A 115,343-nucleotide genomic window follows, 5' to 3' on the forward strand; every position below is an offset into this window, starting at 1 on the left:
TTAAAAAAGTTGAGGAGAAACTTTTATGATGAATAAAAATTTTATTTTTAAAACAATATTATCTTTACATATTTCTGAAAAATCTAATAAATCTAAAGAGAATAATAATGTTATTGTTTTAAAAGTAAATAAGAATTCCAATAAAAGAGAGATTAAAATTTCTGTTGAAAAAATGCTTCAATTAAAAATTAAAAAAATAAATGTATTAAATGTAAAAGGAAAAGTAAAAAAAAAAGGAAAAAATATTTATATAAAAAAAAATTGGAAAAAAGCATATATTTTTTTAAAACCTAATCAAAATTTAGATTTTTTAAATAATTAATTAAGAATTAATTAGAGAAATAAATTTATGACAATTGTTAAATGTAAACCAACGTCTCCAGGACGTCGTCATGTTGTTAAAGTAATAAATTCTAATTTACATAAAGGAAAACCTTATTTTAATTTATTAAGAAAAAAAAATAAAAGTGGAGGAAGAAATAATAAAGGAAGAATTACTACAAGACATATAGGGAAAGGTCATAAAAAATCGTATCGTATTATTGATTTTAAAAGAGATAAAGATAATATTATTGCTACTGTAATACGTTTAGAATACGATCCTAATCGTTCAGCTTATATAGCTTTAGTTTTATATAAAGATGGATGTTATAAATATATTTTAGCCCCAAAAGGAATAAAATTAGGAGATAAAATTTCTTCTGGTAAAAATTCTGAAATTAGATTAGGAAATTCTTTACCAATGAATAAAATTCCAATAGGTTCTTTAATTCATAACGTTGAATTAAAACCAGGAAAAGGTGGTCAATTAGCTCGTTCTGCTGGAAGTTATTTACAAATAGTTTCTAAAGAGAAAGATTATGTTAGTGTTAGAATGCGTTCAGGGGAAATAAGAAGAATTTTTTCTTTATGTAGAGCTACTATTGGAGAAGTTGGAAATTCAGAACATATGTTAAAAATTTTAGGAAAAGCTGGAGCTTCTCGTTGGAGAGGAATTCGACCAACAGTAAGAGGTACTGCAATGAATCCAGTAGATCATCCGCATGGTGGTGGTGAAGGAAAAAATTTTGGAAAACATCCTGTTACACCTTGGGGAGTTCAGACTAAAGGTAAAAAAACGAGAAAAAATAAAAGAACAAAAAAGTTTATTGTTCATTTTAGAAAAAAATAATTTATTAAAAGGAAAATTTATATGCCACGTTCACTTAAGAAAGGACCTTTTATTGATCAACATTTATTTAAAAAAGTAGATCTTTCTATTAAAAATAAAGATAAAAAACCTATTAAAACATGGTCAAGAAGATCTACTATTTTTCCAAATATGATTGGTTTAACTATTTTAATACATAATGGAAAACAACATATTCCTGTATTTATTACAGAAGAGATGGTTGGTCATAAATTGGGTGAGTTTGCTTTAACAAGAACATATCGAGGTCATTCAGCTGATAGAAAAATTCAAAAACGCTAAACTTTTTTATAAAATAGGATAATACATGAAAATTTTAGCTAGACATAAAAAAGCTTCTTCTTCTGCGCAAAAATTAAGATTAGTAGCAGATATTATTCGTGGAAAAAAAGTTAATAAAGCAATAGATATATTAAATTTTACAAATAAAAAAGCTGCTTTATTAATAAAAAAAGTTTTAAATTCTGCTATTTCTAATGCAGAAAATAATAATGGAATAGATATTGATTTATTAAAGGTTAGTGAAATTTTTATAGATGAAGGTCCTACTATTAAAAGAATGATGCCTAGAGCTAAAGGTAGAGCTGATCAAATATTAAAACGAAGTAGTCATATTACAATTATTGTATCAGATGTATAATTTTGGAGAAATTAATAATGGGACAAAAAGTACATCCAAACGGAATGAGATTAGGAATAATTAAAACATGGAATTCTATATGGTTTTCAAATAGTAAAAATTTTTCTAATTATTTAAATAATGATTTTATGGTTCGTCAATATTTAATGAAAAAATTATCTAGAGCTTCTATATCAAAAATTTTAATTGAAAGACATTCTAAAGCTATAAAAGTTGTTATATATACTTCTAGACCAGGAATTATTATTGGAAAAAAAGGTGAAGATATAGATAAATTAAAAAAGTTTATTTCAAAAATAGCAAAAGTTCCTGCTCAAATAATAATTTCAGAAATAAGACAACCTGAATTAGATGCTAAATTAGTAGCAGATAATATTGTTTCTCAATTAGAAAGAAGAATTATGTTTCGTAGAGCTATGAAAAGAGCTATTCAAAATTCTATGCGACATGGAGCAAAAGGAATTAAAGTTGAAATTAGCGGAAGATTAGGTGGTGCTGAAATTGCTAGAACTGAATGGCAAAGAGAAGGTCGAGTTCCTTTACATACTTTAAGAGCAGATATTGATTATAGTTCTTTAGAAGCTCATACTACTTACGGCGTAGTTGGAGTAAAAGTTTGGATTTTTAAGGAAGAAATTTTAGGTGGAATGCCTAAAATTGAAAAAAGTTTTTTAAATAACAAATTTATAAAATTAAATAAGAAAATAAAAAAATAAATGGAGATTTTTTATAATGCTTCAACCTAAAAAAACTAAATTTAGAAAAATGCATAAAGGAAGAAATCGAGGTTTAGTTATTAATGATAAGATTATTTTTGGATCATTTGGATTAAAAGCAATTACTAGAGGTCGTATAACTTCTCGTCAGATTGAATCTGCTAGAAGAAGTATTTCAAGATATATTAAAAGATTAGGAAAAGTTTGGATACGTATTTTTCCAGATAAACCTATTACTCAAAAACCTTTAGAGGTAAGAATGGGAAAAGGAAAAGGTAGTGTTGAATATTGGGTTGCTTTAATACAACCTGGAAGAATATTATATGAAATAAAAGGAATTTCTGAAGAACTTTCTCGTGAAGCTTTTAAATTAGCTTCAGATAAATTACCTGTGAAAACAATTTTTATTTATAAATAGGAAAATTTTATGAATATAAAAATTATAAGAAAAAAAGATATTAATTTTTTAAAAAAAGAATTATTAAGTCTTTTAAAAGAACAGTTTAATTTAAAAATACAATTATCTTCTAAAAAATTAAATCGTACTCATTTATTAAAGAAAAATAGAAGAAATATCTCAAGAATTAAAATGGTATTAAGTGAAAAGGAAAAAAAATAAGATGTTAGAAAAAAGTAAATTATTGAAAGGTTTTGTTATTAGCAATAAAATGGAAAAATCTGCAGTAGTTATTGTTGAGAGATTTATAAAACATCCAATGTATAAAAAATTTATAAAAAAAAGTACTAAATTTTATATTCATGATGAAAAAAATGAATGTTCTCCAGGAGATATAGTATTTATTAAAGAATGTCGTCCAATTTCTAAAATTAAATCTTGGATTTTAGTAAATATTATTAAAAAATCTATTTCTTAAAGAATTTTTTTTATAAAAAATTTTAAAGATATATATTTAAAAACAAATTATTAATTTTTTTTAGTTATTTAAATTTAAAAAAATTGAGGTAAATTAAATTGATTCAAGAACAAACTATATTAAATATAGCAGATAATTCAGGAGCTAGATCTGTGATGTGTATTAAGGTGTTAGGAGGATCTAAACGTAGATATGCTAATATTGGAGATATTATTAAAATTACTATAAAAGAAGCTATACCAAGGGGAAAAGTAAAAAAAGGAGAAGTTTTAAAGGCTGTTGTAGTAAGAACTAAAAAAGGAATTAGAAGATCAGATGGATCTTTAATTCGTTTTGATAAAAACGCATGTGTTGTTTTAAATAATAACGAACAACCTATTGGAACTAGAATATTTGGTCCTGTTACTCGAGAATTAAGAACAGAAAAATTTATGAAAATTATTTCTTTAGCTCCTGAAGTTTTATAAAATTAAGGGTATTTAAAAATGGCTTCTAAAATACGTTCAAATGATAAAATTATAGTTTTATCTGGAAGAGATAAAGGGAAGAAAGGAATAGTAAAAAAATTTTTATCTCGAGAAAAAGTAATAGTTAAAGGTATTAATATGGTTAAAAAACATGAAAAACCTATTCCTTCTAAAAATCAAAAAGGAGGAATTGTAGAGAAAGAATCTTATATTCATATTTCAAATATAGCAATTTTAAATCCAAAAACCAATAAACCTGATCGAGTTGGTTTTAAATTTAAAAATGGAAAAAAAGTTCGTTATTTAAAATCTAATAATTTTTTAATTAATTAAATTGGAAGATAATAATGTTAGATATATATAATTTTTATAAAAAAAAAATAGTTCCAAAATTTATTAAGAAATTTCATTATACTTCTGTAATGCAAGTTCCTAAAATTATTAAAATTACTTTAAATATGGGAGTAGGAGAATGTGTATCTAATAAGAAAAAATTAGATTATGCTGTTTCTGATTTAGCTTTAATTTCTGGACAAAAACCTGTTTTAACAAAAGTAAGAAAATCTGTTGCAGGATTTAAGATTAGACAAGGTTATCCTATTGGATGTAAAGTTACTTTAAGAGGTGTAAGAAAATGGCATTTTTTAAGTAAATTAATTAATATTGTTATGCCTAGAATAAGAGATTTTAGAGGGTTTTCGAAAAGTTCTTTTGATGGTTTTGGAAATTATAATTTTGGAATAAAAGAACAGATTATTTTTCCTGAAATTGATTATGATAAAATTGATGAAATAAGAGGATTGGATATTTCTATTTTAACTACAGCTAAATCAGATTTAGAAGCTTTTTCTTTATTATCAGAATTTAATTTTCCATTTAAAAAATAATTAATTAAGGTATATTTTAATATGGCTAAACAGTCTATAAAAGCAAGAGAAATAAAGAGAGTTTATTTATTTAAAAAATTTTTTAAAAAAAGAATGAATTTAAAATCTATTATTATGAACATGAATTTACCTAAAAAAGAACGTTGGAATGCTGTTTTTAAATTACAAAAATTACCAAGAGATTCTAGTTTTTCTCGTCAAAGAAATCGTTGTTGTATTACAGGAAGGCCTCATGGTGTTTTGAGAAAATTTGGTTTAAGTAGAATGAAATTAAGAGAAGCAGCAATGAGAGGGGAAATACCTGGATTAAGAAAATCTAGTTGGTAATTATAATTTTTAATAGGAAATAAATTATATGAGTATTAATGATCCAATATCAGATATGTTTGTTCGTATTAAGAATGGTCAACGTGCTAATAAAATTTCAGTAAAAATGCCTTTTTCTAATTTTAAAAAAAAAATTACTGAATTATTAAAAAAAGAAGGTTATATTGAAAGTTTCATTGTAAAAAAATCTTTGAAATCAGTTTTAGAAATTTTTTTAAAATACTTTAATGGAAAACCAGTAATAGATCAAATTAAAAGAATTAGTAAGCCTGGTTTAAGAGTTTATAAAAGTCATAATGAAATACCTAAAGTTATGTCAGGATTAGGTATTGCTATTATATCTACTTCTATAGGAATTTTATCTGATAGAAAAGCAAGAGAAAAAGGTGTTGGTGGTGAAATTATTGGTTATATTTCTTAATTAGGAAAAAAAATGTCTAGAATTGCAAAACGTTCAATTATAGTTCCTGATAATATTCAAATTAAATTAAAAAATAAAGAAATTATTGTAAAAGGAAATAAAGGTACTTTAAAAAAAAAAATTAATAATCTTGTTTATATAAAATATAAGAAAAATATATTAAGTTTTAAAGTTTATAAATCTAACAATGAAGGATGGATGCAAGCAGGAACTGCTCGTTCTTTGGTTTATTCTATGATAATAGGAGTTACTAAAGGTTTTTCTAAAAAATTAATTCTTATTGGTGTGGGTTATCGGTTTTCTTTGGAAGGTAATAATAATGAACAAGTTGTTATGTCTTTAGGTTATTCTCATAATATTAGATATATACTTCCAGATGGAATTTTTGTTAAATTATTATCTCAGACTGAAATTGTTGTTTTAGGGATAGATAAACAATTAGTAGGTCAAGTTTCTGCTAATTTGAGATTTTATCGTGTACCAGATTCATATAAAGGAAAAGGTGTTCGTTATTTTAATGAATTTGTTAAAATAAAAGAGGCTAAGAAAAAATAATATGAGAAAATTTGTTATTATTAATAATTCTAGAAAAAAAAGATCTTTAAAAGCTCGTTGTAAATTTAGAAAATTAAAATCTCAACGTTTAGTGGTACATAGAACATCTCGTCATATGTATGCTCAAATTATTTCTAAAGATAATTTTTCTGTTTTAGTATATGCTTCTACTTTAGAGAAAAATATTAAGAAAAAATTAAATTATACTGGAAATAAAAAATCTTCCGAAATTATTGGAAAAACGATAGCAAAAAGAGCTTTAAAAAAAGGTATTAAAAAAGTTTCTTTTGATCGTTCTGGTTTTAAATATCATGGAAGAATTAAATCATTAGCAAATTCTGCACGTAAATTTGGACTTCAGTTTTAATGGAAAATTATTAAAATGATAAATATAGAAAAAAAAAATATTAAAGAGTTTCAAGAAAAATTAATTACTGTGAATCGTGTTTCTAAAACAGTAAAAGGAGGAAGGATATTTTCTTTTACTGCGTTAACAGTAGTAGGAAATAAAAATGGAAAAGTAGGTTATGGTTATGGAAAAGCAAGAGAAGTTCCTTTTGCTATTCAAAAAGCTATGGAAAAAGCTAAGAGAAATATGATTAGTTTTAAATTAAAAAATAAAACTTTACAACATACAATTAAAGAATCTTATACTAGCTCTAAAATATTTATGAAACCTGCTTCTGAAGGAACAGGAATAATTGCAGGAGGAGCTATGAGAGCAGTTTTAGAAGTTGCTGGAGTTCAAAATGTTTTAGCTAAAACTTATGGTTCAACTAATCCAATGAACGTTGTTAGAGCAACTATTAATGGATTGTCAAATATGAGATCTCCGAAAGAAATTGCAAAAAAAAGAAATAAATCTGTTCAAGAAATATTTGAGTGAGATATATTATGGAAAAATTCTTTATTATTACACAAATTAAAAGTAAAATTGGTATATTACCTAAACATAAAGCTATTTTAAAAGGTTTAGGATTACGTCGAATTAATCATACTGTAAAAAGAAAAAAAAATAAATCTATTTTAGGGATGATTAATAAAATTTCTTATATGTTAAAAGTAAGATAGGTTTAATTTATGTATTTAAATACTGTTTTTGAGAGTTCTAAAAATAAAAAAAAAAAACGTTTAGGACGAGGAATAGGTTCAGGTTTTGGGAAAACTTCAGGAAGAGGTCATAAAGGTCAAAAATCTAGAACTGGAAGTAGTATTAGAAGAGGATTTGAAGGAGGTCAAACTCCGTTATATAGAAGAATTCCTAAATTTGGATTTCATTCACGTAAAAAAAAATATAAAGCAGAAATTCGTTTATCTGAATTATCTGTTTTTAATCACAAAGATATTATTAATTTAAATACTTTAAAAAAAAGAAATATAATTAGTTCTCATATAAAATTTGTAAAGATTATTTCTTCTGGAAAAATTTCTGTTCCTTTGTTTATTAAAGGTTTGTCTGTAACTAAAGGAGCATGTTTTATAATTAAATCTTTTGGAGGAAAAATCGAGGAATAATAAATTAAAATGGATAAAAAAAAATCAAAATTAAATTTTAAAAATAAAATAACAAATTTTTCTGAAATTAAAAAAAGAATTTTTTTTTTAATTTTTTCTTTAATAATTTTTAGGTTAGGATCTTTTATTCCTATTCCAGGAGTTGATACTGGATCTTTATCAAAAATTTTAAAAGATCAACACGGTTCGATGATTGAAATGTTTAATGTTTTTTCAGGAGGATCATTAAATAGAGCTTCTATTTTTTCATTAGGTATTATGCCTTATATTTCTTCATCAATTATAATACAATTATTAACTTTTATATATCCATCTTGGAAAGAATTACAAAAAGAAGGTGAGTCAGGTAGAATTAAAATTAATCAGTATACTAAGTTTTTAACAGTTTTTATATCTTTTTTACAGGCAATTGGAATATCTTTAAGTGTACCAAATTTGCCTGGTATGAAATCTTTAATTTTTCATATAGATTTTTATTTTTATATTATAGCTGTTGTTAGTTTAGTTACTGGAACAATATTTTTAATTTGGATTGGAGATTTAATTACTGAATATGGTTTAGGAAATGGAATTTCTGTTATTATTTTTTCTGGTATTATTTCTAATTTACCTTCAGCTATTATTAATACTTTAGAAGAATTAAGAATTAAAAATTTAAGTTTAATAAATTTTTTGATTATAATTATTTTAATTTTTTCTATTATTTATTTAGTTGTTTTTATAGAGCGAAGTCAAAGAAAAATAATTATTAATTATTCTAATAGAAGACATAATGGATATTTTAATTCTTTTAAAAATTCTTCGTATTTACCTTTGAAAATAAATATGTCTGGAGTAATTCCAGCTATTTTTGCTTCAAGTGTTGTTTTATTTCCTATAACTTTGATTTCATGGTTTAAAGAAAATATTTTAGATAAAAATAGTTGGTGCAATTTTATTTTTTTAAATTTACAACCTGGTCAACCAATTTATATTTTTATTTATACTTTTTTAATTATTTTCTTTTGTTTTTTTTATACAAATTTAGCTTTTAATTCAAGAGAAACATCTGATAATTTAAAAAAATCTGGTGCTTTTATTCAAGGTGTTAGACCTGGAGAAAATACTTCAAATTATATTAAAAAAATTATGTTTAAATTAACTTTTATTAATACAATATATATTGTTTTTATATGTTTACTTCCAGAATTTATGAGAAAAATGATAAATGTTCCTTTTTATTTTGGAGGCACTTCTTTATTAATAGTAGTAGTTGTAATTATAGATTTAATTTCTCAATTACAAACTTTATTACTTTCTAAACAATATAAACTTTCTTTTAAAAGAGCTAATTTAAATTTAAAGAAATAATATTTTATTTAAATCAAAGAGGTATATATGAAAGTTAGAACTTCTATAAAAAAATTTTGTAGAAATTGTAAAATAATACGTAGAAAAAATGTTGTTCGTGTAGTATGTAGTAATGATCCTAAACATAAACAAAGACAAGGTTAATTATATAATTTTTTAATCTTTTATATATAAAATTATTTTTATTTAAAATGAGGAATTTAATTTGACTCGTATAGCAGGAATTAATGTTCCTGATCATAAACGTGTTGTGATAGCTTTAACTTCGATTTATGGTATTGGAAAATCTCGTTCAAATTTTATTTGTAATTCTTTAAAAATATCTAAATTTTCTAAAATTTCTAATTTAAAAGAAAATGAAATAGAATTATTAAGATCTTTAATATCTAAATTTGTTATTGAAGGTGATTTAAGAAGAGAAAAAACTTTAAATATTAAACGTTTAATTGATCTTGGGTGTTATAGAGGTATACGTCATCGAAGAAAACTTCCAGTTCGAGGTCAACGTACTAAAACAAATGCTCGTACTCGAAAAGGACCACGTAAACTAATAAAAAAATAATTTAGGTAGTTTTGATAATGAAAAAAAAAAAATTTCGTAATAAAAAACGTATTAAAAAAAAAATTATAGATGGAATTGCACATATTTATGCTTCTTTTAATAATACAATAGTTACAATAACTGATAAAAAAGGAAATTCTTTGGGATGGGCTACATCAGGAGGTTCAGGTTTTAGAGGTTCACGTAAATCTACTCCTTTTGCAGCTCAAATAGCTGCAGAAAAATGTGCAGAAAAAATTAAAGATTATGGTTTAAAAAATTTAGAAGTGATGGTTAAAGGTCCTGGTCCAGGAAGAGAATCTACAATTAGAGCATTAAATTCTGTTGGTTTTAAAATTACTAATATAACAGATGTTACACCTATTCCTCATAATGGATGTAGACCTCCTAAAAAAAGAAGAGTATAAATTTTTATTAGAATTGAGAAAATTATGGCAAAATATTTAGGTCCAAAGTTAAAATTATGTAGAAGAGAAGGTACAGATTTATATTTAAAATCTGGTTTTAGATCTATAGGTTCTAAATGTAAAATTGATCATCTTCCAGGTCAACATGGTAATAAAAAACAAAGATTATCTGATTATGGAATTCAATTAAGGGAAAAACAAAAAGTTCGTCGTTTATATGGGATTTTAGAAAAGCAATTTAAAAAATATTATAAAATGGCTTCTAAATCTAAAGGTAATACAGGAGAAAAATTATTGCAATTATTAGAAAATAGATTAGATAATGTAGTATATAGAATGGGTTTTGGAACAACACGTTCAGAAGCTAGACAATTAGTAAGTCATAAATCTATTTTAGTAAATAATAAAATTGTTAATATTCCTTCATATCAATTATTTCCAAAAGATGTAGTTAAAATTAGAAAAAAATTTAAAAATCATTTAAGAATTAAAGCTGCTTTAGAACTTTCTGAACAAAAAGAAAAATCTTTATGGATAGAAGTAGATATAAAAAATATGATAGGAATTTTCAAAAGAACTCCGGATCGTTCTGATTTATCTTCAGAAATTAATGAACATTTAATAGTAGAACTTTATTCTAAATAATATTTTTTAAAAAGGTTTAGTGATGTCAGATTTATTAAAAAATTTTTTAAAACCTCGTTTAGTTGATATAAAAAAATTTAGTTCTACTCATTCGAAAGTTATTTTGGAACCTTTAGAACGTGGTTTTGGACATACTTTAGGAAATGCACTTAGAAGAGTTCTTTTATCTTCATTACCTGGTTGTTCAGTAACGGAAGCAGAAATAGAAGGAGTTTTACATGAATATAGTACAAAAGAAGGAGTTCAAGAAGATATTGTAGAAATTTTATTAAATTTAAAAGAATTGGCTGTTAATATTTATGGAAAAAATTCAGCTTATTTAATTATACAAAAAAAAGGTATTTGTAATATTACTGCTGCTGATATTAAATGTGATTCTTATGTAGAAATAATAAATTTAAAACATTTGATTTGTAGATTAACTACTAATTCTTCTTCAATTAATATGAAAATTAAAGTTCAAAGAGGTAGAGGGTATTCTCCTGCTTTTTCTCGTACAAGGAGTCAAGAAGACAATGAACAAGGAATAGGAAAATTGTTTATTGATGCATGTTATAGTCCAATTGAAAGAATTTCATATAGTGTTGAAGCTGCTCGAGTTGAACAAAGAACTGATTTAGATCGATTAATTATTGAATTAAAAACAAATGGAACAATTGATCCTGAAGATGCAATTAGAAAATCTGCTACGATTTTATCAGATCAATTAGAATCTTTTGTTGATCTGAAAGATATTTCTGAACCTGTAGAAAAAGTTGTTAAACCTGAATTTGATCCAATTTTATTAAAACCTGTAGATGATTTAGAATTAACTGTTCGATCAGCTAATTGTTTAAAAACAGAATCTATACATTACATTGGAGATTTAATTCAAAAAACTGAAGTAGATTTATTAAAGACTCCTAATTTAGGTAAAAAATCATTAACAGAAATTAAAGATATATTATTTTCTCGAGGTTTGTCATTAGGAACTAAATTAGAAAATTGGCCTCCCAAAAGTATTATAGAAGAATAAGTTTTTTTAAAGGAAGATTTAATTATGAGACATAGAAAAATTGGTCGTAAATTAAATAGAAAACGAAGTCATTTAAAGTCTATGTTAAAAAATTTAACTTGTTCTTTATTAATTCATGAAAAAATTAAAACTACTTTATCAAAATCTAAAGAATTAAGAAGAACAGTAGAGCCTATAATTAATATTTCTAAAATTGATAATTTATCTAATAGGAGATTAATTTTTTCTAGAATTAGAAATTATGAAGTAGTTCATAAACTTTTTAAAGAATTAGGTCCTTTTTTTTTAAATAGATTGGGAGGATATATTAAAATTATTAAATGTGGATTTAGAAATGGAGATAATTCTCCTATGGCTTATGTTTTTTTAGTTAACAGAACAATAAAAACAAAAAAAAAATAATAAAATTTTATATATTTTTAAAATTAATTAAATATTTTTTATTAAAAAACAAACGGCATAAATTGCCGTTCTGTTTTTTTTTTTTTTTTTTTAAATATATAAAAATATATTTTAATTTTTAATTATTACTATAAGAAAATTATATTTATATTTTTATATGTTTTAATTTAATTTTTTATTTAAATTAAAAAGATTTTTATATGCATTTAAAATAATATTAACTTTGTTTTTTTTTTTTCCGGATATTTGTATTTCTTTGATATTAATAAAGTTTTTTTTAGTAGAAATTATTATTCCATTTTTATTTACTTTAAAAATAATTCCTGGTTTGATTTTTTTTTTTAATTTTATTATTTCAGCTTTCCATATTTTTATCATAATTTTTTTTATAAAAAAAAAAGTTCCTGGCCAAGGATTAAAAGCTCTTATTTTTTTTTCAATAGTTGAAGCTGAATTATTCCAATTTATTAATCCATCTTTTTTTTTTATTTTTTTTGTATATGTAGATTTTTTATTATCTTGTTTTATTTTTATAATTTTATTTTTAATAATTTTTTTTAAACATAAAATAAGACATTTTTTTCCTTCGAAACAGAGTTTTTTTTTTAAACTTTTATAAGTATCCTTTTTATTAATTAATATTTTTTTTTGATATAAAATATCTCCTTCATCTATTTTTTTATTTATTTGAATTATAGTTATACCAGTTTTTTTTTTTCCTAATAAAATAACAGATTGTATAGGTGATGGACCTCTAAATTTAGGTAATAAAGATGTATGTATATTAATACATCCTAATGGAAAAATTTTTATTATCTTTTTAGGTATTATTAATCCATAAGATACAATAATCATAATATCTGGATTAATATTTTTTATATAATTAAAAGTTTTTTTTGAATTTAGATTTTTAGGTTGTAAAAATTTTATTTTTTTTTTTATGGCTAATTTTTTTACTTTTGAAAACTTTATTTTTTTTCCTCTTCCTGATCTTTTATCAGGTTTAGTAAATATTGTTATAACATTTAAATTATTTAATATTAATTCGTTTAAATGTTCTTTTGAAAATTTTTCATTTCCAGCAAATATTATTTTTATTTTTTTAAGTTTTTTCATTTTTTTTTATTTTTTTCATAATATATTTATCTATTCTATCTTTTTTTAATGGAGATAAATAATCTATAAATAATTTTCCTTTTAAATGGTCTATTTCATGTTGTATACATACTGATAGCATATTTTTAGCTTTTATAAAAAACTTTTCTCCATATTTATTATATGCTTTAACTAGAATATTTTTAGATCTAGAATTAGTAATATATTCGTATTTTGGAATTGATAAGCATCCTTCTTTTATTTTTATTATTTTTTTGCTTTTTTTTTTAATTTTTGGGTTAATTAAAATTAGAACTTTTTTTAATGGATGTATTTTTTCTATTACAATAATTTGTAATTTAATATTTATTTGTATTGCTGCTAATCCAATTCCGTTATTTTTTCTCATTGTTTCTAACATATTATTTATTATATTTTTTAAATCATTATTGAAATTTTTTACTGGTTTTGAAATTTTTCTTAATTTTATATTTGGATATTTTAATATCTTTAAAATTGACATAATATTTTTTTAAAAGTTTTATTTAAAATAATAATATATGATAAATATTTTTATTTGAAATATTTTTTTTAATTTATTTTTATTAAGGATGTTTTATATGAATAGTTCTTTTTTTTCATCTTTAAAATATTGTGTTAAAAAATTAAATAAAAATAAAGTTATAGCTTATCCTACAGAATCAATTTTTGGATTAGGTTGTAATCCAGACAGTAAAATTGCAGTAAAAAAATTGTTATTTTTAAAAAAAAGAAATTTAAATAAAGGATTAATTTTGATATCTGGAAATTATGATCAATTAAAACCATATATTTTAGAAAAAAAAATAAAAAAACAAAAAAATATTTTATTAAAAAACAAATTTTTTATAACGTATTTAGTTCCAGCTAAATTAAATGTTCCATTTTGGTTAACAGGTAATTCTAAATATATAGCAATTAGAATTACTAAAAATAAATTTGCAAAAAATTTATGTTTATTTTATAAAAAACCAATAGTTTCTACTAGTGCTAATTTATCTGGAGAAAAGCCTTGTTTAAATAGAGAGGAAATTCGTAATATTTTTGGAAAAAATTTTCCTATATTAAATGGATTTTTAGGAAATAAAAAACAGCCTTCAAAAATTATTAATTTATTAACAGGAGATATTTTACGTGAGTAATAAAATAAATAAAAATCTTTATGCTGTTTTTGGAAATCCTATTTATCATAGTAAATCACCTGATATACATAATTTTTTTTATAAATTATATAATTTAAATTGTAATTATATTGCAATTAACGCTTCCAAAAATTTTTTTCTTAATGAAATTTCTTTATTTTTTAAAAATGGAGGTAAAGGAGCAAATATTACTCTTCCATTTAAAGAAAAAATTTTTCCTATTTGCGACATTATTACAGAGCGAGCTAAAATTGCAGGTGCTATTAATACTTTAAAGTTATATAATAAAAAATTTATTTTAGGAGATAATACTGATGGAATAGGATTTTTATCAGATTTATTACAAAATAATTTAATAAAAAGAAAAAATAATATATTAATTATTGGTGCTGGAGGTGCTTCAAGAGGAATTATTTATCCGTTATTAAAATTTGGATGTAATATATTTATAACGAATAGAACTTTTGAAAAAGCTAAATTTTTAATGAAAAAATTTAAGAAATTTGGAAATATAAAATGTATTAAAATAAAAAATTTAAAAAATAATAAATTTCATTTAATTATAAATGCAACTTCAGCTGAAATTAAAAATGATTTACCTTTAATTCCTAGTAATATAATTAAAAAAAAAACAATTTGTTATGATATGTTTTATGGAAATGAAGATACTAATTTTATGAAATTTTGTAAAAAATATAAATCTGAAAAAGTTTATAATGGAATTGGAATGTTAATAAATCAAGCAGCTCATTCTTTTTTTATTTGGAATAAAATATTTCCAGATATTAAAAAAACTTTATTTTTTTTAAAAAATAAAATAAAGTAAAAAAAACTTTTTTAGATTTTTATTTTTTTTAATTTTTAAAAAATATTATTATAAATAACTTGACTCTTTTTTTTGAATATGTAAAATAGTTACATTAGTATATAAAATATTTTAGAAAATTTAAATATAAAAAAAATTTTATAAAACTTAAAAATAAAAAAAATTATTTTTTTAATGTCCCTTTCGTCTAGCGGTCTAGGACACTGCCCTTTCACGGCAGCAACAGGGGTTCAATTCCCCTAAGGGACAAAATAAAAAAAAAAAAATATTTCTTTATTTTTTTTTTTATGATACAATATCTTTCTGAAAAATTTATATTTTTTTTTTAAAATTTTTAAGATTTTTTTAGTTCTTTAACAATTCGGAAACAAGCATAATATAAATTATGTAAAAAAACACCTGTGGGTTGTAAGGTTAAGTGAAGTAAGCGTACATGGTGGATGCCTTGGCAGTCAGAGGCGATGAAGGACGTACTAATCTGCGAAAAGTGTCGGGGAGTTGATAAGAAACGTTATATCCGACGATATCCGAATGGGGAAACCCGTCATATTTTTATATGACATTATTTATTGAATACATAGATAAATAAAGCAAACCGAGAGAATTGAAACATCTAAGTATCTCGAGGAAAAGAAATCAATTGAGATTCCCATAGTAGTGGCGAGCGAAAAGGGAAAAGCCCAGAGTATAATTATATTTTATTTCTTAATAGAATAATTTTGGAAAAATTAGCGATACAAGGTGAAAGCCCCGTATATGAAAAGAAATTTTTTATAAACTCGAAAAGTAGAACGAGACACGAGAAATCTTGTTTGAATATAGGGGGACCATCCTCTAAGGCTAAATACTCCTGACTGACCGATAGTGAACTAGTACCGTGAGGGAAAGGCGAAAAGAACCCCTGTTAGGGGAGTGAAATAGATCCTGAAACCGTGTACGTACAAGCAGTAGAAGCTCAATATTATAGAGTGACTGCGTACCTTTTGTATAATGGGTCAGCGACTTGTATTCTGTAGCAAGGTTAACCAAAATTTAAGGGGAGCCGAAGGGAAACCGAGTCTGAAATAGGCGTTTTAGTTTCAGGATACAGACCCGAAACCCGGTGATCTAGCCATGGGCAGGTTGAAAGTTGGGTAAAACTAACTGGAGGACCGAACCGACTGATGTTGAAAAATCAGCGGATGACCTGTGGTTAGGGGTGAAAGACCAATCAAACCGGGAGATAGCTGGTTCTCCTCGAAAGCTATTTAGGTAGCGCCTCGTGAAATTCATCTTCGGGGGTAGAGCACTGTTTCGGTTAGGGGGTCATACTGACTTACCAATCCGATGCAAACTCCGAATACCGTAGAATGTTATCACGGGAGACACACAGCGGGTGCTAACGTTCGTTGTGGAAAGGGAAACAACCCAGACCGCCAGCTAAGGTCCCAAAATCATAGTTAAGTGGGAAACGATGTGAGAAGGCATAAACAGCCAGGATGTTGGCTTAGAAGCAGCCATCATTTAAAGAAAGCGTAATAGCTCACTGGTCAAGTCGGCTTGCGCGGAAGATTTAACGGGGCTAAACTATGTACCGAAGCTGCGGCAGTAATTATATTTTATTACTGGGTAGAGGAGCGTTCTGTAAACCGTAGAAGATGTATTGTAAAGTACATTGGAGGAATCAGAAGTGCGAATGCTGACATGAGTAACGATAAAGCAGGTGAAAAACCTGCTCGCTGAAAGACTAAGGTTTCCTGTCCTACGTTAATCGAGGCAGGGTAAGCCGACCCCTAAGGCGAGGCTGAAAAGCGTAGTCGATGGACAACAGGTTAATATTCCTGTGCTTGAATTTATTGCGAAGGGGGGACGAAAAAGGTTAGATTATCCAAGCGATGGTTGTCTTGGTTTAAACGTGTAGACGTAAATATTTAGGAAAATCCGAATATTTTTTAAGTTAAGGCGTGATGACTAGTTATTAAGGTAACAAAGTAATTTATACCACATTTCCAAGAAAATCCTCTAAGCATCAGATAAATTCAAATCGTACCACAAACCGACACAGGTAGTTAGGTAGAGTATACTAAAGCGCTTGAGAGAACCCAGGTGAAGGAACTAGGCAAAATGGTGCCGTAACTTCGGGAGAAGGCACGCTAATTCGTAAGTGAGAGGATTTACTCCTTTAGCTGAAGTTAGTCGAAGATACCAGCTAGCTGCAACTGTTTATTAAAAACACAGCACTGTGCAAACATGAGAATGGAAGTATACGGTGTGACGCCTGCCCGGTGCCGGAAGGTTAAATCAAGGGGTTAAAGTTGAAAAACTTGAAGCTCTGAAATGAAGCCCCGGTAAACGGCGGCCGTAACTATAACGGTCCTAAGGTAGCGAAATTCCTTGTCGGGTAAGTTCCGACCTGCACGAATGGCGTAATGATGGCTAGGCTGTCTCCATCTGGGACTCAGTGAAATTGAAATTGCTGTGAAGATGCAGTGTACCCGCGGCAAGACGGAAAGACCCCGTGAACCTTTACTATAGCTTGACACCGAACATGGAGCCCTGATGTGTAGGATAGGTGGGAGGCAGTGAATCGTGGGCGCCAGTCTGCGAGGAGCCACCCTTGGAATACCACCCTTTAATGTTTGATGTTCTAACTTTGCCCCGTGACCCGGGGTAAGGACAGTGTCTGGTGGGTAGTTTGACTGGGGCGGTCTCCTCCCAAAGAGTAACGGAGGAGCACAAAGGTCAGCTAATCACGGTCGGACATCGTGAGTTTAGTGCAAAGGCATAAGCTGGCTTGACTGCGAGAGTGACGGCTCGAGCAGGTACGAAAGTAGGTCTTAGTGATCCGGTGGTTCTGAATGGAAGGGCCATCGCTCAACGGATAAAAGGTACTCCGGGGATAACAGGCTGATACCGCCCAAGAGTTCATATCGACGGCGGTGTTTGGCACCTCGATGTCGGCTCATCACATCCTGGGGCTGAAGTAGGTCCCAAGGGTATGGCTGTTCGCCATTTAAAGTGGTACGCGAGCTGGGTTTAGAACGTCGTGAGACAGTTCGGTCCCTATCTGCCGTGGGCGTTGGAAGATTGAGGGGATCTATTTCTAGTACGAGAGGACCGAAGTGGACGCATCACTGGTGTTCGGGTTGTCATGCCAATGGCATTGCCCGGTAGCTATATGCGGAAAAGATAAGTGCTGAAAGCATCTAAACACGAAACTTACCCCAAGATTAATCTTCCCTGAAAATTTTTAAATTTTCTGAAGGGACGTTGAAGACTACAACGTAGATAGGCTAGATGTGTAAGCATAGTGATATGTTAAGCTAACTAGTACTAATTACCCAATAGGCTTAACCTTACAACACCAGAGGTGTTTTTTTTAAAATTTATTTTTATATTACTTAATTTATAAAAGCTTGTAACCGATTGTTTTTTTTTTTAAAATTTATATATTTTAATATATAAAATATATATATTAAAATATATAGATTATATAAATTTTTTAATAGCCTGGTTAAAATAGTGTAATGGTACCACCTGAATCCATATCGAACTCAGAAGTGAAACATTATAACGCCAATGGTAGTTCAGGGTTTCCCTGTGTGAGAGTAGGAAATTTCCAGGCTATTAAAAAATTTATATTATTAAAAAAATATTTTTTTAAATTTTTTTTAAAAAACCAATTTTTTTTAAAATATTTTTTTATTTTAAAAATAAAATTTAATTTTTTTTCACATAGTTAATTTAAAAAATTTTTTTAAATTTAATTTAAAAATATTAATAAAAATATTTAAATTTATTTTTTTTTATATTTTATTTAAAACATTTTCAATTTTTTGAAATTAATATTTAAAATTAGTATTTAAGTTGCATTTAATGTAAAGGTAATAAAAGATGTCTAAGATTAAAGGTAATGTTAAATGGTTTAATGAATCAAAAGGTTTTGGATTTATTACTCCTGAAGATGGTAGTAAAGATGTTTTTGTTCATTTTTCAGCTATTCAAAGTGATGGATTTAAAACTTTATCAGAAGGACAAAGTGTTGAGTTTGAAATTATAGAAGGAGAAAAAGGTCCATCTGCATCTAACGTTACTAACATATAAATTATTATTTAATTTCTTATAATTTTGAAAAAAATTTAAGATTTTTAAAAACTGTTCAGTATTTTTTGTATATACTGGACAGATTATTTTTTTTATATTTATAGAATTATTTTAACATATTTAATTTTTCCAATTTTTTTATATAAATATTCTATTTGTTTAAATTTCTTAGAATAAATTTTAACTGAATAAGAAAAATATTTTTTATTTTTACTAAAATATATTTTTTTTTCTTTTATTTTTATTTTTTTATCTTTTATTTTTTTATTAATTTTTTTAATTGTATTGATTTTATTAAAACATATAATTTTAAATGTAAAATAAGTTGGAAATTTTATTATTTCTTTTAATTTTTTATACATATAAATTTTCCTTTTAATAAATTATTTGTTTAATCTAAATAAATTAAATATATTTTATAGTGAAATATAATGTTAAAAATATTTAATACTTTAACTAAAAAAAAAGAAATTTTTAAACCGATTAAAAAAAATAAAGTTTCAATGTACGTATGTGGAGTTACAGTTTATGATTATTGTCATATTGGACATGCAAAAACTTTTTTATTTTTTGATGTAGTTTATCGGTATTTTAAAAAATATGGATATTCAGTAAAGTATGTTAGAAATATTACAGATATTGATGATAAAATTATTAATAAATCTAAATTAATAAAAAAAGATTATACATATTTTACACGTGATATAATTAATGATATGAATTTAGATTTTTCTTCTTTAAATATTTTAAAACCTACTTTTTCTCCATTAGCAACTGATCATATTATTGAGATTATAAGTTTTATTAATTTTTTAATTAATAAAAAACATGCTTATATAAATAATAAAGGAGATGTTGTTTTTGATATAAAAAGTTATTCAGAATATGGTATATTATCTAGAAAAAATTATTTTAATAAAATTAATTTTTTAAAAAAAGATTTTACATTATGGAAAAAAAGTAAATTAGGTGAAAATTTTTGGAATTCTCCTTGGGGAAACGGACGTCCTGGATGGCATATAGAATGTTCTGCAATTAATTATAAATATTTTAAAGATAAATTAGATATTCATGGAGGAGGCAATGATTTAATTTTTCCTCATCATGAAAATGAACGTGCTCAATCAGTATGTTTTCAAAACAATAATTTTGTTAATTATTGGATGCATACTGGAATGGTTATTTGTAAAAAAAAAAAAATGTCTAAATCTTTAAAAAATTTTTATCTAATAAAAGATTTAAGAAAAAATTTTAATTCAGATGTCATTCGTCATTATATTCTTTCTACTAATTATAGACACCCTATCAATTATAACATAAATGATTTAAAAAAATCTGAAAAAATATTAAAAAAATTTTATTATTGTTTAAAGTTTTCAAAAAATAAAAACTTTAATTTTTCTTTAAAAGAAAATTTTATAAATGATATTATTCTTTTTAAAAAAGCTATGAATGATAGTTTTAATACTCCAATTGCACTATTTTTATTATCTAAATTATCCAATAAAATTATTTATGCTAATGATTCAAAAAAATTTAAAAAAGCTGAATTTTTTTCTGAAATTCTTTATTTTTTAGGAAAAACTTTGGGTTTTTTTTCTAATAAAGATAACTTTGTTAAGAAAAATAAAAAATTAATAATTAAAATTAAAAAGTTATTAAAAAAAAGAAATGATGCAAGAAAACTTTTTTTATGGAAAAAAGCAGATAATATTAGAAAAAAATTATTAAATCTTGGAGTTCATTTAGAAGATAAAAAAAATGAAACTATATGGAAAATTTATTAAAAAACTTTATTTTTTTTGATATTTTTTAAAAGAATAAAGTGTATTTTGTAATAAACTTGTAATTGTCATAGGTCCTACTCCTCCTGGTACAGGAGTAATATATGAAGCTTTTTTATACATAGATTTGAAATTTACATCTCCTACAATTTTTCCATTTTCTAATCTATTAATTCCTACATCAATAATTATTGCTCCTTTTTTAATCCATTTTCCATGTAAAAAATTTGGTTTTCCAATTGCTATAATAATTAAATCAGCTTTTTTTACATATTCATATAAATTTTTTGTAAATCTATGAGTAATTGTTGTCGTACATCCTGCTAGTAATAATTCTAGCATCATAGGTCTTCCAACGATGTTTGAAGCTCCAATAATAAGGGCATTCATTCCTTTTATTTTTATCTTATATTCTTTTAATAAATTAATTATGCCTAATGGTGTACAAGATCTAATATTTGGATTTCTTTGACATAAAAGTCCCATATTTAATGGATGAAATCCATCGACATCTTTTTTATAAGATATTTTTTTTGATATTTCAAGTGTTGTAATTTTATTTGGTAAAGGTAATTGTATCAAAATTCCATGTATTAATTTATTATTATTAAGTTTTTTTATTATTGAAATAATTTTTTTTTTATTAATTTTTTCTGAAAATTTATATATTTTAGATAAAAATCCAACTTTATTACATGCAATTTTTTTATTTTTTATATAAATTTTAGAAGAAGTATTATTTCCAATTAATATTATTGCTAGTCCAGGAATTATTAAATTATTTTTTTTTCTTTTACAAATAATTTTTTTTATTTTTTTTTGAATTTTCTTAGCAAGTTTTAATCCGTCAAGAATCTGTGCTACCATTTTTATCTCATTTTTTATAAATATTTAATTTTTTTTATTTTTATATTATAATTTAAAATACTTATAACTAGTATTTTATTAAAAAATAATTTATAATGATTAAATCTTTAAAAAAGCGCTTTTAGCTCAGTTGGATAGAGCAACGGCCTTCTAAGCCGTTTGTCACAGGTTCGAATCCTGTAAAGCGCAAAAATCTTCTTTTTTTAAAATTTTCTTTATTTTTATTTGAATATTTTTTAATTTTTTTTTTGCGTTTATTTTGATAATTTTTACATTTTTTCTTATTTTTTTATTTTTATAAAATTTAAAAAATATTTTTTTAAATTTTTTATATTCATTTATTCTTTTTTTTATTACTTTTATATTGTCATCTTTTCTAGTAATCAGTTTTTCTCCTGTAATATCATCTTTATTATTTATTAATGGAGGATTATAAATTTTATGATAAATTCTTCCAGAATTTAGATGAATTTTTCTTCCTAATGCTCTTTTTAATATTATTTTTTTTGATATTAATAATTCAATTATAAAGTTTATTTTTAATTTTTCTTTATACATCATTTTAACTTGTTTTATAGTTCTAGGAAATCCATCTAAAATATACCCTTTATTACAATCTTTTTTAGATATTCTTTTTTTTACTAATTTTATTATATTTTTATCTGAAATTAATTCTCCTTTTTCCATTTTTTTTTTTATTTTAATATATTTTTTATTTTTTTTTAAAATAATTTCTCTAAGTAAGTCTCCTGTAGATATTTTTGGTATTTTATATTTTTTTGATATAAAATTTGAATGAGTACCTTTTCCTGAACATGGATAACCAATTAAAATAATTCTCATTTTTTTCCCTTAAATTTTTAAAATTAATAAAAATTATAAAAATTTAAATCATTATGTAGGTAATTTTAAATCATTAGGAATTGGAATTTTTCCAGATAATTTTAACATTCTTTTTTTATGTTCTTCAGAAATTTTTCTTACTGCATCATTAAAAGCTGCGACAGTTAGATCTTCTATTACTTCCTTATCTTCGTCTTTAAATAAAGTAGAATCTATTTCTATTTTTTTACAGTTATGTGATCCAGTTAAGGTTATTTTTACTAACCCAGCTCCAGATTCTCCTACAACTTCTATAGATTTTATTTCTTTTTGTATATTTTTCATATTTTCTTTCATTTTTTGAGCTTGTTGCATTAAATTACTTAAATTTCCATTATTAAACATTTTTTCTTCTTATTTTTTGTATTTGATATTAAAAATTTTTAATAAAATTATTTAATTTATTAAAAAATTTATGTGAGTTATTTTATTTCTAGTGTTTGTAATAAAGTTAATTCCATTCCTAATTTTTTTGAAGGAGAAAAAGAAATATTTTTTCTTCCTTTTAAAATAATGGAATAATATTTTTTTATTTTTAAAAAATCATTTTCTTTAGCAATTCTTTTTAAAATTTTTTTTTGTTTTGAATTATATTTTATTGATTTCCATTTTATAGAAAAAATTTTTAAAATATGTAAATAATGAAGTAATTTTAATAATTCAATAAGTATTTGTTCTGGTTCTACATCTAAAGATAAAATATGATTTTTTAAAAATAATATTTTTTTTATATCTTTTCTAAATAAAGAAATTAATAAATTAATAAAATTTTCATATTTAAATATTCCTAACATTTTTTTTACATCTTTCTTGATGATTTTATTATTTCCTATAGAAATTGCTTGTTCTGTTAAACTTAAAGCATCTCTCATACTTCCATCAGAAGCTTGGGAAAGCATTTTGGTTGTTTTTTTTTCAAAATATATTTTTTCTTTTTTTAAAATATATTTTAATTGATTATTAATTTTTTTATAATTTATTGTTTTTAAACTTAGTTTTATACAACGAGATATAATAGTTTTTGGTAATTTTTCAATATTAGTTGTAGCTAAAATAAATTTAACATGTTTTGGAGGTTCTTCTAAAGTTTTTAAAAGTGCATTAAAACTATATCTAGATAACATATGAACTTCATCAATTAAATAAATTTTAAATCTTTCTTTAATAGGAGGATATTTTGCATTTTCTAAAAGTTCTTTAATATCTTCTACTTTTGTTTTTGAAGCTGCATCTATTTCAATTAAATCTGGATTAAAATTTTTTTCAATTTCTTTGCATGAATTACATTTTCTACATGGAATATTTGTAATTTTTTTTTTACAGTTTAAACATTTTGCTAAAATTCTTGCAATAGTTGTTTTTCCTATTCCTCTTGTTCCATGAAATATCCATGCTTGATGTATTTTATTTAATTTTAAACTATTAGATAAAGCTTTTATAACATATTTTTGACCTATTACTTCTTTAAAATTTCTAGGTCTCCATTTTCTTGCAAAAACTTGATATTTCATTTTTTTTCTTTTTAAATTTTTATATTTATATATGCTATCATAATTGTTAATAATTTTCATTATTGATATTTTTTTTTTTATTTTAAATTTATAAAATAAACTTGTTTTTTTTATTTAAATAATGTATATTTTCAGATATAAAAATTTATTTTTTCTTAAGTGTTTTATTAGTATGCTATATGATGTTAATATTTGAATATTTAGTCAGGTCTGGAAAGAAGCAGCTAACTCAAATATTTCATGCATTTAGATTTTATTAATAAAACACTTAATAAAAAATATTTTTTTTTAGTTTTTATTTAATAATTGTGATTTATACATTTTGTAATATTTATTTTTTATATTCATAAGTTTTTTATGATTCCCTTGTTCAATAATTTTACCTTTATCTAAAAGAATTATTTTATCTGCTTTAATTACTGTAGATAATCTATGAGCTATCATTACTAAAGTTGTTTTTTTTTTAATTTTCAAAATAGATTTTTGTATCCATTTTTCTGTTTTAGAATCTATATTTGCTGTTGCTTCATCTAAAATTAATATTTTTGGATTTCTTATTAAAGCTCTTGCAATGGAAATAAGTTGTTTTTGACCAACTGATAAATTATTTCCTTGTTCGCTTAAATTAGTATAAATTCCTTTGGGTAAAGAAGATATAAGCGGAGTTAAATGTACTAAATCTAAAATTTTGTATACTTCTTTTAGTTCTATTTTTTTTCCAAGAGTAATATTTTTTAATACATTTATAGGAAGAATTATTGGATTTTGTTGTATTAATGCTATTGAACTTCTTAAAGCGGAATGTTTTATTTTTTCCATTTTTTGGTTATTTAAATAAATAGATCCTTTTTCAGCTTGGTAGTAACCCATTAATAAATTTGCTAATGTACTTTTTCCACTTCCAGTTTTTCCAATAAATGCTATAAATTTATTTGGTTGAATATCAATATTAATATTTTTTAATGTATAATTTTTGTTTTTTTTATGTTTAAAAAACAAATTTTTTATATTAATTTTTCCTTTTTTTATATCTTTATATTTTGATCCATATTTTTGTTTTGGAATATCCATTAATTCAAAAATTCTTTCTCCTGAAACAATTGCTTTTTGTAATAATGGTTGTTGGCTTGCTACAGATATTAAAGGTTCATTTAATCGAGATAAATAACTAATAAAAGCGTATAATACTCCTACTTTAAAAGTTTGTTTATGAGATACAATACATAAAAACATAATTCCACATAATATCATAGAGGATAAAAAATTAAGTAATGGTCTTAATAAAAAACCTTCTAATTTTAAAGCTTGCATTTTATATTTATAATGCATGTAACTTGTATTAATAATTTTTTTTCTAAATTGTTTTTCTCTTTGAAATTGTTGAATTACTGTTATTCCATTTACTATTTCATTAAATTCATGATAGATTTTAGATAAATAATGTCTAATATTTTTTAATATAGGAATACTATATTTTTGATAAGACATTATAATAAATAATACGATAGGAATTAAAATAATTGCGATTAAAGCCATTTTCCAAGATAAAATAAACATAGCTATTAATACTATAAGTACTAATACTGAACTATTTACTATTGATCCTAATATTGTGTCATAAAGTTCTCTTATTGATTCTGTGTCGTTTGTTATTTTTGATATAATATGTCCTATTGGTTGACTATCGTAAATATTTATAGGAAGCATTAAAGTAGATTTCATTATATCATATCTTAAATTTTGAATAATTTTAATAGATATTTTACTAAATATAATATTTTGTGAGTAATACAAAATTACGGATGTAACTTGAAGTATAATAAAACAAATAATATTTAAGATAATTATTTTTTTTGAACATTGATGTTTTTCTAAAGTTATTTTTATAAAATTACTAATTAATATTGGTCCTAATACTTCAGATAAAGCAGCAGATAAAAGTAAAAAAATTCCTAAAAATAGTAGTTTTTTAAAGGGTTTGGCATATTCCATTAATCTTTTTAAAGTAGGCCAACAATTTATAAAATTATTCATTTAATATTTCCTTTTTTCATATCTTTTGCTTTATTATGAATGTTTTGATATGACAATGATTTACTGTACCAATTTTTTTCTTTTATAAGATCTGAATGTTTTCCTAAATTAGTTATTTTTCCTTTTCTCATAACTATAATTTTGTTTGCTTTTCTTAGTGTAGAAAGTTTATGTGAACTCATTATAATAGTTGTATTTTTTTTTTTCCATTTAAAAATATTTTTTAAAATAGAATATTCTGTATTTCCATCTACAGCAGATAAAGCATCATCTAAAATTAAAATTTCTGGATTTAAAATTAAAGCACGGGTAATTGCTATTCTTTGTTTTTGTCCTCCTGATAATAATACTCCATTTTCTCCTATTAAAGTTTTATATCCTTTTTTTAATTTTATAATTTCATTATGTATTTTTGAAATACATGCATATTTTTCTATTTTTTTTTGTGTTATATCTTTTCTTCCAAAAGAAATGTTATTTAAAATAGTATCAGAAAATAAAAAAGTTTCTTGATTTACTACAGAAATTTTTTTTCTCCATTTTTTTAATTTAAATTTTTTTATCTTAATGTTATTATATAGAATTTCTCCTTTAAAAAAATCAAAATTTCTTTGAATAATTTTAAAAATAGTACTTTTACCTGATCCTGTTGGTCCACAAATACCAATTATTTCTCCATTTTTAATAGAAAAATTTATATTTTTTAGTGATGGTTTTTTGTTTTTTGGGTAATAAAAATTTTTTATTAAAATTTTTAAGTTTTTATTTTTTTTTATTTTCTTAATTTTTCCATTTTTTAATTCAACTGGATAATTTATTATTTTTTGAATTCTTCTCCATGCTGAACTTCCTCTTTCTACTATATTAAACATCCATGCTAAAGCTAACATAGGCCAAATCATTAATCCGAGATACATAATAAAACTAGTTAATTGACCTAATGTTATAATTTTATTCCATACTAACCAACTTCCACTAGAAATTGCTAAAAGATTTGAAAGAGCAATAGATAAATATATTACTGGATCAAATTTAGCATCTGTTTTTGAAACTTTTATGTTTTCTTTAGTAGATTTTTTTATTAATTTTGAAAATTCTTTTAGTTTTTCTTTTTCTAATCCAAAAGCTCTAATCATTCTTATACTTGTTAATATTTCTTGAGTTTTATTATTTAAAATAGAAAATGAAATTTGATATTTAAAAAATTTTCTATGTAATTCAGCTCCATATTTTTTAATAAAAAATGTCATTATTGGCATAGGTAATAATGTAAAAAAAGTTAATTTATAACTTATTTGTGTACACATTACTACTAAAACAGAAATTCCCATTACTAAAGAATCTATAAGTGTTAAAACTCCTTCTCCTGCAGCAAATATAATTCTTTCAATATCGTTACTTACTCGAGTAATTAAATCTCCAGTTCTATTATTTAAATAAAAAGTAGAATTTTGTTTAATAATAGAATCATAAAATAAAGTTCTTAATTTAATAGCTAATTTATAGGATGCTCCAAATAGTAATATTCTCCAAATATATCTTAAAATATATACTATTAAAGCAATTCCTATCATGATATATATCCATTTTATGGATTTTTGAAAACTAATATTTTTTTTAACCATAGAATCAACTAATATTCCTACTATTTTAGGAGGAATCATTTGTAATAAAGCAATGATTATTAATATTAAAATAGATCCAACATATCTTTTCCATTCTTGAATAAAATACCAACTTAATTGCTTAAATAATTTCACAAGATAATCCTAATATTTAATATTTATAAAATATTTTTTATAAATTTCAGTAAAAATTTTACATTTTTTATATATTTATTTTAATACAAAAATATTTTTTATATATATTTTTAAATGATATCTATTTTTCTTTGATATTTTATATCAGCATTTAAACGTAAGTTTTGTAATATTAAATTTATTAATTTTTCTTGATTATAAATCATATATTTTTTATATATATTACTTTTTTTTTTAGATGAAATTTTAAAATAATTTTGTTTATATATTTTTATTATTGACCATTTTTTTTTAAAATCAGTTTTTTTTTTATATATTGGTTTTTTATCATTAATTTTTTTATCTAAAACATTATTAAAAATTTTTGTATTTTTTTTAAGAGAAAAAATTTTTTTTTGAAAAAATAATTTATTTTTATTAAAAGTTTTCCAAGATCCTTTTTTTAGTTCATTTTCTATTTTTTTAATTATTTTAAAAGCTTTAATTTTTGCTTTTTTTTCTTTAATATAATTAATTATTTTTTTTTTTACTTCTAAAAGTGATTTTTCTTTTTCTTTTTCAAAATTGATAATTTTTATTATATAAGTAGAATTTTTATTAAAAAATTTATAATAAATATTATCTTTTTTATTAAATATTTTTTGTTTTTTTAAGAAACTAATGATTTGTTTTATTTTTATTTCTTGAGGAATAGAATTAATTAAAAATAGTTTTGTGTTATTAATTTTTACGTTAATTATTTTTTTAATTAAATCAAAATAATTTTTTTTATTTTTAGATATTAAATTTATTTTTTTAATTATTTTTTTTTCAATAGTATTTTTTTTTGTTAGTTTTTTTTTCTTTTTATTTATTATTTTTTTATTAATTAATATAGGAATTTTTATAAATTGTATTTTAAATTTTTTTGGATACATAAATAATTTTTTATTATTTATATAAAAATCTTTTATTTCTTTTTGTGTTACATTTTGTTTAGAAAATATTTTTTTAAAATTTAATTTTGCTTTTATGTATAAAATATTTGATAAAACATTTTTTAAAATAGATTTTTTTTCAATTTTTAATAAATTATATGAATCTAAAATATCTTGAGAAAAAAAATTTTCTATTATTTTTTTTCCTATTTCATTAAGATATTCTTTTTCATTTATGTTCATTCTTTGTAAAAAATCAAAATATTTTTCTTTATTAAATTTATTATTTTTTTTGAATACTTCTAAATTTTTTACTATTTCTTTTATTTTATTTTTATTACAATAAATATTACTGCTTTTCATATAATTATTTATTAAAATTTCATCAATTAAATCTGATATTATTTTTTTATATATAAATAATATATATTTTTTATTTTTTAATAATTTATATGATTTTTTTTTAGAACTATCATTTAATATTTTTTTTTCAAAAAAATATTGTATTTTATTTATGTTTATTTTTTTTTCATTTATTTTTAATAACCATGGATAATTGTTTGAAAATGAAAAACAATTTTTCAAAGAACTTATGTTAGTTATAAAAATAGATGCAAATAAAGTAATTAAAATAATTTTTAAAATTATATTTTTAAACCATATTTTGGTATTAAAATTCATTTTTTAAATCCTTTTCTTAATTATTTATGAACATATTTATGAAAATTTTATAAATAAATTATTTATAGAGATCATTTTTTAGAGATAATTTTAATACTTCAGAGATGTTTGAAACCATATAGATTTTTATATTAGATAAAATTTCTTTTGGTATTTCTTTTAGATCTTTTTTATTTTCTTTAGGAATAATTACACATTTGATTCCTTCTCTATGTGCTGCTAACATTTTTTCTTTAAGTCCTCCAATTTCTATAACTTCTCCATGTAAAGTAATTTCTCCTGTCATTGCGAAATTATGTTTTACAGGATTATTAGTAAAAGCTGAAGTAATAGAAGTGCATATAGATATTCCAGCACTTGGTCCATCTTTTGGAGTAGCTCCTTCAGGAATATGTACATGAATATCATTTTTTTTATAAAAATTAATGGGTATTTTAAATTTTTTTGATTGTATTCTAAAAACGGTTAAAGCGGTTTGAATAGATTCTTTCATTACTTTTCCTAAATATCCAGTAAAAGATAGTTTTCCTTTTCCTGAAAAGCAAGCTGTTTGTATTTTTAATATTTCTCCTCCATGTTCTGTCCAAGCTAATCCAATTACTTGTCCTATTTTATCTACTTTGTTTATAACTTTAGAATTTATTTTTTTTATTCCTAAGTAATTTTTTAAATTTTTATTATTTATTTTTATTTTTTTAATTTTTTTATTTAAGAGTATTTTTTTTACAGTTTTTCTATATATTTTAGCTATTTTTTTTTCTAAATTTCTTACTCCTGATTCTCTAGTATAATAACGAATAATATTTATTATTGCGTTTTTAGTAATTGATATTTCATTTTTTTTTAACGCATGTTCTTTCATTTGTTTAGGTTTTAAATAATTTTCATAAATTTTTATTTTTTCTTTTTCTGTATATCCAGGTAATCTTATAATTTCCATTCTATCTAATAATGGAGTAGGAATATTTGTAGAGTTAGCAGTAGCAATAAATAATACTTCAGACAAATCATAATTTACTTCTAAATAATGATCGTTAAATGTAGAATTTTGTTCTGGATCCAACACCTCTAATAATGCAGAAGAAGCATCTGATCTAACATCGTAAGACATTTTATCAATTTCATCTAATAAAAATAAAGGATTTTTTACCCCTGTTTTAGATATGTTTTGTATTATCTTTCCAGGCATAGAGCCTATATATGTTCTTCTATGTCCTCTAATTTCAGCTTCATCTTTTATTCCACCTAAAGACATTCTAATATATTTTCTTCCAGTTGCTTTAGCGATAGATTTTCCTAAAGAAGTTTTTCCTACTCCAGGAGGTCCAATTAAACATAAAATAGGTCCTTTTATTTTTTTTATTCTATTTTGAACAGCTAAATATTCTAAAATTCTATTTTTTACTTTTTTTAATCCATAATGATCTGTATTTAAATTTAATAATGCTTTAGATAAATTCTTTTTTATTTTTGTTCTTTTTTTCCAAGGAATTTTAATCATCCATTCAATATAATTTCTTACTACTGTAGTTTCAGAAGACATATAAGGCATTAATTTTAATCTTTTAAGTTCTTCTTTTAGTTCTTTTTCTATTTTTTTTGGCATTTTTGAATTAATAATTTTTTTTTTTAGAATAAAATATTCTTGAATATCTTTTTCTTTTTTTCCGAGTTCTTTTTTTATTGCTTTTATTTGTTCATTTAAATAATATTCCTTTTGGTTTTTTTCCATTTGTTTTTTTATTCTTTTTTTTATTTTTTTTTCTATTTTAAATAGTTTTATTTCTGATTCTAAAATAGTCATTAATATATCTAATCTTTTGTTAATATCTTTTTTTTCTAATATTTTTTGTTTAATAATTGTTTTAGAAGGTATATGAATTGCTATAGTGTCTATTAACTGTTCTATATCGTTAATTTTACTTAATGAATTTATAATATCATTTGAAATTTTTTTGTTAAATTTTAAATATTTTTCAAATTGATTTATTATTGTTCTTTTAAATACTTTTTTTTTAGAGTTATTTATTTTTTTTTTAGAAATTTGTTTTATTTTTCCAAATAAATTTTTTTTTTTTTTATATAAATCAATTATTTTTGCTCTTTTTTTTCCTTCTATTAATATTTTTACTGTTCCATCAGGTAATTTTAATAATTGTAAAATAATAGATACAGTTCCTATTTTAAATAAATCTTTAATATTAGGTTTATTAATAGATTGTTTTTTTTGTGTTACTAACATAATTCTTTTATCTTTTTTAATTGCATGTTCAATACATTTAATAGATTTTTTTCTTCCTATAAATAAAGGTATTACCATATGAGGATATATTACTGTATCTCTTAATGGTAAAATGGGTATTTTAATATATTTATAATTTCTTTTTTTCATAAATAATATCTCTTTAATTTGATATATTAAAAAATAATTATTAATAAAAATCCAATTTTTTTAAAATTATTAAGAATTTTTTATTATAATAATGGATTTTTTTTGAATAAAATTTTTGGTGAATAATTATTAGTTATTGTATATTTATTTATAATTACTTTTTTTACATTTTTCATTGATGGTAAGTTATACATTGTTTTTAATAAAATTTTTTCTAAAATTGATCTTAATCCCCTTGCTCCTGATTTTTTTAAAATAGATTTTTCTGCAATTTTTTTTATAGAATCTTCACAAAATTTTAATTTTACTCCTTCCATTTCAAATAATTTTTTATATTGTTTTATTAAAGCATTTTTAGGTTGACATAATATTTTAATTAGTTCTTTTTTATTTAATTGATTTAATTCAGTAATAATAGGTAATCTTCCTATAAATTCAGGAATTAATCCAAATTTAATTAAATCTTGAGGTTCGATGATATTTAAATTATTAGTTTTTTTTAATTTTTTTTTTATTAGATTTTTTTTATAAAATCCTATTTTAGATTTTTTATTTATTCTTTCATTAATAATTTTTTTTAATCCTAAAAATGTTCCTCCACATATAAATAAAATTTTTGAAGTATTTACTTGAATAAATTCTTGTTGAGGATGTTTTCTTCCTCCTTGAGGGGGTACTGAAGCGATAGTTCCTTCAATAATTTTTAAGAGAGATTGTTGAACTCCTTCTCCTGATACATCTCTTGTTATTGATGGATTACTCGATTTTTTAGATATTTTATCTATTTCATCAATATAAATTATTCCAGATTGTGCTTTTTTAACATTATAATTACATTTTTGAAGTAATTTTTGAATTATATTTTCAACATCTTCTCCTACATATCCAGCTTCTGTTAAAGTTGTAGCATCAGCTATTATAAACGGAACTTTTAAAAATTTTGCTAATGTTTCTGCTAATAAAGTTTTTCCACTTCCAGTAGGCCCAATTAATAAAATATTGCTTTTTCCTATTTCTACTTCTTTATCTGATGATATATATAAACTTTTATAATGATTATATACTGCTACAGATAATATTTTTTTTGCTTTATTTTGACCAATTATATAATTATCTAATTCTTTTTTTATTTCTTTAGGCTTAGGTAAATTTTTAAATTTTTTATAAGGAAAATCAATATTTTTTTTTTCTTTTTTTAAAATATTATTGCATAAATATATGCATTGATCACATATGTATGCTTTAGATCCTGCTATAATTTTTTTAACTTCATCTTGATTTTTTTTACAAAAAGAACAATTTAATTGATTATTATTATTTTTTTTTTTATTTTTCATTATTACCTCTTTTTTAAAAAAATAATTTTTTTATTTTTTTTCTAATATAGAATCTATTAATCCATATTTTAAAGCTTCTTTTGATGAAAGAAAATAATCTCTTTCTGTATCTTTATTTATTTTTTTAATGCTTTTTTTTGTATTATGAGATAGTATTCTATTGATATTTTTTTTAATTTTATCAATTTCTAAAGCATGAATTTTAATATCAGAAGCTTGTCCTTGATAACCACCTAAAGGTTGATGTATCATAATTCTAGAATTTGGTAAACTAAATCTTTTTCCTTTTTTTCCTGAAGATAATATTAATGCAGCCATAGATGATGCTTGACCTATGCATACAGTATTTACGTCAGGTTTGATAAATTTTATAGTATCATATATAGATAATCCTGAAGTAACAATTCCTCCTGGAGAGTTTATATATAAAAAAATATCTTTTTTTTTATTTTCTGATTCTAAAAAAAGTAATTGAGATATAATAAGATTTGATAGGTTGTCATCAATAGATCCTGTTAAGAATATTATTCTTTCTCTTAACAATCTAGAATAAATATCAAAAGATCTTTCTCCTAGAAAATTTTTTTCAATAACTGTTGGAATTATACTATTGTTTCTTATTTTATTTTTTTTATCATACAACATTTTTTTTCCTTAATTTTTTTAAATTTTATTTTTATAGAGTTATTTTTCCAATTTTTTTTAAAGCTTTTTCTAGGTTTAGATATTTTTTTTTAATAGAGATATTTGAAAAAATATAATAAAATGCTTTTTCTATTAATAAAGAAGATTTAATATTTTTTAAAATTAGTTTTTTTTCTTTTTTTGATATTTTTTTTGAAATATTATTTTTTAAATTAATAATATAATTTTTAAATATTTTTTTTATAGAATTTTTGCTTATATATAATGATTCTTGAGAAATAATTTTATTAATTAGATCATGAATTATCATTTTTCCAATAATTTCTTTTTTTATATTTTTATCATATATTTTTATAAATATATTTTTTTCTTTTTTATATTTTTCAAAAATTATTTTTTTTAATATATTTTTTTCTTTTTTATTTATTTTTTTTTTAAATTTTTTTTTATTTATTTGAATCCAAGTTTTTATAAATTTTTCTTTTAAATATTGGTATTCAATTTTTTTAGCTTCTTTTTTTAGTTTTAGATATATTTTTTTTTTTAATTCTTCAATATTTTTTTCTTGAAATCCAAAATTTTTTATTTTATTAAAATCTATTTTATTTATTTTTTTTTCTTTAATTTTTATTATTTTTATTTTTATTATTATTTTTTTTGATGAAATTTTTTTTTCAGGATGATATTTTGAAAATTTTTTATTAATAAAAATTATATCTCCTATTTTTTTATTAATAATTTTTTTGTAAATTTTTTTTAATAAAAAATTTTTATTAATATATATTAAAAAATTTTTTTTTTTTGATATGTATTTTTTATTTTTTTTTAATATTAATTTATAATTAATAATTACTTTATCATTTTCTGATATAGGTTTTTTTTTATTTTTCCAAGGAGTAATATTTTTTTGAAGATTAATAAGAGTTTTTAAAATATCTTTTTTTGTTATTTTAATTTTTAATTGATATAATTTTATTAATTTTAATTTTTGTAATAATTTTTCAGAAGGAATTGTAAATTTTATTGTATAATTAAAATTACTTCCTTTTTTATATTTTTTGAAAAAATATTGAAGATTATAATATTTTTTTATTTTTTTTTTTTTTAATACATCAATAAAATGTTGATTAATTAATTTATTTAATGTTTTTTTTAATACTTCTTTTTTAAATTTTTTTTTTATAATATTAAATGGAACTTTTCCTTTACGAAATCCATTTATAAAAGAATTTTTTTTTAAATTTATTAGTTTTTTTTTAACTTTTTTTTCTATTTTTTGACTAGATAAAACATTTTTTATTTCTATGTTATTCATTTTTAATGATTTATTTAAAATAGTATTCATTATTTTCCTTTTTAATTAAATATATATTTATATAAATTAATTATTTTTATATTTATTAAGTTTTTTAAATTTTATTTTTTATTTGAAAATTTAAAAAAAAATAATTTTTTAAATTAATTAAAACATTTTGTAGGATTTATTTTTTTATTTTTTTTTATATTCCATTCTTTTTCAGTATAAGTATATAATTCTATTCCATGTATTTTATTTTTTATTTCTTTAGATAGGATATTATAAATTGTTCTATGTCTTTCTAATATTTCTTTTCTAAAAAAATAATTACTAATAATTATTATTTTAAAGTGAGAATATTTTTTTTTAAGATTTTTATGAACAGAACTTTGATTAGTTATTTTTATTTTTTTTATTTTTATTTGATTTTTTATTTTTTTTTTTATTAAATTTAACATTTTTTTTATTTTTTTTAAAAGATTAGTATTTTAATATTTTAAAACAAAATAATTAAATTTGAAAAAAAGTGTTATTTTTTAAAAAAAATAATTAAAAAAAAATTATTATTTTTTAAATTTTAAAATATTTTTTATATTTTGGTTATTTTAATATTATAATACTTAAAAAAAATTAAAGAGATTTTTTTATTGAATTTTTAAATATTTTATTTAAATTTTTTAGAAAAATATTTATTTATATGTTTTTGAGGTTTTTTATGAACTTTTTTAAAACTAAAAAAAATTATTTTTTGCTTTTTTTCGTATTTTTATTAAATGGATGTAGTGGAGGAATTACTTCTCCAAAAGGAATTATAGCAATTGAACAAAGAAATTTAATATTAATTTCTTTTTTAGTAATGTTAATTGTTGTTATTCCAGTAATTTTTATGACTTTATTTTTTTCTTTTAAATATCATCATACTTCTAAAAATTCTCAATATAATCCAAATTGGAATAATTCTCATAAAATTGAGTTATTTTCATGGGGTATTCCAATTATTTTAATAACTTTTTTAGCTTTTTTATCATGGAATAAAACTCATGAATTAGATCCAAGGAAAGAAATAAAAACACATTTTAATCCAATAAAAATTAAAGTAGTATCTTTAAATTGGAAATGGTTATTTATTTATCCAAAACAAAAAATTATTTCTATTAATGAAGTTGTTTTTCCTACAAATGTTCCAATTAAATTTTATATTACTTCTAAAACTGTTATGAATTCTTTTTTTATACCTTCTTTAGGTAGTCAAATATATGCTATGCCAGGTATGATATCTAAGTTAAGTTTGATTTCTAATTTTTCTGGAATTAATAAAGGAATTTCTTCTAACTATAGTGGATCTGGATTTTCAGATATGAAGTTTGATGCGTTTTCTGCTTTTAATTTAAATTTTTTTAATTCATGGATTTATAAAGTTAAAAAAACTGGAAAAAATATTAAAAATTTAGATAATTCATTTAATATTTTTTATAAAGATTTTAAAAAATATTTTGTTTTTTCAGATTTTAATATTATTAAGAAATTACTTGATTAATAAAAAATTATAATAAATTTTTTAGGGTTTTTAAAAAATTTTTTAAAGAACTATGAAAGGATATTTTATGTTTGGAAAATTATTATGGAAAGATATACCTTTTCATGAACCTATTATTGTTATTACTTATGCTTCTATCATTTTTATATCAATAATTTTAGCTGGATTTATTACATATTTTAAAAAATGGAAGTATTTATGGAAAGAATGGTTTACTACATTAGATCATAAAAAAATTGCAATTATGTATATTATTTTAGCATTTGTAATGTTATTTAGAGGTTTTGTTGATGCTATTATGATGCGTATTCAGCAATATTTAGCTTCTTTAAATCATCCATCTGGATTTTTACCACCAAATCATTATGATCAGATTTTTACTGCTCATGGTGTAATTATGATATTTTTTGTGGCTATGCCGTTAATTATCGGTTTAATGAATTTTGTTGTTCCATTACAAATTGGAGCACGTGATTTAGCTTTTCCTTTTTTAAACAATTTAAGTTTTTGGATGACTGTAAGTGCTGTTATTTTGATAAATTTATCTCTTGGAATAGGTGAATTTGCTAAGACAGGATGGTTAGCTTATCCTCCATTATCTGAGATGCAGTTTAGTCCAAGTGTAGGAGTAGATTATTGGATTTGGTGTTTACAAATTGCTGGTATTGGAACTACATTAACTGCTATTAATTTTTTAGTAACTATTTTAAAAATGAGAGCTCCAGGAATGACAATGTTTAAAATTCCTGTATTTACATGGACAGTTTTATGTTCAAATTTGTTAATTATTGCTTCTTTTCCAGTTTTAACTATTACTTTATTATTATTAACTTTAGATCGATATTTAGGTTTTCATTTTTTCACTAATGATATGGGTGGAAATATGATGATGTATGTAAATTTAATTTGGATTTGGGGACATCCAGAAGTTTATATTCTTGTTCTTCCTGCTTTTGGAATTTTTTCAGAAATTGTTTCAACATTTTCTAAAAAATCTTTATTTGGATATTATTCTTTAGTTTGGGCTACATTATCTATTACGATTTTATCTTTTATTGTTTGGTTACATCATTTTTTTACTATGGGAGCTGGAGCAAACGTTAATGCTTTTTTTGGAATTACGACAATGATTATTGCAATTCCAACTGGTGTAAAGATTTTTAATTGGTTATTTACAATGTATCAAGGAAAAATTTATTTTCATTCTTGTATGTTTTGGACTATTGGTTTTTTAATTACTTTTTCTATAGGTGGAATGGCAGGAGTTTTATTATCTTTACCGCCTGCAGATTTTGTTTTACATAATAGTTTATTTTTAGTTGCTCATTTTCATAATGTTATTATTGGAGGAGTAGTATTTGGTTGCTTTGCAGGAATAACATATTGGTTTCCTAAAGCTTTTGGTTTTGTTCTTAATGAAACTTGGGGAAAAATAGCTTTTTTATTTTGGGTTATCGGTTTTTGTTTTGCTTTTATTCCTTTATATTTTCTAGGTTTTATGGGAATGACACGAAGATTAAGTCAAAATATTGATTATAATTTTCATACTTTGTTATCTATAGCTTGTATAGGAGTATTTTTTATTTTTTTAGGTGTATGTTCTCAAGTTATTCAATTTGTTATATCTATTAAAAATCGTAAAAATAATTTAGATGTTACAGGAGATCCTTGGGATGGAAGAACTTTAGAATGGAGTATTTCTTCTCCAGCTCCAATTTATAATTTCTTTATTATTCCTAAAGTTAAAAGTAGAGATGCTTTTTGGAAACAAAAACAAAAAGAAAAATTAAATTTAAATAAAATTAAAAAAAAAATTATATATAAAGATTTATATATTCCAAAAAATAGTTTTTATGGAATAATTATTAGTTTATTTACAACAATATTTGGATTTTCAGCAGTTTGGCATATTTGGTGGTTGTTTTGTTTTTCTTTTATTAGTATTTTTTTTATTTTTTTATATAAAAGTTTTCAAATAGAGAGAAAGTATTGTATAAAAAAAGAAAAAATAAAAAAAATAGAAGATATTTATTATAAAAATTTAATTAAATAGAGTTTAAAATATGCTATATAATTTTTTAAAAAAAATATTTTTTAAAAAAGAAAATAATTTTTCTAAAGATATTTTTAATATAAATAAAAAAGTTATTTTTGGATTTTGGATTTATATTATGAGCGATTGTATTATGTTCGCTACTGCTTTTTCTGTTTATTTTGTGATGGTTAATAATATTTCTAACGGGCCTTCTGGAAAGGATATTTTTAATTTAAATATTGTTGAATTGGAAACGTTATTTTTATTATTAAGTTCATTTATGTTTAGTATATCTTTAAATTTTTTAAAAAAAAATAATTCTTTTATGGTTTGCTTTTTTTTATTTTTAGTTTTTATTCTTGGATTTTTATTTATTTTTTTTGAAAGTTATGAGTTTTTTCTTTTATTTCATAAAAATTATTATCCTACTAAAAGCGGATTTCTTTCATCTTTTTATTTTTTGTTAAGTTTTCATGGAATACATATTATAGTTGGTTTAATTTGGATATTATTAATGATTTTCCAAATTATAATATTAGGAATTAATAAAAATATTATTACTAAAATTTTATGTTTAAGTATTTTTTGGCATTTTTTAGATATTATTTGGATTTTCTTGTTTACTTTTGTATATTTATTTGGAATGATAAAATGATTTTAAAAAACAAATTAATAAATTTTTTTAAAAATTCTGTATTTTTTTATATAATTGTTTTTTTATTTTTGTTATTTTTGTCTTTTTTTCCATTTTTTGTTGTTAAAAACAATACATTTAATCATTGTTGTATTTATTTTTTTTTAATTTTTTGTAGTTTAATTCAAGTTTTAATTCATATATTATTTTTTCTACATCTTAATGATTATAATAAAAATTATTGGAACATATTTTCAATAATTTTTACATGTACAATAATTATTATTATTTTTACAGGTTCTGTTTGGATTATGAGGAATTTAAATCATCATGTTACATATATTTAAAAATATCAAAACTTTTTTTTTTATTATATAGAATTAATTAAACCAAGGATTGTATTACCAAATTTACTTTCTACTTCTTCTGGATTTTTTTTAGCTTCTAATAAAAAAAGTTTAAATATAAAAACTTATTTTTTTGTTCTTTTAGGTACGTTTTTTATTATATCATGCGGATGTGTTTTAAATAATATAATTGATAGAAAGTATGATATGAAAATGGAAAGAACTAAAGATAGAATTTTAGCAAAAAATAAAATTTCTTTAATATATGTATTTATTTTTTCTTTATTTTTATTTATTTTAGGTACATATATTTTATTATTTTTTATAAATACTTTATCTTATTTAATATCTTTTTTTGGTTTATTTTCATATGTTTTTTTATATACTTTTATTTTAAAAAAAAATTCTGAGTATTCAACTATTTTTGGTTCTTTTGCTGGAGCTTGTCCTATAATTATAGGATATTCTTCAGTAAAAAATTCTTTAGATTATTTTTGTTTAATTTTGTTTTTTATTTTCTTTTTTTGGCAAATTCCTCATTCTTATTCAATTTATTTATTGAATTTAAAAGATTATAAAAATGCTAATATTTCAGTTTTTCCAGTTTTATATAATATTCGTAAAACTATTAAACACATGTATTTTTATTTATTTGGATTAATATTATTTACATTTATTTTTACTTTTTTAACTTATTCAAATTTTTTATATAGTATTTTCTTTTTATTTTTAGGATTTTATTGGTTATTTTTAATAAAACAAGGTGATAATCTTTCTAATAATAAAAAAAAATGGTTTAGAAAAATTTTTAGATTTTCTATATTTTATATAATTTTATTAAATTTTTCTGTTTTTATAAATTATTTAGAAATTTTTTAAATACATTTTTTTGGATTAGGAATTCCAGCGATTTTACTAATTTTGATTGCTGGATTTTTAGGAAATAAATTTATTAAATCAACACTATTTAATTTTTTTTTATAAGTTTTATTTATTGCTGTTAATAATATTCTAATTGAAGGTATAATATGAAATTTTAAATAAAAATTTCTTGTAAAAAAAATAATTTTCCAATGAATTTTCTTTATTTTTATTTTTTCTTTTTTTGCTATTTTTAAAGCATATTTTTTATTCCAAAATATTTTTTTCATAAAAATATTTACCTTTAAAAAAAATTTTAATAATGATATAAAAATTTTTATTATAATATTTTTTTATATTTATTTTATTTTTTTATATTAAATCTCATATTAAAAGCTGCTTTATCTAGTACACCGTTAATAAATTTATAACTTTTTTTTGAACCAAATTTTTTTGCCAGTTCTATTCCTTCATTTATAATTACTTTATATGGAATTTCTTTTCTTTTAAGAAGTTCATAAAAAGATATTCTAAGTATAGATTTTTCTATTTCTCCTAATTTATTTATGTTTTTTAATATATATGGTTTTATTAAAAAATCAATTTTTTTTTTATTTATTATAATTCCATAAAAGATTTCATTAAAATAATTTATATCAATTTTTTTTATATATTTTTTATAAAAATGTTTTTTTATATCTTTAAAATTATTTTTAGATATTTGCCATGAATATAAAGCTTGAACTAGACATATTCTTGATTTTTTTCTTAAATTAAGATTCATTTTTTTTTTATTTTTCTCATCATATATAAATTAATTATATTTTTATAAAAATTTTTATTACACATATTTTTTTATATTTATTTTATTTATTTTTAAAAAAATATTGCATATTAATATTATAAAGGTTATTATATTAACACAAAATAAAGCGGGGTGGAGCAGTTTGGTAGCTCGTCGGGCTCATAACCCGAAGGTCGTTGGTTCGAATCCAACCCCCGCAAAAATTATTTCAAAAATTTTTTTTTATTTTTTTAAATTTTTGATAAAAAATTTTAATTTTTCTCTTAATCCATTGAATTTAAAAATCTTTCTTTTTATAGATTTTTTAAAAATTTTTTTATTAGAATAAATAAAAACTTTTTTTTTTGATCTAGTAAGAGCTGTATAAATTATTTCTCTATTTATTATTTTTTTTTTGTTTTTAATAGGAAATATTATATGTATTTTTTTAAATTCAGATCCTTGAGATTTATGTATTGTTATTGCCCATGTAGTTTTATGTTTTGGAATTAAATTAATAGGAATTTTTTTAATTTGATTATCTGGCATTAAAAAAAATACTTTCATTTCTTTATTTTTGTCAAATAAAGTAATTCCTGTAATACCATTAAATAATTTCATATTAATTGAATTTTTTAATATTATTATTGGTTTTCCAATATACCAATTTTTTTTATTTATTTTTCTAAATTTTATTTTTATATTTTTTTTTATTAATTTTTCAAAAATTTTATTAATTCCTTCTATTCCAAAAATTCCTTTTTTAATTAAACATAAAATTCTTATTTTATTAAAAAATTCAAATATTTTTTTAATAGATTTTTTTTTTTTAATTATTTTCCAAAATTTTTTGTAATAAGAAAAAATTCCTTCTATTTTTTTTTTATATAATTTTATTTTTTTTAAATTAAAAAATTTAATTTTTTTAAATTTATTTTTATATATTTTTTTTATTTCTTTTTTTTTATTATATTTTATTATTTTTCTACATATATTAATATCAGATTTTTTTTTAAAACGATATTTTTTTTTTAAAACAAATATATTATTTTCAAAAAAAATATTATTTATATTACTATTATTTTTTTTTTTTATAAAGTATTTTAATTTATTAAATTGTTTTATATGAGATTTTTTTTTATATAGAAAAATAATATCTTTTAGTATTGATCCTAAGTTTATTGAAGGTAATTGATTTACGTCTCCAAAAAATAAAATTTGCACTTTTTTATTTATACAATTAATAATTTTTTCTAACATAAATATATCAATCATTGATGTTTCATCAATTATTAATAAATCTATATTTAATTTCATTTTTTTTTTAAATAATATATTTTTTCTTTTTTTATTTATTTTAAATAAACGATGAATTGTAAAGCATTCATTAGGAATATATTTTTTATATTTATTTTTAATAGATAAAAAAATTTTATTTTTTTTAATAGAATTTATTAATACTGAACTAGATTTTCCTGTAGGAGTAGTTAAAACTATTTTTTTTTTTTTAGATATTATTATAAAAAAAAATATTATTTTTGAAATAAGAGTAGTTTTTCCTGTTCCAGGACTTCCTAATATAAAAGTAAATTTATTTAATAAACATAAAATAATTGAAATTTTTTGTTCAATATTTAAATTTTTAAATATTTTTAAAGAAAAAATTTTTTTCCATTTAGAGTATTTATATTTTTTTGATTTATATTTTTTAGTTAAAAATTGAAATATTTTTTCTTCTATATTCCAAATTTTACTTAAATATAATCTATTTTTTTCTATTACAAGAGGGTAATTTTTGTTTTTATATCCAACTGATGAGCTTTTTAATAGTTCTTTTTTTATATCTTTTATTTTTCCTATTTTTTTTAAAATTTTTTTATTAAAAAATTTTTTCTTTTTTATATTTTTTAATGAAATAAAAGTTTTTCCATGTCTATTAGATAGACTTAAATAAGAAGAAATTATTAAAAGTAATGAGTTTGATTTATTAGATATAGTTTTAGCAAAATAATAATCAATGATATTTATATGTTTTTTTTTTAATAGTTTTTTCATTAATTTTAACATGGTTTTTTATATTTTTGGTTTTTTAAAAAATTTATTATTTATTTTTTTTATTAAAGAATATTTTGGACGATAAAAAAATATTCCATTTTTATAATTTTTTCCATTCATTCCTCTTAAAAAAAGATAATAAATTCCTCCAAAGTTTTTTTTAAAATTATATTTTTTTTTTCGTTTTAAAAAACGATGTAAAGCTATAGAGTATATATAGTATTGAAGATCATATTTTTCTTTAATTATTATTTTTTTTAAATATATTTTGTTATAAAAATTTATATTTTTTCCTAAAAAATTTGATTTATAATCAATTAAGTAATATTTATTATTTTTTTTTATTATTAAATCTATTGATCCTGATAAAATTCCTTTATTTTTTTTTATTTTTATTTTAAATTTTTCTCCATTTTTATTTTTTTTTTTTATTATTTTTGAAAGATTTCTAATATAGAAAATATTTATTTTTTTTTTAATAGGTAAATAAAATTTTAGTTCTTTGACATAGGAGTTTTTTTTTAAATTAATTAAATTTAATTTTTTTGAATTTAATGGATTTATTAAAATTTTATTTATCCATTTTATTAAAATTAATAACCATTTTTTTGATAAATTTATTTTTTTCATTTTTTTTAAAATATAAGATTTTTTAATTTTCTTTTTAAAATCTATTTTTTCTAATATTTCATGTAAGAATTTTCCATATTTTTTTCCTTTTGGAAAATTATATTGATTTGATTGAATTTTTTTTTTATTAATTTTTTTATTTTCTTTTTTCGATTTTTTTTTTTTAAATTTAAATATTGTATTTTTTATTTTTGTATAGCTTGTATTTTCATATTTTTTAAATTTTCTTTTAAAATTTTTTATTTTTATTGTTATTTTTTTTTATTTCTTTTTTTTTTTTAATTTTAATTTTTTTAATCAATTCAAAATTTTTTTCTTTAGTTATTTTTATAATTTCTTTTTTTAGTTTTTTTGAATTCATTTTTTTTTTCTTTTGAATAATATATCCTATCGCGCTATTATGAAAATCTGTTTCTTTATCTTTACTTTTTTTTTTAATTTTTTTAATAATAGGACTTATTCCTAGATTACATTGAAAAATTGCTCGAGTCATTGCGACGTATAATAATCTCATATCTTCAGATAATCTTTCTTTTTCTTCAAATTTTATATATTTTTTTAGTTTTTCTATATTTATAAAACAATTATATTTTTTTTTATTATGAAAAATATATTTTTTAGAAAATTTAAAATTTGAAATAAATGGAATCCAAACAATAGGGTACTCTAATCCTTTAGATTTATGTATAGTAGTTATATTTATTATATTTTTTTGATTATTACTTAATTTTTGATAATATTGTTCATTATGTTCATTTTCTTTTTTTATTTTTTTTTTAAACCATAAAAGAAGAGAACAAAAATTTTTTCTTAATTTTGATTTTATCTCTAATATTTCTCCTAAATGTATTAAATTAGATATTTTTCTTTCATTTTTATTATTAAAAAAATAATTTTTATAAATATTACTTTTAGATAAAATTTCTTTAATAAGATTTAAAATTCCATATTTTTTCCAAAATTTTTTATAATTTATAAATTTATTTTTTAGTTTAGACCATATATTATATTTTTTTTTTATTTTATAAATTATGTACGAATTTTTAAATATAATTAAAGTAGATATTGCTCTATAAAAATAATATTCATTAGAAAGATTAACAATAGATTTAAGTATATAATACATTTCTTGAACTTCATTTTTTTTAAAAATAGATTTTTTATAAGAAGTATAATAAGATCCTATATTAAGTTTTTTTAGTTCATATTGTATTTTTTTAAATTCTTTATAATTTTTTACTAAAATACAAATATCTTTTATTTTTAAAAATTTTTTTTTGTTTGAATTTTGTAAAATAGCTTGTTTTTTTTTTATTTTTTGTATTAAATAATTTATATTTTGAGAGCATATTTTAGCTGCCCAATTTTCATAATTTGAAATTGTATTTGTTTTTCCTTTTTGTAACCAAAATTTTATTGCTTTTTGTTCTAAATTTTTTATATAAAATTTTATTTTATCTGAATAAACTGATGGAATAGTTAAATTATATTTAATTTCTTTAAATAAAAATATATTTTTTGTTCTATTAAATAATTTATTAATTCCGTTTATTAATAATTTTGAAGATCTCCAATTTGTTTTTAAAGTATATATATTAGATATTTTTTTTTTATTTTTAATATAAAAAAATATATCAGCTCCTCTAAAATTATAAATTGATTGTTTTGGATCTCCTATTAAAATTAATGAAGTATTTTTTTTTTTTTTATAAATTTTTTTAAAAATAGAATATTGTTTATTATCTGTGTCTTGAAATTCATCAATAAATGCTATTGGAAATTCTTTTCTTAAATCTTTTTTTAAATTTTTCCTTTTTTTTAATTCTAAATTTAATGAAGAAATTAAATTTTCAAAGCAAAATTTTTTTTTTGAAATTTGTATGAATATTTTCTTTATTTTTTTAATTGAATAGAATAATATTCTTTCTCTTAAAGAAAAATTTTTTTTTAAAAATTTTTCTATGTTTTTGAAAAATTTAAATTTTGTTTTTATTTTTTCTTTTAAATTTTTATTTATTTTTTTATTTTTAAAATGTTTTAGTTCTTTTGGTATAAAATAATTTTTTGTTTTTTTTTTTCTCCATTTTTCTATTTTTTTAATCCATTTCTGAATATTTTTTTTATTATAAATTCTTTTATTTAAATTTTTTCTTTGAAAAAATTTTTGAATATTTTTTTTATTTTTTTTCCATTTTTTTTTGAAATTTTTAATTTTTTTTATGTTATTTTGGTGGATTTCAATAATATTTTTTTTTTTTTTTTTTATATATATTGATATTTTAGATTTTATTTTTAACCATGGTAATATTTCTTGAAATAAATCATTAGGTGTTTTCCAATATTTAATAACTATATTAGATATTTTTTTATTAAATTGATAGAATGTGTTTCTCCAAAAATTATATGTAGATTTTTTGTATAAATAATTTTCATCATATATTTTTTTTTCTGAGAAAGAATATTCATAATTTAAATTTTTTTTTATTAATATATTTTTACAGAATCCATGAATAGTATAAATAGGTGCTTGATTAATTTTTAAATAAGCATTTCTTAATATTTTTTCAGCTTTTTTATAATTTTTTGTTTTTTTAAAAATTTTTTTATAATTTTTATTAAATGTTTTTTTATTTGAAAAATCAATATACAAATTATAGATATTTTTAATTAATCTTTTTTTTATTTCTTGAGTTGCGTTTTTTGTATAAGTAATAATTAAAATTTCTTTAACTAAAAATTTTTTTTTTTTTTATTTATTCCTAATAATAAATTTAGATAAAGTAATATTATTGTAAAAGTTTTTCCAGTTCCTGCAGATGATTCTATCATACTAATTCCGTTAAAAGGTATAAAAAAGGAATTTATTGAATTAATATTTTTTTCATTTTTTTTTCTTTTTATATTTTTTTTCATATTTTTTGTTTTTTTTTTTAAAATTTATAAAATGTTTTTATATATTGAATGCATCCAATATTTACTAATTCTACATATTTTTTTTATAGAATTTTTATTTAATTTGTTTATTATTTTTTTAATATATAAATTTTTTTTATCTCCAAAAGAATATTTATTTCCATTCCATGTTTCAATTATTTTTTTTTTTCCGTAATTTATTTTTTCTTTATTTTTAAAAAGTTTTTTTTTTTTTTTGTCATACATATAATGAAACCAATTTAATCCAGTTTTTGTTAATAAAATAGGTTTTTTTAGTCCATTTATATATCCTAAAATAAATTTTAAAAGATATTTTTTTGCAACATTTTTTTTTATGTTTTTAAATATAACACTTTTGTTTGATCCAATATAATGACTATTAGATTTTCCTTTATTTATACAATAAATTAAATGTTTTATCCATAAATTAATTTTATTAAAATTATTAATATTAAAAGGAGTCCATTTTACTATCCCTTTTTTTTTTGAAATATTTTTTAAATTTCCATAAATATTATAATTTTTTAAAAAAAAATTAATTTTTTTATTTTTAAAATTTGTTTTCAAATTTTTAATTTTTTTCCATATTTTTTTTATTTTTTTTATTTGGTTATTTAAATAAATTGTTCCTAGATTTCCATGAGGAAGTATTCCTGACGATTTTATATTTATTAAAAATTTATGAATATCTTTTTTAAATATCATACTTTTTAATATTTTTTTATTTAAAAGGTAATGATTTTTTATATCAATGTAAAATGGTTCATTATTTTTCCCTGTTATTTCATTTTTATTATAATAAATGTTTAATATTTTATTAAAGAAATATAAAATAGGATTTTTCCAAAATAATATTAATTTATTAATTTTTATTTTTTTGATTTTTTTAATTAAAGGTATTTTTTTTAAAAATTTTTTAGTTTTTTCTTTTATTTTATTTTTTTTTAAAATCCAATTTTTATTAAAGTTATTTCTATTGTCTTTAAAAAAAAAATTTGTTTTTTGAAAAATTTCTTGTGGATATTTAAATATATTAATTTTAATTTCTTTTTTCTTTTTTTTTTTGTAAAAAAAATTATTTTTTATATATTTTTTTAGTTGATTAATTACTATAGAAGGTTCATTATTTTTTATAGAATCATTATTTATATAACTAATATGTATTTTTTTTTTAGTAAAATATATTAATTCAAGAAATATATAATAATTATTTTGATTAATTTTTAAATCTCCAAACCTATTGTTATAATTTATTAAATTATCACTTTTTTTAACTATTTTTTTTGGAAAAATATTTTCATTCATCCCTATAATAAATGTAATTTTAAATTCAATAGTTCTTAAAATGTTAAAATTAGAAAAAGTTATAGAGTTATTATTAAATTTTTTATGTATATAAAATTTTTTTATTTTTTTGTTAATTTCATATTTAATTATTATTATCGAAATTCTTTTTTTATAAGAGCTTTTTTTAATATTTTTTAATAAATTTTTCCAATTTTTTTTAATAAATTTTATTTTTTTTTTATTTTTTTTATTTAAATAAAAAAAATCATAAATTATTTCATTAAATATTTTAATCCAGGATTTACATTTTTTTTTTGTAGATAATTTTTTTTTCCATTTTTTTAAAATACTTAAAAAAAATATAAATTTTTCTAATGTTTTTATTTGTTTTTTATCATGAATACTATATGGATATATTTTTTTCCATAGTTTATTATTTTTTTTTATTCCATATCCTAAAATTATTTTTTTTATTCCATCATCCCAAGTATTTTGGAATGTAGGAAAAATTTTTAATTTTTTTTTATGTTTAGAATTAATCCCCCATCTAATATTTGTATCTTCTGTCCATTTTTTTATAATCTTTATTTCTTTTTGTGAAATTAAAAATTTTTTTGAAATACATTTAAAATTTAAAAAATCTAATATTTTTTCTTTTTTAAATTTACATTCATTTAATGATAAAATTTTATTAAATATATATAAAATAGAATCATTTTTTTCCATTTTTTTTTTATATATATTATATGGTATATTGTGTTTTTTTATGTTTGTGTAAAATATAGAATTTATATATGGAACATATGTTTGTATATTATTTGTTTTAACAATTATATCTTTAGGTTGTATTTTTTTATTTTTATTTAATTCATTTAATATATTATTATGCAATATTTCAATTTCTCTTAAATAGTTATTACATATATGAAAAGAAATAGATTGATCTTCTTTTTTTTTTTTTCTTTTAATATGTTTTAAATAAAAAATATTTTTCTTAATATTATTTAGTAAGTTATTTGAGTTATTTTTAATATAAAAAGTTTTTATTACATTTGAAAAAGAATATATATATTTTAATATTTTTAAATTATTTTTATTCCAATGAGAAATATAAGGATCTTTTTCCCAATTCTTATTTTTTATTGAATTTTTTGAAAAAGGAGTACATATTAAAAAGTAAACATCTATTTTTTTACTAATTTTTTTTAAAATTTTAAAATAAGAAATTGGATAATTATATGGATTAAAAATAAATATCCTAGAAGGAAAATTTTTAAATATTTTTAAATTTTTATCGAGTAAAAAATTTTTTAATAAATTAGAATAATGAAAATTTTTATTTTTATTAAATATTTTGTTCCAAATTTTTTCTTGAAAAGAGTAATTTATATCGTTATTTTTTTTTTTTTTATAATTATTAATCCAATCAGGTCTATAAATTAAATATTGATAAAAAATATTAGATAAATTTTTAAAATATTTAAATTGTATTAATTCAATTTCATTTTTTTTGAAAAAAAATTTTTTTTTAGTTTTTTCAGATAAATTCATTAATTTCCATAATATTAATGATTCATTAAATCTATTATATTTTTTTTTAAAAATTTTTTTTTCTAAAATATAATAGATAAATTTTTCTTCTGTAAAAAAAGAAATATTACTAAATATACCTAAATTTTTTATAAAAATTTTTTTTATGTATTCAGATATTTTTTTTTCAGGTAAAATTATAATTTCTTTTAAAAAAATATTTTTTAACGGTTTTTTTTTTATTATATAACAAATTTTTTTCATTAAATATTTGAAATTATTAGAGCTATAAATTTTTATCATAAATTATTATTTAATATAATTTTAAAAAAAAAATTAAATGAAATTATTTTCTATTGTTCATAGAAAATAATTTTATTACTTAATTATCTTAAATATTTATAATATTTTTTTTTATTTAACATTAATTTTTTATTAATATTTGAAAAATCAATATTTTTTTTATCTAAAGCTTTTTTAAATTTATACATTAAATCCCAATAAATACTTTGAAAATATTCTGTTTTGCTCCAAAATCTTACTACGAAAGTTAAATAATATGGAGACAATTTTTGTAATCTTATTATAATTTCTTTATTTTTCATAACTTTATCTTCGTTTTCTACTACTTTTTTAAGTATTGAGATTATTTTTTTAACATTAGAATTTGGTGATACTTTAATGAAAATTTTATTACGTCTTATTGGAGTTCTAGAGTAATTAATAATGTTTTCAGACATAATTTTTCCATTAGGAGTAATTGTTATTTTTCCATCTATTGTTCTTAAAACTGTATAAAATATATCTATGTTTAATATAATTCCTGAAATTTTTCCTGTACATATATGTTCTCCTTTTTTAAAAGGTTTTAAAATATTTATTAAAATTCCAGAAGTAAAATTAGAAATTACATTTTGAAGAGTAAATCCTATTGCCATTCCAAACGTTCCTAAAATTGCAATAATAAATGTTGGTTGAAAGATAGTAATACGACTTAATATTATTATAATAGTGATTATTATAAGTCCATATTTCCACATATAAAAAAATTTCCATTAGTTTATTGTATTTTTTTTTAGAAAATTTTTTATATTTAATTTATTAAATATTTTTTTTAATTTATTAGAAGTATAATTTTTTGATTTTTGTATCCAATTTCTTGGATCATAGTATTTTTTATTTGGTTTATTTTTTCCTTCAGGATTTCCTAATTGATTTTGCAAATATTTTTTATATTTTTTATAAAATTTTAATATACCTTTCCAAGAATACCATTGTATATCTGTATCAAAATTTATTTTTACTACTCCATATTTTATTGATTTTTTTATATCTGATAATTTAGATCCTGACCCCCCGTGAAATACAAAATTTAATGGTTTTTTTTGTATAATATTATTTTTTTCTCTTACATATTTTTGAGATTTTTTTAGAATTTTTGGTTTTAAATCAATATTTCCTGGTTTATATACTCCATGAACGTTTCCAAAAGAGGCTGCTATTGAAAAATTTGAACTAATTTTTGAAAGTTTTTTATATGCATAATTAACATCTTTTTCTTTTGTATAAAGATATTTTTTTTTTATTTTTTTATTATCTATTCCATCTTCTTCACCTCCAGTACAACCTAATTCTATTTCTAATAACATATTAATTTTTTTCATTTTATTAAAATATTTTTTACAAATTTTTATATTATCTTTTAAATTTTCTTGAGAAAGATCTAACATATGAGATGAAAATAATGGACGTTTTTTTTTATAAAAATATTTTTCTCCTTCTTTAATTAATCCTTTTATCCATGGTAAAAATTCTTTATTACAATGATCTGTATGTAAAATTATTGGAATATTATAGTATTTTTCCATTAAATGTATATGTTTAGCTCCAGATATTGCACCACTTATTGCAGCTTTAAAATTTTTATTTTTTGAATTTGATTGTCCAGATAAAAATATTGATCCTCCATATGAAAACTGTATAATTACTGGAGATTTTATCTCTGATGCAGTTTTTAAAACATTATTTATTGAATCTGTATTAATGCAATTAATTGCAGGAATAGCGAAGTTATTTTTTTTTGCTAATTTAAATAATTTTTTAGTTTCTTTTCCATTTAAAATTCCATTTTTAAAATTTTTAATTTTCTTCATTAAATTATCTCTTTATTTTTTTTAAAATAAATCTTTTTTTTAACATTTTTATTGTAGGTAGCTCTTTTCCTTCAATAAATTCTAAAAAAGCTCCACCTCCAGTAGATATATATGAAATTTTTTCTTTAATATTAAACATTTTAATTACAGATAAAGTATCTCCACCCCCTGCTAAAGAAAAAGCAGTTTTATTTTTTGATATAAATTGAGCTATTTTTTTTGTTCCTTTTCTAAAATTAATATTTTCAAAAACTCCTATTGGACCGTTCCAAATAATTGTTTTAGCTTTTTTTATTATTTTTTTTGCTTTTTTTATACTTTTTTCCCCTATATCCATAATTTCTTCATTATTTTTAATATTATTATATTTTTTATTAAGATAAATTATTTTTTTTGAAGTTTTTTTTTGTACTTTTAAATCTTTAGGTATTATTATATTATAATTTTTTATTAATTGTTGAGCTAAATTAATAAAATTTTTTTCATGAATAGATTTTCCAACATTATTATTAATTGATAAAAAAGTATTTGCTATTCCTCCTCCTACTATTACTGTATCTGATATTTTTGCTAATTTTTTTAGAATTTTAAATTTTGTAGAAATTTTTGATCCTCCTAATATTGTTACTAAAGGTCTTTTTGGATTTTTTAAAGATTTTTTTAAAGATTTTATTTCAGATATAAATAAAGGTCCAGCACATGTTATTTTTGAATATATACCTACTCCATAAGTAGAAGCTTCTTTTCTATGGGAAGTTCCAAATGCATCCATTACAAAAATTTCACATAAAGAAGCATATTTTTTTGATAATTCTATATTATTTTTATATTCTCCTATATTAAATCGAACATTTTCTAAAATTAATATTTCTCCAAATTTTATTTTTATTTTATTATTTATTTTTTTAGAAAAATAAATTTTAGTTTTATATAATATTTTTTTTAAATATTTAACTATTGGAAGTAATGAGTATTTTTTTTTAAATTTTCCTTCTTTTGGTCTTCCTAAATGAGAAATAATAATTATTTTTGCTTTATTTTTTAATGCTAATTTAATTGTTGGAATAGATGCTTTTATTCTTGCATGAGATGTTATTTTTTTATTTTTTATAGGAACATTTAAATCTAATCGAATTAATATTTTTTTCTTTTTTATATTTATTTTTTTCATTTCATTAATTAACATATATATCTCTTTTATTATTTTAACAATTTTTTAATTGTTTTTTTCTTTTTTATTATTATTATTTTTTTTTCTTTTATTTTTAAATTAAGAGATTTTAATTTTATAATAAAAAATTTATATTAAAATTAATTTTTTATCCAGGTTTTTATTCCATCAAGAAACATTTGTGTAGATAACATAATTAATATTAATCCCATAATTTTTTCTAAAACTTTTACTAATTTTTTTCCAAAAATTTTTAGAAATATATTAGACATTAATAATATGGATAAAGTAATACTCCATGCAGTTATTAATGATATTATTAAACACTTTGTTTGATTTGGATTTTGATCAGTTAATAACATTAAAGTTGCTAATATTGAAGGTCCAGCGACTAAAGGTATAGCTAAAGGTACTAAAAATGGTTCTTCATTAAGTTTTATTTTTTTTTTTTTTTTTATTTCATCAGGAAAAATCATTTTCATTGCAATAAAAAATAAAATTATTCCTCCGGATATAGATACTGTTTCAGTTTTTAGATTTAGAAATACAAGAATTTTTTTTCCAGAAAATAAAAATATTATCATAATTAAAAGAGCTGAAAGCATTTCTCTAATTAATATTATTTTTCTTTTTTTAGATTTAAAATTTTTTAAAATTGTCATAAATATTGGAAGATTTCCTAATGGATCCATAATTAAAATTAATAATATTGTTATAGAAATAATTTTTTTCATTATTTTTTTCCTTTATTTATAAAAATATTTTTTATAATATCACTAATTATATATTATTAATTATTTTGTAATGATTTTTTATTTATTTAATTTAAAAATTTTTTTTAAAAATTTTAAATAAAAAAATAAAAATTTAAAAAAACTTTTTTAAATTTTTTAAATACATAATTTAACAAATTAAAAAGGATATTTTTTAAAAATATTTTTTTAAATATTTTTAATTAAAAAAATTATATGAATATTATAAAAAAAAAAGTTGGATTAGTAGGTTGGAGAGGAATGGTAGGATCTGTTTTATTAAAAAGAATGATTAAAAAAAAAGACTTTAATAAATTTATTTCAATTTTTTTTTCTACTTCTGAAGTTGGAAAAAAAAATCCATTTAATTTTAGTTATTCTAATAAAATTTTAAAAGATGCTTATAATATAGAAGAATTAAAAGAATTAGATATTATTATAACATGCCAAGGAAGTGCTTATACTAATAAAATTTATCCATTATTACGTTTTTCTGGTTGGTCAGGATATTGGATTGATGCTGCTTCAGATTTAAGAATGAAAAAAGATTCTTTAATTATTTTAGATCCTATTAATAAAAAAAATATTATTAATTCAATAAATAACGGTATTAAAACTTTTGTTGGTGGAAATTGTACTGTTAGTTTAATGATGTTAGCTTTAGGAGGATTATTTAAAAATAATTTAATAGAGTGGATATCTTTTTCTACTTATCAAGCGGCTTCTGGAGGAGGGTCTGGATATATATTAGAATTATTAAAACAAATGAAATATTTAAATAAAAGTTTACTTAATAATTTAAAGAATTTAGAATCTATTTTAAATGTGGAAAAAATTTTAACTAAAATTACTAAAAATGATAGTTTTCCAACTAATTTTTCTATAGTACCTTTAATAATTAATTTAATCCCATGGATTGATTCTAGTTTAAAAAATGGTCAAAGTAAAGAAGAATGGAAAATGGAATCAGAAACAAATAAAATTTTATGTCGATCTAATACAAATAAAATTTTAATTGATGGAACTTGTGTAAGAGTAAATTCTTTACGTTGTCATAGTCAATCTTTTTTAATTAAATTAAAAAAAAATATTAATTTAAATGAAATAGAAAAAATAATATCTAATCATAATAAATGGGTACGAATTATTCCAAATAATAAAGAATTTAGTATGAAAAAATTAACTCCATTATCTGTAACAGGAACTTTAAATATTCCTATTGGAAGAATTAGAAAATTAAGTTTAGGTCCAAAATATTTATCTGCATTTTCTATCGGTGATCAATTACTATGGGGGGCAGCTGAACCTTTAAGAAGAATGTTAAAATTTTTAATTTAATATTTTTTAAAGTTTAAAATTTTTAAATTATATAAAAAATTATTTTTTTTTTATTAAATAAGAATAAGGCATTTTAGATATATTTTTTTTTATTAAGATATAATTTGAAAAATTACATAAAAAGATAATTTCTCTTTTTAAAGTTATATCATCTGAAATAATTAAAATTAATTCTCCGATTTTTGTTGATCGGAGTTTTTTTCTTAAAAATAACATTGTATCTGGACATCTTAAACCTTTTAAATTTATTATTTTTTTTTTAATATTCATTAATTAAAACACTTTTTTAGAAAAAATTTTGTTAAATTTTTATATATTATATTTTTAATATTAATAAAATTTTTTTAATTAAATATAATAGATATTTCTTTTAATATAATCCAAATTGATTCTTCTTCTATTTTTTCTATAGATAGTTCAATCCAATTTAAAGATTTTATTATTTTTAAAAATTGATTATAAGTATTTTTTTTGCTAGCTCTTATGTAAATTTTTTTATTATATCCCCATATTTTTTTTTTTTTTAAAAATAATTCTTTAAATTTTATATTTGTTTTTTTTAATATAATTAAAATTACAATTTGATTTTCTAAATATCTAACTAATCCTAAAGGAGATACTTTTTGTATGTACAAAGAATGTAATGTTAAAAGAGATTTTTTATTTTTTCCTAAAAATAAATAATTTATCCATTGAAAAATATTTTTTGTTTTATCATCTAAAATTACTTTTTTTATGTATTTTTTTTTAATTTTTTTTTTTAAAAATATGAGTGATAAAATATCTAAGCTTTGATTTAAAAGTAAAATATTTGAATTATATTTTTTGTATAGATATTTTTTTGCTGAATTCGTAATAGAATTTTTTTTTAAATATTTTTTAATCCAATATAAACATTCTTTTTTTGTAAAATTAAAACATGGTATAATTATTTTTTTTTTAGGTAAAATCTTAATAAAATTAGATTTAATAATATTTTTATAATATAAATTATGAATAATAATAATAATTATATTTAATTTAAAAATTTCTTTATTTTTTTCAAAATTTAATAAAATTTTTTTAGTAATGTTTTTTATTTTTATGTTTAAAATTATTATTTTTTTTTTATGAAAAAAATCAATTTTTTTACATTGATAAAAAAATTTTTCCCAATTTTTATTTTTTATTATTTCAATATTTTTTTTAAATTTTATTCCGTTTTTATTTATTTTTTTTAATATTATTTCTGTATATTTTTGAATAAGAAAATATTCTTTTCCATAAATAATATAACAAGATTTTATTTTTTTTTGAATATTTTTTAATATATTTTTTAAATTTAAGTAATTCATTAGATTTTATTTTTTATAATATATATATTTTTTTATTTTTTTGTAATAAAATTTAAAATTTTTTTAGGAATAAAAAACATTTTTTTTATTTTTTTATTTTTTAAATTTTTAATTATTTTTTTATTTTTCATAGCTAATTTTAAAATTTTGTTTTTTGATAAATTTTTTTTTATTAAAATTATGCAATACATTTTTCCATCAATTTGTATAATTATTTTTATTTTTTTTTTAATAATTAATTTTTTATTTACATTCGGCCATTTATTTATTTTAAAAAAACTAATTTTTTTAAATTTAGATAAAATTTTATAGCTAAAATGAGGAGTAAAAGGGTTTAATAATTTTAAAATTGTAATAAGACATTTTCTATTTAAAAAAAAATATTTATTTTTATCTATTTTTTTTTTTTTTATATATTTAAAAAATTTCATTATTCTAGAAATAGAAGTATTAAAAGATCTTTTTTCTTTTATTTCTTTTGATACATAAAGTATAGTTTTATTTAAATTAGAATATATTTTTTTTTGTTTTGAATTTAGTTTTGATACTTTTATTTTTTTAATTTTTTTTTTATTAAAAATATTTTTGTAACACATATTCCAAATTTTATTTAGAAATTTATGTATTCCTTTGATGTTTGATTCTTTCCATTGTAAATCAGATTCAATAGGTGCTGAAAACATTATAAATAATCTAATTGTATCTGCTCCATATTTTTTTATGAATTTTTTAGGTTCTATTCCATTATTTTTTGATTTAGACATTTTTATCATTCCAGCATGAATTATTTTTTTTCCATTTATTTTTTTTATTGAAGAAATTTCTCCTTTTTTATTTTTTTTATATTTTATTTTATTTTTGTTAATCCATACGCGAACATTATCTTTATTTAAATAATAAAATGCATCTGATAATACCATTCCTTGACATAAAAGTTTTTTTACTGGTTCATTTGTTTTTACTAAATTAAAATCTCTTAGTAATTTATGATAAAATCTAAAATATATTAGATGCATAGTTGCATGTTCTATACCTCCAACATATTGGTCTACTGGTAGCCAATATTTAGAAGCTAAATGATTAATCATTTTTTTTTTAAAATGAGTACAAGTATATCTTACATAATACCATGAAGATTCTATAAATGTGTCAAATGTATCAATTTCTCTTTTAGCTTTTATTCCATTTATTTCTATTTTTGCCCATTTTTTTAATATTTTCTTTTTTTCTTTATAATTAGATATTTCTGGAAGTAAAACAGGTAATTTTTTTTTTGGAATTGTAAGAATCAATCCAGATTTAGTAGTTGCCATTGGAATTGGAGTTCCCCAATATCTTTGTCTAGAAATATTCCAATCTTGTAATTTATATTTTATTTTTTTTTTTCCTATTTTTTTTATCTTAATAATTTTATTTATTTTTTTTAATTTTCTAATTTTTTTTTTAATATTTTTTTTATTTTTTTCTATTTCTTTTTTTAAATATTTTTTTTTGTTAATTTTATTTTTTAAATAAAATTTATTTTCTTTTAAACTATATTTAGGTGAAGAAATAATTATTTCTGTTCCATATTTTATAAATACAAAATTTGCAATCCATATTGGTAATTTATTATTATTAATTGGATTAATTGCAAAAATTTTGGTATTTATTCCATAATTTTTTATTTTTTTAAAATTTTCAGTAGAAGTTAATTTTTTTTCTTGTTTTTCTATAAATTTTTTTATTTTATTATTACTTTTTGCTATTTTTTTTGCAAATTTATGATCGGGAGAGATTGCAATATATTTAGAATCAAATAAACTATAAGGTTTAGTAGTGTATGCTTTGATAATTTTATTATTATTTTTAATATTTAATTTTATTTCTATTCCTTTAGATCGACCTATCCAATTTTTTTGCATTTTTTTTACTTTTTTAGGCCAATGTTTTAAATTTTTTATACCTTGATATAACTCTTCTGCATATTTTTTTATTTTTAGGTACCATTGAGACATTTTTTTTAATTTAATTTTTTTATTACATCTCCAACATTTTCCTTTTATTACTTGTTCATTTGCTAATACTGTTTGATCTTTTTCACACCATTTAACAAGTGAAGTTTTTTTATAAGCTATTTTTTTTTTATAAAGCTTAATAAAAAACCATTGTTCCCATTTATAATATTTAGGATTACATGTAGAAATTTCTCTACTCCAATCATAACTAAAACCTAAATATTTTAGTTGTTTTTTCATATATTTAATATTTTTAGATGTCCATTTCTTTGGATTTTTTTTATTTTTAATTGCTGCTTCTTCTGCAGGTAATCCGAATGAATCCCACCCTATTGGTTGAAGAACATTTCTACCTAACATTCTGTAATATCTTGAAATAACATCACTAATAGTATAATTTCTTACATGACCTAAATGAAGTTTTCCTGAAGGATATGGTAACATTGGAAGACAATAGTATTTTTTTTTTTTAAAATCTTCAAAAACTTTAAATGAATTTTTTATTTCCCATTTTTTTTGTATTTTTTTTTCTATTTCAATAGGATTATATATTTTTTTCATAATTTTCTTATAAGTTTTTTTTTTTATTTTTTATGTTTTATTTTTTAAAAAATTTTTTTCTTTTTATGTTAAAAATTTTAATTAATTATTTTTTATTTAATTTATTTTTTTATTTTTTAATACAAAAATTTTTATGATTAATATTTTTTAAAATTGTTTCAAGAACATCTTCTATTGTAACTAATCCAGTAATTACTCCAAATTCATCTACAACAATAGCAATATGATTTCTTTTTATTCTAAATTCTTGTAATATTTTATCTAAACGTTGACTTTCAGGAACAATAACTGCAGGTCTTATTATATTTTTTAAACAAAACTTTTTTTTTGAATTTTTTATAAATTGAAATAAATCTTTAGCTATTAAAAATCCATAAACTTGAGTATTATTTTTACTTATTACAGGAAATCTTGAATGTTTTGATTTAATAATTTTATTTAAACATGTATTTAATTGATCATTAATTTTTAATTTTGTTATTTTAATTCTAGGAATCATAATGTCTTTTACTTTTTTTTTTTCTATATTTATAACTCCTTTAATCATATAATAAGTATGTTTATTAATAAATTTATTTTTTTTTGCTTCTTTAATTATTAATAAAAATTCTTTTTTATTTTTTAATTTATCGTCAAACATTCTATTTAATAACAAAGAAAATAATCCTTTTTTTTTATTTTTATACATATTTATCTCATTAGAATAATTTTATATTTAAAAAAACATTATTTAATTAATTAATTTTTGTATATTTTAAAATTCTATTTATTATAAAAATATGGATTTTTAAATCCTAAATCAAGCATTGTTTTTATTTCTAATTTTTCCATTTTTTGTTGATTTAATAAATTTTCGTGTTTATATCCAATTAAATGTAATATTCCATGAATTATTATATGAGCCCAATATTCTAATATTTCAGTATTATATTTTTTAGCTTCTTGTTGTAAAATTTTTTTACAGATAATTAAATCTCCTATTAATAATAATTTTTTTTTTTTATCTTTAAAAATAGAAAAAGTTAAAATATTTGTAGCTATTTTTTGTTTTCTGTATTTATAATTTATTTTTTTTATTTCATATTTTTTTACAATTCTAATTGTAATAATAGATTTTTTAAAAGAATTTTTTAATAATTTTTTTATCCATTTTTTAATATTTTTTTTGCTTGGAATATTTTTATTTCTTTTACATTTATATTGTATATTTATTTTTATCATTTTATTATTTTTTTATAAAATATAATTTTTTTAAAATATTTATATTTTTCCTTTTAAATTTTGCATATGAGCTTTATAAATTTTTACATAAATAAGTTTTCCTATTAAATTTTTTGAGCTTTTAAATATTACTGTTCTATTATTATAAGTTTTTCCAAAAAAATATTTTTTGTTATTTTTATATATTTTTTTTTCAACTAAAACTTTTTGATATGTTCCAATCATTTTTTTGCTAAAAAGATTAGTGTTTTTATTTATTTTTTTTTGTAAAAGATATAATCTTTTTTTTTTTTCTTTTAATTGAGTTTCGTCTAATAAACGAGATGCTGGAGTTTTTGGTCTTGGAGAGTAAATAAAACTAAAACTCATATCAAAATTAATTTCATCTATTAATTTTAAAGTTTTATGAAAATCTTTTTTAGATTCACCTGGAAAACCTACAATAAAATCAGAAGTAATTTGAATTTTAGGTCTTATTTTAATAAGTTTTTTTATTATTTCTTTATATTTTTTTATATTATATGATCTTCTCATTTTTTTTAATATTTTATTCGATCCACTTTGAACAGGTAAATGTAAATAACTTACTAATTTAGTAGTATTTTTATATGTTTTAATTAAATCATCTGAAAATTCCATTGGATTGCTAGTTGTAAAACGTATTCTTAATATTTTCTTAATTTTAGATAATAATTTTATTAATTTTGAAAATGTACAAATAGATCCATCAGAAAATTTACTTTTATAAGAATTTACGTTTTGTCCTAATAAAATTATTTCTTTAGTTCCATTTTTTGATAAATATTTTGCTTCTGATAAAATATCTTTAGGAAATCTACTAATTTCTTTTCCTCTTGTATAAGGAACAATACAAAAAGAACAACATTTATTACATCCTTCCATTATTGAAATAAAAGAACTAACTTTTTTTATAGTATTATATTTAAAAAATTTAAATTTATTTAAATTATTAGATTTTATATTTATTATTTTTTTTTTTTTTTTTTTTAATTTTTTAATCATTTTAGGTAAACGATGAATTGTTTTAGGTCCAAATATGATGTCTATAAAGTTTGCTCTTTTAAAAATTTTTTTTTTTTCTTGAGTAGAAACACATCCTCCAACAGCTATAATTATTTCTTTATTTTTTTTTTTTAAGTATTTCCAACGTCCTAATTGATGGAAAATTTTTTCTTGAGCTTTTTCTCTTATAGAACATGTATTTAAAATAAGTATATCTGCTTTTTTAAAATTATTAGTAATATGATAATTTAGTTTTTTTTTTAAAACTTTTGAAATTATTGATGAATCATATTCATTCATCTGACAACCCCATGTTTTAATATGTATTTTTTTCATTTTTTTATTTTCTTTTTATTAATTTTTATATGTATTATTAAAAATAATTTTTTAAAAATTTGGTAATTATTTATTTTTTAAAAAATAAATTTAAATTTAAATTTTTATTTTTTATTTTGGAATAAAAATGATAGTTTTTTATTAAAAAGTTTTTAAATTTATAATGAAAAAATTAATTTAGGTTTATTTTTTAGTATAAATATAGGTAATTTTTTAGGTTTTTTTAAAATTTTTAGCTTAAAAAAATAATTTTAATATAAATAAAAATCTAGTTTATTTTAAATTAATTTTTTACTTTAATATTATTTTTTTTAATTATATAAATTAAAATAGAACAATTAATTATATTAATATTAAACTAAGAAATACATCAAATGATCTTTAATATATTTAACAAATGAAGGTATTTAAAATATAAAATTAAAATAATATATAATTATAGAGGGAAATCTATTTTTTTAATATCTTTTGTATTCTAATTAGAAATTATAATTTTTCTTTAATCTATATTTTTTAATAATTTTATTATGAAAAAAATTTAATTGATTGTATTATTTTTATTTGTTTTTTTTTTTTTTAATTTTTTCTTTTTTATTAATTAATTTATTTTATTATTTAAATATTTAATATTTATATCTACTAATTAAAAATTATAATAATTTATATACTATAAAATAGTAACTCTATTTTTTGGTAATTAATGAAAAATTTTTATTAAATTTATTTAAATATGATATTTTAAAATATATAAATTATTTATTCTTATTTTCCATTTTTTATTTTGAATATTTTTTTAATAAATTTTAAATATATTTTTTATAGTTTTTTAAATTTTTTTGAATTTAATAAAATAATTAATAATATAAAACCGAAAACTATCATTGGAATAGATAATATTTGTCCTGCTGTATAATTTTTATAAAAAAAACCAATATCTATATCTGGTTCTCTAAAAAATTCTAAAAAAATTCTAAATATTCCATAAAAAATTAAAAATGCACTAGAAGTAATTCCGAAATTTTTTTGTTTTTTATAAATTATCAATAATAATATAAATAATATTAAACCTTCAAAAAAAAATTCATATAATTGAGATGGATAACGAGGTAATACTCCATATTTTTCTATTATTAATTTTAGTTTTGGATTATTTTCTATTTCTCTTAGGTCGTATTGTAAAGAATTTGGAAACAAAAATGAATAGGAAGAATTTATTTTTATACGTCCCCATAATTCACTATTTATAAAGTTTCCTAATCTTCCAATACCTAAACCAAAAGGAGATAATAATGATATAAAATCAGTTATTTTTAAAAATGATTGTTTATTTTTTTTAGAAAAAATAAAACATGTCAATATTATACCTATAAGTCCTCCATGAAAAGACATTCCACCATTCCATATTTTAAATAAATAAAATTTATCTTTTAAAAAATAAAAAAATTTATAAAATAAAATATATCCAATTCTTCCTCCTAAAATTAATCCTATAAAACATGAATAAATTAAATTATAAAAATATTTTTTGTTTACGAATTTGTTTTTTTTATTAATTTTTTTTCCATACCAAAGAGAAAATATTAAAGTAATAAAATACGCTAATCCATACCATTTTATTGAAATAAATCCAATAGAAATAAAATTTGGATTAATATTTGGAAATAATATATATGTATTTTTCATTTTTTTTTTTTTTTGTTTTATATTTTTTTTTATTTTTAATTTTAATTTTATAAAAATTTATTTTTTATTAAAAATAAATATTTTTAAAAAATGTTTAAAATTTTATTCATTTAATTAAATTTTTTTAAAGAATTAAATCTTCTAAAGATAACATTTCTTTTATAGTTTGCCTTCTTCTAATTTGCAATATTTTTTTTTTTTTAAATAAAATTTCAGGAATTAATGGTCTGCTATTATAATTAGAAGACATTGAAGATCCATATGCTCCTGTATCATGAAAAATTATATAATCACCTTTTTTTACTTTTGGAATTTTAATAGAATATATTTTTTGATTTTCTTTTTGAGTAAATATATCTCCTGATTCGCATAAAGGACCTCCTATAATAGCTTTAATTAATTTTTTTTTATTAATTTTTCTATTATTTTTTGGTAATATTGAGATATAATGATAGCTTCCATATAAAACTGGTCGTATTAGTTCGTTAAATCCTACATTAACTAATACAAATATTCTATTTTTTACTTTTTTTATACTTTCTATTTTAGATACTAATAAACCTGATTGAGCTACTAAAAAACGACCAGGTTCTATTTCTAATTTTATTGGACATTTTAAAAATTTAGAAATTTTTTTTCTAGATTTATTCCAAATTTTATAGTAATTTTTAATATTTATTTTTTTATCATGAATTTTATAAGGAATTGTTAATCCTCCTCCTGCTGATATAAAAGATATTTTTTTATTGATTAATATTGCTGATTTAATCATAGCCTTACAAACTTTTTTTAAATTTATATAATCTACTCCAGATCCAATATGCATATGTAAACCAATTAAATTTAAATTATATTTTTTAATTAATTTTAGCGCTAATTTAACGTTCCAAATTCCATGTTTACTATTTTTTCCTCCTGTATTTGTTTTTTTACTATGTCCATATCCAAAACCAGGATTAATTCTTAACCAAATTAAGTGATTTTTTGATTTTTTTCCAATAGTTTTTATCATATCTATTGAACCAATATTTATTGGAATTTTTAAAGAAATTACTTTTTTTAAAGTATTTTTTTCTATAATATCTGAAGTATAAATAATATCGTCGCTATTTCCTTTAAATCCAGCTCTTAAAGCTCTTTCAATTTCTCCTAAAGAAACAGCATCTACTTTAACTCCATATTTTTTCATTATTTTTAATATATTTATATTTGAACAAGCTTTTTGAGCAAATCTTATAGTATCAAATTTTTTTAATTTTAATATTTGTTTTTTTATTGTTTTAAAATTATATATCCAAAGTGGAGATTTATATTTTTCAATAATAGTTAAGATATTTTTTGAATTAATTATTTTTTTTTTTTTAATATTTTTCATTTTTTTTAAATAAAAATTTATTTTTTTATTGTACTAAGGCTTGGAAACATAATAACATCTTTAATGTTTTCTTGATTTGTTAAAATCATTATTAATCTATCTATTCCAATTCCTAATCCAGAAGTTGGAGGCATTCCATGTTCTAAAGCTAATATATAATCTTTGTCATAATTTTTATTTATATTTTTTTTATTTTTATTTTTTATTTGTTTTATAAATCTTTTTTTTTGTTCTTGAGGATCATTAAGTTCTGAAAATCCATTTCCAATTTCATATCCTCCAATAAAAAATTCAAATCTTTCTGAAAATTTTGAATTATTATTTTTTTTTCTAGCTAATGGAGAGACTTCTATTGGATATTCTGTTATAAAAGTTGGTTTTATTAATTTTTTTTCTACAGTTTTTTCAAATATTTCAGTAAGTATTTTTCCTATTTTCCATTTTTTTTTTAATTTTAATTTTATTAAATTAGCAATTTTTCTAATTTTTTTTATATCATTTAAATCAGATTTATTTATAAATTTGTTAAATTTTAAAATAGATTCTTTCATAGTTAATATTTTAAAATTTTTGTTTATTATTAAATTATTTTTTTTATTTTTTAAAAATTTAATTTTTTTAATTTTTTTAAATAAATATTTTATTAAAGATTCTAAAAATTTCATTACATATTTATAATTAGTATATGCAATATAAATTTCCATCATAGTAAATTCTGGATTATGGCGAGAAGATATTCCTTCATTTCTAAAACTTCTATTAATTTCAAAAATTTTTTCAAATCCTCCTATTATTAATCTTTTTAAATATAATTCTGGAGCTATTCTTAAATACATTTTTTTATTTAAAGAATTATGATATGTTTTAAATGGTTTTGCTAAAGCTCCTCCAGGTATATCATGTAACATAGGAGTTTCTACTTCTAAAAATTTTTTTTTATTCATATATTTTCTGATATAAAATATTATTTTTGATCTTATTTTAAAAATATTTTTTAAATGATTATTAGCTATAAAATCAATATATCTTTTTCTATATCGAATTTCTTTATTTTTTAAACCATGATATTTTTCTGGAAGAGATCTAAGTGTTTTAGTTAATAAATTAAATTTATAACAATGTATAGTTAATTCATTAGTTCTAGTTTTAAAAATTTTTCCTTTTACTCCTATGATATCTCCTAAATCTATATTTTTAAAATTTTTATAATTATTTTTTTTTGATTTTAGTGAATTTTTTGTAGAATATAATTGAATTTCTCCGTGTTCATCTTGCAATGTTAAAAAAGAAGCTTTTCCCATAATTCTTTTTTTTATGATTCTACCAGCAATTTTTGTAGTTTTATTTAAAAAATTTAATTTATTTCTATTTATTAATTCATTATTTAAATATATTTTTTTAGAAGTATTTTTTTTTGTAAAATTATTAGGAAAATTAAATCCATCTTTTTTTAATTCTTTTAGTTTTTTTTTTCTATTTATAAATTCTTTATTTTTTTCTTTTTCTTTTTTTTTATTAATATTTTTTTGTTTAAATTTTTTCATTTTTTAAAATCCTGATTTTAAATTTTTTTTTATGAATTTATCAATCTTTCCATTTAAAAATTTTTCTATATTTTTGGTTTCTATACCAGTTCTTATATCTTTTATAAGAGAATTGTCTAATACATATGATCTAATTTGATTTCCCCATTTTATTTTTTCTTTATTTTTATTTTTTTCTTGTTTCTTTTTTTTATTTTTTTCAATAATTTGATTAAATATTTTTGATTTAATTTGTTTTATTGCTTGTTTTTTATTTTTATGTTGAGATCTATTACTTTGACATTGAACTGTTATTCCAGTAGGTAAATGTTTAATTCTAACAGCGGATTCTGTTTTATTTACATGTTGACCTCCTGCTCCTGAAGCTTTATATACGCTTATTTTTAAATCTGATTTTTTTATTTTTACTTTTTTGTGTTTTTTTATAATTGGATATATATATATTGAACTAAATGATGTATGTCTTTTATTTCCAGTATTAAAAGGGCTTTTTCTAACTAATCTATGTATTCCTGATTCTGTTCTAAGCCATCCAAAAGCATAATTTCCTTTTACTTTTAATGTTGCAGATTTAATTCCGTTAAATTCATCATTTGAAATATTAATAATTTTTGTAATAAATTTTTTTTTATAAGCCCATTTTAAATACATATTTAATAACATTTTTGACCAATCTTGAGCTTCTATTCCTCCTGAACCAGATTGGATATCAATATAACAATTTTTAAAATCGTATTTTTTTTTAAACATTGTTTGAAAATTTAAAATTTCTATTTTTTTTTCTATTTTTTTTGTTGTTTTAATAATATCTAATAAAATAGAGTAATCTGAAATTTCTAAAGAAAGATATATTAGATTTTTATTTTCTTTAATTTTTTTTTGTATTGATTTAATTTGAGAAATTTTTTTATAAATATTATTTTTTTCTTTATTAAGTTTTTTTATTAAATTAATTTTATTCCAATTTTTTTTATTTTTTAATATATAATTAATTTCTAAAAATCTTTTTTTTAATTTTTTTAATTCAAAGACATTTCCTAATTTTTTTTATTTTTTTAGAGCTTTTTTTAATTTTTTTTAAAATCTTTTTAAATTTTTTCATTTTTTTTTTTTTTAATTTTATAAAATAAATTATATAATATATTATAAATTTAAATATTATTAAAAAATTTAATAATATTTTTTTAAATTTTTTATTTATAAAATTTAATTTTAAAAAATAAAAATTTTTCGATATTTTAAAAATTAATAAAAAATTTTATAAAAGTTATTTATATAATATAAATTTTCTTTTTATTTTATTAGAGTGTTTTATGAAAAAATTTTTTCAAAAAAAAAATAAAGTACTTCCTTTAAAATCTATTTATTTTTCTATAATATTTTTAAAAGATTGGAAAATTATTAAAGTTTCTAAAAAAGATTCTAAAAAATATTTGCAAAATCAATTAACTGCAGATATGAATTTATTAAATGATAAAAAATATATTTTTTGTGGTCATTGTAATGATAAAGGAAAAGTATGGAGTACATTGTTAGTTTTTAAAAAAAATAAATCTTATTTTTATATTTTAAGAAAAAGTGTAAAGAATACACAAATTAAAGCTATAAAAAAGTTTTCTATATTTTTTCAAGTAAAAATTTTGGAACAAAAAAGTTTTATTTTATTAGGTGTATTAGGAAATTATTCTTATTATTATTTAAAAAAATTTTTTAAGAATTTACCAAATAAAAAAAATCCTGTTATGCATTTTAAAAATATGACTATTATTTATATAAATAAATTAATAAAAAAATATATTTTAATAATGTCTTATAAAAAAGCATTATTTTTTATTAAATTTTTTAAAAATATAGCATTATTTAACGATAGTAAACAGTGGTTATCTATAGAAATTGAAGAAAAATTTCCCATTATAGAAAAAAAAAATATGTTAAATTTTTTTCCACAAGAAATTTCTTTACATAAATTTAAAAAAGGAATAAGTTTTAATAAAGGATGTTATATTGGTCAAGAACAAATTACCAAAATTAAATATAAAAAAATTAATAAAAAATCTTTATATATTCTTTTTTGTAAAAATGTTAAAAATCATTTTTTTCCTGGTGATTTAGTATATGTTAAAATTAGAAATTCTTGGATTAAAAAAGGAATTTTATTATCTTCTGTTATAATTAATAAAAAAAAAATCTATGCACAAATTGTTTTAAACAAAATTTATAAAAATGAAAAATTATATAAAATAAAAAATAGTTATTTTTATAAAATATAAAAATTTTTTATTAAAATAATATTTATATATTAAGATTATATAAAGATAATAAAAAACTTATTTTTATTATTTTTAAAAATTTTTTAATAATATATTTATTATTTCAATGTAATTTTTTAAAAAAATTTTAAAATATTTTAATTATTTTTGAGTGTAAAAATATATTATGAATAATTTAGGAATTCTTTTTATTATTTCCGCTCCTAGCGGAACTGGAAAATCTAGTTTAATTAAAGCTTTTTTAAAAGAAAAAAAATTCTTTAAAATAAAAAGATCTATTTCTTTTACTACTAGAAAAATTCGTCCAAAAGAAATAAATGGAGTTGATTATCATTTTATTTCTAAAAAAAAGTTTATAAAAATGATAAGAAAAAAAGAATTTTTAGAATACGCAAAAGTTTTTAATAATTATTATGGTACTTCTTTAAAAAATACTTTATCTATTTTGTCAAATAAAGAGGATCTTTTGTTAGATATTGATTGGCAAGGAGCGAAAAAAATTAAAAAAAAAAATTTATTTTCAAAAAGTATATTTTTATTACCTCCTTCTAAAAAAGAATTATTTAATAGATTAAAAAAAAGAAATCAAGATAATAGAGATGTTATTCTAAAAAGAATGAAAAAATTTTCAGAAGAAGTTAGTCATTATTTAGAATATGATTATTTAATCATAAATAAAGATTTTAATGTATCTATTTCTCATTTAAGATCTATTATTTTTTCTTTTAAATTATTAATAAATAATCAAAAGATTAGACATAAAAATTTAATTAATAATTTATTAAAAAAATAATTTTTTTATTTTTTTCTAAAAGCACATTTTCTTTCATTTTCAGTTAAAAATTTTTTTCTTAAACGAACAGATTTTGGTGTTATTTCTATTAATTCATCATCATTAATAAAACTCATTGCTTGTTCAAGAGTTAAATTTACAGGTTTAATTAAATTAATAGCTTCATCAGTTCCAGAAGCTCTCATATTAGTCAATTTTTTTCCTAATAAACAGTTTACAGTTAAATCGTTTGATTTACTATGCATTCCAATAATTTGTCCTTGATAAACTTGCGTTCCATGACCAAGAAATAATTTTCCTCTATCTTGTAAATTATATAAAGCAAAAGCTACTGCCATTCCTGTATTATTTGAAATTAATACTCCATTTCTTCTTTGTCCTGGATTAAATTTTAATAATTTTGAATAATGACTAAAGGAAGAACAAAATAATCCAGTTCCTGAAGTGATATTAATCAATTCTGAACGAAATCCAATTAATGCTCTACTAGAAATAATATATTCTAATCTTACTCTACCTTTGTTATCTGAAATCATATTTTGAATTTCTCCTTTTCTTTCTCCTAAATATTTCATAATAACTCCTTGATGTTTTTCTTCTATATCTAAAATAATATTTTCAAATGGTTCTTTTTCTATTCCATTAATATTTTTAAATATTACTTTTGGTCTAGATACTTCTAACTCATATCCTTCTCTTCTCATATTTTCTATTAAAATAGATAGATGAAGTTCTCCTCTACCAGATACACAAAATGTGCTTGAATCTTTTGTTTCTTCTACTTTTAAAGCAACATTATACATTTTTTCTTTATTTAATCTTTCTAAAATATTTCTAGAAGTAATATACTTTCCTTCTTTTCCAGAAAATGGAGAAGAATTAACTGAAAAAAACATTTTTACAGTTGGTTTATCTATATTTAATTTAGGTAATGGTTTTGAATTTTTTATATCACAAATAGTGTCTGATATTTTAATATTCGGAATTCCAGAAATTGCAACAATATCTCCAGATAAAGCGCTTTTTTTTTCTATTTTTTTTAATCCATAATATGTTAATAATTTATTTATTTTTCCAAAATAAATTTTTTTTTGCTTATTAATTACTTTAATTCTTTGATTTATTTTTATTTTTCCAGATTTAATTCTTCCTATTCCAATCATTCCAAGATAATTATCGTAATCTAGTTGTGATATTTGCATTTTAAATTTTTTTTTAATATTTTTTTTCGGAGCTGGAGTATATTTAATTATGGATTCAAATAATGGAGTCATATTATTTTCTAAACTTTCATGATTTAAACCTGATTTTCCTAAAATTGCAGATGTATAAATTATAGGAAAGTCTAGTTGTTTATCATTAGCGTTTAAATTAACAAACAAATCAAATATTTGATCTATTACCCAATCAGGTCTAGCATTTTTTCTATCTATTTTATTAACAACTACAATAGGATTTATATTATATTTAAATGCTTTTTCTGTTACAAATCTTGTTTGAGGCATGGGACCATCAAGCGCATCTACTACTAATAGAACAGAATCAACCATAGATAAGACTCTTTCTACTTCTCCACCAAAATCTGCATGTCCAGGAGTGTCTACAATATTTATTTTGTATTTTTTCCAAATAATTGAAGTATTTTTTGAAGTAATAGTAATTCCTCTTTCTTTTTCTAAATCATTACTATCCATTACTCTTTCTTTTTTTTCTTCATGATTTTTAAATATTCCTGATTCTTGTAATAGTTTATCTATTAAAGTAGTTTTTCCATGATCTACATGAGCAATAATAGCTATATTTCTAAATTTTTGATTCATTTTATTAATATCCTTAATTTAAATGTATTTTTTTTAAAATTTTTAATATAATTAAAATTAAAAATTATATTTATATTATTATAATATAATTATAGTTATTGAATAGTATTTTATGATATATAATTTTATATTTATATATTTTAAATTTTATTTTAAATTTATTTTTATTTAAACTATTTATAAATTTAAATTAGTGAAAATTTATGGAATAGTAAAAAACATGAAAAAATTTAATTTTAGTTCTTTTTCTTTTTTTAAGAGTTTTTCTAGATTAAATAGTATAAATTTTTATTCTGGTTTAGAAATAGCTTTATTAGGTTATTCAAATGTTGGGAAATCTACTTTAATTAATGTTTTATCTAATAAAAAAAAACTTTCACGTGTTAGTAAATTACCAGGTAGTACTCAATTAATTAATTGTTTTAAAAATGACAGAAATTTTAAAATATTAGATTTGCCTGGATATGGATATTCTTCTTTTATTAAATCTAAAAAAATTAATTGGAAAAAAGATATTAAACATTTTTTTTCTTTTAGAAAAACATTAATAGGTGTTATTATATTAATTGATATTAGATTTATTATTAAGAAAAATGATATGGATATGATTTATTTTTTTTATAAAAAAAATATTAAAATGGTTATTTTATTAAATAAATGTGATAAAATTAATTTTTCTTTAAGAATAAAAAAATATAATTTATTAATAAATAAATTAAATTTTTTAAATTTTTTACCAAAAATAATAATATTTTCTTCATTAAAAAAAATAGGGTTGTTTGAATTAAAAAAAATATTAATTAATTGGTATATAAGTAATATATAATTTTTAAAAATATAAAAATTTATACTCAATAAACTAAAAAATTATGAATTTTTTAAACATTTTTTTTAATTTTATTTTTAAATATATTAAATATAATTTTTTTATATATTTTTTTATATTTATATAATTATTTTTTATAAAATTTTAATATAAATATTTTTTTAGAATAATATATTTATATTTTTTATTTATAATTTATTAAACCATAAAGATTTTTTAAAAGATTTTTTTAATTTTTTAAAATCATTTTTTTTAAAATATTCAAATATTTTTTTTTTATTTGGTTTTTTTAAATTTAATTTTTTTTTTAATATTGAAATTTTTACTTTTGTATTTATTTTAGTTAGTAAATTTGATATAAAAGCGATTTTTTTATATTTTATAAATATATTTTTTAATTTATAGGAATTTCGAACATTTAATAAATAAAGTTTATTTAAATTTTTATAAATTTTTTTTAAAGAACTAAATTTATTTAAAATAATTTGAGCTGTTTTTATTCCAATTCCTGGTATTCCTGGAATATTATCAGAACGATCTCCTACTATAGCTAAGAAATATTGTATTAATTTTGGAGAAATTCCAAATTTTTTAATTACTTTTTTTTTATCTATAATTTTTTTTTTATGACTTAATATTTTTACATTTTTATTAATTAATTGCATAAGATCTTTATCGTTTGTTAATATTAAAATCTTTTCTCCTTTTTTTTTTATATTTCTAACTAATGTTCCTATAATATCATCTGCTTCAAATCCTGGTATTTTAATGGTAGGAATACCCATATATTTAATTATTTTTATTAATTTTTTACTTTGTTTAATTATTTCTGTTGGAGTTTTTTTTCTTGTAGATTTGTATTTAGGATATATTTTTTTTCTAAAATTTGGTTTATAATGATCAAATACTATAATAATTTTTTTTGGAAAATATTTATTAAAAATTTTTTTTAACATAACTAACGTTCCATATATTACTCCTATAGGTTTTTTTTTTTTATTTTTAAGATTTTTAAAAGAAAAATATGATCTATATAAATAATTTGTACCATCAACTATTATTGTAATTTTTTTTTTTTTTTGATTTTTTTTCATTATATTTTAATTTATTTATTTTAGTAGTAAAATATATATAGTATTTTACTACGATATTTAATAAAATTTTTATCTTTTTAGTTCTTTTAAACCATAATATGGTGATTTTTTATAACCTAAATATTCTTCTATTCTAATTAATTGATTATATTTAGCTACTCTATCTGTTCGACTTAATGAACCAGTTTTTATTTGACCTGCTGATGTTCCTACAGACAAATCAGAAATTGTTACATCTTCTGTTTCTCCAGAACGATGTGATATAATTACATTATATTTTGCTTTTTTTGCTGTTTTAATAGTTTCTAAAGTTTCTGTCAAAGTTCCAATTTGATTTGGTTTAATTAATATTGCATTAGCTATTTTTTTTTTTATTCCTTTTTTTAAGATTTTATTGTTTGTAACAAATAAATCGTCTCCTACTATTTGAATATTTTTTCCTAATTTTTTTGTTTGATATAAAAATCCTTTCCAATCTGATTCGTCTTGACCATCTTCAATAGATAATATTGGATATTTTTGTGTTAATCTTTTTAAATAATTAGTAAATTCATAAGAACTATATTTTTTTTTTTCTCCTTTTAAATAATATTTTTTTGTATTTTTATTATATAGTTCTGAACTTGCACAATCTATTGCAATTGTTATATCTTTTTCAATTTTGTATTTTGATTTTTTTACTGCTTCTAATATTAAAAGAATTGCTGATTCATTAGAATTTAAATTAGGTGCATATCCTCCTTCATCTCCTACAGCTGTACTCATTCCTTTATTTTTTAATATTTTGGATAAATGATAAAAAATTTCGCATCCCATTTGTATTGCTTGTTTAAAATTTTTTGCAGAAACTGGTTGTATCATAAATTCTTGAATATCAATATTGTTATTTGCATGCTTTCCTCCATTAATTATATTCATCATAGGTAAAGGCATAGAGTATTCATTTGGAGTTTTATTTAAATAAGAAATATGTTCGAATAAAGGAATTTTTTTATACATAGCAGCCACTTTTGCATTTGCTAAAGAAACAGCTAATATAGTATTAGCACCTAATAAAGATTTATTTTTTGTTCCGTCCATTTTAATCATAATTTCGTCAATATTTTCTTGATCAATTGAATTTTTATAAATTAATTTTTTATTTATTTCATTATTAATAAAATTAATTGATTTTTTTACTCCTTGACCAAAAAATCTTTTTTTATCTTTATCTCTAATTTCTATTGCTTCTTTTGATCCTTTAGATGCTCCAGAAGGAACAGAAGCTCTTCCAATTAATCCATTTTTTATATGTACTTCAGCTTCTATAGTAGGATTTCCTCTAGAGTCTATAATTTCTCTACCTATAATTTTTATTATATTAGACATATTTTTCTCTTAATAATTTTTAATAATTTTTTTATTTTTATATTAAATATTTTAAATAATTTATTTATTAAAAAATAAATTTTTAATTATTTATTTTTTAATTGTAACATTTTTAAAAATTTTTTCTCTTTTTTTTAAATATTAAATTAATATATTATATTAAGTTTTATTTAAAAATATTTATAAAAAATAATTTTTTTAAAAAAATTTTTTCTGATTTAAAAATTAAACTAATTATTTTAATAATATTTTTTATTTAACAATTCTATATAAAAATAAAAAATCATTAAAAATTTTTGTTTTTTTCGCTTATTTTTTATTTAAATATTTTTTTTATTAATTTTTTCTTTTAGAGAAACTGTTTTATTAAATGTAATTATTTTATTTTTTTTACTTGTTTTTTTATCGATAATAAAATAACCTTCTCTTTCAAATTGAAAAAATTTAAATTTTTTAGAAATAAGATCTTTTTCTATAAATCCTTTTTTTATTTTAATAGACTTTTTATTAATATAATTTAAATAATTTTTATTTTGTTCTGGATTTTTTATAGTAAAAATAGGTTGAAATAATCTAAATATTGCTGGAATAGAATATTTTTGAGATATCCAATGTATAACTCCTTTTACTTTTCTATTTATTGGATTTTTTTTTAAAGTATTTTTATCATATGTACAAAATATTTTTTTTATTTTTCCATTATTATCTTTTTTAATTTTTATTGCTTTTATAATATAAGCATGACGTAATCTTACTTCTTTATTTATAGATAATCTTCTATATTTAGAGTTAAAATTTTCTTTGAAATCTGATCTATCAATATATATATTTCTACAAAAATAAATTTTATGTGTTCCGAATTTTTTATTTAAAATTTGATTATTAACTATTATTTTTTCTTTATAATTTTTAGGTAAATTTATAATAATTAATTTAATAGGATTAATTATAGACATAAAACGAGGAGCAATACTATTTAAATTATTTCTAATACAATATTCTAAAAGTTTTATTTCAATTAAATGATTTTTCTTAGATACTCCTATTTTTTCGCAAAAATCTTTTATTGATTTAGGTGTATATCCTCTTCTTTTTAATCCTGATATTGTAGGCATCCTAGGATCATCCCATCCTTTAACAATCTTTTTTTTTATTAATATTTTTAATTTTCTTTTAGATAAAATTGTGTATTCTAAATTTAATCTAGAAAATTCATATTGTTTTGGATAATTTTTTATGTTAATTTTTTTTAAAATCCATTTATATAAACTTTTATTATCTAAAAATTCTAATGAACATAAAGAATGAGTAATTTTTTCTAATGAATCTGAAATACAATGACTAAAATCATATGTTGGATATATAAACCATTTATTTTTAGTTTTACAATGAGAATTTTTTTTAATTCTATATAACACTGGATCTCTCATAATTATGTTTTTAGATTTCATATTAATCTTTGCTCGAAGACAAACTTCTCCATCATTAAAATATCCATTTTTCATTTTTTCAAATAATATTAAATTTTTTTTAATTGATTGATTTCTATAAGGACTGTTTTTACCTGCTTTTTTTAATGTTCCTCTATAATTTTTTATTTCTATTTTAGATAATTTATCTACATAAGCATAATTTTTTTTTATTAATTTAATTGCATATTTATAAAAATTTTTAAAGTATTTTGAGGTATACATGGTTTTTTTGTTCCATTTATATCCCATCCATTTAATATCTTTTTTAATAGACTTTATATATTTTTTTTTTGATTTTTCTGGATTAGTATCGTCAAATCTTAAATTACAATTTCCATTATATATTTTTGATATTTCAAAATTTAAATATATTGATTTTGCATGACCTATATGAAGAAATCCATTTGGTTCTGGAGGAAATCTTGTTTTAATTTTTTTATAAATTTTATTTTTAATATCTTTATTAATAATTTTAAATATAAAATTTTTGTTATAAATATTTTTATTCATCATGATCCTTTTTTTTTATATATTTTTTATTTAAATATTTTTTAAAATTTTTATATATTTTTATAATTACTCTAAAATTTTTTTAAATTATTTTAAATATAGAATTTTTTTTTTTTATATGATATAATTTTGAAAAAAAATTAAAATATAAAATTTTATCCATAAAAATTTTATAAAATTATATCTTAAAAATTTATTTTAAATTTTTTTTAAGAAAAACCATATTTTTTAATTTGTTATTTTAAATTTTTATTAAAGCTATGTAGCTCAGTTGGTTAGAGCACAGCATTCATAACGCTGAGGTCATGGGTTCAAATCCCATCATAGCTAATAAATAATATTTTAAAAGGTATTTTTAAATTATTTAATAATTTTTAGCGGAAGTGGCGAAATTGGTAGACGCACCAGATTTAGGTTCTGGCGCCTTATTAGGTTTGCGAGTTCAAATCTCGCCTTCCGTAAAAAAATTTTAGTATTTTTTTTAATGTTTTTTTTTTGGGGTATGGCCAAGAGGTTAAGGCATCGGTTTTTGATACCGACATCCCTGGTTCGAATCCAGGTACCCCAGATAATTTTTTTATTATATTTTTATAAAAATATTATTTTTTATAATTTAAAAATATTTTTAAGTTTATAACTATATAAATTAAATTTTATAAAAATTATTTTTTTTAATTTATTTAATTTTTTTATATTTTAAATAAATTTAATTAAAATTAAAATTTATAAAAATATTTATGGTATTAATTTTATGAAATTAAAAAAACTAAAAAAAAAAGTAGCTTTAGAAGTGTTAAAGTTTATACCTAAAAATATTATTATTGGAGTTGGAACAGGATCTACTATATCTTATTTTATAGATTTCTTAAAAACTATTCGAAATAAAATAATTGGAGCTGTCTCTTCTTCTATTAAAACAACAGAAAATTTAAAAAAAAATGGTATAAAAATTTTTGAATTAAATAAGATTAATAATCTTCCTTTATATATTGATAGTGCAGATGAAATTAATAGAAATATGGATATGATTAAAGGTGGAGGAGCTGCTTTAACTAAAGAAAAAATTATTGCTTCGGCAGCAAAAAAATTTATTTGTATTATTGATGAAACTAAAGAAGTAAAAATTTTAGGAAAATTTCCTTTACCTGTAGAAGTTTTACCAATGTCATATAAATATGTTAAAAAAAAATTAGAAAAACTAGGTGGTATTGTAAAAAAAAGAAATAAAATTATTACAGAAAATAATAATTATATATTAGATATTAGTAATTTATATATAAATAATCCATTTGATTTAGAAAATAAAATTAATAATATACCTGGAGTTATTTCTGTCGGAATATTTTCTCAAAGAAAACCAGATGTTTTATTGGTTAGTAAAATAAACAAAGTTAAAGTAATTTTTAGAAAAAATGAAAAATAATTTATAATATATAATTTTCATAAATTTTTATAATTTATTATAAAAATTTTTTTTATTTTTTTAAAAAATTTTTATATTTTTTAAAATTTTATTAATTTTTCTTTAATTACATCCGGTAGGATTTGAACCCACGACCTCTCGGTTCGTAGCCGAGTGCTCTATCCAACTGAGCTACGGATGTAGAAAAAATGTTTTTAAAGGAAAAAAAAATATAGTGAGAGAGGGATTCGAACCCTCGATGCATATTTTTATACATACTCCCTTAGCAGGGGAACGCTTTCAACCACTCAGCCATCTCACTTTAACTTTTTTTTAAAAAAATAAACTACCTTTATTTTTTAATCTTTTCATTTTATACTTTTTTCTTTTTAAAAGTCAATTTTATATTTAAATATTAATATAGAACATTTTTATTTATTTTAAAAAAAATACAATTAAAAAAATTTATTTATTTTTTTTATTTTTTTTTTTTTTTTTTTCTGCTTGTATTTTTTGATATATTTCTTCTCTATGTACTGAAATTTCTTTTGGTGCATTTACTCCTATTCTAACTTGATTTCCTTTTACTCCTAAAACTGTAACTGTTATTTCATCTCCTATTACTAATGTTTCACCTATTCTTCTTGTTAGAATTAACATTTTTTTTCCTTAAAAAAATTTTTATTTTTAGAATTTTAATTTTAAATGAAATTTAAATATTTAAAATTTTTTAAATATAAATTTAATTTATATATTTTTGTAAAAAAATTTTAATATTTTATTTATAATTTTTTTAATTTAGAAATAATAAATTCTTTAAATAAAATTATTTCTTTTTTAATAGAGTTAGATTTATATAAAATTCCTTCTGAAATGTATATATTTCCCCCTCCTTTTCCTTTAATTTTTTTAAACATAAATAAAAGTAATTTTTTTGCTTGAATAATTTTTGTTAAATTTTTGCTAATTTTAATTAAAAAATTAATTTTTTTTGAAAAATTTATTAAAATTATTATTATTGATTGAAATTTTTTTTGTAATTCATCAATTATATATTTAAGATTGTTTTTTTTTTCATTTTTAAATTGATATAGTAAAAAATAATTATTATTAATTTTAATAACTTTTTTTGAAATTTTTTTTGAAATTAAATAAATATATTTCTTATTAATATTTTTGTTTTTTTTAAATAATTTTTTGTTCTCTATTAAAATATTTTTTATTTTTTTTATGTAATAACAGTCATTAGAATTAATAATTTTTTTTATTTTTTGAATGTCTTTTTCTTGTTTTTTTATTTTTGAAAAAGCTTTTTTATATGTTAATGCTTCTATTCTTCTTATTCCAAAAGATATACTTTTTTCATTAACTATTTTAAATAAAAATATTTTTCCTGTTTTTTTTACATGTGTTCCTTTACATAATTCTTTAGAAAAAGATTTAATAGAAATAGTCCTGACTATTTTTTTATATATTTTATTTTTAAGAAAAGTAAATTTTTTATTTTTAGCTTCTTTAAATTTTTTTAAATTATATTTTATTTTAATATTTTTTTGAATAACTTTATTTACAAATTTTTCTATTTTATAAATTTTTTTAAATGTTAAACTTTTAAAATATGTAAAATCAAATCTTATTTTTTTATCATTAATTAATGAACCTTTTTGTATTACATTTTTTCCTAATATTTTTTTTAATGCAGAATTTAATAAATGAGTAGCAGTGTGATTTTTTTCTATTAATTTTCTTTTTTTTAAATTAATTTTAGCTGTTATTAAATCATTTTTAATAATATATCCATAATCCATATATCCATTATGAATAATAAATTTTCCATATTTTTTTGTATTACAAACAATAAATTTTCCAGTTTTTGATTTAATTACTCCTGAATCTCCAATTTGTCCTCCTGATTCAGGATAAAATGGAGTTTTTTCAATTATTATTTGTCCTTTTTCTTTATTTTTTATAATTGATACAATTTTTTTTTTTACATATAATAATTTTATTAAACTATTTTTTTTAAAATTTTTATACCCTACAAAAATATTTTTTTTTATTTTTGGTAAAGATATTCCATTTATTTTTGTTTTTATTTTATTAACAGAATTTTCTTTTTGTTTTTTTATTTTTTCTTTTAGACTTATTTTATCAATAATAATATTTTTTTCTTTACAGAATTCTTTTGTTAAATCAATAGGAAATCCTAGTGTATCATATAAATAAAATACTATTTCTCCATCTAAAATATTATTTTTTATATTTATAATTTCGTTTTTTAATATTTTTAATCCTTTTTTTAAAGTTTCAGAAAATTTTAATTCTTCAATTTTTAATATTTTTTCAATTTTATTTTTATTTTTAATTAAAATTTTATTTTCACTTCCCATAAATTTTATTAAAATAGGAACTAATTTATAAAAAAAACATTTATTAATTCCAATATTTCTTCCATGTAATATTGCTCTTCTAATAATTTTTCTTAAAATATAACCTCTATTTTCATTAGATGGAAGAATATTATTTGCAATAATAAAAGAGCTAGAACGAATATGATCTGATATAACTCTTAAAGATTGATTATTATTTTTTTTTATTATATTTAGTTTTTTAATATTTTTTATTATATTTTTAAAAATGTCTATTTTATAATTTGATTTTACTCCTTGTAAAATTGAAGCTATTCTTTCTAATCCCATTCCAGTGTCAACTGAAGGAGTCTTTAATTTTTTATATATTTTATTTGGTAATGCATTATATTGCATAAATACTATATTCCAAATTTCTAAAAATTTCTTATTTTTTTCTTTATAATTATAAAAAATTTCAGTACAAGGCCCACAAGGACCATATTTTCCCATTTTCCAAAAATTTTTAGATGTATATAATAAATTTTTTTTATCTTTCATTTTTATTATTTTATTATCAGATAAACCAATTATATTTTTCCATATATGAAAAGATTCTATATCATTTTCATAAATTGTTACTGATAATCTATCTTGATCAATTCCAAACCATTTTTTTGATGTTAATAATTCCCATGCATAAATAATAGATTTTTCTTTAAAATAACTTCCAAAACTAAAATTTCCTAACATTTCAAAAAATGTATGATGTCTATTTGTATATCCTACATTTTTAAGATCATTATGTTTTCCTCCAGTACGTATACAATGTTGAATTGTAGAAATTCTTTTATTTTTTGTAAATTGATATCCTAAAAAAATATTTTTAAATTGATTCATTCCAGCATTTACAAATAAAAGAGTTGGATCATTTTCTAAAACTAATGAACTTCCAGGATAAATTTTATGTTTTTTTTCTTTAAAAAATTCTAAAAAATTTTGACGTATAAAACTTGTTGTTTTTATCATATAAATCCAAAAATAATAAAAAAATAAAAAAAAAAAAAATAAAAAAAACGCAAAAAAAATATAAATTATATTAAAAATATATAAAAATAATTTTTTATTATTAATTAGAACATTTTTTATTTTTTTAATAAATTATAAATTTATTTATTTTTATAATATTGTTTGTTTTATTATAAATTATTTTATTTTAAGTATAAAACTTTATGTTTTTTTTTTTAAAAAATTTCTTAAATTAAAAAATTTTTTTTAAAATTTATATAAAAATTATGTATTTTTTAATTTTATTAATAAAAGGATTACATATGAAGAGATTAGTTTTATTAACTAAAATAGTTTCTAAAAAAATTTTTAATAAAAATAGAATTGATAAATTTTTAGCTCAATGTTTTAAAAAATATTCTAGAAATCATTTTAAAAAATGTATTATAAAAAAATATGTTACGGTTAATGATAAAATAATTACTTCTCCAGATTTTAAAATAAAAAAAGGAGACATTATTCATGTTAAATATTACTATAAAGTAGTAAATTATTTTACTCCAGAAAAAATTTTTTTAAATATTATTTATGAAGATAAATATTGTTTAGTTATTAATAAACCTCATTCTTTAGTTGTTCATCCTGGTCATGGTAATTATAGTGGAACTTTGCTTAATGGATTAATTTATTATTATAAAGATATTTTAAATATTCCCAGAGCTGGTATTATTCATCGTTTAGATAAAGATACTACAGGATTAATAATAATTGCTAAAACTATTTCTATGTATTTTTTGTTAAAAAAAATGATGAAATTAAGAAAAATTCATAGAGAATATAAAGCTTTAGTATTTGGAAAAATAAAAAATGAAGGATTAATAAATGCTCCTATTGGTCGTAATAAATTTAAACGTACATGTATGGCAGTAACTTTAGATGGAAAAGAATCATTAACTTATTATACTGTTAAAAAAAAATATAAATTTTTTACATTATTAAAATTAAAGTTATTAACTGGAAGAACTCATCAAATTAGAGTACATATGTTACATATTAAACATCCTATTTTAGGAGATCAAAAATATAAATGTAATTTAAATTTTTTTAAAGGTTTTAATAATAGTATTTTATTTAATAAAGTAAAAAATTTTCATAGACAAGTTTTACATGCATATAAAATAAAATTTATACATCCATTTAAGAATAAAATTATTAAATTAAAAATAAAATTTCCTCAAGATATTAAAAAATTATTATCTATTTTAAAAAAATATAAATAAATAATTTAAAAAAATATTTTATATACACTTTCTATTTTTAGAATAATGAAAGTGTAAGTATAATAATTTTATATTTAAAAATTTTAATTATTTTTTTTTAATAATCGCTGTGCAGCTATTTTTAATGCCCATTTATAACTTTCAACTCCTAATCCACATATTATTCCATTTGAAATATCAGAAAACCAAGAATGTGATCTAAAATTTTCTCTAGAATAAATATTAGATATATGAACTTCTATAAATGGAATATTTACAGCTAATAAAGAATCTCTTAAAGCAATACTAGTATGTGTAAAAGCTGCTGGATTAATAATTATATAATGAATTTTTTTTTTTGCTTTATGTATTTTTTCAATTAAAATATGTTCTGCATTAGTTTGAAAATGAGAAAGATTTATATTTAATTTTTTAGAATATTTTATTAGATCATTAACTAAAATAGATAATGAAATATTTCCATATATTTTTTTTTCTCTTTTTCCTAAAAGATTTAAATTAGGGCCATTAAGAATTAATATATTAAATTTTTTTTTCATATTTTTTGTTCTTTTTATAATTTTCTTTTTTTTTTAAATATTTTAATTTATTTAAAGAAAATAAAAATAAATTTTATTATACAATATAAGCAATAATATACAATATATAAAATTTATTTTTTTTTTTATTTTTTTTTTTTAAAATAATTTTTCAATATTTTATTAATAATATTATATAAATTTTTTAATTAATATATTAAAAAAATTTTTAAATAAGAGAGTTTATATGAGTTTTGATTTTGTAAAAAATAAGATTTTAATTAATAATAATATCAGTATAGAAGAAATTTTTTCTGTATTATCAGATATTTCAAAAAGAAATATTAATTATTCTGATATTTATTTTCAATCTAAATTTAATGAATGTTGGATTTTAGAAGATAAAATTATTAAAAATGGAACTTATAATATTAATAAAGGTATAGGATTAAGAGCAATTTCTAATGAAATGACTAGTTTTGCTTATGTAGATCAAATTACTTCTATTGGATTACATAAAATTGCTCGTTCTGTAAAAAATGTTTTAGATAAAGGATTTATTTTTAAAAATAAAAATTTTATTTCTAAAAAACATGATTATTTTTATGATTTTAGTAATCCTTTAAATTCTTTATCTAATAAAGAAAAAATAGATATATTATATCAAGTAGATAAATTTTCTAGACAATATGATTCTAGGATATACCAAGTAAGTGCTTGCTTAAATGGAACATATGAATATGTTTTAATAGCTTCTACAGATGGTGTTTTAGAAACTGATATTCGACCTTTAGTTTCTCTTTCTATTAAAGTTTTATCAGAAGATAGAGGAAAAAGAGAAGTAGGTACATATGGAGGAGGAATTCGAGGAACATATAAATATTTTTTAAAAAAAAATAAAGATGGAGTATCAAATATAAAAAAATTTTCAGAAGAAGCTGCAAGAATTTCTATTTTAAATCTTTTTTCTAAGGAAGCCCCTTCGGGTTTTTTTCCTGTTGTATTGGGTTCTGGATTACCTGGAGTATTAATTCATGAAGCTGTAGGTCATGGATTAGAAGGAGATTTTAATCGTAAAAAATTATCTGTATATAGTGATAAATTAGAAAAAAAAATTGCTTCTAATTTATGTACAATAATAGATGATGGAACAAAAAAAAATTTTAGAGGATCTATTTCTATCGATGATGAAGGAACTCCTGGACAATATAATGTTTTAATAAAAAATGGAGTGTTAAAAAAATATCTTCAAGACAAATTTAATTCTTATTTAACAAATACTAATTCTACAGGAAATGGTAGAAGAGAATCTTATTCTAGTCTTCCTATTCCACGTATGACTAATACTTATATGTTGCCTGGAAAGTCTACTAAAAAAGAAATTATAGAAAGTGTTGATTATGGGATTTATGCAGTAAGTTTTATTGGAGGTCAAGTAGATATTACTTCTGGAGAATTTGTTTTTTCTGCTTCAGAAGCATATTTAATTAATAAGGGAAAAATTATACATCCAATTAAAGGAGTAACTTTAATTGGTTCAGGAATAGAAATTATGAATAAAATATCTATGGTAGGAAATGATTTATTTATAGAAAATGGAACAGGTATTTGTGTTAAAGAAGGTCAAGAAATTCCTGTTTGTGTGGGTCAACCAACTATTAAGATAGATAATTTAACTATAGGAGGAACAAAATAATTTTATTAAATAATTTTTTTAATATGTTATTTAAAAATTTTAAATCATGCAGTCAAACATTTTGTTATGACTGCGTGTTTTAAATGAAAAATAATACAAATTTTTTAATATTAAATTTTTTCTTTAATACGTGCAGATTTTCCAAATTTTTTGCGTAAATAATATAATTTTGATTTACGAACGTTTCCTTTCCTTTTTATAGAAATTTTTTTGATGTTGTTAGAGTGAGTTTGAAAAACTCTTTCCACTCCTTCTCCATTTGATATTTTTCTAACACAAAAAGAAGAGTTTAAAAATCTGTTTTTTATTGCTATTACAATTCCTTTAAAAGATTGCAAACGTTTTTTTGATCCTTCTATTACCCATACTTTAACTTCAATAGTATCTCCAGAACGAAATTTAGGTATATTTTTTTTAATTTGTTTTTTTTCTATAGAATTTATTATTTTATTCATTTATTTTCTTTTTTTTAAATTGATTATATGTTTAATTTTCTCTTTTATTTTATTAGATAAATTAAATTTATTTTTTAGTAATTTAGGTTTTTTTAAAAAAGTTTGAATAATTGATTTTTTTAATCTCCATTTTTCTATTTTCTTATGATTTCCAGATAAAAGTACTTTAGGAACTTTCATTTTACAAATTTTTTTAGGTCTTGTGTAATGTGGGTAATCTAATAAAGAGTTTGTAAAAGAATCATGAAGTTTTTTTTTATTTTTTTTTATTACTCCTGAAACAAATCTTGATATTCCATCTATTAAAACCATTGCTGCTAATTCTCCTCCTGTTAATATATAATCTCCAATAGATATTTCTTTATCAACTAAGTTATCTATTAATCTTTGATCAATTCCTTGATATCTTCCACAAATTAATATAATTCTTTTATTTTTAGATAAAAGTTTTAGTCGAGTATTGTTTATTTTTTTTCCTTGAGGAGATAAATAAATAACTAAAAACTTTTTATTTTTTTTAGCTTTAATAATTGCTTTTTTTAAAGGAAAAAAACTCATTATCATTCCAGGTCCTCCTCCATAAGGTCTATCATCAATATTTTTATTTTTATTTAAACTAAATTTTCTTAAATTTATTATTTTAAGATTAATAATTTTTTTTTTATTGCTTTTGAAAGAATTCCATATTTTTTAATTGATTTAAACATTTTTGGAAAGATAGTTATAACTTTAAAAGTGATATTTTCTTTTATTTTCATTTTTTATTTTTTCCATTTAATAAAAATAATTTTTTTTTTTAAATTAATTTCTTTAATAATTTTTTTTTGTATAAAAGGAATTAATATTTCTCTTTTTTTTTTAATTTTTTTTATATTATTATTAATTACTAAAACATCGTTTGATTGAGTTCTTAATATTTTTTTTACTATACCTAAAAAATTTTTATTTTGATCAAATATTTTACAATTTAAAATTTCATGCCAAAAATATTCATTTTTTCTTTTTTTTAGTTGTTTTGAATAAATAAATATTTTTTTATTTTTTAATAATAAAGCTTCATTTCTGTTATTTATATTTTTTATTTTAATTAAAAAATATTTATTTTGATATTTCCATTTTTGAATTTTTAAAATACAAATAGAATTTTTTATATTTATATTTAATTTTTTATATTTAAAAATAGATTCTTTTTTTTCAGTAAAAGAAAAAATTTTTAACCATCCTAAAATTCCATGAGGAAAACATATTTTTCCTAATATTATTTTTTCTTCTTTTTTTTTATCCATTAATTATTTTTTTATATTTTATGTTTAATTTTTTTACTTTATTAGACATTTTTGCTCCAACACTAATCCAATATTGAATTTTTTTTAAATTTATTTTTAATGAATTTTCTTTATTTTTTAATATAGGATTAAAAAAACCAATTTTTTCTATAAAACGACCATTTCTTGGTGATCTACTATCTGTAACTATTATTTTGTAAAAAGGTTTTTTATTGGATCCGTGTCTAGAAAGTCTAATTTTTACCATATTAATTATTTCCTTTATATTTTATAATATTTTAAATTTTTTAAAAAAAAATATATTTTTTATATGTTTTAACCAAACATTTTTTTTATTGTGTTAAACATTTTTATTATTCCTACATTTTTAATTTTTTTCATTATTTTTTTCATAGATTTAAATTGTTTTAATAATTTATTTATTGATTGAATACTATTTCCTGATCCCATAGAGATTCTTTTTTTTCTAGATATTTTAATTATTTTTGGATTTTTTCTTTCTTTTTCTGTCATAGATTGAATAATAGATTTTATTTTTTTAAACATATTATCATTTATTTCAAATAAAACATTTTTTTTAAAATTAACATTCATTGGTATTTTATTTAATATATTTTTCATATTTCCTAATTTATTTATTTGATCAATTTGTTTTAAAAAATCGTTTAAATTGAATTCTTCTCCTTTTTGTATTTTTTTATCTAGTTCTTTTAAATATTCTTGATCAATTTTTTTTTCTATAGAATTAATCAATGATATTTCATTTTTCATTCCAAGAATTTTTGAAACCATTTTTTTTGAATTAAATACTTCAATTTTATCAAATTTTTCTCCAGTACCTACAAATTTAATTGAAATATTAGTTAAATATTTTATTGATAAAATAACTCCACATCTAGTATTAGAATCTATTTTAGTTAAAAAAATTCCAGTAATAGGTAATGCTTTATAATAACTTTTAATTACATTAATAGAATCTTGTCCAATCATAGAATCTAAAACAAAAATAGTTTCAAAAGGATTAATTTCTTGATGAATTTTTTTTATTTCATACATTAATTTTTTATCAATATGTAAGCGTCCAGCAGTATCTATAATTAATATATCGTATTTTTTTATATTAGCATATTCTATTGCTTTTTTTGAAATATCTATTGGTTTTTGTGAGTTATCAGATTGAAAAAAATCAACTTTTATTTTTGAAGATACAATTTTTAATTGTTTAATAGCTGCAGACCTATATACGTCTATTGAAACAACTAAAACTTTTTTTTTGTATTTTTCAGAAAATAATTTAGCTAATTTTCCTACACTTGTAGTTTTTCCAGATCCTTGAAGTCCTATCATTAAAAATATAGATAATTTTTTATTTAAAAATTTAATAGAAACATCATTTTTTTCAATAATTAATGAAATTTCTTTTTGTAAAATTTTTATAAGTTCTTGACCTGGAGTTAATGAGTTATTTATTTCCATTCCAATACATTTTTTTTTTACATTATTAATTATATTTTTTATAACTACTAATGCTACATCTGCTTCTAATAAAGCAACTCTTACTTCACGTAAAGTTTTTTTTATACTATTTTTAGTTATTCTTCCTTTACTAGATATTCTTTTTATAATTTCTGAAAATTTTTTACTTAAATTTTTAAACATTTTTTTCTCAAAATTTTTTAAATTAGTAGAATATTATAAATAAAATTTTAATTTTTATAAGGTTTTTTTTTAAATTTTGTAATTTTAATAAATAAAATTAAAATTTTATTTTTTTGATACTATATAAAATGTAGTTTTATTATTTTTTTGATCAGAAATATTTTCTTTTATTAAATATAAATTATATAATTTTTTACATTTTTTATTTCCTATAGCAGCAACATTATTTTTTTTTTTTAAAGATATTTTTTTAACTGCTTCAGAAGAACTATTAGTATATTTAATTTTCCAATTAGGAAATTTTTTTAAGAAGGATTTACATTGTTTGATAGGTTGTGTATGACTATAAATTTTTTTTATATTATTTAGAGATATTTTTTTTTTAGATATAATACAATGTTGAATAGGAATAATTATTTTTTCTTTAATAAAAAAATTTTTTTTTTTAAAAAATTTTTTTATTTCATTAATTTTTCCTGAAACACTATTTTTTATAGGAAAAATTGCGTATTTTGATTTTTTTTTTTTGATATTTTTTAATATTTTTTTAAAGTTTTTACATGGTAATTCATAAAAAATTTTTTTTCTTTTTTTGGCATATTTTAAAGCTGCTAAATAAGAATAAGATCCTTTAGGTCCTAAAAAAGATATTTTTATGATTTTTTTTTTTTATATATTTTTTTTTGTATTTTAATGGAATTTGTTATAATTTCTTTAAATATTTTTATTAAATATTTTTTTTTTAAATTATATTTTTTTCCTTTTTTAATAATTTCTTTAAAAATTTTGTTTTCTCTAATAGAATCTTTTATTGGATAATTTATATTTATTTTTTCATTAATAATTTTTTTAGAAATTAATTCTCTTTTATATAATAATTTTATGATTGATGTATTAATTTTATTAATTTTTTTTCTTAAATTAAAAAGATTTTCTTTATTTTTCATATTTTTTTATAGTATTTTAAAAAAAACTTTTTATTTTAACAAAGTTTTTTATTTATAATTTTTATTATACATTATAAATTTATTAATTTATTTTTTTTTTTTTTATTAAATATTAACTATAATATATTTTTTTAAAGTAAAAATTTTATTCTAAAAAAATATTTTAATGTTATTATTTTAGAAAATTTTCTTAAAAAATTAATTTGTTTATTTATGATGTTTTTTAATTTTTTAAAAATTAAATAAAAATTAGAATAATAGGGATTTTTATGAATATAAAAAGTTTTTCAATTTCTAAAAAAAAAATTCAAAGAAATTGGTATTATATAGATGCAAAAGATAAAATTCTTGGTCGTTTATCCAGTATAATTTCACATTATTTAAGAGGAAAACATAAACCAATATATACTCCAAATATAGATGTAGGAGATTATATTATTGTAATTAATGCTTCGAAAATACGTTTAACAGGAAAAAAGTCTGAAAAAAAAATATATTATCGACATACAGGTCATGTTGGAGGATTAAAAAAAAATAATTTTTTAGAAATTTTTAAAAAATATCCTGAAAGAATTATAAAAAAATCTGTTTATGGAATGCTTCCAAAAGGACCCTTAGGTAGATTAATTTTTAAAAAATTAAAAGTTTATCCTAAATTAAATAATTTTCATATGGCTCAAAAACCAGTTTTATTAAAAATATAATAGGAATAAAAATATGATAATGGTAAAAAATTATGGAACAGGTCGAAGAAAATCTTCTTCAGCTCGAGTTTTTTTAAAAATTGGAAAAGGAAAAATTATTGTTAATAAAAAATCTTTAGAAGAATATTTTAGTCGAAAAACAGCATGTATGATTATTAAACAACCTTTATATGTAATTGATATGAAAGATAAATTTGATTTTTATATAACAGTAAAGGGAGGAGGAACTTCGGGTCAAGCTGGAGCTATCAGACAAGGAATTACACGTGCATTAATTCAATATGATAATTCTTTATTGAAAGAGTTAAGAAAATGCGGTTTTGTTACTCGAGATTCTCGTAAAGTAGAAAGAAAAAAAGTTGGTTTTAGAAAATCTAGAAGAAGACCTCAATTTTCTAAAAGATAAAAAATTTATATTATTATATACAAGTTAAATAATAAAATTTTTTTTATTTTTTAATTCATTTTTTTTAACTTGTATAAAATTAGTTTTATTAATATTAATTATATATTTTTCAAATTAAATTAATTCGCTTAAATCTTTACAAAGATTATTTATTCCTTCTTTAGTAATACATGAAATTAAATAATATTTTTTTATTTTTTTTGTATTTTTTATAATTTTTATAATTTTTTTAGAAATATTTTTTTTATCTAAAAGATCTATTTTATTAAAAATAATCCATCTTTTTTTTTTATATAGTGATTTTTTATACATTTTTAATTCATGTTTAATTATTAACATATCTTTAATTATTTGTTTATAATTTAATACAGATAAATCAATTATATGTAAAAGTATTTTACATTTTTCTAAATGTTTTAAAAATTTTATTCCTAAACCTACACCTTTTGATGCTCCTTTTATAATTCCAGGAATATCAGCAATTACAATTCTCTTTTTAGATTTAGTAAAAAAAACACCTAAATTTGGAATTAAAGTAGTAAAAAAATAATTTCCTATTTTAGGTTTTGCTGAAGAAATACTTTTCATAAAAGTAGATTTCCCAACATTTGGTAAACCTAAAATTCCTACATCAGCTAAAAGTGATAATTCTAATTTTATTTCTTTAATTTCTCCTTTTTTTCCTAATGATCTTTTTTTTGGAGTTCTATTTGTAGGGGATTTAAATCTATTATTTCCTAATCCATGCCATCCACCTTGATTAATTAAAATAGATTGTTTATCTTGAGTAAATTCTTTAATAATTTTATTATTTTTTAAGTCAATTATTTTAGTACCTACAGGAACATAAAGTATTTTATCTCTTCCTTTTTTTCCTGATTTATTTTGATTTTTTCCATTTTCTCCATTTTCTGCCGAAATAATTTTTTTAAATGTGTATTCAATTAATGTATTTATGTTTTTATTTGATTGGAACCATATATTACCTCCGTTTCCTCCATCTCCTCCATCAGGACCACCTTTTGGAGCATTTTTTTCTCTTCTAAAACTAACAATTCCATTTCCTCCATTTCCTGCTTTTAATGTAATTATTGCTTCATCTATAAATTTCATAAAATCTACTTTAAATAGTAAAAGAATTAATTTTTTCTATTTTTTAAAATAAAAAATTTAAATAATTTAAATTTAAATTTAAATTATTTAAATAAATTTTTTATATTTTTATAATATTAATTGTTTTTTTTTGTTTAGGTCCTTTTCTAGTAAATTCTACAATTCCATCTATTATTGAATAAATAGTATGATCTCTTCCACTTTTAGTATTTTTTCCGGAATGAAATTTTGTTCCTCTTTGTTTAACAATAATAGATCCAGAACGAACAAATTCTCCTCCAAATTTTTTTATTCCGAGTCTTTTTGAATGTGAATCTCTTCCGTTTCTAGTAGATCCTCCCGCTTTTTTATGTGCCATTTTTTATTTCCTTATTGTGTTTTATATTTATAATTTTTACACTAGTATAATTTTGTCTATGTCCTTGTTTTTTTTTATAATGTTTTCTTCTATTAAATTTTATAATTTGAATTTTTTTTTCTCTTCCATGACTAAAAATTTTAGCTTGAACAATAGTATTTTTTAAAATAGGATTACCTAAAAAAGTTTTATTATTTTTTTTTAATAATAAAACTTTATTAAAATTTATTAAACTTCCTGATTTAGAGTTAATTTTTTCTAATCTTAATGTTTGTCCTATTTTAACCTTGTATTGTTTTCCTCCATTTATAAATACAGCATACATAATAACTCCAATATTTAAATTTTTATTTATTAGAAATTAAATAATATATTTTTTAAAAATTATTTTTAAAAAAATAATGAGTTTTTTATTTAATTAATTTAACTTTATTTATTTTGTTCCATTCTTTATTCGAATAAGATTTTATTGAAATAGCATGTATTTTTTTATTAGTAATATATTTTAATAGATGAGAATATATAATTTTTTGTTTTTCTAACATATTCATATTTGAAAATATTTTTCCTACAGCTATTATTTTATAATAATTATTTTTTTTTTTAATTTTTATATATGACAAGTTTAATTTATTAAATAATATTTTTTTTATTTTTTTTTTCATTATGATTAGTTTTTTAAATTTTTAAATAGAAATATTTAAATATAATTAAAAAATTTTTATTTAAAAATAAATAATAAATTATTAGTATTTAAATAAAAAATTAATTTTATTAATATATCATGTATTATAAAAATCTTAATTTTTTATTTTTATTTTTTTAAATTCATTTATAATATTTAAATAAAATCTTTATTTTAAAAAATTATTTTAAAAATAAAATTATTTTCTTTAAAATTTTATATTTATAAATATTAAGGTGCTTATATGGAAAACAATATTCCAATGACTATAAACGGTCAAAATAAATTACGTGAGGAATTAAATAAATTAAAAAATGTAATAAGACCAAAAATAATTTCTGATATTGCTAAAGCAAGAGCTCATGGAGATTTAAAAGAAAATGCTGAATATCATTCAGCTAAAGAAGAACAAAGTTTTTGTGAAGGAAGAATTCAGGAAATTATATATAAATTATCTCACGCTAATGTTATAGATGTAAAAAAAATGAGTTTTCATAAGAAAATATTTTTTGGTGCTACTGTAAATATTTTAAATATTGATTCAAAAGATATTTATGTTTATAAAATTGTTGGAGATGATGAAGCAAATTTTAAAAAACAATTGATTTCTATTAATTCACCTATGGCTCAAGGATTAATTGGAAAAAAAAAAAATGAATTAACAACAATAAAAACTCCATCTGGTCATATAAAATATAAGATATTAAAAGTTAAATATATATAATTAAAAAAATATATTTTTAAAATATAATTAAAAAATTTTCTATTTATTTAAATTTTTTTAATAAAAAATAATTAAATATAAAATATTTATTTATTATTGTTATAATTAATTTTAAAAAAAATATTTTTTTTTGTTTTTTTAATTTTTTAAGAAAATTATTTTTTTTACTTTTTTAAAAAGAAATGTATGATTAAAAAAAAAAAATCTAGCTCTAAACGTTGGTTAAAAAATTATTTTAAAGATTTTTATGTTAAGAAAACACATAAAAAAAAATTACGATCTAGAGCATGGTTTAAAATAGATCAAATTGATAAAAAATTTAAAATTTTTAAATATTCTAATTTAGTTTTAGATATTGGATGTTCTCCTGGAAGTTGGTCAGAATATGCTTCAAAAAAAGTTCATAAAAAAGGTAAAATTTTTTCTTGTGATATCCGTTTTATGAATAAAATTCCAAAAGTAACTTTTATACAAGGAGATATAAGAAAAAATAAAACTTATTCATTATTAATAAGTTTATTAAAAAATAAAAAAGTAGATTTAATAATGTCTGATTTATCTCCTAAAACTACAGGACATTCTTTTATTGATGTGTATAGATCTATATGTTTAAGCAAAATAGCTTTTAATTTATCTAAAAAACTTTTATATAGAAATGGATTTTTTTTAACAAAAGTATTTCAAGGAGAAGGTTTTAATTTATATTTAAAATTAATTAAAAAATTTTTTAATAGTGTCGTAGTATATAAGCCAAATGCTTCTAGGGTAAATTCTCGTGAAATTTTTATTTTAGCAAAAAATATAAAAATTTATGAGTAATATTGAATTTAAATGTATTTTTTAATTTAAATGAGGGTAAATCTTTTGAGTAAAATGGTTAAAAACCTAATTATTTGGTCGATTATTTTTATTGCATTGACTTCTTTTTTTCAAAATATTACTTTTAATTATAATAAAAATCATTATCAAGTTAACTATTCAACTTTTTTATCTGATGTAAATAAAAATAAAATTAGTCAAGTTATTATAAATGAAAATGAAATTTATGTTATTAAAAAAGACAATAGCAAATATTTTACTTTTTTACCTATTAATGATCCAAAATTATTAACAACTCTTATGAACAAACATGTTCAAATATCAGGAAAAAAACCGGAAGAAGTTAGTCTTTTATTTTCTATTTTTATTTCTTGGTTTCCAACGATTTTATTAGCATTAATGTGGATTATTTTTATTAAAAAAATGCAATTAGGATCAGGAAAAGGAGCAATGTCTTTTGGAAAAAGTAAAGCGAGAATATTTAAAAAAAATGAAATTAAAACAACATTTATAGATGTGGCAGGATGTGATGAAGCAAAAGATGAAGTAAAAGAATTAGTAGAATATTTAAAAGAACCAAAAAGATTTAAAAAATTAGGAGGAAAAATACCAAAAGGAATTTTAATGATAGGTCCTCCAGGAACAGGAAAAACTTTATTAGCTAAAGCTATTGCAGGAGAAGCTAAAGTTCCATTTTTTAGTATATCAGGATCGGATTTTGTAGAAATGTTTGTTGGAGTTGGTGCATCAAGAGTAAGAGATATGTTTGAAAATTCAAGAGCATTATCTCCGTGTATTATTTTTATTGATGAAATCGATGCTGTTGGAAGAAAAAGAGGAACTGGTTTAGGAGGAGGTCATGATGAAAGAGAACAAACATTAAATCAAATTTTAGTAGAAATGGATGGTTTTGATAAAAATGAAGGAGTTATTTTAATAGCTGCAACTAATCGTCCTGATGTGTTAGATCCAGCTTTATTACGTCCTGGTAGATTTGATCGTCAAGTTTTTGTATCATTACCAGATATTCAAGGAAGGGCTCAAATATTGAGTGTTCATGTTAAAAAAATTTTAATATCAAAAGATTTTGATCCTATGATTATTGCACGTGGAACACCTGGATTTTCTGGAGCTGATTTATCAAATTTAGTAAATGAAGCAGCTTTATTTGCCGCACGTAATAATAATACTTTTGTTTCTATGTTAGATTTTGAAAAAGCAAAAGATAAAATTATGATGGGTTCAGAAAGAAAATCTATGATAATTTCTAAAAAACAAAAAGAATCTACAGCATATCATGAAGCTGGTCATGTTATTGTTGGAAGATTAGTACCTAATCATGATCCAGTACATAAAGTAACAATTATACCTAGAGGTCAAGCATTAGGAGTAACTTTTTTTCTTCCTGAAGAAGATTGTTTAAGTATCACTAAAGAAAAATTAGATAGTCAGATTTCAGTTTTATATGGAGGAAGATTAGCAGAAGAAATAATTTATGGAAAAGAAAATATTTCTACAGGAGCTTCAAATGATATAAAAATAGCAACTAATTTAGCTAGAAATATGGTTACAAAATGGGGTTTTTCAAAAAAATTAGGACCGTTATTATATATAGAAGAAGAAGAGGAAATTTTTTTAGGAAAATCAGTTTCTAGAACTCCAAATTTTTCTAATAATACTTCTAAAATCATTGATAAAGAAATTAAATCTATTATTGATAATAATTATATTAGAGCAAAAAATATTTTAGAAAAAAATATAGATATATTACATTCAATGAAAGATGCTTTAGTAAAATATGAAACTATTAATTGTAAACAAATTGAGATTTTAATGAAAAGAAAAAAATTAACTAATAAAGATTTTGAAAAAAATAAATAAATTTATTTTTTTTAAAATATAATTTTATATAAAAAAAATATTAAAAAATTTATAAAAAAATTTTTAAATATATTTTAAATCTAATTTTTATATGAAAAATTTATTAAATTTTTATTTTTAATTAAAAAAATATATTTTTTTTAGAAAATTTATTTTTGTAATTTAATAGTTTTAAAATTTTTTGTTTAAATAAGTATTATTTTTAATATAAAAATTTATTAATATAATATTATAAAATTAGGGATTTTAAAGTGAGAATTTTTTTTTTGTTGATATATTTATTTGTTTCTTTTTTATTAATTTTTTTAATTTTATTAAAAAAAAGTCAAGGTTCAGCTAATATAGGAATGAATAATACTCATAAAAATGCATTTAATATTTCTACTTCAAATGAATTTTTAACAAATTTGACGATATTTTGTGCGTTTTTATTTTTAATGTTAAATATATTACAATGTTATATTAATAATTACGTATAAATATTAAATTATTTTTTTTAAATATTTTTTATTTAATGTAATAATTAAAAACCGAGATGGTGAAATTGGTATACACGCTACTTTGAGGTAGTAGTACTAAATAAAAATTTTAGTGTACGGGTTCAAGTCCCGTTCTCGGTATTTTTATAATTTTTTTTAAAATTTTTTATTTAATAAAAATTTTAGGTAGTATTAAATTAAATTATATAATTTATTTTTTATAAAAACCCCGTTTGTTCGGGGTTTTTTATTAAAAGAACTAAATATTTTTTTTATTTCTTTTTTTTCTTTTTTTATTTTTGATTATTTTTTTTAAACATTTTTAAAAAATATTTTTTTTATATTTTTAAGATTCTAAAATTTTAAGGTGAAAAATATGAGAAAAAACATTCTTTCAGTAATAGAATCTGTTTCTAATGAAAAATCTATTCCAAAAGAAATTATTTTTCAAGCTTTAGAGAAAGCGTTATCTACTGCTACTAAAAAAAAGTTTAAAAAAGATATTAACATAAGAGTTATTATTAATAAAAAAGATGGAAGTTTTAAAACTTATAGAAGATGGTTAGTAGTAAAAAATGTTTTAAAACCTACTAAAGAAATTACTTTAGATGCAGCCCAATATGAAAATAAAAATATATTATTAAACGATTATATGGAAGAAGAAATTAAATCTATTAAATTTGATCGGATAACTACACAAATTGCTAAACAAGTAATTATACACAAAGTAAGAGAAGCAGAACGATTAATAATTATTAATCAATTTAAAAAAAAAATAAATCAAATTATTCCAGGAATAGTAAAAAAAATTAATAGGGATTTTATTATTTTAGATTTAGGAGATAATGCAGAAGGTTTATTATCAAAAGAAGAAATGCTTCCAAGAGAAAATTTTAGGTTAGGTGATCGAGTAAGGAGCATATTATATTTTATTGAATCAGAAAAAAAAAGTATTCAATTACTTTTAAGTAGATCTAGACCTGAAATGTTGACAGAATTATTAAAAATTGAAGTTCCAGAAATAGGTGAAGGAATAATTGAAATTAAAGAGATTGCAAGAGATCCTGGTTCTAGATCAAAAATTGCAGTTAAAACAAATGATAAAAGAATTGATCCTGTAGGAGCTTGTGTAGGGATGAGAGGTGCAAGAGTTCAAGCTGTTTCAAACGAATTATTTGGAGAAAGAATTGATATTGTTTTATGGAATAAAAATCTTTCTCAATTTGTTATAAATGCTATGGCTCCAGCTGAAGCTATTTCTATTGTAATTGATAAATATAATAAATTTATAGATATTTCTGTAGATTTAAAAAATTTAGCTCAAGCAATTGGTAGAAACGGACAGAATGTTAGATTAGCATCTATTTTAAGTAAATGGGAATTAAATGTAATGACTGTTGAAGATTTAGAGAAAAAAAGAAAAAATAAAAAAAAAATAGCTTATGAATTATTTAAAAAACAATTAAATGTTCATGAAACTATTTTAGCTAATTTGTTAAAAAATAATATTTTTACTATTCCTGAGTTATTATCTTTTTCTAAAAATAAGCTTTTAAAAATATTTAATTTTGATAAAAATTTATTAAAAAATTCTTTAAGAAAATTTAAAAAATTATTACTTTATATGAAATTAAATAAAAAAGAATTTAAACAAGATTTAATTTTAAAAAATAAATTATTAAATTTAAAAGGTATGAATTCTTTTATATTTTCTCAATTATTTAAAAAAAATATCTTTAATTTAAAGGAATTAGCAAATCAGAGTATTGATGATTTAAAAGATATTAAAAAATTAAGTTCAAAACAAGCTGGAAAATTAATTATGGCTGCGAGAAATATTTGCTGGTTTAATAAATAATTTTTTAGAAAAATAAATATAATATGTTTGGAATTAAAAAAAAATGTATGTAAAATATAAATATTATCATGAAAAATAATTAAATTTTTTTAATTATTTTTCAATTTAATTTATAAAATTATATTTATTATAAAAATATTTTTTATTTTTTATTTATAAAAAAAATAAAATATTAAATATAATTTTTATATTTTAAATTTTAAAAAATTTAATTAATAAATAAGAGAAAAAATGATAAAAAATGATTTTAAAAAAAATAATAAAAATACTCATATTAAAAATAAAAATTCAAAAGAATTGTTAAATAAAAAAAATAAAATTTTTAATAAATCTTTTAATTTAAATGAAAATATAAAAAAAAATAAAAAAAATATTAATAATTCTTCTGTTTTAAAAAAAAATTTTCCAAATAATTCAAGAAAATTTAATTTTGGTAATAAAAATAAAAAAATTATTCAGGATAATTTTAAAAATATAAAAAAAAAGAAAAAAATTTTTAATAAAATTTATACAAAAAATAATGTTTCATCTATTAAAAAAAAAAATAATATTTTTAGAAATAATTTAAATAGAAATAATAAAAATTTTCTTAATTTTAAGTTTAAAAAAAAATCTAATTCAGATACTTCTTATTTAAAAAAAAACAAAAATAAAAATTTTAATAAAAGAATTAATTTTATACAGCAAGTTTTTAAAAAACCAAAAAATTCTTTTAAAAAAAAAATTGAGATATTTGATAAAATTACAGTATTTGAATTATCTAAAAAAATGGGAATTAAAAAATCTATATTAATAAAAAAAATTATTGAGTTTGGAATTGTTCTTTCTAAAAAAAATGTTTTAGAAATAGATTTAGCTCAATTAATTGCTGAAGAAATGGGTTTTATTGTAAAATTAATTTATAAAAATAAGTTAAAAAAATCAATTTTAAATAATCCCAAACGTAAATATAAAAAAAATTTTATAAGACCTCCTATTGTAACTATAATGGGTCATGTGGATCATGGAAAAACTTCTTTATTAGATTGTATTCGAAAAACTTCTGTTGTAAATAAAGAAAAAGGAGGGATTACTCAGAGTATAGGAGCATATCATGTTTCTTTTAATGGAAAAAAAATTACTTTTCTTGATACTCCAGGACATTCCGCTTTTAGTTCTATGAGAAAAAGAGGAGCGGAAATTACTGATATAGTAGTTTTAATTATTGCTGCAGATGATGGAGTTATGCCTCAAACAATAGAAGCAATTAAACATGCACAAAATTCTAAAGTTCCAATTATTGTTGCAATTAATAAAATTGATAAAACTAATATAAATATAGAAAAAATAAAAAATGTGTTAATGAAATATAATATTCTTTCTGAAAAATTAGGAGGGGAAAACATATTTGTAAATATTTCAGTAAAATTAAATAAAGGAATTGATAATTTATTAAAAAATATATTATTACAATCTGAAGTTTTAGAATTATCTGTTTCTTTAAAAACTCCTGCTAAAGGGATTATTATAGAATCTTTTTTAGATAAAGGAAAAGGTCCTGTATCAAATATTATTTTAAAAAAAGGAGAACTAAAAATAGGAGATGTAATTTTATGTGGTACTGAATATGGAAAAATAAAATCTATTAAAAATGAATATAATAAAAATCTTTTAAAAGTAGGACCATCAATACCTGTTGAAATTTTAGGATTTTCAGGTTTACCTATTTCTGGAGATATTTTAACTGTAATAGATAGTGAAAAAAGAGCTCGATCAATTTCAATTTATAGAAAAGAAAAACAAAAAAATAAAGTTTTTTCTAAACAAAAAAAAGTTAGTTTAGATAATTTGTTTGAAAATATTAATAAAAAAAATATTTCTGAATTAAATATTATTTTAAAAACAAATTCTAAAGGTTCTTTAGAAGCAATTTTTTCTTCTATTAGAAAGTTATCTAATAAAGAAGTAAAGGTAAATATAATTAGAGCAAATGTTGGAAGAATAAATGAAACAGATGCGTATTTAGCAAATACTTCAAATGCAATTATTATTGGATTTAATGTTCGAGCTGATCTTTCAGCTAAAAAAATAATTAAAAAAGAAAATTTAGATTTAAGATATTATTCTGTTATATATAATTTAATTAATGAAATTAAATCTTCTATTTGTGGTCTTTCATCTCCAAAATTAAAACAAAAAATAATTGGTTTAGTAGAAGTAAGAAGTATATTTAAATCTCCTAAATTTGGATTAATTGCAGGATGTATGGTTACTGAAGGAATTATAAAACGTAATTATCCTATTCGAATTTTAAGAGATCATATTGTAATTTATGAAGGTGAATTAGAATCTATTAGACGTTTTAAAGAAGATGTAAAAGAAGTAAGAAAAGGTATAGAATGTGGAATTGGAATAAAGAATTATAATGATATTCATGTCAATGATATAATAGAAGTTTTTAAAGTAATAAAAATTTAATAAAAAAAATAAAAAATTTTTATTAATATAATAATTTTGGATAAATACAGTGTATAAAAATTTTTATAAATCAGATAGAATTTCGAAAGAAATAAAAAAAAAAATTTCGTATATTATTCAACAAAATATTAATGATCCAAGGATAAATAAGTTTTCTACAGTTTTAGATGTTGTGATCTCTAAAGATTGTTCTTATGCTAAAATTTTTATTAGTTTTTATAATGAAAACGAAAATTTAATTAAAAATTCTTTAAAAATTTTAAATAATGCATCTAGTTACATTCGATTTTTATTAGGTAAAAAACTTAATTTAAGAATAATTCCGAAATTAATTTTTTTAAGAGATTGTTCTTTTTTAGAAGGTGAAAAAATATCAAATTTATTAAAAAAAAATAAAATAATTTCATAGATTTTTAAATTAATTTTATATTAGGATAAAAATTAATGTTTTCTAACAAAATAAGAAATATTCATGGGATTTTTTTGTTAGATAAACCTACTGGAATTTCTTCAAACAAAGCATTGCAAATAATAAAAAAAATTTTATTATCAGTAAAAGCTGGTCATACTGGATCTTTAGATCCATTAGCTACTGGACTTCTTCCTATTTGTATTGGAGAAGCTACAAAATTTTCAAGATATTTACTTCAATCGTCTAAGAAATATAGAGTTATTGCTAAATTAGGAATACAAACTTCTACTTTAGATTCTTGTGGAAAAATTATAAAAATTTCAAAAGTTTGTTTTAACGAATTAGAATATGAATTAGCTTTAAAGAGTTTTTTAGGAAAAATTGTTCAAAAACCACCTTTTTATTCTGCTATTAAATATAAAGGAGTTCCGTTATATAAATATGCTAGAAAAGGAATTTTTATACCTGTAAAAAGTAGATTTGTTAAAATATATTCATTAAAAAGTTTATATAAAAAAGATAATATTATTGAATTAGACATTACTTGTTCTTCTGGAACATATATTCGTTCTATTATTAGTGATTTAGGAAAATTATTAAAATGCGGAGCTCATGTAATTTTTTTAAGACGCTCTAAAGTTTCTTTTTATTCTATTTCTTCATCTATAACAATAGATCAGTTAAAATTTTTAAAAAAAAAATATTTTAAAAAATCTATAGATTGTTTTTTAAAAAAATTTTCTAAATTTCTTATTCCCATTCATTCCTTAGTTTCTTATTTTCCAAAATTTTATGTGTCGAAAGAAGAGTTTAATTTTATAAAAAATGGACAATCTGTAAAGATATTTACTAAATTAAGTCCTGGAATAATTAGAATAATTAATAATAAAGAGATTTTTTTAGGTTTAGGATTATTAAATAAAAAAAATGTTTTATCTCCTTATAGATTATTAAATTATACTTTATAAAATATTTATAAATAATTTATTAAAATAAATTATTTTAGTAAAAATAATAGATAAAAATTAATTAATAGGTAATAAAATGAATTTAAATAGTATTAACACTAAAGATATAATTTTAAATCATGGAAAAAATGGTCTTGATAGTGGGAATTCTTTAGTTCAAATAGCTTTATTAACTAAAAAAATAAATTATTTACAAAATCATTTTTTTAAAAATAAAAAAGATTATTCTAGTCGTAGAGGATTATTAAAAATGGTTTCTAAACGTAGAAAATTATTAGATTTTTTAAAGAGAAAATCAATTAAAAAATATAATTTTATTATTGAAAATTTAAAAATTCGTAGATAAATTTAAAAATAATTAAAATATTACATTTTTTAAAATATTTTTTAAAAAATAAATTAAAAAGGGCATTTATAGCCCTTTTTTTTGGTAAATTTATTTATTTTTTAATTTATATAAATTATATAGAAATTAAAAATAAAATTTTTTAATTCATAATTTTTAAGGATATTATTTTGCTTAATCCGCTTATATTTAAATTAAAATATGGAAAACATACAGTTACTTTAGAAACTGGTTTGATTGCTAGACAAGCAACTTCATCTATAATGGCTAGTATAGAAGATACTTCTGTACTTATAACTATTGTAGGTCAAAAAGAAAAACAAGAAGAAAAAAATTTTTTACCTTTAACAGTAAATTATCAAGAAAGAACTTATGCTGCTGGTAAAATACCAGGAGGATTTTTTAGACGAGAAGGTCGACCTAGTGAAAATGAAATATTAATAGGAAGATTAATAGATAGACCAATTAGACCTATTTTTCCAAAAAATTTTTTTAATGAAGTTCAAGTAATTGCTACAGTAGTTTCTTTAAATCCAAAAATTAATCCAGATATAGTTTCTATTATTGGAGTTTCTGCTGCTTTATATATTTCAGGAATACCTATAAAAAATATGATTGGAGCTGCAAGAATTGGATATATTGATAATAAATATATTTTAAATCCTAATACTGATCAAATGAAATTTAGTAAATTAGATTTAATTGTTTCAGGAACTGATAAAAATATTTTAATGATAGAATCAGAATCTCAACAATTAAATGAAAAAATAATTTTTAATGCTATTTTATATGGATTTAAAAAACAAAAAAAATTAATTAAAAATATGAAAAATTTATTATTTTCTATTAGAAAAAAAAAATGGAATCACTCTATTGTTTCTTTTTGTTCTGATTTATATAAAAAAATCTTTATTACTTCTAAAAATATTTTAAAAAAATTATATTCTATTTCTGATAAAAAAAAACGTATAAAAAAAATAAAATTATATAAAGAATCTATTATTAATAATTTTTTATATGAAAATAAAGATATAAATGTTTTTTCGATAAATAATATTTTTTCTAAAATTGAAAAAAAAATTGTTAGAAAAAATATTTTAAAGAAAAAAAAACGAATTGATGGTAGAGGTATAGATGTAGTTAGAAATTTAGATATGAGAACTGGTATTTTGAAAAGAGTTCATGGTTCATCTTTATTTACAAGAGGAGAAACTCAATCCTTAGTTTCAGTAACATTAGGAACATCTAGAGATGCTCAAAATTTAGATGAATTATTAGGTGATAAAATAGACAATTTTTTATTTCATTATAATTTTCCTCCTTATTCTGTAGGAGAGATAGGAATTATTAATTCTCCTAAAAGAAGAGAAGTAGGTCATGGAAGATTAGCAAAAAAAAGTATTTTAGCTGTTATGCCTTCTTTGGACGTTTTTCCTTATACTGTTCGTATTGTTTCTGAAATTACAGAATCAAATGGATCTTCTTCTATGGCATCAGTATGTGGAGCATCTTTAGCTTTAATGGATGCAGGAGTTCCAATTCAATCTCCTATTGCAGGTATAGCTATGGGATTAATTAAAAAAAAAAATAATTTTGTTATTCTTACAGATATTATTGGAGAAGAAGATTATTTTGGAGATATGGATTTAAAAGTCGCGGGAAGTAAACATGGAATTACTTCTTTACAAATGGATATAAAAATTGAAGGAATAACTCATGAAATTATTAAACTTTCTTTAAAAAAAGCTAAAAAAGCTATTATTCATATATTAAATAAAATGTCTAAAACAATTCATGTTCCAAACAAAGAGATTTCTAAATTTGCCCCTCGAGTACATATTATTCAAATTAATCCAGAAAAAATAAAAGATGTAATAGGAAAAGGTGGATCTGTTATTAGAATGTTAACAGAAGAAACTGGAACAACTATAGAAATCGAGGATAATGGAATTGTTAAAATTTCAGCAATTATGGAAGATAAAGCTAAAAATGCTATTCTTAGAATTAAAGAAATTACAGCTGAAATTGAAATTGGAAAAATTTATATTGGAAAAGTTACAAGAATAGTGGATTTTGGAGCTTTTGTTTCAATAGGTACAGGAAAAGAAGGTTTAGTTCATATTTCTCAAATTTCTAAAAAACGTATTGATAAAGTATCTGATTTTCTTAAATTAAATCAGGTAATAAAAGTGAAAGTTTTAGATATAGATAGACAAAAAAGATTAAGATTAAGTATGAAAGAAATTTCTTAAAAAATTATATAAAAATAAATAATTTATAAAATTTATTAAAAAATAGAATTTTATAATTCTATTTTTTATGATAATATATCGTATTCTTTATTTAGTTTATTTAAATTTCATCTATTTTTTTAATTATTTATTAAATTTCATAAATAAATTTTTTGAATTTTTTAAAATATTTTTGCCAGTTCACACTTTTCAATAAAATAATAAAATATTTGTCATGAATTATGTAAACTGGCCCTCCTTCGTTAATTAAATGAGGTGCGTGTTTTACATGACTGTTATAAAAAATAAATTTTCAGATTTTGGTTTGAATAGTTCAATTTTAAAAGTTTTAAACGAAATAGGTTATAAAATCCCCTCTCCGATACAAGATAAATGTATTCCTTATTTACTTAAAGGTTATGATGTTTTGGGAACCGCTCAAACAGGAAGTGGAAAAACTGCAGCTTTTTCTTTACCTTTATTAAATAAAATTAAAATATCTTTAAGATCTCCTCAAGTATTAGTTTTAACTCCTACAAGAGAATTAGCTATTCAAGTTTCTGAAGCTTTTTCTTTATTTTCTAAGTATATTTTTTCTGTTAAAGTATTACCTTTATACGGAGGGCAAAGATATGATTTACAATTAAAAGCTTTAAGAAAAGGACCACAAATAGTTGTAGGAACTCCAGGAAGATTATTAGATCATTTAAAAAGAAGAACATTAAATTTTTCTAAATTAAAATATTTAATTTTAGATGAAGCTGACGAAATGTTAAGAATGGGTTTTATCGATGATGTAGAAACAATTCTTTCTAAAATACCAAAATTACGTCAAACTGCTTTATTTTCAGCTACTATGCCTGAAGTAATTAAAAGAATTTCTCGTAGATTTATGAAAAATCCAAAAGAAATAAGAATTAATTCAAGTATTACTAATAGACCAAATATTAATCAGAACTATTGGTTGGTTCATGGAAAAAAAACTGATGCGTTAATTCGTTTTTTAGAAACAGAAAATTTTTCAGCTACAATTATTTTTGTACGTACTAAAAATTCTACAGTAGAAGTTTCAGAAGTATTAGAAAAAAATGGTTACAATAGTGCTGCGTTAAATGGAGATATGAATCAATCATTAAGAGAAAAAACTTTAGATCGATTAAAAAATGGAAAATTAGATATATTAATTGCTACTGATGTTGCGGCAAGAGGTTTAGATGTAGATCGAATTAGTTTTGTTATTAATTATGATGTTCCTATGGATGCTGAATCTTATGTTCATAGAATTGGAAGAACAGGTCGTGCAGGAAGAGAAGGAAAAGCTTTGATGTTTGTAGAATATAAGGAAATAAGGTTATTAAAAAATATTGAGAGAATGGTTAAACAATCTATTAAAGAAGTTTTATTACCTAATGTAGAATTATTAAGCAAATATCGTTTAGAAAGTTTTTCAAAAAAAGTAAAAAAAGAATTAAATAGTCCAGATTTAAAAAAATATCAATTACTTTTAAAAAAAATTAATTTAGAACATTCGGTTAGTCTTGAAGATTTATCAGCAGCTCTTTTAAAAATGGCTCAAGGTGAACGAGTGTTAATTTTAAAAAAAGATAAAAAAGTAATAAATGTTAGAGAACGTTTTATTTTAAATAATAAAAAAAGAAATGTTTCTTTTAGAAAAAAAAATACATTTATAAATTCTCGAAAAGAGAATAATATGAAAGTTTATAAATTAGAATTAGGACGTTTAGATAAAATAGAAGTTCGTCATATTGTTGGTGCAATTGCTAACGAAGGAAAAATTAGTAATAAAGATATTGGAAATGTAAAAATATTTTCTTCTTATTCTACTATTGAATTGCCAAAAAAATTTATTAAAAAAGGAATGTTAGATAATTTTAAAAAAACTAAAATTTTTAATAAATTTATTAATTTAAAAGAAATTAATAAATTTAATTTTTCTAATAATTTTAAATTTATTAAAAAAAAATCTCGTTCAAATTTTAATAAAAAAAATTTTAATTCTACTGTTAATCGTAATTTTTATATTAAAAATTCTCGAAAAAATAAATCTAGATCTAATTATTTTAATATTCGTTCAAAAAATAAATAAATTTCATATATATTTTTTATATAAAAAAATATTAATTTATATAGAATTAAAGAGCGCACTTTAAAATATATATTAGTGCACTCTTTAATATTTTTTTATTTTTTTTTATATGCTATCGCTTCAATTTCAATTTTTACATTTTTTGGTAGTTTTGATACTTCTACACATGATCTTGCAGGAAAAATAAATATTTTTTTATTTATAAAAAATTTTTCATATTCGTAATTAATATTATTAATTTTATTTAAATTAGTAGTAAAAATAGTTGTTTTTATTATGTCTTTTATTTTAAATTTTGCTTTTTTAAGTATTATTTCAATATTTTTTAAAATTAAATTAGTTTGATTAGAAATTTTTTTAGGAATTGTATTTAGAATAGGATGAATAGGAATTTGTCCAGAAATCATTAAAAATCCATTTTTTTTTATTGCTTGTGAATAAGGTCCTATTGGATTTGGAGCATTTTTAGAATAAATTTTCATAAAATTATTTTTTTTTAAATTAATAAATATAGATATTTTTTTAAGAATTATTAAATTTTTAATAAATTTTATAAATATTTTTTTAAAAATTTTTTAAAATTTAAAATTAAAATTTATAAATTTTTTAAATAGAAAAATTTTTTAATAAAGTGTTTATTAATAAAGATTTTACGATATGTAAACGATTTTCAGATTGTTGAAAAATTATTTTTTTGTTTATTTTAAAGACTTTATTAGTTATTTCTACACCATTTTTTAAATTAAATTTTTTAATAATTTTTTTTCCAAAAGTTGTTTTTTTATTATGTAAAGCAGGTAAACAATGAAAAACTTTTATAAAAGGATTATTTGTTAATTTTAATATTTCTTCATTAACTTGATAATTTTTTAATAAATTTATTTTTTGTTCTTGTTTTTCTATTTTTTCTCCCATAGAAATCCAAACATCTGTATATATTAAATCAACATTTTTAATTCCAATTTCTATATTTTCTGTCATAAAAATATTTTTTTTATTTTTATTTATATTAATATTATATTTTTTAAAAAACTTTTTTTTAGGTAAATATTTTTTATTAGAAATTAAATTTAAACGAAATTTAAATAAATTAGATGCTTCTATAAGAGAATTTGAAATATTATTTTTAGCATCTCCAATATAAGCTATTTTAATTTTTTTTATTGGTTTATTATAAAAAATTTCTTGTATTGTTAATAAATCAGATACAATTTGAGTAGGATGAAAATAATTTGTTAAACCATTCCATACAGGAATTTTAGAATATTTAGCAAGTTTTTCAATAATTTTATGTGAATTTCCTCTATATAAGATTCCATCATATAATTTTCCTAATGTTTCAGCTGTATCTTCAATAGATTCTTTATATCCTATATGAGTGTTTTTATTTCCTAAATATGTTGTTTTTGCTCCTTGATCAAATGCTGCAACTTCAAAAGAACATCTAGTTCTAGTAGATTCTTTTTCAAAAATTAAAACAATATTTTTTTTTTTTAAAAGTTTTTTTTCTTTATTTATTAATTTTTTAAATTTTAATATTTTTGCATTATTTATTAATAAAGAAATATCTTTTAAATTAAAATCACATAATCTTAAAAAATTTCTTAAATAAAAAGGAGTCATAATTTTTTTTTACCAAAATATAATTAATAAATTTAATTATTTTTTATGTTATTTATTTTTTAATTATTTTTAATTTTAATTTTATTAAAAAAAATCACTATTTTTTTATTTTAACATAATATTTTTTTAAAATTTATTTATTAAAAAATAAAAAATTTTTAATAGATAAATTTTAATTATATATAAAAAACGATGTATAATTAAAAAATAAAGACTATTTTTATAAAAAATGTTATTTTTTTATAATATAATTATAGGTAAATTTTAACTTAAAATATATAAATTTTTTTATTTTTTAAGGATTTTTTTATGAAAGTTATACCTTATTTAAAAAATACAAAAATATTTAACAATAATTGTATTTTTTTTGGAATATATGAAGATGAAAATATTTTAGAACTATTTAAAGAAATAAATATAAATAATGAAGAAAATATTAAAAAAGTGTTTGAAATAAATAATTGGAAAGATAATTTTGGAAAGTTTATTACATTATATAATTTTTTTAATTTTTCTTATGATCGAATAGTTTTTATTAATTTAGGTTTAAAAAAGAAAAAAAAAATAAATTTTGTAAAAATTTTTAAGAAAATTTTTATTTTTTCAAAAGAAAATAATGTAAAAAATATTTATATAAATATTTCAAATTCTGTTTTATTTTTAAATAATTTATATTGGAATATAAGAAATTTAATAGATTCTTTTTATAACGTTTATTATAATTTTAATGTTTATAAAAAAGAAATTAAAAAAAATTTAAAAAAAATATTTATTAAGATAAAAAATAAAAAAGATTTTTATTTGTTTAATAAATCAGTAAAACATAGTTTATCTATTTCTAAATCTATAAAATTAACTAAAAATATTAGTAATCTTCCTCCTAATATTTGTAATCCAAAATACTTAATTAAATGTGCTAAAAAACTTTCAAAAAAATATTCTAATTTTATTAAAATTGATATTATTAATGAAAAATATATGAAAAAATTAAATATGAACGCTTTTCTTTCTGTTTCTAAGGGTTCAAAAAATAAATCATATATAGCAATAATGCATTATAAAAATCCTAATTATATTTTAAATAATCAACCATTTATTTTAATAGGTAAAGGAGTAACTTTTGATTCTGGAGGAATTTCTATTAAACCGTCATATTTAATGGATGAAATGAAATATGATATGTGTGGAGCTTCTTCTGTTATTGGAATTATAGATTCTATTTCTTCTTTAAATCTTCCTTTAAACGTTATAGGAATTTTAGCTTCTTGTGAAAATATGCCTGATGGAAATTCATTTAGACCTGGAGATGTTATTAAAACAATGTCTGGAAAAACAGTAGAAATATTAAATACTGATGCAGAAGGAAGATTAATTTTATGCGATATTTTAACTTATGTGGAACGTTTTAAACCGAAAGTTGTAATTGATATAGCGACTTTAACTGGATCTTGTGTATCAACTTTAGGTAATGCAGCAAGTGGTTTATTTTCTAATAACAAAATTTTATTAAAAGAAATAATAAATGCTTCAAAAAATATTGATGATAAAGTTTGGAGTTTACCAAATTTTAAAGTATATAAAAAATCTTTAAAATCAAATTTTGCTGATTTGTCTAATATAGGAGGAAAAAATTCTGGAGCTAGTACAGCTTCTTATTTTTTATCATATTTTGCAAAAAAATATAAATGGGCTCATTTAGATATTGCTGGAACTGCTTGGAATAATGGAAATAAAAAAGGTTCTACAGGAAAACCTGTAAAATTATTATTACAATATTTTTTAAATTTTATAAAAAAAAATAAATAAAATTTTTTTTATATTTTTTTAAAAATATTTTAAAAATTTATATAATTTGTATAAATTTTTTGAAAAAAATTTATGTATAATATATAAATATACGATTTATAAAATTATCTTATTTAAAATATAAAAATGAAAAAAAAATATAATCCAAATTTAATTGAAAAATCATTATATAAACATTGGGAAAAAAATAAATGTTTTAATTTTTCTTTAAAGAAATCTTTTAAAAAATCTTTTTGTATTATTATGCCTCCTCCAAATATTACTGGAAAATTACATATTGGTCATGCATTACAGCAAACTATTATGGATATTTTAATTCGATTTTATCGTATGAAAGGAAGAAATACTTTATTTCAAGTTGGAACTGATCATGCTGGAATTGCTACACAATTATTAATTGAAAAAAAAATTTTAAAAAAATATAAAATTTTAAAAACAAAAAATAATAAAAAATTTTTTCTAAAAAAAACTTGGAAATGGGTAAAAAAATATAAAAAAAAGATTTTTGATCAAATAAAACGTTTAGGAAATTCAATAGATTGGAATCGTGAAAAATTTACTTTAGATCCTGATATTTCTAGAGGAGTAAAAAAAGCATTTATAATTTTATATAAAAAAGGATTAATTTATAAAAAAAAAAAAATAGTAAATTGGGATATGAATTTAAAAACTGTTATTTCAGATTTAGAGGTTATAAATAAAAATATTTGTATTAAAATGTGGTATATAAAATATTTTTTTGAAAATAAAAATATATTTTTTAACAAAAAAAATTATATTTTAATAGCTACTACTCGTCCTGAAACTATATTTGGAGATTCTGCAATTGCAGTTCATCCTAATGATAAAAGATATAAAAAATATATTGGAATGAAAGTAATAATTCCTATTATTAAGAGAAAAATACCAATTATTTGTGATTATGAAATAGAAATAAAAAAAGGAACAGGGTGTGTAAAAATTACTCCTGCTCATGATTTTTTAGATTACAAAATTGGAGAAAGAAATTTTCTTCCAATTATTAAAGTTTTTTCTTTTGATGGAAAAATTAAAAAAAAAGTGTCTGTATATAATTTTAAAGGAAAAAAATTAAAATTATTCAAAAATTTTATTCCAAAAAAATTCCATTTTTTAGATCGTTTTTTAGCTAGAGAAAAAATTTTAAAGTATCTTTTTAAAAAAAAATTAATTGTTAAAATAAAAAAATTAGATTCATCTGTTCCATTTGGTGAAAGAAGTAATACTATTATTGAACCAATGTTAACTAATCAATGGTTTTTAAAAACTTCTATTTTATCAAAAAAAGCAATTTTAGCTGTAAAAAATAAAGAAATTAAATTTTTTCCAAAAAAATATAAAAATATGTATTTATCTTGGATGAAAAATTTAGAAGATTGGTGTATTTCTAGGCAATTATGGTGGGGACATACAATTCCAATATGGTATGATAAAAATAAAAATGTTTATGTGGGAAAAAATGAAAATTATATAAGAAAAAAATATTTTTTAAAAAAATCTTTTGTTTTAAAAAAAGAAAAAGATGTTTTAGATACATGGTTTTCTTCTAGTTTATGGACATTTTTAACTTTAGGTTGGCCGAAAAAAACTAATGAATTAAAAAATTTTCATCCAACTAATGTAATTATTAGTGGTTTTGACATAATTTTTTTTTGGATTGCTAAAATGATTATGTTAACAATGAATATTATTAAAGATAAAAAAAAAAAATCGCAGATTCCATTTAAAAAAGTTTATATTACTGGTTTAATTCGTGATGATCAAGGAAGAAAAATGTCTAAATCTAAAAATAACGTTATTGATCCTATAGATTTAATCGATGGAATTAGTTTAAAAAAAATAATTTATAAGAGAACTAAAGAAATTAAAGATATTCATACAATTAATTTATTAAAAAAAAATTTAAAAAAAAATTTTCCAAATGGAATACAAGCTTTTGGTGCGGATTCATTAAGATTTACATGTATCGCTCTTTCTACAAATACGAGAACTATTGTTTGGGATATGAATCGTTTAAAAGGTTATAGAAATTTTTGTAATAAATTATGGAATGCAAGTTATTTTGTAATGAAAAATACTTTTGAGATTAAATTTTTAAAAAAATCAATTAAAATGAATTTATCTTTATTAGATAAATGGATTTTTTCTGAATTAAATTTATTAATTAAAAATTATATTTATTACATTAAAAATTATAGATTTGATATAATAGCTAATTTATTATATGATTTCTTTTGGAATAAGTTTTGTGATTGGTATTTAGAAATCACTAAAAATATTATTAAGAATGGAACATTAAAAGAAATAAAAAATACAAAAATAAATTTATTTATTATATTAAAAATTTTATTAAAATTATTTCATCCTATTTTACCTTTTATTACTGATTATATTTGGAAAAAAGTTATTGTTAAAAATAAAAATCCTAAATTTATTAGTCTTATAAAAAAAAATTTTCCAAAGTTTAAAAAAAAATATATTGATAAAGAATCAACTAAAAATATGTTAGTTATTCAGAAAATTTTTTCAGAAATTCGATCTATTCGTTTTTTATTAAAAATAAAGTATAATAAAATTATTACAATTATTTTAAAAAATGGAAATAAAAGAGTTTTGTTTATTATTAAAAAATATAATAATTTTTTAAAAAAAATTATGTATTTAAAAAATATAAAAATTTACTCTAATTTAGATTCTAATTTATTAAAAACTTCTATTGTTCGTTCTATTAATAATTTTCAGTTATATATACCAATAAAAAAAATTATAAATAAAAAATTAGAATTAAAAAATTTAATAAAAAAATTTAAAATAATTAAAAAAAAATATGAAATAGTTAAAATTCGTGTTTCAAATAATAATTTTTTAAATTTTGCTCCTAATAAAGTTATTAAAAAAGAAAAAGAAAAGTTAAAAGTTTTAAAAATTAAATTAAAAAATTTAAAAAATTATAAAAAAATTTTGTTATCATTATAAATTTATTGGAAATATATTGATGTCTGGAATATTTAGATTTTTAAATAATAAAAAATTTTTAAAAAGTAATATAGATGAACATTTAAGAATAAATTTTTCTTTTTATAAATATTTTTATATTAAAGATAAAATATATATAAAAAATAAAATAAAAAAATTTTTTAAAAAATTAGAAATTTTTGGAAGAATTTATATTTCTTCTGAAGGAATTAATGTTCAAGCAAATGTTTTAAAAAAATTTTTTTATATTATGAAAAAATTTATATATAATTTGCATTTAGATTTAAATAATGTTTTTATTAATATTGGAATAGATAATTTTAAACAATCTTTTTTTTCTTTAGTTATTAAAATAAAAAAAAGAATTGTTAATGATAATTTAAAATTAAGTTTATTAAATAGTAATTATTATCCTAAATATTTAGATTCAAAATCAGTTAATAAATATTTAAATAATAAAAATGTTATTTTTATTGATATTAGAAATAATTATGAATATAAAATTGGTCATTTTAAAAATTCTATTTCAATTAATACTAAAACATTTCGATCACAATTAAGTAATTTATTTAGATATATTAAGAATTATAAAAAAAAAAAAATTGTTATATATTGTACAGGAGGAATTAGATGTGAAAAAACAGCTTTTTTAATGTATAAAAAAGGTTATAAAAAAGTTTATCAGATTTATGGAGGAATAATAGGATATGTAAATGATTGTAAAAAAAATAATAATCCTGTAAATTTTTTAGGAAAAAATTTTGTTTTTGATTTTCGTTTAAAAGAAAATATTACACAAGAAATTTTATCTAATTGTTATCATTGTTCTAATAAATCTGATTATTATTTAAATTGTATGAATGAAAAATGTAATTTATTATTTATACAATGTTTAATTTGTTCAAAAAAATATAAATCTTTTTGTTCAGAAAAATGCTTAATAAAAAATAATTAATTTATTTAATTTTTAAAAAAAAATTTTAAATATATTATTTAAAAATTTTTTAAAAAAAAAGGTTTTTTATGAAATTGACAAATATAAAAGATATTTTTAAAAATAAAATATCAATTGATTCTTTAATAAAAATTAATGGTTGGGTAAAAAACAAAAGAATTTCTAAATCTAATTTGATTTTTATTGATTTATATGACGGTTCATTTATTAATACATTACAGATTGTTTCTAATAATAAATTATTAAATTATTATACAGAAATTATTAAATTAACTACAGGATGTTCTATTTCTGTAAAAGGAAAATTAATTAAATCTTTTAAAGATAAAGAAAAATTAGAATTACATGTATTAGAATTAAATGTTTTAGGTTGGGTAAAAAATCCAAATTTTTATCCTATTTCTTCTAAAAAACATACTATGGAGCATTTACGTAAATTTTCTCATTTGAGATCAAGAACAAATATTATTGGAGCTATTTCTAGAATTAGAAGTGTAGTTTTTCAAGGTTTTCATAATTATTTTTATAAAAATGGATATTATTGGGTACCTTCTCCTATTATTACATCTATTAATTCAGAAGGAGCTGGAGAAATGTTTTCTGTTTTAAATGAAAACTTTAAAGAAAATAATATTGATAAGAATAATAATTTTTTTGGAAAAAAAGTTTTTTTAACGGTTTCAGGACAACTTACGATTGAGTCATATGCATGTTCTATATCTAAAGTTTATACTTTTGGCCCAATATTTAGAGCTGAAAATTCTAATACTACTCGTCACTTATCTGAATTTTGGATGTTAGAAGTTGAATTAGCTTTCTTAAATTTAAATAAAATTATTCATGTTATTGAAAAAATTTTAAAATATGTAATATCTTTAGTTTTAAAAAATAATTATGAAGATTTATTATTTTTAAAAAAAAATATTAATGAAAATATTATTTTTAGATTAAAAAAGTTTGTTTCTTCAAAAATAAAAAAAATAAATTATGTAGATGCTGTAAAAATTTTAAAAGAGAATTATAATTTTAATGATAATTCTATATTTTTTGGAATGGATTTAAATTCAGATCATGAAAAATTTCTTGTAGATAAATATTTTAAAGCCCCATTAATAATTTTAAATTATCCTAAAGAATTAAAACCTTTTTATATGAGAATAAATGATGATAATAAAACAGTTTCTAATTTAGATATTTTATTTCCGGGTGTGGGAGAAATTATTGGAGGTTCACAAAGAGAGGAAAGAATAAAATATTTAGAAAAAAGAATTTTAGAAT

Annotated in this window: 114 protein-coding genes, 9 tRNA genes, 2 rRNA genes, 1 other RNA gene and 1 pseudogene (2 of these 127 only partly in view); 69 read left to right on the top strand and 58 right to left on the bottom strand. The window is 19.0% G+C overall.

Annotation, left to right across the window (positions count from 1 at the left end; genetic code table 11):
• The 26 genes from rplD to rplQ all read left to right on the top strand — a co-directional run.
• Window positions 1-29, top strand: partial view of a 50S ribosomal protein L4 gene (gene rplD, locus M5J13_RS00875; protein ID WP_252837439.1) — the 3' end only. The gene continues 577 nt to the left of window position 1, outside the view; the window shows 29 of its 606 coding nt (coding positions 578-606); the start codon falls outside the window, past its left edge; the stop codon is at window positions 27-29.
• Entirely contained in the window at window positions 29-322 is a 294-nt protein-coding gene (gene rplW / locus M5J13_RS00880) for a 50S ribosomal protein L23 (RefSeq protein WP_252837440.1), read from the top strand. The genes rplD and rplW overlap by 1 nt, the downstream gene beginning before the upstream one ends.
• A gap of 27 nt (window positions 323-349) precedes the next feature.
• Window positions 350-1,171, top strand: a complete 822-nt coding sequence (gene rplB, locus M5J13_RS00885) for a 50S ribosomal protein L2 (protein WP_252837441.1) — start codon at window positions 350-352, stop codon at window positions 1,169-1,171.
• 21 nt (window positions 1,172-1,192) lie between these two features.
• Window positions 1,193-1,471: a 30S ribosomal protein S19 gene (gene rpsS, locus M5J13_RS00890; protein WP_252837442.1), complete on the top strand. Its 279-nt coding sequence runs from the start codon at window positions 1,193-1,195 to the stop codon at window positions 1,469-1,471.
• Between the two features lie 25 nt (window positions 1,472-1,496).
• Entirely contained in the window at window positions 1,497-1,829 is a 333-nt protein-coding gene (rplV, locus tag M5J13_RS00895; protein ID WP_252837443.1) for a 50S ribosomal protein L22, read from the top strand.
• Between the two features lie 17 nt (window positions 1,830-1,846).
• Window positions 1,847-2,545 (top strand): 30S ribosomal protein S3, encoded by a 699-nt coding sequence (rpsC, locus tag M5J13_RS00900; protein ID WP_252837444.1) that lies wholly within the window; start codon window positions 1,847-1,849, stop codon window positions 2,543-2,545.
• Window positions 2,546-2,561: 16 nt separating this feature from the next.
• Window positions 2,562-2,963, top strand: a complete 402-nt coding sequence (rplP, locus tag M5J13_RS00905; RefSeq protein ID WP_252837445.1) for a 50S ribosomal protein L16 — start codon at window positions 2,562-2,564, stop codon at window positions 2,961-2,963.
• Between the two features lie 9 nt (window positions 2,964-2,972).
• Complete coding sequence (gene rpmC / locus M5J13_RS00910; RefSeq protein WP_252837446.1) at window positions 2,973-3,164, top strand: 50S ribosomal protein L29; 192 nt, start codon at window positions 2,973-2,975, stop codon at window positions 3,162-3,164.
• Between the two features lies 1 nt (window position 3,165).
• Complete coding sequence (gene rpsQ / locus M5J13_RS00915) at window positions 3,166-3,420, top strand: 30S ribosomal protein S17 (protein WP_252837447.1); 255 nt, start codon at window positions 3,166-3,168, stop codon at window positions 3,418-3,420.
• A 98-nt stretch (window positions 3,421-3,518) separates the two neighbouring features.
• Window positions 3,519-3,887, top strand: a complete 369-nt coding sequence (gene rplN / locus M5J13_RS00920; RefSeq protein ID WP_252837448.1) for a 50S ribosomal protein L14 — start codon at window positions 3,519-3,521, stop codon at window positions 3,885-3,887.
• Between the two features lie 18 nt (window positions 3,888-3,905).
• Window positions 3,906-4,220 (top strand): 50S ribosomal protein L24, encoded by a 315-nt coding sequence (gene rplX / locus M5J13_RS00925; protein WP_252837449.1) that lies wholly within the window; start codon window positions 3,906-3,908, stop codon window positions 4,218-4,220.
• Between the two features lie 14 nt (window positions 4,221-4,234).
• Window positions 4,235-4,774, top strand: coding sequence for a 50S ribosomal protein L5 (gene rplE / locus M5J13_RS00930; protein ID WP_252837450.1), 540 nt, complete (start codon window positions 4,235-4,237; stop codon window positions 4,772-4,774).
• Window positions 4,775-4,795: 21 nt separating this feature from the next.
• Window positions 4,796-5,101 (top strand): 30S ribosomal protein S14, encoded by a 306-nt coding sequence (gene rpsN / locus M5J13_RS00935; protein WP_252837451.1) that lies wholly within the window; start codon window positions 4,796-4,798, stop codon window positions 5,099-5,101.
• Between the two features lie 28 nt (window positions 5,102-5,129).
• Entirely contained in the window at window positions 5,130-5,522 is a 393-nt protein-coding gene (rpsH, locus tag M5J13_RS00940) for a 30S ribosomal protein S8 (protein WP_252837452.1), read from the top strand.
• Between the two features lie 12 nt (window positions 5,523-5,534).
• Window positions 5,535-6,077: a 50S ribosomal protein L6 gene (rplF, locus tag M5J13_RS00945; protein WP_252837453.1), complete on the top strand. Its 543-nt coding sequence runs from the start codon at window positions 5,535-5,537 to the stop codon at window positions 6,075-6,077.
• Between the two features lies 1 nt (window position 6,078).
• Window positions 6,079-6,444, top strand: coding sequence for a 50S ribosomal protein L18 (rplR, locus tag M5J13_RS00950; protein ID WP_252837454.1), 366 nt, complete (start codon window positions 6,079-6,081; stop codon window positions 6,442-6,444).
• A 15-nt stretch (window positions 6,445-6,459) separates the two neighbouring features.
• On the top strand, window positions 6,460-6,963 hold the full coding sequence (gene rpsE, locus M5J13_RS00955; protein WP_252837455.1) for a 30S ribosomal protein S5: 504 nt from the start codon (window positions 6,460-6,462) through the stop codon (window positions 6,961-6,963).
• Window positions 6,964-6,971: 8 nt separating this feature from the next.
• Window positions 6,972-7,148, top strand: coding sequence for a 50S ribosomal protein L30 (gene rpmD / locus M5J13_RS00960; protein WP_252837456.1), 177 nt, complete (start codon window positions 6,972-6,974; stop codon window positions 7,146-7,148).
• Window positions 7,149-7,157: 9 nt separating this feature from the next.
• Complete coding sequence (rplO, locus tag M5J13_RS00965; RefSeq protein ID WP_252837457.1) at window positions 7,158-7,592, top strand: 50S ribosomal protein L15; 435 nt, start codon at window positions 7,158-7,160, stop codon at window positions 7,590-7,592.
• Between the two features lie 9 nt (window positions 7,593-7,601).
• Window positions 7,602-8,942 carry a preprotein translocase subunit SecY gene (gene secY, locus M5J13_RS00970; RefSeq protein ID WP_252837458.1) on the top strand — a complete coding sequence of 447 codons (1,341 nt, stop codon included), beginning with the start codon at window positions 7,602-7,604 and terminating at the stop codon, window positions 8,940-8,942.
• Between the two features lie 27 nt (window positions 8,943-8,969).
• Complete coding sequence (gene rpmJ / locus M5J13_RS00975; RefSeq protein WP_252837459.1) at window positions 8,970-9,086, top strand: 50S ribosomal protein L36; 117 nt, start codon at window positions 8,970-8,972, stop codon at window positions 9,084-9,086.
• Between the two features lie 61 nt (window positions 9,087-9,147).
• On the top strand, window positions 9,148-9,504 hold the full coding sequence (rpsM, locus tag M5J13_RS00980) for a 30S ribosomal protein S13 (RefSeq protein WP_252837460.1): 357 nt from the start codon (window positions 9,148-9,150) through the stop codon (window positions 9,502-9,504).
• A gap of 17 nt (window positions 9,505-9,521) precedes the next feature.
• Entirely contained in the window at window positions 9,522-9,911 is a 390-nt protein-coding gene (gene rpsK / locus M5J13_RS00985) for a 30S ribosomal protein S11 (protein ID WP_252837461.1), read from the top strand.
• A gap of 24 nt (window positions 9,912-9,935) precedes the next feature.
• A complete protein-coding gene (gene rpsD / locus M5J13_RS00990; RefSeq protein WP_252837462.1) occupies window positions 9,936-10,556 on the top strand; it encodes a 30S ribosomal protein S4 in 621 nt (206 codons plus the stop codon).
• 22 nt (window positions 10,557-10,578) lie between these two features.
• The gene (locus M5J13_RS00995) at window positions 10,579-11,571 is read left to right on the top strand and encodes a DNA-directed RNA polymerase subunit alpha (RefSeq protein WP_252837463.1); all 993 of its coding nucleotides are present in this window, start codon (window positions 10,579-10,581) and stop codon (window positions 11,569-11,571) included.
• 24 nt (window positions 11,572-11,595) lie between these two features.
• Entirely contained in the window at window positions 11,596-11,973 is a 378-nt protein-coding gene (rplQ, locus tag M5J13_RS01000) for a 50S ribosomal protein L17 (RefSeq protein WP_252837464.1), read from the top strand.
• A gap of 162 nt (window positions 11,974-12,135) precedes the next feature.
• Here the strand turns inward: rplQ and fmt are convergent, their stop codons facing one another.
• Both fmt and def read right to left on the bottom strand, forming a co-directional pair.
• Window positions 12,136-13,089, bottom strand: coding sequence for a methionyl-tRNA formyltransferase (fmt, locus tag M5J13_RS01005; protein WP_252837465.1), 954 nt, complete (start codon window positions 13,087-13,089; stop codon window positions 12,136-12,138).
• Complete coding sequence (gene def / locus M5J13_RS01010; RefSeq protein WP_252837466.1) at window positions 13,076-13,591, bottom strand: peptide deformylase; 516 nt, start codon at window positions 13,589-13,591, stop codon at window positions 13,076-13,078. Before def ends, fmt begins: the two co-directional genes overlap by 14 nt.
• Window positions 13,592-13,688: 97 nt before the next feature.
• Here def and M5J13_RS01015 point away from each other — a divergent pair, with 97 nt between their 5' ends.
• The 6 genes from M5J13_RS01015 (at window position 13,689) to cspE (ending at window position 19,158) form a co-directional block, all read left to right on the top strand.
• Window positions 13,689-14,249 (top strand): Sua5/YciO/YrdC/YwlC family protein, encoded by a 561-nt coding sequence (locus M5J13_RS01015; protein ID WP_252837467.1) that lies wholly within the window; start codon window positions 13,689-13,691, stop codon window positions 14,247-14,249.
• Window positions 14,242-15,075, top strand: coding sequence for a shikimate dehydrogenase (gene aroE, locus M5J13_RS01020; protein WP_252837468.1), 834 nt, complete (start codon window positions 14,242-14,244; stop codon window positions 15,073-15,075). Before M5J13_RS01015 ends, aroE begins: the two co-directional genes overlap by 8 nt.
• A 176-nt stretch (window positions 15,076-15,251) precedes the next feature.
• Window positions 15,252-15,324: transfer RNA gene (locus tag M5J13_RS01025), tRNA-Glu, on the top strand.
• Window positions 15,325-15,487: 163 nt separating this feature from the next.
• A 23S ribosomal RNA gene (locus M5J13_RS01030) occupies window positions 15,488-18,412 on the top strand.
• 151 nt (window positions 18,413-18,563) lie between these two features.
• Window positions 18,564-18,679: ribosomal RNA gene (rrf, locus tag M5J13_RS01035) — 5S ribosomal RNA — on the top strand.
• A 269-nt stretch (window positions 18,680-18,948) separates the two neighbouring features.
• Complete coding sequence (cspE, locus tag M5J13_RS01040) at window positions 18,949-19,158, top strand: transcription antiterminator/RNA stability regulator CspE (RefSeq protein ID WP_252837469.1); 210 nt, start codon at window positions 18,949-18,951, stop codon at window positions 19,156-19,158.
• Window positions 19,159-19,256: 98 nt separating this feature from the next.
• Here cspE and M5J13_RS01045 read toward each other — a convergent pair whose 3' ends face one another.
• The gene (locus M5J13_RS01045) at window positions 19,257-19,520 is read right to left on the bottom strand and encodes a DUF493 family protein (protein WP_252837470.1); all 264 of its coding nucleotides are present in this window, start codon (window positions 19,518-19,520) and stop codon (window positions 19,257-19,259) included.
• A 69-nt stretch (window positions 19,521-19,589) separates the two neighbouring features.
• Here M5J13_RS01045 and cysS point away from each other — a divergent pair, with 69 nt between their 5' ends.
• Entirely contained in the window at window positions 19,590-20,945 is a 1,356-nt protein-coding gene (gene cysS / locus M5J13_RS01050) for a cysteine--tRNA ligase (RefSeq protein ID WP_252837471.1), read from the top strand.
• A gap of 6 nt (window positions 20,946-20,951) precedes the next feature.
• Here the strand turns inward: cysS and folD are convergent, their stop codons facing one another.
• Complete coding sequence (gene folD / locus M5J13_RS01055; protein ID WP_252837472.1) at window positions 20,952-21,809, bottom strand: bifunctional methylenetetrahydrofolate dehydrogenase/methenyltetrahydrofolate cyclohydrolase FolD; 858 nt, start codon at window positions 21,807-21,809, stop codon at window positions 20,952-20,954.
• A 115-nt stretch (window positions 21,810-21,924) separates the two neighbouring features.
• Here folD and M5J13_RS01060 point away from each other — a divergent pair.
• Window positions 21,925-21,998: transfer RNA gene (locus M5J13_RS01060), tRNA-Arg, on the top strand.
• Here the strand turns inward: M5J13_RS01060 and M5J13_RS01065 are convergent.
• The 3 genes from M5J13_RS01065 to dnaX all read right to left on the bottom strand — a co-directional run bounded on the left by M5J13_RS01065 (window position 21,972) and on the right by dnaX (window position 24,202).
• On the bottom strand, window positions 21,972-22,652 hold the full coding sequence (locus M5J13_RS01065) for an adenylate kinase family protein (RefSeq protein ID WP_252837473.1): 681 nt from the start codon (window positions 22,650-22,652) through the stop codon (window positions 21,972-21,974). The two genes, M5J13_RS01060 and M5J13_RS01065, sit on opposite strands and share 27 nt — an antisense overlap.
• A gap of 51 nt (window positions 22,653-22,703) precedes the next feature.
• Window positions 22,704-23,036 carry a YbaB/EbfC family nucleoid-associated protein gene (locus M5J13_RS01070; RefSeq protein WP_252837474.1) on the bottom strand — a complete coding sequence of 111 codons (333 nt, stop codon included), beginning with the start codon at window positions 23,034-23,036 and terminating at the stop codon, window positions 22,704-22,706.
• Window positions 23,037-23,113: 77 nt separating this feature from the next.
• Window positions 23,114-24,202 (bottom strand): DNA polymerase III subunit gamma/tau, encoded by a 1,089-nt coding sequence (gene dnaX, locus M5J13_RS01075; protein WP_252837502.1) that lies wholly within the window; start codon window positions 24,200-24,202, stop codon window positions 23,114-23,116.
• Between the two features lie 173 nt (window positions 24,203-24,375).
• On the opposite strand from dnaX, the gene ffs reads away from it, so the two are divergent.
• Window positions 24,376-24,457, top strand: an RNA gene (gene ffs, locus M5J13_RS01080) — signal recognition particle sRNA small type.
• Between the two features lie 33 nt (window positions 24,458-24,490).
• Here ffs and M5J13_RS01085 read toward each other — a convergent pair.
• The 8 genes from M5J13_RS01085 to M5J13_RS01120 form a co-directional block, all read right to left on the bottom strand.
• Complete coding sequence (locus M5J13_RS01085; protein WP_252837475.1) at window positions 24,491-26,236, bottom strand: SmdB family multidrug efflux ABC transporter permease/ATP-binding protein; 1,746 nt, start codon at window positions 26,234-26,236, stop codon at window positions 24,491-24,493.
• A complete protein-coding gene (locus M5J13_RS01090; RefSeq protein ID WP_252837476.1) occupies window positions 26,233-27,996 on the bottom strand; it encodes a SmdA family multidrug ABC transporter permease/ATP-binding protein in 1,764 nt (587 codons plus the stop codon). Before M5J13_RS01090 ends, M5J13_RS01085 begins: the two co-directional genes overlap by 4 nt.
• 110 nt (window positions 27,997-28,106) lie before the next feature.
• Window positions 28,107-29,594, bottom strand: a complete 1,488-nt coding sequence (locus tag M5J13_RS01095) for a SurA N-terminal domain-containing protein (RefSeq protein ID WP_252837477.1) — start codon at window positions 29,592-29,594, stop codon at window positions 28,107-28,109.
• A 58-nt stretch (window positions 29,595-29,652) separates the two neighbouring features.
• Window positions 29,653-31,986, bottom strand: coding sequence for an endopeptidase La (lon, locus tag M5J13_RS01100; RefSeq protein WP_252837478.1), 2,334 nt, complete (start codon window positions 31,984-31,986; stop codon window positions 29,653-29,655).
• Window positions 31,987-32,069: 83 nt separating this feature from the next.
• On the bottom strand, window positions 32,070-33,323 hold the full coding sequence (gene clpX, locus M5J13_RS01105) for an ATP-dependent Clp protease ATP-binding subunit ClpX (RefSeq protein ID WP_252837479.1): 1,254 nt from the start codon (window positions 33,321-33,323) through the stop codon (window positions 32,070-32,072).
• A 30-nt stretch (window positions 33,324-33,353) separates the two neighbouring features.
• Entirely contained in the window at window positions 33,354-33,968 is a 615-nt protein-coding gene (gene clpP, locus M5J13_RS01110) for an ATP-dependent Clp endopeptidase proteolytic subunit ClpP (protein WP_252837480.1), read from the bottom strand.
• Between the two features lie 31 nt (window positions 33,969-33,999).
• The gene (locus M5J13_RS01115; RefSeq protein ID WP_252837481.1) at window positions 34,000-35,313 is read right to left on the bottom strand and encodes a trigger factor; all 1,314 of its coding nucleotides are present in this window, start codon (window positions 35,311-35,313) and stop codon (window positions 34,000-34,002) included.
• Between the two features lie 113 nt (window positions 35,314-35,426).
• Window positions 35,427-35,723, bottom strand: a complete 297-nt coding sequence (locus tag M5J13_RS01120; RefSeq protein WP_252837482.1) for a BolA/IbaG family iron-sulfur metabolism protein — start codon at window positions 35,721-35,723, stop codon at window positions 35,427-35,429.
• Between the two features lie 257 nt (window positions 35,724-35,980).
• On the opposite strand from M5J13_RS01120, the gene cyoA reads away from it, so the two are divergent.
• From cyoA to cyoE, 5 genes are all read left to right on the top strand, one after another.
• Window positions 35,981-36,802, top strand: a complete 822-nt coding sequence (gene cyoA, locus M5J13_RS01125) for a ubiquinol oxidase subunit II (protein ID WP_252837483.1) — start codon at window positions 35,981-35,983, stop codon at window positions 36,800-36,802.
• Between the two features lie 67 nt (window positions 36,803-36,869).
• Entirely contained in the window at window positions 36,870-38,855 is a 1,986-nt protein-coding gene (gene cyoB, locus M5J13_RS01130; protein ID WP_252837484.1) for a cytochrome o ubiquinol oxidase subunit I, read from the top strand.
• Between the two features lie 10 nt (window positions 38,856-38,865).
• Complete coding sequence (locus M5J13_RS01135) at window positions 38,866-39,492, top strand: cytochrome c oxidase subunit 3 (protein ID WP_252837485.1); 627 nt, start codon at window positions 38,866-38,868, stop codon at window positions 39,490-39,492.
• Window positions 39,489-39,818 carry a cytochrome C oxidase subunit IV family protein gene (locus M5J13_RS01140; protein ID WP_252837486.1) on the top strand — a complete coding sequence of 110 codons (330 nt, stop codon included), beginning with the start codon at window positions 39,489-39,491 and terminating at the stop codon, window positions 39,816-39,818. Before M5J13_RS01135 ends, M5J13_RS01140 begins: the two co-directional genes overlap by 4 nt.
• A gap of 36 nt (window positions 39,819-39,854) precedes the next feature.
• Window positions 39,855-40,697 (top strand): heme o synthase, encoded by an 843-nt coding sequence (cyoE, locus tag M5J13_RS01145; RefSeq protein ID WP_289846681.1) that lies wholly within the window; start codon window positions 39,855-39,857, stop codon window positions 40,695-40,697.
• Here cyoE and M5J13_RS01150 read toward each other — a convergent pair.
• Window positions 40,694-40,969 (bottom strand): TusE/DsrC/DsvC family sulfur relay protein, encoded by a 276-nt coding sequence (locus tag M5J13_RS01150; RefSeq protein WP_252837487.1) that lies wholly within the window; start codon window positions 40,967-40,969, stop codon window positions 40,694-40,696. The two genes, cyoE and M5J13_RS01150, sit on opposite strands and share 4 nt — an antisense overlap.
• 74 nt (window positions 40,970-41,043) lie before the next feature.
• The gene (gene nusB / locus M5J13_RS01155; protein ID WP_252837488.1) at window positions 41,044-41,463 is read right to left on the bottom strand and encodes a transcription antitermination factor NusB; all 420 of its coding nucleotides are present in this window, start codon (window positions 41,461-41,463) and stop codon (window positions 41,044-41,046) included.
• Between the two features lie 147 nt (window positions 41,464-41,610).
• Between nusB and M5J13_RS01160 the strand changes: the two genes are divergently transcribed.
• A tRNA-Met gene (locus M5J13_RS01160) sits at window positions 41,611-41,684 on the top strand.
• A gap of 22 nt (window positions 41,685-41,706) precedes the next feature.
• On the opposite strand, the gene recD is transcribed toward M5J13_RS01160, so the two are convergent.
• The 9 genes from recD to M5J13_RS01205 all read right to left on the bottom strand — a co-directional run bounded on the left by recD (window position 41,707) and on the right by M5J13_RS01205 (window position 53,957).
• Window positions 41,707-43,530, bottom strand: coding sequence for an exodeoxyribonuclease V subunit alpha (gene recD / locus M5J13_RS01165; RefSeq protein ID WP_252837489.1), 1,824 nt, complete (start codon window positions 43,528-43,530; stop codon window positions 41,707-41,709).
• Window positions 43,531-43,536: 6 nt separating this feature from the next.
• Window positions 43,537-44,148 (bottom strand): hypothetical protein, encoded by a 612-nt coding sequence (locus M5J13_RS01170; protein WP_252837490.1) that lies wholly within the window; start codon window positions 44,146-44,148, stop codon window positions 43,537-43,539.
• A 229-nt stretch (window positions 44,149-44,377) separates the two neighbouring features.
• A complete protein-coding gene (locus M5J13_RS01175; RefSeq protein ID WP_289846682.1) occupies window positions 44,378-46,870 on the bottom strand; it encodes a UvrD-helicase domain-containing protein in 2,493 nt (830 codons plus the stop codon).
• A gap of 8 nt (window positions 46,871-46,878) precedes the next feature.
• A complete protein-coding gene (locus M5J13_RS01180) occupies window positions 46,879-47,061 on the bottom strand; it encodes a UvrD-helicase domain-containing protein (RefSeq protein WP_252837491.1) in 183 nt (60 codons plus the stop codon).
• Window positions 47,062-47,085: 24 nt separating this feature from the next.
• Window positions 47,086-50,202, bottom strand: coding sequence for an exodeoxyribonuclease V subunit gamma (locus M5J13_RS01185; RefSeq protein ID WP_289846678.1), 3,117 nt, complete (start codon window positions 50,200-50,202; stop codon window positions 47,086-47,088).
• A gap of 83 nt (window positions 50,203-50,285) precedes the next feature.
• Window positions 50,286-50,939 (bottom strand): mechanosensitive ion channel domain-containing protein, encoded by a 654-nt coding sequence (locus tag M5J13_RS01190; RefSeq protein ID WP_252837493.1) that lies wholly within the window; start codon window positions 50,937-50,939, stop codon window positions 50,286-50,288.
• Between the two features lie 15 nt (window positions 50,940-50,954).
• A complete protein-coding gene (gene fbaA / locus M5J13_RS01195; RefSeq protein ID WP_252837494.1) occupies window positions 50,955-52,052 on the bottom strand; it encodes a class II fructose-bisphosphate aldolase in 1,098 nt (365 codons plus the stop codon).
• Between the two features lie 4 nt (window positions 52,053-52,056).
• A complete protein-coding gene (locus M5J13_RS01200) occupies window positions 52,057-53,238 on the bottom strand; it encodes a phosphoglycerate kinase (protein WP_252837495.1) in 1,182 nt (393 codons plus the stop codon).
• A 125-nt stretch (window positions 53,239-53,363) separates the two neighbouring features.
• Window positions 53,364-53,957: a YhgN family NAAT transporter gene (locus M5J13_RS01205; protein WP_252837496.1), complete on the bottom strand. Its 594-nt coding sequence runs from the start codon at window positions 53,955-53,957 to the stop codon at window positions 53,364-53,366.
• A 243-nt stretch (window positions 53,958-54,200) separates the two neighbouring features.
• Here M5J13_RS01205 and asd point away from each other — a divergent pair, with 243 nt between their 5' ends.
• Window positions 54,201-55,313, top strand: coding sequence for an aspartate-semialdehyde dehydrogenase (asd, locus tag M5J13_RS01210; protein ID WP_252837505.1), 1,113 nt, complete (start codon window positions 54,201-54,203; stop codon window positions 55,311-55,313).
• A 39-nt stretch (window positions 55,314-55,352) separates the two neighbouring features.
• Here the strand turns inward: asd and M5J13_RS01215 are convergent, their stop codons facing one another.
• The 10 genes from M5J13_RS01215 to prfB form a co-directional block, all read right to left on the bottom strand.
• On the bottom strand, window positions 55,353-55,583 hold the full coding sequence (locus M5J13_RS01215) for a sulfurtransferase TusA family protein (protein WP_252837497.1): 231 nt from the start codon (window positions 55,581-55,583) through the stop codon (window positions 55,353-55,355).
• 74 nt (window positions 55,584-55,657) lie between these two features.
• The gene (gene holA, locus M5J13_RS01220) at window positions 55,658-56,647 is read right to left on the bottom strand and encodes a DNA polymerase III subunit delta (protein ID WP_252837068.1); all 990 of its coding nucleotides are present in this window, start codon (window positions 56,645-56,647) and stop codon (window positions 55,658-55,660) included.
• Window positions 56,648-56,679: 32 nt separating this feature from the next.
• Window positions 56,680-59,205, bottom strand: a complete 2,526-nt coding sequence (gene leuS, locus M5J13_RS01225; RefSeq protein ID WP_252837069.1) for a leucine--tRNA ligase — start codon at window positions 59,203-59,205, stop codon at window positions 56,680-56,682.
• A 109-nt stretch (window positions 59,206-59,314) separates the two neighbouring features.
• A complete protein-coding gene (locus tag M5J13_RS01230) occupies window positions 59,315-59,893 on the bottom strand; it encodes a CBS domain-containing protein (protein WP_252837070.1) in 579 nt (192 codons plus the stop codon).
• A gap of 74 nt (window positions 59,894-59,967) precedes the next feature.
• Window positions 59,968-60,426: an rRNA maturation RNase YbeY gene (gene ybeY / locus M5J13_RS01235; RefSeq protein WP_252837071.1), complete on the bottom strand. Its 459-nt coding sequence runs from the start codon at window positions 60,424-60,426 to the stop codon at window positions 59,968-59,970.
• A 39-nt stretch (window positions 60,427-60,465) separates the two neighbouring features.
• On the bottom strand, window positions 60,466-61,785 hold the full coding sequence (miaB, locus tag M5J13_RS01240) for a tRNA (N6-isopentenyl adenosine(37)-C2)-methylthiotransferase MiaB (RefSeq protein WP_252837072.1): 1,320 nt from the start codon (window positions 61,783-61,785) through the stop codon (window positions 60,466-60,468).
• Between the two features lie 816 nt (window positions 61,786-62,601).
• Window positions 62,602-63,468, bottom strand: a complete 867-nt coding sequence (gene lgt / locus M5J13_RS01245) for a prolipoprotein diacylglyceryl transferase (protein WP_252837073.1) — start codon at window positions 63,466-63,468, stop codon at window positions 62,602-62,604.
• 124 nt (window positions 63,469-63,592) lie between these two features.
• Entirely contained in the window at window positions 63,593-64,843 is a 1,251-nt protein-coding gene (lysA, locus tag M5J13_RS01250) for a diaminopimelate decarboxylase (protein ID WP_252837074.1), read from the bottom strand.
• A 17-nt stretch (window positions 64,844-64,860) separates the two neighbouring features.
• Window positions 64,861-66,387 (bottom strand): lysine--tRNA ligase, encoded by a 1,527-nt coding sequence (gene lysS / locus M5J13_RS01255; protein WP_252837075.1) that lies wholly within the window; start codon window positions 66,385-66,387, stop codon window positions 64,861-64,863.
• Between the two features lie 3 nt (window positions 66,388-66,390).
• Window positions 66,391-67,489 (bottom strand): peptide chain release factor 2 gene (gene prfB / locus M5J13_RS01260; protein ID WP_252837076.1). Its coding sequence is split into 2 segments (ribosomal slippage): window positions 66,391-67,413 and window positions 67,415-67,489, totalling 1,098 coding nucleotides; the frame shifts between segments, so codons are not numbered across the junction.
• Between the two features lie 211 nt (window positions 67,490-67,700).
• Between prfB and ygfZ the strand changes: the two genes are divergently transcribed.
• The gene (ygfZ, locus tag M5J13_RS01265) at window positions 67,701-68,657 is read left to right on the top strand and encodes a tRNA-modifying protein YgfZ (RefSeq protein WP_252837079.1); all 957 of its coding nucleotides are present in this window, start codon (window positions 67,701-67,703) and stop codon (window positions 68,655-68,657) included.
• 166 nt (window positions 68,658-68,823) lie between these two features.
• A complete protein-coding gene (gene gmk, locus M5J13_RS01270) occupies window positions 68,824-69,450 on the top strand; it encodes a guanylate kinase (RefSeq protein ID WP_252837080.1) in 627 nt (208 codons plus the stop codon).
• Window positions 69,451-69,455: 5 nt separating this feature from the next.
• Here the strand turns inward: gmk and typA are convergent, their stop codons facing one another.
• Window positions 69,456-71,270 (bottom strand): translational GTPase TypA, encoded by a 1,815-nt coding sequence (gene typA, locus M5J13_RS01275; RefSeq protein WP_252837081.1) that lies wholly within the window; start codon window positions 71,268-71,270, stop codon window positions 69,456-69,458.
• Window positions 71,271-71,490: 220 nt separating this feature from the next.
• Here typA and yihA point away from each other — a divergent pair, with 220 nt between their 5' ends.
• The gene (gene yihA / locus M5J13_RS01280; protein ID WP_252837082.1) at window positions 71,491-72,096 is read left to right on the top strand and encodes a ribosome biogenesis GTP-binding protein YihA/YsxC; all 606 of its coding nucleotides are present in this window, start codon (window positions 71,491-71,493) and stop codon (window positions 72,094-72,096) included.
• A 188-nt stretch (window positions 72,097-72,284) separates the two neighbouring features.
• Here yihA and M5J13_RS01285 read toward each other — a convergent pair whose 3' ends face one another.
• The 3 genes from M5J13_RS01285 to M5J13_RS01295 all read right to left on the bottom strand — a co-directional run bounded on the left by M5J13_RS01285 (window position 72,285) and on the right by M5J13_RS01295 (window position 76,540).
• Entirely contained in the window at window positions 72,285-73,190 is a 906-nt protein-coding gene (locus M5J13_RS01285) for a 5'-3' exonuclease (RefSeq protein ID WP_252837084.1), read from the bottom strand.
• A gap of 69 nt (window positions 73,191-73,259) precedes the next feature.
• The gene (gene eno, locus M5J13_RS01290) at window positions 73,260-74,558 is read right to left on the bottom strand and encodes a phosphopyruvate hydratase (RefSeq protein ID WP_252837086.1); all 1,299 of its coding nucleotides are present in this window, start codon (window positions 74,556-74,558) and stop codon (window positions 73,260-73,262) included.
• A 320-nt stretch (window positions 74,559-74,878) separates the two neighbouring features.
• Window positions 74,879-76,540, bottom strand: a complete 1,662-nt coding sequence (locus tag M5J13_RS01295) for a glutamine--tRNA ligase/YqeY domain fusion protein (RefSeq protein ID WP_252837087.1) — start codon at window positions 76,538-76,540, stop codon at window positions 74,879-74,881.
• Between the two features lie 256 nt (window positions 76,541-76,796).
• Between M5J13_RS01295 and M5J13_RS01300 the strand changes: the two genes are divergently transcribed.
• The 4 genes from M5J13_RS01300 (at window position 76,797) to rpiA (ending at window position 77,963) form a co-directional block, all read left to right on the top strand.
• Window positions 76,797-76,870, top strand: a tRNA-Met gene (locus M5J13_RS01300).
• A 47-nt stretch (window positions 76,871-76,917) separates the two neighbouring features.
• A tRNA-Leu gene (locus M5J13_RS01305) sits at window positions 76,918-77,001 on the top strand.
• A gap of 35 nt (window positions 77,002-77,036) precedes the next feature.
• Window positions 77,037-77,108 (top strand) — tRNA-Gln (locus tag M5J13_RS01310).
• Between the two features lie 183 nt (window positions 77,109-77,291).
• Window positions 77,292-77,963, top strand: a complete 672-nt coding sequence (gene rpiA, locus M5J13_RS01315) for a ribose-5-phosphate isomerase RpiA (protein WP_252837089.1) — start codon at window positions 77,292-77,294, stop codon at window positions 77,961-77,963.
• A 107-nt stretch (window positions 77,964-78,070) separates the two neighbouring features.
• Here the strand turns inward: rpiA and M5J13_RS01320 are convergent.
• From M5J13_RS01320 to alaS, 4 genes are all read right to left on the bottom strand, one after another.
• A tRNA-Arg gene (locus M5J13_RS01320) sits at window positions 78,071-78,144 on the bottom strand.
• Between the two features lie 31 nt (window positions 78,145-78,175).
• A tRNA-Ser gene (locus M5J13_RS01325) sits at window positions 78,176-78,264 on the bottom strand.
• 143 nt (window positions 78,265-78,407) lie between these two features.
• The gene (gene csrA, locus M5J13_RS01330; RefSeq protein ID WP_252837091.1) at window positions 78,408-78,602 is read right to left on the bottom strand and encodes a carbon storage regulator CsrA; all 195 of its coding nucleotides are present in this window, start codon (window positions 78,600-78,602) and stop codon (window positions 78,408-78,410) included.
• A gap of 122 nt (window positions 78,603-78,724) precedes the next feature.
• Complete coding sequence (gene alaS, locus M5J13_RS01335) at window positions 78,725-81,319, bottom strand: alanine--tRNA ligase (RefSeq protein ID WP_252837093.1); 2,595 nt, start codon at window positions 81,317-81,319, stop codon at window positions 78,725-78,727.
• A 302-nt stretch (window positions 81,320-81,621) separates the two neighbouring features.
• Here alaS and M5J13_RS01340 point away from each other — a divergent pair, with 302 nt between their 5' ends.
• The gene (locus tag M5J13_RS01340; protein ID WP_252837094.1) at window positions 81,622-82,578 is read left to right on the top strand and encodes an RluA family pseudouridine synthase; all 957 of its coding nucleotides are present in this window, start codon (window positions 81,622-81,624) and stop codon (window positions 82,576-82,578) included.
• An 83-nt stretch (window positions 82,579-82,661) separates the two neighbouring features.
• Here M5J13_RS01340 and aroQ read toward each other — a convergent pair whose 3' ends face one another.
• On the bottom strand, window positions 82,662-83,117 hold the full coding sequence (gene aroQ, locus M5J13_RS01345; RefSeq protein WP_252837095.1) for a type II 3-dehydroquinate dehydratase: 456 nt from the start codon (window positions 83,115-83,117) through the stop codon (window positions 82,662-82,664).
• Between the two features lie 226 nt (window positions 83,118-83,343).
• Between aroQ and tldD the strand changes: the two genes are divergently transcribed.
• Window positions 83,344-84,792, top strand: coding sequence for a metalloprotease TldD (gene tldD, locus M5J13_RS01350; protein WP_252837096.1), 1,449 nt, complete (start codon window positions 83,344-83,346; stop codon window positions 84,790-84,792).
• A gap of 110 nt (window positions 84,793-84,902) precedes the next feature.
• Here tldD and rplS read toward each other — a convergent pair whose 3' ends face one another.
• The 7 genes and pseudogenes from rplS to M5J13_RS01380 form a co-directional block, all read right to left on the bottom strand.
• The gene (gene rplS, locus M5J13_RS01355) at window positions 84,903-85,247 is read right to left on the bottom strand and encodes a 50S ribosomal protein L19 (RefSeq protein WP_252837097.1); all 345 of its coding nucleotides are present in this window, start codon (window positions 85,245-85,247) and stop codon (window positions 84,903-84,905) included.
• Window positions 85,248-86,005, bottom strand: a pseudogene (trmD, locus tag M5J13_RS01360) (tRNA (guanosine(37)-N1)-methyltransferase TrmD). It abuts the gene before it with no gap.
• A gap of 3 nt (window positions 86,006-86,008) precedes the next feature.
• Window positions 86,009-86,533: a ribosome maturation factor RimM gene (gene rimM, locus M5J13_RS01365; RefSeq protein ID WP_252837098.1), complete on the bottom strand. Its 525-nt coding sequence runs from the start codon at window positions 86,531-86,533 to the stop codon at window positions 86,009-86,011.
• Complete coding sequence (gene rpsP / locus M5J13_RS01370; RefSeq protein ID WP_252837099.1) at window positions 86,526-86,780, bottom strand: 30S ribosomal protein S16; 255 nt, start codon at window positions 86,778-86,780, stop codon at window positions 86,526-86,528. The genes rimM and rpsP overlap by 8 nt, the downstream gene beginning before the upstream one ends.
• Window positions 86,781-86,848: 68 nt before the next feature.
• Window positions 86,849-88,192: a signal recognition particle protein gene (ffh, locus tag M5J13_RS01375; RefSeq protein WP_252837100.1), complete on the bottom strand. Its 1,344-nt coding sequence runs from the start codon at window positions 88,190-88,192 to the stop codon at window positions 86,849-86,851.
• A gap of 105 nt (window positions 88,193-88,297) precedes the next feature.
• Window positions 88,298-88,852 carry a prephenate dehydratase domain-containing protein gene (locus tag M5J13_RS02275; protein ID WP_354667642.1) on the bottom strand — a complete coding sequence of 185 codons (555 nt, stop codon included), beginning with the start codon at window positions 88,850-88,852 and terminating at the stop codon, window positions 88,298-88,300.
• Window positions 88,846-89,139, bottom strand: coding sequence for a chorismate mutase (locus M5J13_RS01380; RefSeq protein WP_252837101.1), 294 nt, complete (start codon window positions 89,137-89,139; stop codon window positions 88,846-88,848). Before M5J13_RS01380 ends, M5J13_RS02275 begins: the two co-directional genes overlap by 7 nt.
• A gap of 275 nt (window positions 89,140-89,414) precedes the next feature.
• Here M5J13_RS01380 and rplM point away from each other — a divergent pair, with 275 nt between their 5' ends.
• Both rplM and rpsI read left to right on the top strand, forming a co-directional pair.
• On the top strand, window positions 89,415-89,843 hold the full coding sequence (gene rplM / locus M5J13_RS01385; RefSeq protein WP_252837506.1) for a 50S ribosomal protein L13: 429 nt from the start codon (window positions 89,415-89,417) through the stop codon (window positions 89,841-89,843).
• 13 nt (window positions 89,844-89,856) lie between these two features.
• Window positions 89,857-90,249 carry a 30S ribosomal protein S9 gene (gene rpsI / locus M5J13_RS01390; protein ID WP_436835300.1) on the top strand — a complete coding sequence of 131 codons (393 nt, stop codon included), beginning with the start codon at window positions 89,857-89,859 and terminating at the stop codon, window positions 90,247-90,249.
• Between the two features lie 114 nt (window positions 90,250-90,363).
• Here rpsI and cgtA read toward each other — a convergent pair whose 3' ends face one another.
• From cgtA to M5J13_RS01410, 4 genes are all read right to left on the bottom strand, one after another.
• Window positions 90,364-91,362 (bottom strand): Obg family GTPase CgtA, encoded by a 999-nt coding sequence (gene cgtA / locus M5J13_RS01395; protein ID WP_252837102.1) that lies wholly within the window; start codon window positions 91,360-91,362, stop codon window positions 90,364-90,366.
• 100 nt (window positions 91,363-91,462) lie between these two features.
• The gene (gene rpmA / locus M5J13_RS01400) at window positions 91,463-91,720 is read right to left on the bottom strand and encodes a 50S ribosomal protein L27 (RefSeq protein WP_252837103.1); all 258 of its coding nucleotides are present in this window, start codon (window positions 91,718-91,720) and stop codon (window positions 91,463-91,465) included.
• The gene (rplU, locus tag M5J13_RS01405) at window positions 91,710-92,045 is read right to left on the bottom strand and encodes a 50S ribosomal protein L21 (RefSeq protein WP_252837105.1); all 336 of its coding nucleotides are present in this window, start codon (window positions 92,043-92,045) and stop codon (window positions 91,710-91,712) included. Before rplU ends, rpmA begins: the two co-directional genes overlap by 11 nt.
• An 85-nt stretch (window positions 92,046-92,130) precedes the next feature.
• Window positions 92,131-92,385 carry a BolA/IbaG family iron-sulfur metabolism protein gene (locus M5J13_RS01410; RefSeq protein WP_252837106.1) on the bottom strand — a complete coding sequence of 85 codons (255 nt, stop codon included), beginning with the start codon at window positions 92,383-92,385 and terminating at the stop codon, window positions 92,131-92,133.
• 264 nt (window positions 92,386-92,649) lie between these two features.
• On the opposite strand from M5J13_RS01410, the gene greA reads away from it, so the two are divergent.
• The 12 genes from greA (at window position 92,650) to M5J13_RS01470 (ending at window position 106,687) form a co-directional block, all read left to right on the top strand.
• A complete protein-coding gene (gene greA, locus M5J13_RS01415) occupies window positions 92,650-93,129 on the top strand; it encodes a transcription elongation factor GreA (RefSeq protein WP_252837108.1) in 480 nt (159 codons plus the stop codon).
• Between the two features lie 186 nt (window positions 93,130-93,315).
• Window positions 93,316-93,948 carry an RlmE family RNA methyltransferase gene (locus tag M5J13_RS01420; RefSeq protein WP_252837109.1) on the top strand — a complete coding sequence of 211 codons (633 nt, stop codon included), beginning with the start codon at window positions 93,316-93,318 and terminating at the stop codon, window positions 93,946-93,948.
• A 54-nt stretch (window positions 93,949-94,002) separates the two neighbouring features.
• Window positions 94,003-95,829 carry an ATP-dependent zinc metalloprotease FtsH gene (gene ftsH, locus M5J13_RS01425; protein ID WP_252837110.1) on the top strand — a complete coding sequence of 609 codons (1,827 nt, stop codon included), beginning with the start codon at window positions 94,003-94,005 and terminating at the stop codon, window positions 95,827-95,829.
• 266 nt (window positions 95,830-96,095) lie between these two features.
• Window positions 96,096-96,308: a preprotein translocase subunit SecG gene (gene secG / locus M5J13_RS01430; RefSeq protein ID WP_252837112.1), complete on the top strand. Its 213-nt coding sequence runs from the start codon at window positions 96,096-96,098 to the stop codon at window positions 96,306-96,308.
• Between the two features lie 50 nt (window positions 96,309-96,358).
• A tRNA-Leu gene (locus M5J13_RS01435) sits at window positions 96,359-96,449 on the top strand.
• A gap of 235 nt (window positions 96,450-96,684) precedes the next feature.
• Window positions 96,685-98,166 (top strand): transcription termination factor NusA, encoded by a 1,482-nt coding sequence (nusA, locus tag M5J13_RS01440; RefSeq protein ID WP_252837114.1) that lies wholly within the window; start codon window positions 96,685-96,687, stop codon window positions 98,164-98,166.
• A gap of 231 nt (window positions 98,167-98,397) precedes the next feature.
• Window positions 98,398-100,623, top strand: coding sequence for a translation initiation factor IF-2 (infB, locus tag M5J13_RS01445; protein WP_252837115.1), 2,226 nt, complete (start codon window positions 98,398-98,400; stop codon window positions 100,621-100,623).
• Between the two features lie 49 nt (window positions 100,624-100,672).
• Window positions 100,673-101,032, top strand: a complete 360-nt coding sequence (gene rbfA, locus M5J13_RS01450) for a 30S ribosome-binding factor RbfA (protein ID WP_252837116.1) — start codon at window positions 100,673-100,675, stop codon at window positions 101,030-101,032.
• A 35-nt stretch (window positions 101,033-101,067) separates the two neighbouring features.
• Entirely contained in the window at window positions 101,068-102,003 is a 936-nt protein-coding gene (truB, locus tag M5J13_RS01455; RefSeq protein ID WP_252837117.1) for a tRNA pseudouridine(55) synthase TruB, read from the top strand.
• A 76-nt stretch (window positions 102,004-102,079) separates the two neighbouring features.
• The gene (rpsO, locus tag M5J13_RS01460; RefSeq protein ID WP_252837121.1) at window positions 102,080-102,349 is read left to right on the top strand and encodes a 30S ribosomal protein S15; all 270 of its coding nucleotides are present in this window, start codon (window positions 102,080-102,082) and stop codon (window positions 102,347-102,349) included.
• A gap of 170 nt (window positions 102,350-102,519) precedes the next feature.
• The gene (pnp, locus tag M5J13_RS01465; RefSeq protein WP_252837122.1) at window positions 102,520-104,601 is read left to right on the top strand and encodes a polyribonucleotide nucleotidyltransferase; all 2,082 of its coding nucleotides are present in this window, start codon (window positions 102,520-102,522) and stop codon (window positions 104,599-104,601) included.
• Between the two features lie 268 nt (window positions 104,602-104,869).
• A complete protein-coding gene (locus M5J13_RS01470) occupies window positions 104,870-106,687 on the top strand; it encodes a DEAD/DEAH box helicase (RefSeq protein WP_252837123.1) in 1,818 nt (605 codons plus the stop codon).
• A 95-nt stretch (window positions 106,688-106,782) separates the two neighbouring features.
• On the opposite strand, the gene M5J13_RS01475 is transcribed toward M5J13_RS01470, so the two are convergent.
• Window positions 106,783-107,169: a Rid family detoxifying hydrolase gene (locus M5J13_RS01475; protein ID WP_252837124.1), complete on the bottom strand. Its 387-nt coding sequence runs from the start codon at window positions 107,167-107,169 to the stop codon at window positions 106,783-106,785.
• A gap of 124 nt (window positions 107,170-107,293) precedes the next feature.
• The gene (gene argF, locus M5J13_RS01480) at window positions 107,294-108,310 is read right to left on the bottom strand and encodes an ornithine carbamoyltransferase (protein WP_252837126.1); all 1,017 of its coding nucleotides are present in this window, start codon (window positions 108,308-108,310) and stop codon (window positions 107,294-107,296) included.
• Between the two features lie 309 nt (window positions 108,311-108,619).
• Between argF and M5J13_RS01485 the strand changes: the two genes are divergently transcribed.
• The 4 genes from M5J13_RS01485 to asnS form a co-directional block, all read left to right on the top strand.
• Window positions 108,620-110,116, top strand: a complete 1,497-nt coding sequence (locus tag M5J13_RS01485; RefSeq protein WP_252837127.1) for a leucyl aminopeptidase — start codon at window positions 108,620-108,622, stop codon at window positions 110,114-110,116.
• 126 nt (window positions 110,117-110,242) lie between these two features.
• Window positions 110,243-113,110: a valine--tRNA ligase gene (locus M5J13_RS01490; protein ID WP_252837132.1), complete on the top strand. Its 2,868-nt coding sequence runs from the start codon at window positions 110,243-110,245 to the stop codon at window positions 113,108-113,110.
• A gap of 19 nt (window positions 113,111-113,129) precedes the next feature.
• Window positions 113,130-114,065, top strand: a complete 936-nt coding sequence (gene trhO, locus M5J13_RS01495; protein ID WP_252837133.1) for an oxygen-dependent tRNA uridine(34) hydroxylase TrhO — start codon at window positions 113,130-113,132, stop codon at window positions 114,063-114,065.
• A 68-nt stretch (window positions 114,066-114,133) separates the two neighbouring features.
• Window positions 114,134-115,343 carry the 5' portion of an asparagine--tRNA ligase gene (gene asnS / locus M5J13_RS01500; RefSeq protein ID WP_252837134.1) on the top strand. 173 nt of this gene lie beyond the right edge of the window, so only the first 1,210 of its 1,383 coding nucleotides appear in the window; it begins with the start codon at window positions 114,134-114,136; its stop codon lies off the right edge, out of view.

It is taken from the genome of Buchnera aphidicola (Periphyllus lyropictus) (assembly GCF_024029895.1).
Taxonomy (GTDB): Bacteria; Pseudomonadota; Gammaproteobacteria; order Enterobacterales; family Enterobacteriaceae; genus Buchnera_J; species Buchnera_J aphidicola_BA.

Coding starts and splice junctions, on each gene's coding strand:
- rplW (WP_252837440.1), top strand. CDS start 29: ATGAATAAAAATTTTATTTTTAAAACAATATTATCTTTACATATTTCT.
- rplB (WP_252837441.1), top strand. CDS start 350: ATGACAATTGTTAAATGTAAACCAACGTCTCCAGGACGTCGTCATGTT.
- rpsS (WP_252837442.1), top strand. CDS start 1,193: ATGCCACGTTCACTTAAGAAAGGACCTTTTATTGATCAACATTTATTT.
- rplV (WP_252837443.1), top strand. CDS start 1,497: ATGAAAATTTTAGCTAGACATAAAAAAGCTTCTTCTTCTGCGCAAAAA.
- rpsC (WP_252837444.1), top strand. CDS start 1,847: ATGGGACAAAAAGTACATCCAAACGGAATGAGATTAGGAATAATTAAA.
- rplP (WP_252837445.1), top strand. CDS start 2,562: ATGCTTCAACCTAAAAAAACTAAATTTAGAAAAATGCATAAAGGAAGA.
- rpmC (WP_252837446.1), top strand. CDS start 2,973: ATGAATATAAAAATTATAAGAAAAAAAGATATTAATTTTTTAAAAAAA.
- rpsQ (WP_252837447.1), top strand. CDS start 3,166: ATGTTAGAAAAAAGTAAATTATTGAAAGGTTTTGTTATTAGCAATAAA.
- rplX (WP_252837449.1), top strand. CDS start 3,906: ATGGCTTCTAAAATACGTTCAAATGATAAAATTATAGTTTTATCTGGA.
- rplE (WP_252837450.1), top strand. CDS start 4,235: ATGTTAGATATATATAATTTTTATAAAAAAAAAATAGTTCCAAAATTT.
- rpsN (WP_252837451.1), top strand. CDS start 4,796: ATGGCTAAACAGTCTATAAAAGCAAGAGAAATAAAGAGAGTTTATTTA.
- rpsH (WP_252837452.1), top strand. CDS start 5,130: ATGAGTATTAATGATCCAATATCAGATATGTTTGTTCGTATTAAGAAT.
- rplF (WP_252837453.1), top strand. CDS start 5,535: ATGTCTAGAATTGCAAAACGTTCAATTATAGTTCCTGATAATATTCAA.
- rplR (WP_252837454.1), top strand. CDS start 6,079: ATGAGAAAATTTGTTATTATTAATAATTCTAGAAAAAAAAGATCTTTA.
- rpsE (WP_252837455.1), top strand. CDS start 6,460: ATGATAAATATAGAAAAAAAAAATATTAAAGAGTTTCAAGAAAAATTA.
- rpmD (WP_252837456.1), top strand. CDS start 6,972: ATGGAAAAATTCTTTATTATTACACAAATTAAAAGTAAAATTGGTATA.
- rplO (WP_252837457.1), top strand. CDS start 7,158: ATGTATTTAAATACTGTTTTTGAGAGTTCTAAAAATAAAAAAAAAAAA.
- secY (WP_252837458.1), top strand. CDS start 7,602: ATGGATAAAAAAAAATCAAAATTAAATTTTAAAAATAAAATAACAAAT.
- rpmJ (WP_252837459.1), top strand. CDS start 8,970: ATGAAAGTTAGAACTTCTATAAAAAAATTTTGTAGAAATTGTAAAATA.
- rpsK (WP_252837461.1), top strand. CDS start 9,522: ATGAAAAAAAAAAAATTTCGTAATAAAAAACGTATTAAAAAAAAAATT.
- rpsD (WP_252837462.1), top strand. CDS start 9,936: ATGGCAAAATATTTAGGTCCAAAGTTAAAATTATGTAGAAGAGAAGGT.
- M5J13_RS00995 (WP_252837463.1), top strand. CDS start 10,579: ATGTCAGATTTATTAAAAAATTTTTTAAAACCTCGTTTAGTTGATATA.
- rplQ (WP_252837464.1), top strand. CDS start 11,596: ATGAGACATAGAAAAATTGGTCGTAAATTAAATAGAAAACGAAGTCAT.
- fmt (WP_252837465.1), bottom strand. CDS start 13,089: ATGAAAAAACTTAAAAAAATAAAAATAATATTTGCTGGAAATGAAAAA.
- def (WP_252837466.1), bottom strand. CDS start 13,591: ATGTCAATTTTAAAGATATTAAAATATCCAAATATAAAATTAAGAAAA.
- M5J13_RS01015 (WP_252837467.1), top strand. CDS start 13,689: ATGAATAGTTCTTTTTTTTCATCTTTAAAATATTGTGTTAAAAAATTA.
- cspE (WP_252837469.1), top strand. CDS start 18,949: ATGTCTAAGATTAAAGGTAATGTTAAATGGTTTAATGAATCAAAAGGT.
- M5J13_RS01045 (WP_252837470.1), bottom strand. CDS start 19,520: ATGTATAAAAAATTAAAAGAAATAATAAAATTTCCAACTTATTTTACA.
- cysS (WP_252837471.1), top strand. CDS start 19,590: ATGTTAAAAATATTTAATACTTTAACTAAAAAAAAAGAAATTTTTAAA.
- folD (WP_252837472.1), bottom strand. CDS start 21,809: ATGGTAGCACAGATTCTTGACGGATTAAAACTTGCTAAGAAAATTCAA.
- M5J13_RS01065 (WP_252837473.1), bottom strand. CDS start 22,652: ATGAGAATTATTTTAATTGGTTATCCATGTTCAGGAAAAGGTACTCAT.
- M5J13_RS01070 (WP_252837474.1), bottom strand. CDS start 23,036: ATGTTTAATAATGGAAATTTAAGTAATTTAATGCAACAAGCTCAAAAA.
- dnaX (WP_252837502.1), bottom strand. CDS start 24,202: ATGAAATATCAAGTTTTTGCAAGAAAATGGAGACCTAGAAATTTTAAA.
- M5J13_RS01085 (WP_252837475.1), bottom strand. CDS start 26,236: ATGAATAATTTTATAAATTGTTGGCCTACTTTAAAAAGATTAATGGAA.
- M5J13_RS01095 (WP_252837477.1), bottom strand. CDS start 29,594: ATGAATTTTAATACCAAAATATGGTTTAAAAATATAATTTTAAAAATT.
- lon (WP_252837478.1), bottom strand. CDS start 31,986: ATGAAAAAAAGAAATTATAAATATATTAAAATACCCATTTTACCATTA.
- clpX (WP_252837479.1), bottom strand. CDS start 33,323: ATGAAAAATAAAAAAAAAAATAATAATAATCAATTAAATTGTTCTTTT.
- clpP (WP_252837480.1), bottom strand. CDS start 33,968: ATGTTGTATGATAAAAAAAATAAAATAAGAAACAATAGTATAATTCCA.
- M5J13_RS01115 (WP_252837481.1), bottom strand. CDS start 35,313: ATGAATACTATTTTAAATAAATCATTAAAAATGAATAACATAGAAATA.
- M5J13_RS01120 (WP_252837482.1), bottom strand. CDS start 35,723: ATGTTAAATTTAATAAAAAAAAAAATAAAAAATCAAATAAAAATAAAA.
- cyoA (WP_252837483.1), top strand. CDS start 35,981: ATGAACTTTTTTAAAACTAAAAAAAATTATTTTTTGCTTTTTTTCGTA.
- cyoB (WP_252837484.1), top strand. CDS start 36,870: ATGTTTGGAAAATTATTATGGAAAGATATACCTTTTCATGAACCTATT.
- M5J13_RS01135 (WP_252837485.1), top strand. CDS start 38,866: ATGCTATATAATTTTTTAAAAAAAATATTTTTTAAAAAAGAAAATAAT.
- M5J13_RS01140 (WP_252837486.1), top strand. CDS start 39,489: ATGATTTTAAAAAACAAATTAATAAATTTTTTTAAAAATTCTGTATTT.
- M5J13_RS01150 (WP_252837487.1), bottom strand. CDS start 40,969: ATGAAAAAAATATTTTGGAATAAAAAATATGCTTTAAAAATAGCAAAA.
- nusB (WP_252837488.1), bottom strand. CDS start 41,463: ATGAATCTTAATTTAAGAAAAAAATCAAGAATATGTCTAGTTCAAGCT.
- recD (WP_252837489.1), bottom strand. CDS start 43,530: ATGTTAAAATTAATGAAAAAACTATTAAAAAAAAAACATATAAATATC.
- M5J13_RS01170 (WP_252837490.1), bottom strand. CDS start 44,148: ATGAAAAAAATAAATTTATCAAAAAAATGGTTATTAATTTTAATAAAA.
- M5J13_RS01180 (WP_252837491.1), bottom strand. CDS start 47,061: ATGAAAAAAAATATAAAAAGAAAAAAAAATGAAAAAAATATTAATTCA.
- M5J13_RS01185 (WP_289846678.1), bottom strand. CDS start 50,202: ATGATAAAAATTTATAGCTCTAATAATTTCAAATATTTAATGAAAAAA.
- M5J13_RS01190 (WP_252837493.1), bottom strand. CDS start 50,939: ATGTGGAAATATGGACTTATAATAATCACTATTATAATAATATTAAGT.
- fbaA (WP_252837494.1), bottom strand. CDS start 52,052: ATGAAGAAAATTAAAAATTTTAAAAATGGAATTTTAAATGGAAAAGAA.
- M5J13_RS01200 (WP_252837495.1), bottom strand. CDS start 53,238: ATGTTAATTAATGAAATGAAAAAAATAAATATAAAAAAGAAAAAAATA.
- M5J13_RS01205 (WP_252837496.1), bottom strand. CDS start 53,957: ATGAAAAAAATTATTTCTATAACAATATTATTAATTTTAATTATGGAT.
- M5J13_RS01215 (WP_252837497.1), bottom strand. CDS start 55,583: ATGAATATTAAAAAAAAAATAATAAATTTAAAAGGTTTAAGATGTCCA.
- holA (WP_252837068.1), bottom strand. CDS start 56,647: ATGAATTACTTAAATTTAAAAAATATATTAAAAAATATTCAAAAAAAA.
- leuS (WP_252837069.1), bottom strand. CDS start 59,205: ATGAAAAAAATATATAATCCTATTGAAATAGAAAAAAAAATACAAAAA.
- M5J13_RS01230 (WP_252837070.1), bottom strand. CDS start 59,893: ATGTATAAAAATAAAAAAAAAGGATTATTTTCTTTGTTATTAAATAGA.
- ybeY (WP_252837071.1), bottom strand. CDS start 60,426: ATGATAAAAATAAATATACAATATAAATGTAAAAGAAATAAAAATATT.
- miaB (WP_252837072.1), bottom strand. CDS start 61,785: ATGAAAAAAATACATATTAAAACATGGGGTTGTCAGATGAATGAATAT.
- lgt (WP_252837073.1), bottom strand. CDS start 63,468: ATGAAAAATACATATATATTATTTCCAAATATTAATCCAAATTTTATT.
- lysA (WP_252837074.1), bottom strand. CDS start 64,843: ATGAAAAATATTAAAAAAAAAAAAATAATTAATTCAAAAAATATCTTA.
- lysS (WP_252837075.1), bottom strand. CDS start 66,387: ATGAAAAAATTTAAACAAAAAAATATTAATAAAAAAAAAGAAAAAGAA.
- ygfZ (WP_252837079.1), top strand. CDS start 67,701: ATGAAAAAATTTTTTCAAAAAAAAAATAAAGTACTTCCTTTAAAATCT.
- gmk (WP_252837080.1), top strand. CDS start 68,824: ATGAATAATTTAGGAATTCTTTTTATTATTTCCGCTCCTAGCGGAACT.
- typA (WP_252837081.1), bottom strand. CDS start 71,270: ATGAATCAAAAATTTAGAAATATAGCTATTATTGCTCATGTAGATCAT.
- yihA (WP_252837082.1), top strand. CDS start 71,491: ATGAAAAAATTTAATTTTAGTTCTTTTTCTTTTTTTAAGAGTTTTTCT.
- M5J13_RS01285 (WP_252837084.1), bottom strand. CDS start 73,190: ATGAAAAAAAATCAAAAAAAAAAAAAAATTACAATAATAGTTGATGGT.
- eno (WP_252837086.1), bottom strand. CDS start 74,558: ATGTCTAATATAATAAAAATTATAGGTAGAGAAATTATAGACTCTAGA.
- M5J13_RS01295 (WP_252837087.1), bottom strand. CDS start 76,540: ATGAATAAAAATATTTATAACAAAAATTTTATATTTAAAATTATTAAT.
- rpiA (WP_252837089.1), top strand. CDS start 77,292: ATGAAATTAAAAAAACTAAAAAAAAAAGTAGCTTTAGAAGTGTTAAAG.
- csrA (WP_252837091.1), bottom strand. CDS start 78,602: ATGTTAATTCTAACAAGAAGAATAGGTGAAACATTAGTAATAGGAGAT.
- alaS (WP_252837093.1), bottom strand. CDS start 81,319: ATGATAAAAACAACAAGTTTTATACGTCAAAATTTTTTAGAATTTTTT.
- M5J13_RS01340 (WP_252837094.1), top strand. CDS start 81,622: ATGAAGAGATTAGTTTTATTAACTAAAATAGTTTCTAAAAAAATTTTT.
- aroQ (WP_252837095.1), bottom strand. CDS start 83,117: ATGAAAAAAAAATTTAATATATTAATTCTTAATGGCCCTAATTTAAAT.
- tldD (WP_252837096.1), top strand. CDS start 83,344: ATGAGTTTTGATTTTGTAAAAAATAAGATTTTAATTAATAATAATATC.
- rplS (WP_252837097.1), bottom strand. CDS start 85,247: ATGAATAAAATAATAAATTCTATAGAAAAAAAACAAATTAAAAAAAAT.
- rimM (WP_252837098.1), bottom strand. CDS start 86,533: ATGGATAAAAAAAAAGAAGAAAAAATAATATTAGGAAAAATATGTTTT.
- rpsP (WP_252837099.1), bottom strand. CDS start 86,780: ATGGTAAAAATTAGACTTTCTAGACACGGATCCAATAAAAAACCTTTT.
- ffh (WP_252837100.1), bottom strand. CDS start 88,192: ATGTTTAAAAATTTAAGTAAAAAATTTTCAGAAATTATAAAAAGAATA.
- M5J13_RS01380 (WP_252837101.1), bottom strand. CDS start 89,139: ATGAAAAATAAAGAAAATCTTTTTAATTTAAGAAAAAAAATTAATAAA.
- rpsI (WP_436835300.1), top strand. CDS start 89,857: ATGATAATGGTAAAAAATTATGGAACAGGTCGAAGAAAATCTTCTTCA.
- cgtA (WP_252837102.1), bottom strand. CDS start 91,362: ATGAAATTTATAGATGAAGCAATAATTACATTAAAAGCAGGAAATGGA.
- rpmA (WP_252837103.1), bottom strand. CDS start 91,720: ATGGCACATAAAAAAGCGGGAGGATCTACTAGAAACGGAAGAGATTCA.
- rplU (WP_252837105.1), bottom strand. CDS start 92,045: ATGTATGCTGTATTTATAAATGGAGGAAAACAATACAAGGTTAAAATA.
- M5J13_RS01410 (WP_252837106.1), bottom strand. CDS start 92,385: ATGAAAAAAAAAATAAAAAAAATATTATTTAATAAATTAAACTTGTCA.
- greA (WP_252837108.1), top strand. CDS start 92,650: ATGGAAAACAATATTCCAATGACTATAAACGGTCAAAATAAATTACGT.
- M5J13_RS01420 (WP_252837109.1), top strand. CDS start 93,316: ATGATTAAAAAAAAAAAATCTAGCTCTAAACGTTGGTTAAAAAATTAT.
- ftsH (WP_252837110.1), top strand. CDS start 94,003: ATGGTTAAAAACCTAATTATTTGGTCGATTATTTTTATTGCATTGACT.
- nusA (WP_252837114.1), top strand. CDS start 96,685: ATGAGAAAAAACATTCTTTCAGTAATAGAATCTGTTTCTAATGAAAAA.
- infB (WP_252837115.1), top strand. CDS start 98,398: ATGATAAAAAATGATTTTAAAAAAAATAATAAAAATACTCATATTAAA.
- truB (WP_252837117.1), top strand. CDS start 101,068: ATGTTTTCTAACAAAATAAGAAATATTCATGGGATTTTTTTGTTAGAT.
- rpsO (WP_252837121.1), top strand. CDS start 102,080: ATGAATTTAAATAGTATTAACACTAAAGATATAATTTTAAATCATGGA.
- M5J13_RS01470 (WP_252837123.1), top strand. CDS start 104,870: ATGACTGTTATAAAAAATAAATTTTCAGATTTTGGTTTGAATAGTTCA.
- M5J13_RS01475 (WP_252837124.1), bottom strand. CDS start 107,169: ATGAAAATTTATTCTAAAAATGCTCCAAATCCAATAGGACCTTATTCA.
- argF (WP_252837126.1), bottom strand. CDS start 108,310: ATGACTCCTTTTTATTTAAGAAATTTTTTAAGATTATGTGATTTTAAT.
- M5J13_RS01485 (WP_252837127.1), top strand. CDS start 108,620: ATGAAAGTTATACCTTATTTAAAAAATACAAAAATATTTAACAATAAT.
- M5J13_RS01490 (WP_252837132.1), top strand. CDS start 110,243: ATGAAAAAAAAATATAATCCAAATTTAATTGAAAAATCATTATATAAA.
- trhO (WP_252837133.1), top strand. CDS start 113,130: ATGTCTGGAATATTTAGATTTTTAAATAATAAAAAATTTTTAAAAAGT.